Annotated in this window: 104 protein-coding genes, 1 riboswitch and 1 other annotated feature (2 of these 106 running past the window's edge); of the genes, 57 read left to right on the top strand and 47 right to left on the bottom strand. The window is 45.2% G+C overall.

Features of this window, described 5'->3' with window-relative positions; genetic code table 11:
- Nucleotides 1-602: the 5' end (the start) of an adenosylmethionine--8-amino-7-oxononanoate transaminase gene (gene bioA / locus V1U08_RS09380; protein ID WP_330470468.1), read on the bottom strand. Its footprint begins 676 nt before the window's first position; only the first 602 of its 1,278 coding nucleotides appear in the window; it begins with the start codon at nucleotides 600-602; its stop codon lies beyond the left edge, outside the window.
- 129 nt (nucleotides 603-731) lie between these two features.
- Here bioA and bioB point away from each other — a divergent pair, with 129 nt between their 5' ends.
- From bioB to bioD, 4 genes are read left to right on the top strand one after another with little or no spacing between them, the layout of a single operon-like run.
- The gene (gene bioB, locus V1U08_RS09375) at nucleotides 732-1,784 is read left to right on the top strand and encodes a biotin synthase BioB (protein ID WP_014231463.1); all 1,053 of its coding nucleotides are present in this window, start codon (nucleotides 732-734) and stop codon (nucleotides 1,782-1,784) included.
- Nucleotides 1,771-2,922 carry an 8-amino-7-oxononanoate synthase gene (gene bioF, locus V1U08_RS09370; protein ID WP_330470467.1) on the top strand — a complete coding sequence of 384 codons (1,152 nt, stop codon included), beginning with the start codon at nucleotides 1,771-1,773 and terminating at the stop codon, nucleotides 2,920-2,922. Before bioB ends, bioF begins: the two co-directional genes overlap by 14 nt.
- On the top strand, nucleotides 2,922-3,728 hold the full coding sequence (gene bioC, locus V1U08_RS09365; RefSeq protein ID WP_014231465.1) for a malonyl-ACP O-methyltransferase BioC: 807 nt from the start codon (nucleotides 2,922-2,924) through the stop codon (nucleotides 3,726-3,728). Before bioF ends, bioC begins: the two co-directional genes overlap by 1 nt.
- Nucleotides 3,725-4,408 (top strand): dethiobiotin synthase, encoded by a 684-nt coding sequence (bioD, locus tag V1U08_RS09360; protein WP_162889671.1) that lies wholly within the window; start codon nucleotides 3,725-3,727, stop codon nucleotides 4,406-4,408. Before bioC ends, bioD begins: the two co-directional genes overlap by 4 nt.
- A 69-nt stretch (nucleotides 4,409-4,477) precedes the next feature.
- Here the strand turns inward: bioD and V1U08_RS09355 are convergent, their stop codons facing one another.
- Entirely contained in the window at nucleotides 4,478-4,645 is a 168-nt protein-coding gene (locus V1U08_RS09355) for a hypothetical protein (protein ID WP_014231467.1), read from the bottom strand.
- A gap of 312 nt (nucleotides 4,646-4,957) precedes the next feature.
- Between V1U08_RS09355 and htpX the strand changes: the two genes are divergently transcribed.
- The 9 genes from htpX (at nucleotide 4,958) to V1U08_RS09310 (ending at nucleotide 12,147) form a co-directional block, all read left to right on the top strand.
- Nucleotides 4,958-5,827 carry a protease HtpX gene (htpX, locus tag V1U08_RS09350; protein ID WP_014231468.1) on the top strand — a complete coding sequence of 290 codons (870 nt, stop codon included), beginning with the start codon at nucleotides 4,958-4,960 and terminating at the stop codon, nucleotides 5,825-5,827.
- A gap of 203 nt (nucleotides 5,828-6,030) precedes the next feature.
- Nucleotides 6,031-6,450 carry a nuclear transport factor 2 family protein gene (locus V1U08_RS09345; protein ID WP_330470466.1) on the top strand — a complete coding sequence of 140 codons (420 nt, stop codon included), beginning with the start codon at nucleotides 6,031-6,033 and terminating at the stop codon, nucleotides 6,448-6,450.
- A complete protein-coding gene (locus V1U08_RS09340) occupies nucleotides 6,447-7,172 on the top strand; it encodes an SDR family oxidoreductase (protein ID WP_330470465.1) in 726 nt (241 codons plus the stop codon). The genes V1U08_RS09345 and V1U08_RS09340 overlap by 4 nt, the downstream gene beginning before the upstream one ends.
- A gap of 13 nt (nucleotides 7,173-7,185) precedes the next feature.
- Entirely contained in the window at nucleotides 7,186-8,478 is a 1,293-nt protein-coding gene (locus V1U08_RS09335; protein WP_330470464.1) for an NAD(P)/FAD-dependent oxidoreductase, read from the top strand.
- 1 nt (nucleotide 8,479) lies between these two features.
- The gene (locus V1U08_RS09330) at nucleotides 8,480-9,289 is read left to right on the top strand and encodes a DUF1365 domain-containing protein (RefSeq protein WP_330470463.1); all 810 of its coding nucleotides are present in this window, start codon (nucleotides 8,480-8,482) and stop codon (nucleotides 9,287-9,289) included.
- Nucleotides 9,283-10,539, top strand: a complete 1,257-nt coding sequence (locus V1U08_RS09325; RefSeq protein ID WP_330470462.1) for a cyclopropane-fatty-acyl-phospholipid synthase family protein — start codon at nucleotides 9,283-9,285, stop codon at nucleotides 10,537-10,539. Before V1U08_RS09330 ends, V1U08_RS09325 begins: the two co-directional genes overlap by 7 nt.
- Before the next feature lie 6 nt (nucleotides 10,540-10,545).
- Nucleotides 10,546-11,058 (top strand): DUF2878 domain-containing protein, encoded by a 513-nt coding sequence (locus V1U08_RS09320; RefSeq protein ID WP_330470461.1) that lies wholly within the window; start codon nucleotides 10,546-10,548, stop codon nucleotides 11,056-11,058.
- On the top strand, nucleotides 11,018-11,614 hold the full coding sequence (locus tag V1U08_RS09315; protein WP_118118157.1) for a chalcone isomerase family protein: 597 nt from the start codon (nucleotides 11,018-11,020) through the stop codon (nucleotides 11,612-11,614). The genes V1U08_RS09320 and V1U08_RS09315 overlap by 41 nt, the downstream gene beginning before the upstream one ends.
- A gap of 44 nt (nucleotides 11,615-11,658) precedes the next feature.
- Nucleotides 11,659-12,147, top strand: coding sequence for a DUF3833 domain-containing protein (locus tag V1U08_RS09310; protein WP_330470552.1), 489 nt, complete (start codon nucleotides 11,659-11,661; stop codon nucleotides 12,145-12,147).
- A 97-nt stretch (nucleotides 12,148-12,244) separates the two neighbouring features.
- Here V1U08_RS09310 and purB read toward each other — a convergent pair whose 3' ends face one another.
- The 3 genes from purB to mnmA all read right to left on the bottom strand — a co-directional run bounded on the left by purB (nucleotide 12,245) and on the right by mnmA (nucleotide 15,518).
- On the bottom strand, nucleotides 12,245-13,615 hold the full coding sequence (purB, locus tag V1U08_RS09305; protein ID WP_014231477.1) for an adenylosuccinate lyase: 1,371 nt from the start codon (nucleotides 13,613-13,615) through the stop codon (nucleotides 12,245-12,247).
- A gap of 150 nt (nucleotides 13,616-13,765) precedes the next feature.
- A complete protein-coding gene (gene hflD / locus V1U08_RS09300; protein WP_014231478.1) occupies nucleotides 13,766-14,383 on the bottom strand; it encodes a high frequency lysogenization protein HflD in 618 nt (205 codons plus the stop codon).
- Nucleotides 14,384-14,393: 10 nt separating this feature from the next.
- Nucleotides 14,394-15,518 carry a tRNA 2-thiouridine(34) synthase MnmA gene (gene mnmA / locus V1U08_RS09295; protein ID WP_020332942.1) on the bottom strand — a complete coding sequence of 375 codons (1,125 nt, stop codon included), beginning with the start codon at nucleotides 15,516-15,518 and terminating at the stop codon, nucleotides 14,394-14,396.
- A 191-nt stretch (nucleotides 15,519-15,709) separates the two neighbouring features.
- On the opposite strand from mnmA, the gene V1U08_RS09290 reads away from it, so the two are divergent.
- Both V1U08_RS09290 and V1U08_RS09285 read left to right on the top strand, forming a co-directional pair.
- The gene (locus tag V1U08_RS09290; RefSeq protein WP_014231480.1) at nucleotides 15,710-15,979 is read left to right on the top strand and encodes a hypothetical protein; all 270 of its coding nucleotides are present in this window, start codon (nucleotides 15,710-15,712) and stop codon (nucleotides 15,977-15,979) included.
- Between the two features lie 116 nt (nucleotides 15,980-16,095).
- A complete protein-coding gene (locus tag V1U08_RS09285; RefSeq protein WP_014231481.1) occupies nucleotides 16,096-17,400 on the top strand; it encodes an inosine/guanosine kinase in 1,305 nt (434 codons plus the stop codon).
- 121 nt (nucleotides 17,401-17,521) lie between these two features.
- Here V1U08_RS09285 and V1U08_RS09280 read toward each other — a convergent pair whose 3' ends face one another.
- Nucleotides 17,522-17,929 carry an H-NS family histone-like protein gene (locus V1U08_RS09280; RefSeq protein ID WP_014231482.1) on the bottom strand — a complete coding sequence of 136 codons (408 nt, stop codon included), beginning with the start codon at nucleotides 17,927-17,929 and terminating at the stop codon, nucleotides 17,522-17,524.
- A gap of 591 nt (nucleotides 17,930-18,520) precedes the next feature.
- Nucleotides 18,521-18,701, top strand: a riboswitch (Lysine riboswitch).
- Between the two features lie 109 nt (nucleotides 18,702-18,810).
- On the opposite strand from V1U08_RS09280, the gene tet(35) reads away from it, so the two are divergent.
- The gene (gene tet(35), locus V1U08_RS09275) at nucleotides 18,811-20,412 is read left to right on the top strand and encodes a tetracycline efflux Na+/H+ antiporter family transporter Tet(35) (RefSeq protein ID WP_330470460.1); all 1,602 of its coding nucleotides are present in this window, start codon (nucleotides 18,811-18,813) and stop codon (nucleotides 20,410-20,412) included.
- A 109-nt stretch (nucleotides 20,413-20,521) separates the two neighbouring features.
- Here tet(35) and V1U08_RS09270 read toward each other — a convergent pair whose 3' ends face one another.
- Together V1U08_RS09270 and V1U08_RS09265 are read right to left on the bottom strand one after the other, a co-directional pair.
- Entirely contained in the window at nucleotides 20,522-22,990 is a 2,469-nt protein-coding gene (locus tag V1U08_RS09270; RefSeq protein ID WP_330470459.1) for a hypothetical protein, read from the bottom strand.
- Between the two features lie 174 nt (nucleotides 22,991-23,164).
- Entirely contained in the window at nucleotides 23,165-24,118 is a 954-nt protein-coding gene (locus V1U08_RS09265; RefSeq protein ID WP_020332947.1) for a sigma-54 interaction domain-containing protein, read from the bottom strand.
- A 362-nt stretch (nucleotides 24,119-24,480) separates the two neighbouring features.
- Nucleotides 24,481-24,618: a sequence feature (His leader region), on the top strand.
- Nucleotides 24,619-24,669: 51 nt separating this feature from the next.
- Between V1U08_RS09265 and hisG the strand changes: the two genes are divergently transcribed.
- The 8 genes from hisG to hisIE all read left to right on the top strand — a co-directional run bounded on the left by hisG (nucleotide 24,670) and on the right by hisIE (nucleotide 31,851).
- On the top strand, nucleotides 24,670-25,566 hold the full coding sequence (gene hisG, locus V1U08_RS09260; protein ID WP_014231486.1) for an ATP phosphoribosyltransferase: 897 nt from the start codon (nucleotides 24,670-24,672) through the stop codon (nucleotides 25,564-25,566).
- A 5-nt stretch (nucleotides 25,567-25,571) separates the two neighbouring features.
- Nucleotides 25,572-26,864, top strand: coding sequence for a histidinol dehydrogenase (hisD, locus tag V1U08_RS09255; protein WP_330470458.1), 1,293 nt, complete (start codon nucleotides 25,572-25,574; stop codon nucleotides 26,862-26,864).
- 15 nt (nucleotides 26,865-26,879) lie between these two features.
- Nucleotides 26,880-27,920, top strand: coding sequence for a histidinol-phosphate transaminase (gene hisC / locus V1U08_RS09250; protein ID WP_330470457.1), 1,041 nt, complete (start codon nucleotides 26,880-26,882; stop codon nucleotides 27,918-27,920).
- A gap of 68 nt (nucleotides 27,921-27,988) precedes the next feature.
- Nucleotides 27,989-29,062, top strand: a complete 1,074-nt coding sequence (gene hisB, locus V1U08_RS09245) for a bifunctional histidinol-phosphatase/imidazoleglycerol-phosphate dehydratase HisB (RefSeq protein WP_014231489.1) — start codon at nucleotides 27,989-27,991, stop codon at nucleotides 29,060-29,062.
- 36 nt (nucleotides 29,063-29,098) lie between these two features.
- Nucleotides 29,099-29,713 carry an imidazole glycerol phosphate synthase subunit HisH gene (gene hisH / locus V1U08_RS09240; protein WP_020332950.1) on the top strand — a complete coding sequence of 205 codons (615 nt, stop codon included), beginning with the start codon at nucleotides 29,099-29,101 and terminating at the stop codon, nucleotides 29,711-29,713.
- A 13-nt stretch (nucleotides 29,714-29,726) separates the two neighbouring features.
- Nucleotides 29,727-30,464 (top strand): 1-(5-phosphoribosyl)-5-[(5-phosphoribosylamino)methylideneamino]imidazole-4-carboxamide isomerase, encoded by a 738-nt coding sequence (hisA, locus tag V1U08_RS09235; RefSeq protein ID WP_014231491.1) that lies wholly within the window; start codon nucleotides 29,727-29,729, stop codon nucleotides 30,462-30,464.
- Nucleotides 30,446-31,219 carry an imidazole glycerol phosphate synthase subunit HisF gene (gene hisF / locus V1U08_RS09230; RefSeq protein ID WP_014231492.1) on the top strand — a complete coding sequence of 258 codons (774 nt, stop codon included), beginning with the start codon at nucleotides 30,446-30,448 and terminating at the stop codon, nucleotides 31,217-31,219. Before hisA ends, hisF begins: the two co-directional genes overlap by 19 nt.
- On the top strand, nucleotides 31,216-31,851 hold the full coding sequence (gene hisIE / locus V1U08_RS09225; protein ID WP_014231493.1) for a bifunctional phosphoribosyl-AMP cyclohydrolase/phosphoribosyl-ATP diphosphatase HisIE: 636 nt from the start codon (nucleotides 31,216-31,218) through the stop codon (nucleotides 31,849-31,851). The genes hisF and hisIE overlap by 4 nt, the downstream gene beginning before the upstream one ends.
- A gap of 68 nt (nucleotides 31,852-31,919) precedes the next feature.
- Here hisIE and V1U08_RS09220 read toward each other — a convergent pair whose 3' ends face one another.
- The 4 genes from V1U08_RS09220 to V1U08_RS09205 form a co-directional block, all read right to left on the bottom strand.
- Entirely contained in the window at nucleotides 31,920-32,423 is a 504-nt protein-coding gene (locus V1U08_RS09220) for a YchJ family protein (protein ID WP_330470456.1), read from the bottom strand.
- 90 nt (nucleotides 32,424-32,513) lie between these two features.
- Entirely contained in the window at nucleotides 32,514-33,728 is a 1,215-nt protein-coding gene (locus tag V1U08_RS09215; protein WP_014231495.1) for an EAL and HDOD domain-containing protein, read from the bottom strand.
- Between the two features lie 108 nt (nucleotides 33,729-33,836).
- Entirely contained in the window at nucleotides 33,837-34,565 is a 729-nt protein-coding gene (gene lpxH, locus V1U08_RS09210) for a UDP-2,3-diacylglucosamine diphosphatase (protein WP_330470455.1), read from the bottom strand.
- Nucleotides 34,566-34,892: 327 nt separating this feature from the next.
- A complete protein-coding gene (locus tag V1U08_RS09205; RefSeq protein WP_020332956.1) occupies nucleotides 34,893-35,387 on the bottom strand; it encodes a peptidylprolyl isomerase in 495 nt (164 codons plus the stop codon).
- 203 nt (nucleotides 35,388-35,590) lie between these two features.
- Between V1U08_RS09205 and cysS the strand changes: the two genes are divergently transcribed.
- Both cysS and V1U08_RS09195 read left to right on the top strand, forming a co-directional pair.
- Nucleotides 35,591-36,973 (top strand): cysteine--tRNA ligase, encoded by a 1,383-nt coding sequence (gene cysS / locus V1U08_RS09200; protein ID WP_065296655.1) that lies wholly within the window; start codon nucleotides 35,591-35,593, stop codon nucleotides 36,971-36,973.
- Between the two features lie 80 nt (nucleotides 36,974-37,053).
- On the top strand, nucleotides 37,054-37,632 hold the full coding sequence (locus tag V1U08_RS09195) for a thymidine kinase (RefSeq protein ID WP_065296656.1): 579 nt from the start codon (nucleotides 37,054-37,056) through the stop codon (nucleotides 37,630-37,632).
- A gap of 71 nt (nucleotides 37,633-37,703) precedes the next feature.
- Here V1U08_RS09195 and V1U08_RS09190 read toward each other — a convergent pair whose 3' ends face one another.
- The 3 genes from V1U08_RS09190 to V1U08_RS09180 all read right to left on the bottom strand — a co-directional run bounded on the left by V1U08_RS09190 (nucleotide 37,704) and on the right by V1U08_RS09180 (nucleotide 39,715).
- Complete coding sequence (locus V1U08_RS09190; RefSeq protein WP_020332957.1) at nucleotides 37,704-38,342, bottom strand: YdcF family protein; 639 nt, start codon at nucleotides 38,340-38,342, stop codon at nucleotides 37,704-37,706.
- Entirely contained in the window at nucleotides 38,339-39,166 is an 828-nt protein-coding gene (locus V1U08_RS09185; protein ID WP_330470454.1) for an NAD-dependent epimerase/dehydratase family protein, read from the bottom strand. Before V1U08_RS09185 ends, V1U08_RS09190 begins: the two co-directional genes overlap by 4 nt.
- Nucleotides 39,167-39,478: 312 nt before the next feature.
- Nucleotides 39,479-39,715, bottom strand: a complete 237-nt coding sequence (locus tag V1U08_RS09180) for a TIGR02647 family protein (RefSeq protein WP_014231502.1) — start codon at nucleotides 39,713-39,715, stop codon at nucleotides 39,479-39,481.
- A 302-nt stretch (nucleotides 39,716-40,017) separates the two neighbouring features.
- On the opposite strand from V1U08_RS09180, the gene focA reads away from it, so the two are divergent.
- Nucleotides 40,018-40,878 carry a formate transporter FocA gene (gene focA, locus V1U08_RS09175; RefSeq protein ID WP_014231503.1) on the top strand — a complete coding sequence of 287 codons (861 nt, stop codon included), beginning with the start codon at nucleotides 40,018-40,020 and terminating at the stop codon, nucleotides 40,876-40,878.
- A gap of 101 nt (nucleotides 40,879-40,979) precedes the next feature.
- On the opposite strand, the gene V1U08_RS09170 is transcribed toward focA, so the two are convergent.
- Complete coding sequence (locus V1U08_RS09170) at nucleotides 40,980-41,117, bottom strand: hypothetical protein (protein ID WP_014231504.1); 138 nt, start codon at nucleotides 41,115-41,117, stop codon at nucleotides 40,980-40,982.
- A 245-nt stretch (nucleotides 41,118-41,362) separates the two neighbouring features.
- Nucleotides 41,363-42,166, bottom strand: coding sequence for an ABC transporter permease (locus tag V1U08_RS09165; RefSeq protein WP_014231505.1), 804 nt, complete (start codon nucleotides 42,164-42,166; stop codon nucleotides 41,363-41,365).
- Nucleotides 42,167-42,606: 440 nt separating this feature from the next.
- On the opposite strand from V1U08_RS09165, the gene torE reads away from it, so the two are divergent.
- From torE to V1U08_RS09145, 4 genes are all read left to right on the top strand, one after another.
- On the top strand, nucleotides 42,607-42,786 hold the full coding sequence (gene torE / locus V1U08_RS09160) for a trimethylamine N-oxide reductase system protein TorE (RefSeq protein WP_020332959.1): 180 nt from the start codon (nucleotides 42,607-42,609) through the stop codon (nucleotides 42,784-42,786).
- 50 nt (nucleotides 42,787-42,836) lie between these two features.
- Nucleotides 42,837-44,021: a pentaheme c-type cytochrome TorC gene (torC, locus tag V1U08_RS09155; protein ID WP_330470453.1), complete on the top strand. Its 1,185-nt coding sequence runs from the start codon at nucleotides 42,837-42,839 to the stop codon at nucleotides 44,019-44,021.
- Between the two features lie 25 nt (nucleotides 44,022-44,046).
- On the top strand, nucleotides 44,047-46,509 hold the full coding sequence (gene torA, locus V1U08_RS09150; RefSeq protein ID WP_330470452.1) for a trimethylamine-N-oxide reductase TorA: 2,463 nt from the start codon (nucleotides 44,047-44,049) through the stop codon (nucleotides 46,507-46,509).
- 230 nt (nucleotides 46,510-46,739) lie between these two features.
- Entirely contained in the window at nucleotides 46,740-48,479 is a 1,740-nt protein-coding gene (locus V1U08_RS09145; RefSeq protein ID WP_330470451.1) for a glycoside hydrolase family 36 protein, read from the top strand.
- Between the two features lie 60 nt (nucleotides 48,480-48,539).
- Here the strand turns inward: V1U08_RS09145 and V1U08_RS09140 are convergent, their stop codons facing one another.
- Nucleotides 48,540-49,754, bottom strand: a complete 1,215-nt coding sequence (locus V1U08_RS09140; protein ID WP_330470450.1) for a putative manganese transporter — start codon at nucleotides 49,752-49,754, stop codon at nucleotides 48,540-48,542.
- A 194-nt stretch (nucleotides 49,755-49,948) separates the two neighbouring features.
- On the opposite strand from V1U08_RS09140, the gene V1U08_RS09135 reads away from it, so the two are divergent.
- Both V1U08_RS09135 and V1U08_RS09130 read left to right on the top strand, forming a co-directional pair.
- Nucleotides 49,949-50,854: a manganese-dependent inorganic pyrophosphatase gene (locus V1U08_RS09135; RefSeq protein ID WP_014231511.1), complete on the top strand. Its 906-nt coding sequence runs from the start codon at nucleotides 49,949-49,951 to the stop codon at nucleotides 50,852-50,854.
- Between the two features lie 75 nt (nucleotides 50,855-50,929).
- Nucleotides 50,930-51,319: a DUF2750 domain-containing protein gene (locus V1U08_RS09130; RefSeq protein WP_014231512.1), complete on the top strand. Its 390-nt coding sequence runs from the start codon at nucleotides 50,930-50,932 to the stop codon at nucleotides 51,317-51,319.
- A 66-nt stretch (nucleotides 51,320-51,385) separates the two neighbouring features.
- Here the strand turns inward: V1U08_RS09130 and V1U08_RS09125 are convergent, their stop codons facing one another.
- The 6 genes from V1U08_RS09125 to pspF all read right to left on the bottom strand — a co-directional run bounded on the left by V1U08_RS09125 (nucleotide 51,386) and on the right by pspF (nucleotide 57,868).
- Complete coding sequence (locus V1U08_RS09125) at nucleotides 51,386-52,174, bottom strand: peptide ABC transporter ATP-binding protein (RefSeq protein WP_014231513.1); 789 nt, start codon at nucleotides 52,172-52,174, stop codon at nucleotides 51,386-51,388.
- Complete coding sequence (locus V1U08_RS09120) at nucleotides 52,171-53,166, bottom strand: peptide ABC transporter ATP-binding protein (protein ID WP_014231514.1); 996 nt, start codon at nucleotides 53,164-53,166, stop codon at nucleotides 52,171-52,173. The genes V1U08_RS09125 and V1U08_RS09120 overlap by 4 nt, the downstream gene beginning before the upstream one ends.
- Nucleotides 53,166-54,053: an ABC transporter permease subunit gene (locus V1U08_RS09115; RefSeq protein WP_014231515.1), complete on the bottom strand. Its 888-nt coding sequence runs from the start codon at nucleotides 54,051-54,053 to the stop codon at nucleotides 53,166-53,168. The genes V1U08_RS09120 and V1U08_RS09115 overlap by 1 nt, the downstream gene beginning before the upstream one ends.
- Nucleotides 54,040-55,002: an ABC transporter permease gene (locus tag V1U08_RS09110; protein ID WP_020332964.1), complete on the bottom strand. Its 963-nt coding sequence runs from the start codon at nucleotides 55,000-55,002 to the stop codon at nucleotides 54,040-54,042. Before V1U08_RS09110 ends, V1U08_RS09115 begins: the two co-directional genes overlap by 14 nt.
- Entirely contained in the window at nucleotides 55,002-56,621 is a 1,620-nt protein-coding gene (locus V1U08_RS09105) for an ABC transporter substrate-binding protein (RefSeq protein WP_014231517.1), read from the bottom strand. Before V1U08_RS09105 ends, V1U08_RS09110 begins: the two co-directional genes overlap by 1 nt.
- A 236-nt stretch (nucleotides 56,622-56,857) precedes the next feature.
- Entirely contained in the window at nucleotides 56,858-57,868 is a 1,011-nt protein-coding gene (pspF, locus tag V1U08_RS09100) for a phage shock protein operon transcriptional activator (RefSeq protein ID WP_330470449.1), read from the bottom strand.
- A 232-nt stretch (nucleotides 57,869-58,100) separates the two neighbouring features.
- Between pspF and pspA the strand changes: the two genes are divergently transcribed.
- The 7 genes from pspA (at nucleotide 58,101) to V1U08_RS09065 (ending at nucleotide 65,411) form a co-directional block, all read left to right on the top strand.
- Entirely contained in the window at nucleotides 58,101-58,772 is a 672-nt protein-coding gene (gene pspA / locus V1U08_RS09095) for a phage shock protein PspA (RefSeq protein ID WP_020332966.1), read from the top strand.
- A gap of 14 nt (nucleotides 58,773-58,786) precedes the next feature.
- Nucleotides 58,787-59,020, top strand: coding sequence for an envelope stress response membrane protein PspB (gene pspB / locus V1U08_RS09090; protein WP_014231520.1), 234 nt, complete (start codon nucleotides 58,787-58,789; stop codon nucleotides 59,018-59,020).
- Nucleotides 59,013-59,402 (top strand): envelope stress response membrane protein PspC, encoded by a 390-nt coding sequence (gene pspC / locus V1U08_RS09085; protein WP_014231521.1) that lies wholly within the window; start codon nucleotides 59,013-59,015, stop codon nucleotides 59,400-59,402. The genes pspB and pspC overlap by 8 nt, the downstream gene beginning before the upstream one ends.
- A 159-nt stretch (nucleotides 59,403-59,561) precedes the next feature.
- Entirely contained in the window at nucleotides 59,562-60,593 is a 1,032-nt protein-coding gene (locus V1U08_RS09080; RefSeq protein WP_014231522.1) for an efflux RND transporter periplasmic adaptor subunit, read from the top strand.
- 1 nt (nucleotide 60,594) lies between these two features.
- Complete coding sequence (locus tag V1U08_RS09075) at nucleotides 60,595-61,680, top strand: efflux RND transporter periplasmic adaptor subunit (protein WP_118118200.1); 1,086 nt, start codon at nucleotides 60,595-60,597, stop codon at nucleotides 61,678-61,680.
- Nucleotides 61,677-64,778, top strand: a complete 3,102-nt coding sequence (gene vmeI, locus V1U08_RS09070; RefSeq protein WP_020332969.1) for an efflux RND transporter permease subunit VmeI — start codon at nucleotides 61,677-61,679, stop codon at nucleotides 64,776-64,778. The genes V1U08_RS09075 and vmeI overlap by 4 nt, the downstream gene beginning before the upstream one ends.
- A gap of 63 nt (nucleotides 64,779-64,841) precedes the next feature.
- Nucleotides 64,842-65,411 (top strand): DNA-3-methyladenine glycosylase I, encoded by a 570-nt coding sequence (locus tag V1U08_RS09065; RefSeq protein ID WP_065302206.1) that lies wholly within the window; start codon nucleotides 64,842-64,844, stop codon nucleotides 65,409-65,411.
- A 59-nt stretch (nucleotides 65,412-65,470) separates the two neighbouring features.
- On the opposite strand, the gene V1U08_RS09060 is transcribed toward V1U08_RS09065, so the two are convergent.
- Nucleotides 65,471-66,676, bottom strand: coding sequence for a cystathionine beta-lyase (locus V1U08_RS09060; RefSeq protein WP_329352449.1), 1,206 nt, complete (start codon nucleotides 66,674-66,676; stop codon nucleotides 65,471-65,473).
- 240 nt (nucleotides 66,677-66,916) lie between these two features.
- A complete protein-coding gene (cls, locus tag V1U08_RS09055) occupies nucleotides 66,917-68,371 on the bottom strand; it encodes a cardiolipin synthase (RefSeq protein ID WP_014231527.1) in 1,455 nt (484 codons plus the stop codon).
- Between the two features lie 425 nt (nucleotides 68,372-68,796).
- Here cls and V1U08_RS09050 point away from each other — a divergent pair, with 425 nt between their 5' ends.
- The 3 genes from V1U08_RS09050 to V1U08_RS09040 all read left to right on the top strand — a co-directional run bounded on the left by V1U08_RS09050 (nucleotide 68,797) and on the right by V1U08_RS09040 (nucleotide 72,030).
- Nucleotides 68,797-70,167, top strand: coding sequence for a sodium-dependent transporter (locus tag V1U08_RS09050; protein ID WP_217906122.1), 1,371 nt, complete (start codon nucleotides 68,797-68,799; stop codon nucleotides 70,165-70,167).
- A gap of 207 nt (nucleotides 70,168-70,374) precedes the next feature.
- Nucleotides 70,375-71,067 (top strand): TIGR01621 family pseudouridine synthase, encoded by a 693-nt coding sequence (locus tag V1U08_RS09045; RefSeq protein WP_330470448.1) that lies wholly within the window; start codon nucleotides 70,375-70,377, stop codon nucleotides 71,065-71,067.
- Between the two features lie 30 nt (nucleotides 71,068-71,097).
- Entirely contained in the window at nucleotides 71,098-72,030 is a 933-nt protein-coding gene (locus tag V1U08_RS09040; RefSeq protein ID WP_014231530.1) for a class I SAM-dependent methyltransferase, read from the top strand.
- Nucleotides 72,031-72,123: 93 nt separating this feature from the next.
- Here the strand turns inward: V1U08_RS09040 and V1U08_RS09035 are convergent, their stop codons facing one another.
- The 9 genes from V1U08_RS09035 to V1U08_RS08995 form a co-directional block, all read right to left on the bottom strand.
- Nucleotides 72,124-73,179 (bottom strand): hybrid-cluster NAD(P)-dependent oxidoreductase, encoded by a 1,056-nt coding sequence (locus tag V1U08_RS09035; RefSeq protein ID WP_330470447.1) that lies wholly within the window; start codon nucleotides 73,177-73,179, stop codon nucleotides 72,124-72,126.
- An 83-nt stretch (nucleotides 73,180-73,262) separates the two neighbouring features.
- Entirely contained in the window at nucleotides 73,263-74,924 is a 1,662-nt protein-coding gene (hcp, locus tag V1U08_RS09030) for a hydroxylamine reductase (protein ID WP_330470446.1), read from the bottom strand.
- A gap of 174 nt (nucleotides 74,925-75,098) precedes the next feature.
- The gene (gene norR / locus V1U08_RS09025) at nucleotides 75,099-76,628 is read right to left on the bottom strand and encodes a nitric oxide reductase transcriptional regulator NorR (protein WP_330470445.1); all 1,530 of its coding nucleotides are present in this window, start codon (nucleotides 76,626-76,628) and stop codon (nucleotides 75,099-75,101) included.
- Between the two features lie 210 nt (nucleotides 76,629-76,838).
- Entirely contained in the window at nucleotides 76,839-77,315 is a 477-nt protein-coding gene (locus tag V1U08_RS09020) for a glycine zipper 2TM domain-containing protein (RefSeq protein WP_014231534.1), read from the bottom strand.
- 124 nt (nucleotides 77,316-77,439) lie between these two features.
- Nucleotides 77,440-78,051, bottom strand: a complete 612-nt coding sequence (locus tag V1U08_RS09015) for a CDP-alcohol phosphatidyltransferase family protein (RefSeq protein ID WP_330470444.1) — start codon at nucleotides 78,049-78,051, stop codon at nucleotides 77,440-77,442.
- Complete coding sequence (locus tag V1U08_RS09010) at nucleotides 78,044-78,691, bottom strand: ATP-binding cassette domain-containing protein (RefSeq protein WP_330470443.1); 648 nt, start codon at nucleotides 78,689-78,691, stop codon at nucleotides 78,044-78,046. The genes V1U08_RS09015 and V1U08_RS09010 overlap by 8 nt, the downstream gene beginning before the upstream one ends.
- Nucleotides 78,657-80,366 (bottom strand): ABC transporter permease, encoded by a 1,710-nt coding sequence (locus tag V1U08_RS09005; protein ID WP_330470442.1) that lies wholly within the window; start codon nucleotides 80,364-80,366, stop codon nucleotides 78,657-78,659. Before V1U08_RS09005 ends, V1U08_RS09010 begins: the two co-directional genes overlap by 35 nt.
- Before the next feature lie 9 nt (nucleotides 80,367-80,375).
- Nucleotides 80,376-81,521 carry an ABC transporter substrate-binding protein gene (locus V1U08_RS09000; RefSeq protein ID WP_330470441.1) on the bottom strand — a complete coding sequence of 382 codons (1,146 nt, stop codon included), beginning with the start codon at nucleotides 81,519-81,521 and terminating at the stop codon, nucleotides 80,376-80,378.
- A gap of 359 nt (nucleotides 81,522-81,880) precedes the next feature.
- Nucleotides 81,881-82,327 carry an META domain-containing protein gene (locus V1U08_RS08995; RefSeq protein ID WP_014231539.1) on the bottom strand — a complete coding sequence of 149 codons (447 nt, stop codon included), beginning with the start codon at nucleotides 82,325-82,327 and terminating at the stop codon, nucleotides 81,881-81,883.
- A gap of 178 nt (nucleotides 82,328-82,505) precedes the next feature.
- Here V1U08_RS08995 and V1U08_RS08990 point away from each other — a divergent pair, with 178 nt between their 5' ends.
- On the top strand, nucleotides 82,506-82,754 hold the full coding sequence (locus V1U08_RS08990) for a DUF1289 domain-containing protein (RefSeq protein WP_020332983.1): 249 nt from the start codon (nucleotides 82,506-82,508) through the stop codon (nucleotides 82,752-82,754).
- Between the two features lie 99 nt (nucleotides 82,755-82,853).
- Here V1U08_RS08990 and V1U08_RS08985 read toward each other — a convergent pair whose 3' ends face one another.
- The 7 genes from V1U08_RS08985 to V1U08_RS08955 form a co-directional block, all read right to left on the bottom strand.
- Nucleotides 82,854-83,081, bottom strand: coding sequence for a hypothetical protein (locus V1U08_RS08985; RefSeq protein WP_014231541.1), 228 nt, complete (start codon nucleotides 83,079-83,081; stop codon nucleotides 82,854-82,856).
- Between the two features lie 419 nt (nucleotides 83,082-83,500).
- Complete coding sequence (ushA, locus tag V1U08_RS08980; RefSeq protein ID WP_239949126.1) at nucleotides 83,501-85,204, bottom strand: bifunctional UDP-sugar hydrolase/5'-nucleotidase UshA; 1,704 nt, start codon at nucleotides 85,202-85,204, stop codon at nucleotides 83,501-83,503.
- A gap of 503 nt (nucleotides 85,205-85,707) precedes the next feature.
- Nucleotides 85,708-85,986 carry a 50S ribosomal protein L25 gene (gene rplY, locus V1U08_RS08975; RefSeq protein ID WP_014231543.1) on the bottom strand — a complete coding sequence of 93 codons (279 nt, stop codon included), beginning with the start codon at nucleotides 85,984-85,986 and terminating at the stop codon, nucleotides 85,708-85,710.
- A gap of 284 nt (nucleotides 85,987-86,270) precedes the next feature.
- Nucleotides 86,271-87,620, bottom strand: coding sequence for an ATP-binding protein (locus V1U08_RS08970; protein ID WP_020332986.1), 1,350 nt, complete (start codon nucleotides 87,618-87,620; stop codon nucleotides 86,271-86,273).
- Nucleotides 87,610-88,269, bottom strand: coding sequence for a response regulator transcription factor (locus tag V1U08_RS08965; protein ID WP_330470440.1), 660 nt, complete (start codon nucleotides 88,267-88,269; stop codon nucleotides 87,610-87,612). The genes V1U08_RS08970 and V1U08_RS08965 overlap by 11 nt, the downstream gene beginning before the upstream one ends.
- A gap of 11 nt (nucleotides 88,270-88,280) precedes the next feature.
- Nucleotides 88,281-88,715: a PepSY domain-containing protein gene (locus V1U08_RS08960; protein WP_014231546.1), complete on the bottom strand. Its 435-nt coding sequence runs from the start codon at nucleotides 88,713-88,715 to the stop codon at nucleotides 88,281-88,283.
- A gap of 132 nt (nucleotides 88,716-88,847) precedes the next feature.
- Nucleotides 88,848-90,599 carry a DEAD/DEAH box helicase gene (locus V1U08_RS08955; RefSeq protein WP_330470439.1) on the bottom strand — a complete coding sequence of 584 codons (1,752 nt, stop codon included), beginning with the start codon at nucleotides 90,597-90,599 and terminating at the stop codon, nucleotides 88,848-88,850.
- 121 nt (nucleotides 90,600-90,720) lie between these two features.
- Here V1U08_RS08955 and rsuA point away from each other — a divergent pair, with 121 nt between their 5' ends.
- The 3 genes from rsuA (at nucleotide 90,721) to V1U08_RS08940 (ending at nucleotide 93,722) form a co-directional block, all read left to right on the top strand.
- Nucleotides 90,721-91,422: a 16S rRNA pseudouridine(516) synthase RsuA gene (gene rsuA, locus V1U08_RS08950; protein WP_330470438.1), complete on the top strand. Its 702-nt coding sequence runs from the start codon at nucleotides 90,721-90,723 to the stop codon at nucleotides 91,420-91,422.
- Nucleotides 91,423-91,860: 438 nt separating this feature from the next.
- Nucleotides 91,861-93,063 (top strand): Bcr/CflA family multidrug efflux MFS transporter, encoded by a 1,203-nt coding sequence (locus tag V1U08_RS08945; RefSeq protein WP_020332991.1) that lies wholly within the window; start codon nucleotides 91,861-91,863, stop codon nucleotides 93,061-93,063.
- The gene (locus V1U08_RS08940; protein WP_162889672.1) at nucleotides 93,063-93,722 is read left to right on the top strand and encodes a DUF2913 family protein; all 660 of its coding nucleotides are present in this window, start codon (nucleotides 93,063-93,065) and stop codon (nucleotides 93,720-93,722) included. The genes V1U08_RS08945 and V1U08_RS08940 overlap by 1 nt, the downstream gene beginning before the upstream one ends.
- A gap of 76 nt (nucleotides 93,723-93,798) precedes the next feature.
- Here V1U08_RS08940 and V1U08_RS08935 read toward each other — a convergent pair whose 3' ends face one another.
- Genes V1U08_RS08935 through V1U08_RS08925 form a run of 3 tightly spaced genes read right to left on the bottom strand, consistent with a single transcriptional unit; the run spans nucleotide 93,799 to nucleotide 99,143 of the window.
- A complete protein-coding gene (locus tag V1U08_RS08935) occupies nucleotides 93,799-95,781 on the bottom strand; it encodes an MtrB/PioB family decaheme-associated outer membrane protein (RefSeq protein ID WP_330470437.1) in 1,983 nt (660 codons plus the stop codon).
- 10 nt (nucleotides 95,782-95,791) lie between these two features.
- Nucleotides 95,792-96,778, bottom strand: coding sequence for a DmsE family decaheme c-type cytochrome (locus V1U08_RS08930; RefSeq protein ID WP_014231553.1), 987 nt, complete (start codon nucleotides 96,776-96,778; stop codon nucleotides 95,792-95,794).
- Between the two features lie 52 nt (nucleotides 96,779-96,830).
- Entirely contained in the window at nucleotides 96,831-99,143 is a 2,313-nt protein-coding gene (locus V1U08_RS08925) for an OmcA/MtrC family decaheme c-type cytochrome (RefSeq protein WP_330470436.1), read from the bottom strand.
- A gap of 565 nt (nucleotides 99,144-99,708) precedes the next feature.
- Here V1U08_RS08925 and V1U08_RS08920 point away from each other — a divergent pair.
- Together V1U08_RS08920 and V1U08_RS08915 are read left to right on the top strand one after the other, a co-directional pair.
- Nucleotides 99,709-100,332, top strand: coding sequence for a c-type cytochrome (locus V1U08_RS08920; protein WP_014231555.1), 624 nt, complete (start codon nucleotides 99,709-99,711; stop codon nucleotides 100,330-100,332).
- 30 nt (nucleotides 100,333-100,362) lie between these two features.
- A complete protein-coding gene (locus tag V1U08_RS08915) occupies nucleotides 100,363-100,965 on the top strand; it encodes a NapC/NirT family cytochrome c (RefSeq protein ID WP_041170211.1) in 603 nt (200 codons plus the stop codon).
- Between the two features lie 38 nt (nucleotides 100,966-101,003).
- On the opposite strand, the gene V1U08_RS08910 is transcribed toward V1U08_RS08915, so the two are convergent.
- Entirely contained in the window at nucleotides 101,004-102,446 is a 1,443-nt protein-coding gene (locus V1U08_RS08910) for a DUF2867 domain-containing protein (protein WP_330470435.1), read from the bottom strand.
- A 94-nt stretch (nucleotides 102,447-102,540) separates the two neighbouring features.
- On the opposite strand from V1U08_RS08910, the gene V1U08_RS08905 reads away from it, so the two are divergent.
- The 8 genes from V1U08_RS08905 to fabV all read left to right on the top strand — a co-directional run bounded on the left by V1U08_RS08905 (nucleotide 102,541) and on the right by fabV (nucleotide 114,752).
- Entirely contained in the window at nucleotides 102,541-103,917 is a 1,377-nt protein-coding gene (locus V1U08_RS08905) for an MATE family efflux transporter (protein ID WP_239949136.1), read from the top strand.
- A gap of 193 nt (nucleotides 103,918-104,110) precedes the next feature.
- Complete coding sequence (locus V1U08_RS08900) at nucleotides 104,111-104,782, top strand: ABC transporter ATP-binding protein (RefSeq protein ID WP_014231559.1); 672 nt, start codon at nucleotides 104,111-104,113, stop codon at nucleotides 104,780-104,782.
- Nucleotides 104,763-107,216, top strand: a complete 2,454-nt coding sequence (locus V1U08_RS08895) for an ABC transporter permease (protein WP_330470434.1) — start codon at nucleotides 104,763-104,765, stop codon at nucleotides 107,214-107,216. Before V1U08_RS08900 ends, V1U08_RS08895 begins: the two co-directional genes overlap by 20 nt.
- On the top strand, nucleotides 107,216-108,337 hold the full coding sequence (locus tag V1U08_RS08890; RefSeq protein WP_330470433.1) for a lipocalin-like domain-containing protein: 1,122 nt from the start codon (nucleotides 107,216-107,218) through the stop codon (nucleotides 108,335-108,337). The genes V1U08_RS08895 and V1U08_RS08890 overlap by 1 nt, the downstream gene beginning before the upstream one ends.
- A 352-nt stretch (nucleotides 108,338-108,689) precedes the next feature.
- Nucleotides 108,690-109,841 carry a Na+/H+ antiporter NhaA gene (gene nhaA / locus V1U08_RS08885; RefSeq protein WP_330470432.1) on the top strand — a complete coding sequence of 384 codons (1,152 nt, stop codon included), beginning with the start codon at nucleotides 108,690-108,692 and terminating at the stop codon, nucleotides 109,839-109,841.
- Nucleotides 109,842-110,382: 541 nt separating this feature from the next.
- The gene (locus V1U08_RS08880) at nucleotides 110,383-111,009 is read left to right on the top strand and encodes a TetR/AcrR family transcriptional regulator (RefSeq protein ID WP_014231563.1); all 627 of its coding nucleotides are present in this window, start codon (nucleotides 110,383-110,385) and stop codon (nucleotides 111,007-111,009) included.
- A gap of 79 nt (nucleotides 111,010-111,088) precedes the next feature.
- On the top strand, nucleotides 111,089-113,371 hold the full coding sequence (locus tag V1U08_RS08875) for an acyl-CoA dehydrogenase (protein WP_330470431.1): 2,283 nt from the start codon (nucleotides 111,089-111,091) through the stop codon (nucleotides 113,369-113,371).
- 178 nt (nucleotides 113,372-113,549) lie between these two features.
- Nucleotides 113,550-114,752 (top strand): enoyl-ACP reductase FabV, encoded by a 1,203-nt coding sequence (gene fabV / locus V1U08_RS08870; RefSeq protein ID WP_014231565.1) that lies wholly within the window; start codon nucleotides 113,550-113,552, stop codon nucleotides 114,750-114,752.
- A 102-nt stretch (nucleotides 114,753-114,854) separates the two neighbouring features.
- Here fabV and V1U08_RS08865 read toward each other — a convergent pair whose 3' ends face one another.
- A protein-coding gene (locus V1U08_RS08865; RefSeq protein WP_014231566.1) for an aspartate:alanine antiporter crosses the window boundary here: on the bottom strand, nucleotides 114,855-115,343 show its final stretch. It continues 1,194 nt past the right edge of the window; 489 of the gene's 1,683 nt are visible here — the last part of the coding sequence; its start codon lies beyond the right edge, outside the window; it ends in the stop codon at nucleotides 114,855-114,857.

Genomic DNA, 115,343 nt, shown 5'->3' with positions numbered 1-115,343 from the left:
TCTTGGTGATGCTGATCGATCTTCTGTGCGAAATCAGCCAAGTCGTCGGGGTTCCATTCATCCCAATAACCGCATGTCGGAGAGTCCGCGAAGATATGTTCTGGCAGAAAGCCTTTGTATAGCGAGTGCATCGAGTTGTCGGGGTCAGTGACCGACATTGCGGCAAACGTGTCACCATGGTAGCCGTGTTTTAAGGTAAGGAATTTAGGTCTGCGTTCGCCTTTTGCATGCCAATATTGCAACGCCATTTTGAGGCTTACCTCTACAGCGACCGAGCCTGAATCGGCAAGAAAAACGTGTTCGAGATTGTCAGGTGCGAGGGAGAGCAGCTTCTTACACAAACTGATAGCGGGTTGGTGAGTAATACCACCAAACATAACATGAGAAACCTGATCAATTTGCTGATGGGCCGCTTGGTTCAGATGCGGATGATTATAGCCATGAATCGTTGACCACCAAGACGACATGCCATCAACTAATTGGGTGCCGTCTTCCAGATTAATGTAGACCCCATCAGCCGAAACAACCGGATAGCAGGTCAGAGGAGTCAGCGTTGAAGTGTAGGGATGCCAGATATGTTGGCGATCGAAGGCAAGATCCATGTGTAATTCCAATATTGTAAAGATTAAAAATTAACCAGTTGTAAACTTTTGATTTTGCGATTATGTTGACAGTTTATCGAGACTAAGTAGACTGTCAACACAACAAAAAAAGTAATCTAAGGAATACACGTGGAAGTACGTCATAACTGGACGCATGCAGAAGTACAAGAGCTAATGGAAAAACCATTTATGGATCTTCTGTTCGAAGCACAGCTTGTTCACCGTCAATACCAGCAAACCAATCATGTTCAAGTTAGCACATTGCTATCAATCAAGACGGGTGCATGCCCAGAAGACTGTAAGTACTGTCCTCAAAGCGCGAGATACACCACAGACATTGAAAAAGAGCGTCTAATGGAAGTGGAACGTGTCCTCGATGCGGCGCAAAAAGCGAAAAATGCTGGCTCTACCCGTTTCTGTATGGGCGCTGCGTGGAAAAACCCGAAAGAGCGCGACATGCCACACCTGACGGATATGATCAAAGGCGTGAAAGGTATGGGTTTAGAAACCTGTATGACGCTGGGTATGTTGACGCCAGAGCAAGCGAATCAACTTGCCGACGCGGGCTTGGATTACTACAACCACAACCTTGATACGTCACCTGAGTTTTACGGCAATATCATCACAACTCGCACTTATCAGGATCGTCTGGATACGCTATCTCATGTTCGTGATGCGGGCATGAAAATCTGTTCGGGCGGCATCATTGGTATGGGCGAAAGTGCCAACGACCGTGCTGGTTTATTAGTAGAACTTGCTAATCTGCCGACTCATCCAGAAAGTGTACCAATCAACATGCTGGTTAAAGTGAAAGGCACACCGCTTGAAAAAGTCGAAGACGTTGAACCATTTGATTTTATTCGTCTCATTGCTATCGCACGAATCATGATGCCTCAATCTGCGGTTCGCTTGTCTGCGGGACGCGAAAACATGAATGAGCAGATGCAAGCGTTGTGTTTCATGGCTGGTGCGAACTCTGTTTTCTACGGTTGTAAGCTACTTACAACGCCAAACCCTTCTGAAGACAAAGATATGATGCTGTTTGATAAGTTAGGCATAAACAGCCAGCAAGTCTCGCAAAAGCCGGATGAAATTGAAGAGAACGAATTGCTTGATCGTGTGGTAGAACGTGTTGCCGCTCGTCCGACTAAAGACGACCTTTTCTACGATGCCAGCGTTTAAATCTCGTATCGAATCAGCACTCTCTCAACGAAAAGAGCAGGGGCTGGATCGCTCAATGAACTTAGTGTTTGCCGGTAACCAGTCTGTTCTGGAACACGCGGGCAAACGCTATATCAACTTCTCGAGTAATGATTACCTTGGTTTGGCCAATGATCAATCTTTGGTTCGGGCTTGGCAGCAGGGGCTAAGTGTTTACGGCAGTGGCAGCGGAGCTTCACCTATGGTGACAGGGTTTAGCGCTGCGCACAGTAATCTAGAAGCCGCACTGACGGAGTGGTTGGGTTATGAGCGCGCAATATTGTTTGGCTCGGGTTTCAGCGCCAATCAGGCATTGCTGTTTACTCTGTTGGAAAAGTCAGATGTCTTATTGCAAGACCGGCTTAATCACGCGTCTTTAATGGAAGCCGGTGCGTTGTCTCCCGCTAAAATGAAACGCTTTAAACATAATGACCTCGAACATCTCAGATCGCTTATCAATACCGAATGTAATCATTTAGTGGTGACGGAAGGCGTTTTTAGTATGGATGGTGATTGCTCACCTCTTGCGGCGCTTGCCCAGATAACTCAAGAAAATGATGCCTGGCTGGCAGTGGATGACGCTCATGGCATTGGTGTGTTGGGCGATACTGGTGGTGGTTCGTGTGAGAAGGCCAATATCAAGCCAGATATACTCGTAGTCACATTTGGCAAGGCGTTTGGCGTTTCCGGTGCTGCCATTTTGTGTGACCGCGTGACAGGTGACTTCCTGACACAGTTCGCGCGTCATCACGTCTATTCGACAGCCATGCCTCCTGCACAAGCGTATGCGTTAACTCATGCGGTTTCCATCGTTCAGGAGCAAGGTTGGCGGAGAGAAAAGTTGGCGGAGTTAAGTGCTTACTATCAGGAATGCTTACACGGCATGAGCGGCTTTGTTGAAACGCTGACACCGATTAAACCTTTTGTTATCGGTGATGCAGAGAAAGCGTTAAGTGTCGCAGACTCATGTCGCCAACACGGTTTCTGGGTTACGGCGATCCGACCGCCGACGGTTCCAGCAGGGACGTCCCGGTTGCGTATCACCTTGACGGCGAATCACACCAAAGATCAAATCAAAACATTATCTCACGTACTTGAACAAGCACTAGGAGCGCGGTAATGAATCAAGCAGAACAGAGAGATCTGGCTCTTGAAAGTCTAGATAAGAGTGCTATCGCTACTTCATTCAGTAAAGCCGCCAATACGTATGACGCACATGCGGCGTTTCAACGCGATGTAGGGCATCGGTTATTAGAAAGGCTACCAGAAGATTTATCAGGGAAGCGCGTATTAGATCTAGGTTGTGGGACGGGTTACTTCTCTGAGTTACTCCAGCAACGTGGTGCCGAAGTGGTTTGTGTGGATATCTCTCAAGAGATGTTAAACAAGGCCCATCAACGATGCGGCGATGCGAGAGCACGCTATGTTTTAGCCGACGCAGAAAACTTGCCTTTTGATGATCATCACTTTGATTTTGTCTTTTCGAGTTTGGCTCTGCAGTGGTGTCGTGATTTAAGCTATCCGTTACGCGAAGTACGCCGAGTTCTCAAGGACGGGGGCGCTGGCTTTTTCTCTACTCTGGTTGATGGTTCTCTCTATGAGCTACGTGAATCATGGAAAAAAATTGATGCATATCAACACGTCAATAACTTTATAACGATCAATCAGGTAAAAATTGCGTTGGCGCAAGCTCACTGCAATGACCATCATCTAGACTTGACCTCCATCACAGTTTGGTACGACTCTGCGTTTTCTGTTATGCGAGACCTTAAAGGTATCGGAGCAACCCATGTTAGTGGGCGCTCTCCTGCGTTGACAAGCCGCCGCAAACTTTTACACGTAGAACGTGCGTACCAAGAATTCAAAAACGATAAAGGTCTTTTACCTGCAAGTTATCAGGTTTGTTTTGGAGTAATACATCTATGATTGATGCTTTTTTTATTGCTGGTACGGATACTGATGTAGGAAAAACGGTAGCGTCTAAAGCCATTCTGCAAGCGTTAGCGGCAAAAGGGTTAAACACCATTGGTTATAAGCCAGTGGCAGCAGGAAGCGAAAAGACAGAGCAAGGTTGGCGCAACTCAGATGCGTTGCATTTACAAAAAGCAGCGACACTAGAAGTGGCTTACGATGATATAAACCCGTACGCACTAGAGCTGCCAACTTCGCCGCATATCGCCGCGAAACATGAAGATGTTGAAATTAAATACGACGTTTTAAGTGGAAAACTGGCTCAGCATAAATCTCAGGCTGACGTGGTTTTGGTTGAAGGTGCGGGGGGATGGCGAGTCCCGGTTTCGGATACAGACAATCTTTCTACTTGGGTTAAACAAGAGCAGCTTCCAGTTGTTTTGGTTGTTGGTATTAAACTGGGTTGTTTGAGCCACGCATTTTTAACCGCAGAGGCAATTCGAGCCGATGGTTTGAACCTTGTTGGGTGGGTAGCAAATCGCGTGAACCCGGGAACGGAGCACTATGCGGACATCATCGAGATGCTGGAATCTCGCTTAGGTGCACCCAAATTAGGTGAGATCCCTTATGTTCCTAGTGCTAAGCGCAAAGAACTCGGCAAATACATTAACATCGATCCTTTGCTTCAACGCTAGAACAGAAAAACGAAAGGGCTGCATTTCGCAGCCCTTTCCATTATTCGAATTCGAAAACCTAATTCAGGTTTATTTTTCGTTACCGAGACCCATCAATGCGTGTTGCGTTTCTGCAATACGATTAGCCATATGATCATCAGTCGAAATACCAAGTTGTTGCTTTGCCTCGTCCTCTGAGATACCTAGGTGACAACGTAGTAAATCGATAGCCATTTGATAGTCGTTCGTTTCTACCATGATTTTTCCCTCAAGACATGGATTTGGAGCTACTCGGCTTCGGAAAGCCTTTAGAGTTCGCTCTGTTTTTGTTCATCTGACCTGAATTTAGCACGCTGAAACAATCGAACAATAAGACCAAAGTCTAAACCTGGTCTAAAATACTGTTTTTAGGCTATAAAAATTTACGATTTATTTCAGTTGAGAAAACAAATGTTGCAATTTATTGCTTAACCTTGTTTTTAACAGCGATAGACTATATCTATAACGCAACGGAGCACGAAACCAAATGGGATCGGCTTTTACAACAATAAGCTTCCTCGGAGAAAAGTAATGAAGCGAGTTATGTTATTCCTGGCAACTAACCTAGCCGTTGTGCTAGTTCTTAGTGTTGTTCTGAATATTGTTTACGCTACAACGGGAATGCAGCCGGGCAGTTTGTCTGGTTTGCTGGTTATGGCTGCGGTCTTTGGTTTTGGTGGTGCACTGATTTCGTTAATGATGTCAAAAGGCATGGCACTGCGTTCGGTTGGCGGTATGGTTATCGAAAGCCCACGTAACGAAACAGAGCACTGGCTACTGGAGACAGTAGGTCGTCAGGCTCAGCAAGCGGGGATCGGCATGCCAACGGTGGCAATTTATGATTCACCAGATATCAATGCCTTCGCAACAGGTGCAAAGCGTGATGACTCATTGGTTGCCGTTTCTACGGGTCTGCTACATAACATGACTCGCGATGAAGCTGAAGCCGTATTGGCGCACGAGGTAAGTCACATTGCTAATGGTGACATGGTTACGATGACACTGATGCAAGGTGTTGTGAACACGTTTGTTATCTTCTTGTCACGTTTTATCGCCAACATGGTGGCGTCTAACGATGAGGAAGAAGGTCAAGGTTCAAACATGATGGTGTACTTTGGTGTCTCTATGGTACTGGAACTGGTGTTTGGTTTCTTAGCAAGCTTCATCACCATGTGGTACAGCCGTCATCGTGAGTTCCATGCAGACGCTGGTGCCGCTAGTCTGGTCGGCAAAGAAAAAATGATTGCTGCTCTTGAGCGCTTGAAAATGAGCCAAGAGTCGAAGTTAGATGGCACTATGATGGCGTTTGGTATCAACGGTAAGCAGTCTTTGACAGAGCTACTAATGAGCCACCCACCACTAGACAAGCGTATTAACGCTCTTCGCAATCAACAGTACTAATTGAATAATTTTCTGAAAAGGCTTGGTTTTTACCAAGCCTTTTTTTCGTTTGTCTGATCGCTACCTTCCTTGTTCACGTATCACACCTAAAAGAAACAAAGTTATACAAAATATTTTTTGTACAACTTTATGTGATTAGTCTATGTTGTACGTATAATATTTTTGTACAACATGAACGGTTGAAGGTGCGTAGGAGCAACGAAATGGAATTACGGTCTATCGTCGATATTTACCAGCAGCTCAGCAAAGATAACTTACATCTGCTGGATGAAATTTATCACCCTGATGTGGTGTTTGAAGACGCAGCGCATCGATTAGAGGGGAGAACCGCTCTCTACCAATACTTTCAATCACTGTATACCAACGTTATCCGCTGTGACTTTGTCATTCATGAACACCAACAGGTGGATGATACGGGGTTTATTACGTGGACCATGGAATTACTCCATCCAAAGTTACAGGGCGGATCGCCAATTTTGGTAAATGGAGCTTCTCATCTGAAGTTTGCTGAAGGACAAGTCATTTATCATCGCGACTACTTTGATCTCGGTGAGATGCTTTATGAAAACTTACCCCTACTTGGCGCGGTGGTAAAAATCGTGAAGCAGAGGTTATCGCAATGAGCGGCTCGATTTTGATTACTGGTGCGACGTCTGGCATAGGAAAGCAGCTTGCGTTGGATTACGCCAATTCTGGCTGGCGTGTCATTGCTTGTGGGCGTAACGAATCCGTACTCAGTGAGCTAAGTGATGTTTCACCGCAGATCGAAACGCTTCGGTTTGACGTGACGAATTACGAAGAAACCATGCTTGCACTTTCATCACTCAGCTTTGTTCCAGATACCTGGTTTTTCAATGCTGGAGATTGCGAGTACATGGACAATGGCCACGTTGACGCGAGACTCATGGCGCGAGTTCTGAATGTCAACGTTATTGGAGTGGCCAATTGTGTCGAAGCCTGTCAAAGATATTTTGAAGCGGGGCATAGAGTGGTGATAGTCGGTTCTATTGCGTCTGAAGTGGCTTTACCGAGAGCAGAGGCGTACGGGGCATCGAAAGCGGCTGTGAGCTACTTTGCCCGCACACTCGCCTTAGATTTCGCCAAAAAAGGGATAAAGGTTATCACGGTCTTTCCTGGCTTTGTCGAGACGCCGCTTACCGACAAAAACACCTTTGAAATGCCGATGATCATTTCCGTCAAGCAAGCCTCTGATTCGATCAGGAAGCAGCTTTCAGCAAATAAAAGTCACATCTATTTCCCTGCGAGGTTTACCAGCATTCTTCGCTTCATTTCGTTGTTTCCATACCGCTGGCAAGCCCGCTTAATGCGTAAACTCGTGTCGTAAAAAGGAAGAAAATATGAAAATTGCAATTATAGGCACAGGGATATCCGGACTGACGTGCGGTTATTACTTGCATCAAGAACATGACATCACTTTATTTGAAGCGAATGATTACATCGGTGGGCACACAGCAACCGTTGATGTCACTGTTGATGAAAAAGAGTATGCAATTGACACTGGCTTTATCGTTTATAACGACCGCACCTATCCAAATTTTATCAAGATGATGAATGAAATTGGCGTAGAAGGTATACCAACTCAAATGAGCTTCAGCGTCCGTAACAACGGAAACGGGTTAGAGTACAATGGTCACACGATTTCTACACTGTTCGCACAAAAGCGTAATTGGTTAAATCCAAAGTTTTATCGCTTTATCTACGAGATACTTCGTTTCAACAAGTTAGCGAAAGCCTTCGCCAAGAACGAAAACACCAATTTGCAAACGCTTGGCGAATTTCTCGATGAACATAAATTTAGTGAGTTCTTCACTGACAATTACATTCTTCCTATGGGCGCGGCAATTTGGTCTTCTACACTGGCGGATATGCGTGCATTTCCGTTGATGTTTTTCTTACGTTTTTTCTTGAATCATGGATTGCTAGATGTGACGAATCGTCCACAGTGGTATGTGATCAAAGGTGGCTCTCGCGCTTACATTCCGCCATTGACTAAGGGGTTTGCACAAAATATCCGTCTCAACAGTCCGGTTGAAAGCGTTACGCGAAGTAAAGATCGTGTGCTTTTGCACGTAAACGGGACTACGGAGTGGTTCGACGAAGTGATATTCGCTTGCCACAGTGATCAGGCAATGAGAATGCTCAGTGAGCTGTCTGACGAGGAGAGAAGTATTCTTGGTGATATGGCGTATCAATCCAACGAGGTGGTTCTGCACACTGATACAAGCTTGCTGCCGAAACGCAAAGCAGCCTGGGCTTCCTGGAACTATCTTTTAGAGGGGAGTGACAGCGAGAAACAACGATTACCGTCACTCACGTACGATATGAACATACTTCAGCATTTAGATTCTCCTCATACTTTTTGCGTAACGTTGAATAGCACCGAGCAGATCGATGAAAACAAAATTCTTCGTAAGTTCTCTTATGATCATCCCGTTTTTACGACCGAATCTATAGCGGCTCAACAGAGAAGGCGTGAGATTCAGGGCGTTGCACATACCTGGTTCTGTGGGGCTTATTGGCATAACGGGTTTCATGAAGATGGTGTGCGTAGTGCTTTGGATGTAGTCAAAGCGATGAAAGAGAAAACGAAAGCACAAGATGTTACTACGCTGCAAAGAGGCGCAGCATAATATGGCTAGCGGTATGAACAGCCGATTGTTTATTGGCAATGTAAGACATCGTCGCTTCACTCCCGTGTCGCACGAATTGAACTATTCGTTATTCATGCCAGCCATTGATGTTGACGAGATTGATGAGCTTGAAAAGAAAGTGTGGGGATTTGGAACACGCTGGTGGCATTGGGCGCGGTTTAAGCGCAGTGACTATGTCGGTGAGGGCAGCCTTAAAAAGGCAGTACAAGACAAATTAGAAAGCCTGACAGGCGTGAAATGTGATGGTCGAGTTATTGCGGTTTGCCACTTGCGCTATTTAGGGCTCTATTTTAGTCCGGTTAATTTCTACTATGTTTATAGCAAGCAGGGTGAATGGAAATATTTGCTGGCTGAAGTGAGCAATACACCGTGGAATGAGCGTCATTATTATGTCGTTTCTGCTGATCAGGATGATGAACAATTTGGTTGGAAGCAGGAAAAAGCGTTCCATGTTTCCCCGTTTAACCCAATTGACCAGCAGTACCACTGGAAGATTAAACCACTGACTGACAAGCTCAATATTCATTTAGAGTGCCATAAAGATGGTAAGCATTTTGATGCAACCATGGCAATGAAAGCGACAGTATTATCTAGTAAAAGCTTGATGAAGTGTTTGGTCATCACACCGATACAAACAGTCAAAGTGGTGTTTGGAATTTACTGGCACGCATTGAAGTTATGGAGAAAAGGTGCGCCTTTTTTTTCTCACCCTAAATACTCCAACGAAAATAACACGCAGCCAGAAAAGAAAAAAAAGGAAAGCAATAACAAGGAGAATTCTGCATGTTGAATAGTAGTGCAATCACATTGCCGTGCGAACTGAGTACCACTCAAAAAGCGGCTCGCAGAGTGATCGTTCAATGTTTGAAAAAAATGGAATATGGTTGTTTAACCTTAATCGAGAGCTTTAATTCCGGCGCAGCAGAAAAAAGCGAACGTTTTACAGCACCTGTTGGTATGTATAGCGAGGAGCCTGTGTCAGCGACCATCGAGGTGAAACATCCCGGTTTGTACTCACGAATTTTACGAGGTGGCAGTATCGCTGCAGGTGAGGCTTACATGGATGGCTGGTGGGATAGCCCAGACCTGACGGCATTGATGAAGCTAATGGCGATAAACATGCGCGCATTAGATCAAATAGAGGAGCAGGGTAGTTGGATAACTAAACTGTTTTACAAAGTCAGCCACTGGGCTAACCGCAATTCTCAAGAGAATTCTCGTAAAAATATTCATGCGCACTATGATCTCGGCAATGCGCTGTATGAGTCATTTCTAGACAGTAATATGCTCTATTCATCTGCGCTTTATCGCCAAGATAGTGAGTCACTAGAGCAAGCGCAAATTAATAAAATGGATCGTCTTTGCCAACAGATCGATCTAAAAGCATCCGATCACGTTATTGAGATTGGTACCGGTTGGGGCGCGATGGCGATTTATATGGCTGAGCAGTATGGCTGTCGGGTGACCACCACCACCATTTCAGAAGAACAGCACGCCTACGCCAAGCAACAGATTGAAGAGAAAGGCTTGTCGGATAAAATCACCTTGCTTAAAGAAGATTATCGCAACCTTGATGGCACTTATGACAAGTTAGTTTCGATAGAGATGATTGAAGCGGTGGGGAAAGCGTTTTTGCCGTCTTATATTAAGAAGTGTGAGTCACTGCTGAAACCCGGTGGTTTAATGGCTATTCAGGCGATCACTATTGCCGATCAGCGTTATGACTATTACAGCAATAACGTCGATTTTATTCAAAAGTACATATTTCCAGGTGGATTTTTACCTTCAGTGACTTCTCTGACTCAAGCGGCGACAAAGTACAGTGATCTTGTTGTTCGAGACCTGTTCGATATCGGCCTCGATTATGCGAAAACACTCAATGAATGGCATCGCCGGTTTAATCAAGCTGAGAAAGAAGTTCGCGCGCTAGGTTATGATGACCGATTTATCCGTATGTGGCGTTATTACATGAGTTATTGCGAGGGTGGTTTTTTAGCACGAACCATTAGCACAGTGCACATGACTTTTCAGCGACCTTAATTCGTCATGAGAGTATTGATTGCATCAACCTGGTTTCAACTTTGCTGGTTTGCTGCGGTACTAGGTACCTATCAGTGGCAATGGTTTACCCTTGGTTTTACTTTGGCCACCATTGCCTACTGTGCGGTACGCGATGCGACGTCATTGAAACCCATCGCTGTCATCGTTATTTTCGGGCTCGCCCTGGATAGTCTTAACCAACAGTTTTCGCTTCTGAGCTTCCTAACGATATGGCTGCCAATATGGTTGCTGTGCTTATGGGTAATGTTTGCCTGGTATGCCTACCAGATAAAATCCGTTTTGTATCGTTTTCCTAAAACTTACGTATCAATAATAGGCGGCATTGGGGGAGCAGCGAGTTATTTCGCTGGCTACAAACTCCAGGCTGTTGATTTTGGTTACGATGTTACCTTCACGCTGATGGTTTTATTCGTGGAATGGTGCGTTGTAACCCAGTTGATACTCAGGGTGTATGGAAATGAAAAGCTTACAGGGAAAGTTAACCAAGAATCTAATTAGCGTGTTACTCCTTTCTGGGCTGATTCTGCCGGTTCCGCTGTATGCACAGAGCGCGGGTGCCGATACTGCCCATGTGAATACAGCGCAATGGCGTCAATGGAAAACGGTCGGTGAAGCAAAGCTGACTTGGTTCATCTTTGATATTTACGAGTCACGGTTAAGAGCTCCGGATGGACGCTATCAGGTGAGTGCGGATGTATCTCCTCATCCAATTGCGCTCGAAATTTATTATAAGCGCGACGTCACCAAGCAACAGTTGTTAGAAGTAACCGATGAGCAATGGCAAAAGCTGGGAATAGAACAATCCCTTCGTCAGCAATGGCTAACCATTCTTAATATGATGTATCCAACCATTAAAAAAGGCGACGAGCTTGCCTATGTCACAGATGGTCAAACCGGGCATCTTCTTCATCGTCGTGCTGGAGATGCTTATCCTCAAACGGTTGGCTATGTCAAAGATGAAGCATTAAACGATGCTTTTCTCTCCATTTGGTTGTCACCAAAAACCGAGTTTCCGAAACTTCGTAAACAATTGATAGGGCAGGTTTCGCAGTGAAGATCTTTAAATTGTTCATCGTTTTGGTGGTGAGCGCCGTTGCCATGCTTGTTAGCTCCTGCTCGGCAGAGTTAGACAATTACCAGACGACGAAACCCAGCTTTGACTTGTTTGGATATTTCGATGGCAATGTAAAAGCGTGGGGAATGGTGCAAGACTACTCTGATAAACAAACCAGACGATTCGAAGTAGAAATTGTTGGTACGGTACAAGGTAATCAATTAACACTGGTAGAAGACTTCTTGTTTGATGATGGCGAAGTGGACCAGCGAATTTGGGTGATCACCAGATTAGAGAATAACCGTTATGAGGGCAAAGCAGACGACATTATTGGCGTGGCAACCGGTCAGGAGCAAGGTAACGCATTACAGTGGCAGTATGACTTTGAGTTGAAAATGGATGACGACACCATCACTGTCGCTTTTGATGACTGGCTTTATCGTCAAGATGACAGACACGTGTTTAACCTGACTAAAATTAAGAAGTTTGGTCTCGAAGTAGGGACCATAACCTTATTTTTTCAAAAGCAATAACGTTACGTATCTTTGCCATTATCAAAACCCGTATAAAACAAAAAAGGTTGACGCTTTCACGTCAACCTTTTCAATGTCTGGCTAATTAAATTAGCGCTTACAGCTTATCAGTTAGCTCGATTGCCTGACCGATGTAGTTTGCTGGCGTCATTTCTTTAAGACGAGCTTTCTCGTGCTCAGGAAGCTCAAGACCATCGATAAATACACGCATTGCTTCACCGTCTACACGCTTACCACGAGTTAGCTCTTTTAGCTTCTCGTATGGCTTCTCGATGCCGTAACGACGCATTACAGTTTGCACTGGCTCTGCTAGAACTTCCCAGTTCTTATCAAGTTCAGCAAGAAGCGCTTCACGGTTAACTTCTAGCTTGCTGATGCCTTTTAGCGTTGAAGTGTATGCGATTACTGCGTAGCCAACACCCACACCCAGGTTACGTAGAACTGTTGAGTCAGTCAGGTCACGTTGCCAGCGAGAGATTGGCAGTTTTTGCGCTAGGTGGCCGAATACTGCGTTCGCAAGACCTAGGTTACCTTCAGAGTTTTCAAAGTCGATTGGGTTAACTTTGTGTGGCATCGTAGAAGAGCCGATCTCACCAGCGATAGTTTTTTGCTTGAAGTGGCCTAGTGCGATGTAACCCCAAACGTCACGGTCAAAGTCGATTAGGATCGTGTTGAAACGTGCAACCGCGTCGAACAATTCAGCGATGTAATCGTGTGGTTCGATTTGAGTTGTGTATGGGTTCCAAGTTACACCTAGAGATTCAGTGATGAACTCTTCGCTGAATTTGTGCCAGTCTAGTTCTGGGTAAGCTGAAAGGTGAGCGTTGTAGTTACCTACTGCGCCGTTGATTTTCGCTAGGATCTCAACGTTTTCGATCTGCTTGTATTGACGCTCCATGCGGTACGCCACGTTAGCCATCTCTTTACCCATTGTTGATGGAGAAGCTGGCTGACCGTGTGTACGAGACAGAAGTGGAATGTCACGGTACTCAACAGCAAGTGCTTTGATTGCGTCGATTAGGTTGCGGATTTCTGGAAGAATTACCGTCTCACGTGCTTCTTTAAGCATTAGAGCGTGTGACGTGTTATTGATGTCTTCAGAAGTACATGCAAAGTGGAAAAACTCATTAACTGCGTGCAGTTCAGGAACATCGGCCACTTTTTCTTTTAGGAAGTACTCAACCGCTTTTACGTCGTGGTTAGTTGTGCGCTCGATCTCTTTGATTCGGCGCGCATCTTCTTCAGAGAAGTTTGCAGCAAGGTCGTCTAGGAATTGGTTCGCTTCTGCGCTGAATGCTGGCACTTCTGCGATTTCAGCAGTAGCAGCTAGCTTTTGTAACCAGCGGACTTCAACGATAGTACGGTATTTAAGTAGACCGTATTCACTGAAAATTTCGCGTAACGCAATCGTCTTACTTCCGTAACGGCCGTCTACTGGTGAAACAGCAGTCAATGCTGACAGTTCCATGATGTTCTCCTGAATTGGGTTTCTAAATTTCGTGAGCGTTATACCAATAACTGTGGCAATTGTCACGAACATTGCGCAAACGTTTGCGCGAGAGTGGTTTTAAGCTAAAAAAACGAGCTCGCGATAAACGCGAGCTTGTTATTGTTATTCTTACATACGGGCCAACAGGATCTGTGCCTGTTCGACCATTTTCTTGCGACCAAAAATCAAGTGGCGACGTTTACCACCAACCTGACGCCAAAGTACCGCACTGCGAATACCAGATAATAGTAGTGCACGAACTTTATGCTGAATCGAGGTCTGTTGCAGGACAGCAGGCGTACCCGTTACTTGAATACGCGGACCGATAGGGCTAACTACATCCAGATAAATGCTTGCCAGGTTGCTGATCATTTGGTCGTCCATCAACTCGAAGTGATCGGTTTGACGCTGTGCCATCTGGATTCGATCACCGAGCTGAGACATGGCGTCGTTGCGCGCCGTCAATTTGCGTTCCAATGCCATCAGGCTAATGATGTAGCGAGTGAGTTCGCTTCCAGACGGCGTACTATCGATTCCTTTAACCAAACACTCCAGACCGAGCTTAAGGTCGGCTTCGCGACCGAACACGCCAATCGTGTTGGCTGGACTGGTGTTCAAAATGGCGTTAATGGATGTTTCAAAGGCATCTTGATCACAATGTCCGTTTTTCGCAACTTGTTGAACCAAAGCAACAGCTTGGCAAATGCCAGCAAACGCGATAGTACGGTCATAAAGTGTATTCGCCACGTAACAACTCCTAAGCTTGAGAATATTTAATGCGTTGTTCGATGATACCGCCACCCAGACAAACGTCATCTTTATAGAACACAGCGGATTGACCTGGAGTCACTGCAATTTGTGGCTCATCAAAGATCACTTTAATGTTCTCATCATCGATAGGGATGATTGTACAAGGAATATCTTGCTGACGGTAACGAGTTTTTACCGTGCACTTCATAACATCGCGAATTGGCTCACGATCTACCCAATGCAGTTGTGACGCAAGTAGACCTTCTGATTTTAGCATCGGATGGTCTTTACCCTGAACTGCAATCAGTACGTTACGCTCAAGATCTTTCTCTCCAACAAACCATGGATCTTCATTACCACCGCCGCCTTTACGGCCGCCAATATGCAGACCTTTGCGTTGACCTAGCGTGTGGTACATCAAACCTTGGTGCTGGCCAATGACTTCACCTTCTGGCGTTTCGATGTTGCCTGGTTGAGCTGGCAGGTAACGGCCTAAGAAGTCAGTAAACTTGCGCTCTCCGATAAAGCAGATACCAGTCGAGTCTTTCTTCTTCGCTGTAATTAGACCTTGTTCTTCCGCGATACGGCGTACTTCAGGTTTTTCCAGATCACCAACCGGGAACAGGCTGCGAGCGACTTGTTCGTGGCTCAATGTGTATAGGAAGTAGCTTTGGTCTTTGTTGCTATCCAAGCCACGTAACATTTGTGGCTTCTCGCCATTTTCTGGGAAAGAACGGCGTACGTAGTGGCCCATTGCAATGTAATCTGCATCCAGTACTTCGTCAGCAAATTCAAGGAACGCTTTGAACTTAATTTCTTTGTTACAAAGAATGTCTGGGTTAGGCGTACGGCCTGCTTTGTACTCAGCAAGGAAATACTCAAATACGTTATCCCAGTATTCGGCAGCAAAGTTAATGGTGTGTAGGTGGATGCCAAGCTTGTCACATACTGCCTGAGCATCGGCTAAATCTTCTGCTGCTGTGCAATATTCTTCGTTGTCATCTTCTTCCCAGTTCTTCATGAACAGGCCTTCTACTTGGTAGCCTTGTTGCTTAAGAAGATACGCAGAAACAGATGAATCAACGCCGCCGGACATACCGACGATGACTTTCTTTTGGCTGTTATCAGACATTACTAAACACCACTTAAATAAACGGGAGGCAGATTCTACCAGAATCCACAAACCGGTGACAGATCCGAGAGCGAAATCACACTTCGATTTTGATGTAAATTTAACCGAAACAGAGCACTGTGTGAGAATTCGATAAGTATAGAAGGGATATATATGGCATAGTTGCCGAAAATCCAAGAGGTAATATCAAGATGACTGAAGAAAACCAATTTATGCAAGAAGCTGAGTTAATTGAGATTGTTGAAAATCAATTAGAAGACGGCAATCCGATGAAGGCCAAAGAAACACTTATGCGTCTAGTGATGACGGGGACGCCTCGCGAAGATGCAGTGGCTATGATGGCATGTGCGATGTCGATTGAAGTGTTTGATGTGATGAAAAACGAAGGTGAGTTTAGTCTGAAACGTTATAGCGAGCACCTGGATCAACTGCCAGATTTAAGCTTTATGGAAGGCGAATAAGTCATCGCGGAGAAAAAAGAGACGGGCAAACGTTTGCTATAATGGCTGTTATTGCCGCAATATTATTCGCGGTATAGAATCCGTTTTCTTTTTCATCCCTTACTCAGACTAACAATATGAAATTTCCTGGACAACGCAAATCCAAGCATTATTTTCCTGTTCATGCTCGTGACCCTTTAGTCAGTCAAGCACAAGAAAGCAAGAAGATGACGCGTACTCACATCATCGGTATTGATCAAACACTGGTCGATATTGAAGCAAAAGTTACGACAGATGTGATTGAAAAATATGGTTTGAGTAAAGGCCACTCATTAGTTATTAATGATGAAACAGCAGAAGCGCTTTATCAGCAATTAAAAGAAGAGAACCTAATCACTAACGAATACGCTGGTGGTACGATTGGCAATACGTTGCACAATTACTCTGTTCTTGCTGATGATCGTTCCACTTTGCTTGGGGTAATGAGTCAGGACATTAGAATTGGTAGCTACGGCTACCGTTATTTGTGTAATACTTCAAGCCGTATGGACCTTAACTACCTTCAAGGTGTTAATGGCTCAATAGGGCGTTGTTTTGCTCTAATTACAGAAGACGGTGAACGTACTTTTGCCATCAGCGAAGGTCAGATGAACCAACTTCATCCCGATAGCATCCCAGAGAAAATCTTCAAGAATGCTTCTGCGCTTTTATTGACGTCTTACCTAGTGCGTTGCAAAGAGGGCGACCCAATGCCGGAAGCAACCATGAAGGCGATCGAGTACGCGAAAAAGTATGATGTGCCAGTTGTACTGACATTGGGTACAAAATTTGTTATTCAGGACGATCCTCAATATTGGCAAGCGTTTATTCGTGACCATGTTTCTGTTGTCGCAATGAATGAAGATGAAGCCGAAGCACTGACTGGTGAATCTGATCCTTTAGCGGCATCAGACAAGACGTTGGATTGGGCAGATCTAGTACTTTGTACTGCTGGACCTGTTGGCTTATTCATGGCGGGTTATACAGAAGATAGCGCGAAGCGTGAAACCACTTTGCCATTGTTGCCAGGATCAATTGCAGAGTTTAACCGTTACGAATTTAGCCGACCTGCACAAAAAGACGCGTGTGAAACACCGATCAAAGTGTATTCTCATATTTCACCATATATGGGTGGCCCGGAGAAAATTAAGAATACCAATGGCGCAGGTGATGCGGCTTTGTCTGCGGTTTTACATGACATGGCTGCGAATAAATACCACAAAGAAAATGTGCCTAATTCAAGTAAGCACAGCAATGAGTATTTAACTTACTCTTCTTTTTCACAAGTTTGTAAATACGCAAACCGTGCAAGTTATGAAGTTCTTGTTCAGCATTCTCCACGTCTATCACGTGGCTTACCTGAGCGAGAAGATAGTTTAGAAGAAGCGTATTGGGAACGTTAATTTAGCTAAAGTTAACAGCTCATTTACAAATGTAAAAATGGCGCATAATGATATGCGCCATTTTTATTTGTCTAATAGATACAAAAAAGGCTCCCTGAGGAGCCTTTTATATATCCAGCAATTAGATTAGGAAATCATCTAGTGATTTACCTGCATCAAGCTGCTCTTGGATTGCAGAAGGTGTACGACCTTGGCCTGTCCAAGTTTTTTCTTGACCGTTAGTATCCGTGTACTTGTATTTTGCAGGGCGAGGTGCGCGCTTAGATTTCGCTTTAGTCTTAGTTTCGCCTGATAGCGCATTAATAAGAGCTTCAACGTCAATACCGTCTTGAGCAATTTTTTCTGCGATTTCAGCAAGCTTAGCTTCTTGCTCAGCTTGTGCTGCGAGTTCCGCTTCTTCCGCTTCTTTACGCTCTGCTACAACAGTAGAAAGTTTATCTAGAGCTTCTTCCAATTGTTCAAGAGTCAGCTCACGAGAAAACGCACGAAGGCTACGGATATTTAGAAGTGTTTTAGTCAGCTCAGACATAACGATTCCTATTAATAGGTTAATGTGTTTGGCACCTTTTATCGTTACGATGAAATAATGCCATGCTACAAATAAATAGTAAGTCCTTATATTTAACTTTATCTTTTACTTATGTGCAAATACTAAATCATGATTTCGTTTAATTTTGGCCACTTTTTTAGAGAAAGTAATATTATTATTGAGAATTAAAACTTATAAGATGGAAATTCAAGTTAGTCCGCATAATTTTAATCACAGAAATTGTGTAATTACTTTTATTAATCGCCTAGATGTTTTTACTTGTCGGTAAAGATAAAGTCTCTTTGTATTCGCATTACATTTACCTTATTTATCAATATTACATAAGGCATGGTAATTTTGTGTAGTAATAAGGTTTCATAGAAAGCCTAATTGAAGTGATGTCAGTTGCACAATAATGATTTGGATAACGTTAGAGTGAGTTAACACTTCCAGTTGGCTTAACTGAGTTTTATCTGTTTAATTTAGTTTGATGTGTTGCAATGGCTCCTATCATAAGTACAATAGCGCTACCTGATGCAATATTGCAGATAAATTGTTGCTAATTTGTATAATTAGCGGTCAATTGTTTGCTGTTGCCGTAGAGGCGCAGTCTCGAAGAGTAGCTATTATTGGGGTGATGCCAATGAATAATAGTGGAAGGCGAAGATTGCCGAAGCAAGTAATCCATCAACATTATTTGCTGGGGTTGTATCCGAAAGGAACAACACTGCCATAGTATATTTACATTAAACTATGGAGCGCTACTGTAGGGTTGGGTGGAGTGTTCGCTTCCCTGTCGCTAAGTTCAACATGAGTACGTTTTAAGTAAAACGTAACTTGTCTGCAGTAGATCTCTAGCCAAACTTTGGTTTTTGAAGATCATGAATTTAATAGATTTTTCTAGTTCTCCTGTTTCATTATTGCCACCGCTAGTCGCTTTGACACTGGCTATTTTGACTCGACGTGTATTAATTTCTCTTGGTGTAGGTATCGTACTCGGTGCGGTACTGCTAAATAGTTGGTCGGTTGGTGATACCGCTGGCTATGTTGGTACTCAAGTCTCTTCTGTCTTTGTTGAAGATGGTGGCCTTAACACCTGGAATATGAGCATTGTTGGCTTCCTTATCCTGTTGGGGATGACAACGGCATTATTAACACTCTCTGGTGGTACTCGAGCATTCGCTGAGTGGGCACAATCTCGTGTTAAAAGTAAGCGTGGCTCCAAACTTCTTGCTGCCTTCTTAGGCGTATTCATTTTTGTCGACGATTACTTTAATAGCCTGGCAGTAGGTGCGATTTCTCGTCCGGTTACTGACCGCTTCTATGTTTCTCGTGCTAAGTTGGCTTACATTTTGGACTCAACTGCGGCTCCAATGTGTGTAATTATGCCTGCATCGAGCTGGGGCGCTTACATCATCACTATTATTGGCGGCATCTTAGTATCTCATGGCATCACAGAATACTCAGCTTTGGGTGCATACATTCGTCTGATTCCTATGAACTTCTACGCGGTATTCGCTTTATTGATGGTGTTTGCTGTTGCGTGGTTTGGTCTGGACATCGGTAAGATGCGCGAGCATGAGATCTCTGCGTCTCAAGGGCGTGGCTTTGACAAGGATACAGAGAACGACGCGCCTGAAGCTCATGAAATCAACGAAGAGCTTGATATTCGCGAGAGCGATAAAGGTCAGGTATCTGACTTGATACTGCCTATCGTAACACTGATTGTCGCGACTATTGCTGCGATGATGTACACCGGTGGTCAGGCTTTGGCTGCGGATGGTAAAGAGTTTGTTCTACTGGGCGCATTCGAGAATACCGATGTGGGTATGTCTCTGATTTACGGTAGCTTGCTTGGTCTGGCGGTTGGTCTATTTACTGTGCTTAAGCAGGGTATTCCAATGGGTGAAATCATCCGTACGCTTTGGATTGGTGCGAAATCAATGTTTGGCGCTATTTTGATCCTAGTCTTTGCGTGGACGATCGGCTCTGTTATCGGTGACATGAAAACGGGTTCTTACCTGTCAACGTTGGCTCAAGGTAATATTGACCCACACTGGCTGCCTGTGATTCTGTTCTTGTTGTCTGGTTTGATGGCATTCTCGACAGGTACATCTTGGGGTACGTTCGGTATCATGCTGCCTATCGCAGGTGACATGGCGGGTGCGACGGATATCGCACTTATGCTGCCTATGTTAAGCGCAGTACTTGCTGGTGCTGTATTTGGTGACCATTGTTCGCCGATCTCGGATACTACAATTCTGTCGTCAACAGGTGCACGTTGTAATCATATTGACCACGTGTCTACACAGTTACCTTACGCGCTATCTGTGGCGTTAGTGTCTTGTGTTGGCTTCATTACTCTGGGAATGACAGCATCTATCGCAATTTCATTCTCAGCAGCAGCCGTTACTTTTGTGATTGTGTGTAGCGTTCTTTCTTGGTTATCTAAAGCGAAGATGGCGTCTTATCAGAACGTATAACAAGTTTTGATTTATTAATTGCAAAAGAGGAAGCTCCGCTAGTAATAGCGGAGCTTTTTTTGAAACGCGATTTAGGTGAGGGGGGCAATCGCGTTTTTGGGGTTAACTATTAAGATTCATAAGGTGCAGGACACTCCTCAGGTGATGACACAGGAATTTCAACTGCATCATTGTTGTTCATACCATCTAGTAGGGTTTTAATATGATCGATTGCGTAAATATCAGAACCCTGCCATGCAGCAATTGCACTGTCGATGATGTCTTGTACAGATACCCATTCACCGCCGAACCAAAGTTTGGTTGCTGGGCTTAAGCCTGAATCAACAGGGCGATGACGAGTGTTAAAGATAAACGCCAATAATTGCTGCGCTAACTGTTCTTTGTGCTCGTTAAGATCGGCATTACCATTGTTATCGGTTAGGAAGTGTGACACTTCTGATTGCCAGGTGCCTGCTCCCCATATTACTGAACCGTCAGAGAAGGCTGCAGCGACAGCTGTGCCGTCCATGTATTCACCGTCGAATGGTTCATCACCGGCGCCAAAGTAGACGGTAGGACTGTCGTATGGGTCTAGTCCATTGACATAGTCTAGGTCTGCTTCTGTCAGCTCAGCCAAACCATTTTTGTTGTGCCAGTAGCCTTTGGTATCAAAATCGACAGTGATTTTACAAACGTTGTTAAAGTAAACCTTGTTACCTTCTTCGCCATCACTACGATTTCGAACCACACCTTCAACCACAGGCGCACCATTCAATTCGCTTAATACTGACTCGACATCAAAAGTGATGTTATAAGCACTGGTATTCATCCAGGTTGGGGTAAGATTATCGACATCCTCACTAACTTCATATGGAGGTAGAGTGCCTTCGTCAGTTGGTACTACGTTGGGAACAAGAACGTTAAATTTCACACATCCGTAGCCCTCTGGGTATTCACCAATTTCGTTGGGCTCACCATCTTCAGTTAGTTTTGTTACATAGCGGTTTTTGACTTCCGCTAGTTCTTCACCTTCTTTCAAGTACCCAGTGTCAATTAGAAGCTGTGCTAATAGGTCGAACTCTGGATTGCCAGGACCAAAGTTTCCATCCTCTGGGAGAACAGGAACACTTTCTGGGATGTATAGTGTAACTGGCCAGTTAGGGATGAGTTGTTCGCCTTCATCGTGGGAGCCGCTACCATCTGCATCGAATGATTTACAAACTTCTAGTCTTGCGACACCAATAGAACCAAAGCGAATGGTTAGTACAGGATCATCATCATAGGTAGGTTCAGCGTACATACCTGGTACAAATCCAGTATCGCCATCAGGATCCCCTTGGTTACCAGCCTCTTCATCAGTATCTTCGCCCGAAGAGCGTTTCACGATGTCATCTGCAACCGCTAGAAGCGATAGACTTTCTGTATCTTCTGGACAAGCTATTGCGTTTTTAAAGCTGACTCGAAGAGCACCATCATCGAAGGTTGGAGCAAAGTCTTTCAGCTCGGAGAAGGTGGTGAAGTGGCTGAATGGTGTGTCCGATGGAGTATTATTCATCGGAGCAATCCCTTCATATTTGTGTGCCCACCACATAAATTGGTCTATAGTCCATGGATGATTTTCAACACCAAACACACTGAATCTAACTGGATCTTCAGGTAAGTCATTAGATAGTTTGGTATTTCGCATACCTAGCATATTTGGATCTATATCACGAAGACCAAACTCCCAATTCGGAATAATTTCATCAACGAGTGGGTCGTATTGACAGTTAAGGTTTTTATCGTGGAAAGAACGAAGTGCAATATCAAAGTTAGGCGGAGGTGTTGCTGTAAGAGCTTTAAAGTTATCCGTTTTCGAGTTACGTGGAATAAAACCAAAGAAACCATTACAGTTTTCACCGGTTTCAATGCCTTCATTCCAGTCTGGAGAACTTTCACACGCTGCTTCTACGCTCTCCGCAGTGGATACCCATGCTTTATAAACACCGCCTGAATTAGGCGTATTTGCAAACGGGAAGAGTTGAATCGTTTCACCATCTGGCATTGCAGATGGGTCTATTTCCAAATACTCACTACCAAGCTGATGTCTACATTCTACGACTATGGATTGCGTTTCCATTTTACCGCGAACTTTCACTTCTTGAGTCATAGTGTACGAGTCGTTAATAAAGGTCACACCATCTTCACCATCAAAGTAGAAAAGTCGGCATGATAGTGGTTCAGCGTAAAATGCCTCGGCATTTTTTGCATTTTTACCTTTGATTTTTACATCTTCGTAGCAGGTACCGCCGTTTGTATCAGCGCTTTCTAGCGTACTTGATAATAAACACTTACCGGATGGATCGGTGACCTGGAAGTAATAAAGCCCTTCAGGTAATGCTGCAGCCGTTCTTGGGGCTTGTGGCCCAGGGCCGCCATCTAAAAAGACTTCTTCTTTAGATTGGTAACGGACATTTTCATTGACGATGTCGCCCAGAGGCGTAGTTGTGAAAATAGCGCCATCTAATCTAGCAAAAGCTGACATTGAAAACATGAGAGCCAGTGAAGATACCGCAAGAGTCGCTGTCCTTATTCTGGAAAATTGCCTGTTGGTGTTCATTTTCTGCTCCTGTGTCATCTTGTTTAATGACTAAGGAGTAGAGAGCAAAGAGTATGCCTGTTTTAACTTGTTGATTTATAAGAGACTGAATTTCAGCTTTTGGCGTGAAAATTTTAAGTGAATGATAATAGATGAGTTTACTGTTACACAGTGTTACGTTACAGCTGTACAGTGTTAAACGCTCAAATTGTATTTCTTGATAAGGCGGTAGAGTGTTGTTCTGGATATGCCAAGATCTCTTGCCGCAGCACTCATGTTGTGTTTGTTTTCTTCGATAGCTTGCAGCAAATAATCAAGATCGATTTGGTCGACAGATGGGAGGAGTTGTCGTTCGTTGCAATCGAGCCCTAAATCTTCAACCAACAATGTGTTGTCGTCACACATGATTATCGCTCTTTGGATGACATTACGCAGTTCGCGCACGTTACCCGGCCAGCGGTGCTTGAGTAGCATCTCTTCGACGTCAGCAGACATTTTGTTTACTTGGCCATTCGATAAACTGTTTAGGAAATGCTCTGAAAGCATAAGAATGTCCCTGCCTCTTTTTCTCAAAGGAGGGATCGTCAAAGGCAATATATTGAGTCGGTAGAATAGATCCTCTCGGAACTCTCCCTGGACCACTTCACTTTTCAAATCAACATGGCTGGCAGCAATCACACGACAATCGACATCGATAAACTTATCAGCGCCGACTTTATGTATCTGCTTACTTTCTAAAAAATGTAACAAGTGGATTTGAAGATCGGGAGGCATGTCTCCAATCTCATCTAAGAATAAAGTGCCTTTATGAGCCTTTTGAATAAAACCGATGCGATCAGCAATAGCACCTGTAAACGCGCCTTTTTCATGACCAAAAAGTTCAGAGGCAATAAGGCCGCTCGGAATCGCCCCACAGTTTACCTCAATAAAAGGCGACTCTCGTCTTCTCGACAACTGATGAATCAGGCGGGCGCACAAGCCCTTGCCCACGCCAGTCTCTCCCTGAATGAGCACTTCTGCATCGCATCGAGCGTATTTTTTAATTGCATTACGAAGTTCTTGGATACATGCGCTGTTACCGATTAATGGATATAAATCGGCATCGCTGAAATCCACAACTTTGTTAGCACTATTGTTATGCAGTTTCATCATTAATCACTATTTTTGCCCCAATAAAATAATAGTTTTTAATTAGTTGCTGTAAGGCGAGTTATTGTCTTTTTATTGAGAAAGTTGTTAATTACAGTGATGAAAAATGCTAACTCGCTGTTTATAGCAAAATTTATAAATTCGACGTTATTTACTAGGATACCGGTTGAATAGAGACTTTTTTCATTGGTTTTTAGTACAGGTCAGATAAATAAAAATCAAACAAAAACAATGTATTAGTAAAAAATGTTAGAAAAGGTAAAATTTAGTGTTGAAAAAAACAGAATCCTTGGTTAGTGTGTTTACCAACAGAGCAACGAAACAGAGCAGTAAATAAGTATGCGCAATTTTGTAATGAACATTCATCACCATCATCACCCAGTCTAGTCTTTCGGGAGATGTGCGCATACCCGGGAGACAGGATACTCCCGGAGGTTAAAATCAAAGAAATTCAGATTTAAAACCCTCGGGAGAAAACATTCTTCCGAGGGTTTTTTCGTTTTTGGTTTAAAAAATATTTATTTTTCAATATCTTGTACAGGGACATAGCAATGCAATCACAACGCTTAAGAATCGCAATTCAGAAAAAAGGTCGTCTTAGCAAAGAGAGCCAAGCTCTACTTAAACAGTGCGGCGTGAAGTTTAACCTCATGGGTGAGCGTCTTGTGGTTCACTCAGAAAATATGCCTATTGATTTGTTGCTGGTACGTGATGACGATATTCCAGGTCTGGTTATGGATGGCGTTGTTGACCTTGGTTTCATCGGTGAAAACGAACTGGAAGAAGTGCGTTTAGACCGTAAAGTACAAGGAGAGCCATGTGAATTTGTTCAACTTCGTCGCCTTGATTTTGGTGGTTGTCGTCTGTCTATTGCTATCGATAAAGACGAAGAATATAACGGTCCTCAAGATTTAGCGGGTAAACGCATTGCTACGACCTATCCGCACCTGCTAAAGGCTTACATGGATAAAGCCGGTGTACCGTTCTCAACTTGTATGTTGACAGGTTCTGTAGAAGTTGCACCACGCGCTGGTCTGGCGGATGCGATTGCCGACTTAGTTTCAACCGGTGCAACACTAGAAGCCAACGGTCTTAAAGAAGCTGAGGTCATCTTTAAATCAAAAGCAACGCTTATTCAACGCTTAGGTGAGTTTGACGCGGATAAGACGGCGCTGATCAATAAGCTACTTACTCGTATGCAAGGCGTTCAGCAAGCAAAAGAGTCAAAATACATCATGCTGCACGCGCCAGCAGAAAAGCTGGAGCAAATTAAAGCGCTACTACCGGGTGCGGAAGACCCAACTGTATTACCATTATCAGCAGACAAGCAGAAAATGGCGGTTCACTTGGTGAGCTCTGAGAATCTGTTCTGGGAAACAATGGAACAGCTAAAAGAGCTAGGTGCGAGCTCAATTCTCGTGCTACCAATTGAAAAAATGATGGAGTAAGGGTCATGAGAACAGTTGTTTGGCAATCACTGAGTGAGAATCAACAAGATTCGATTTTAGAGCGTCCAGCCATCGCAGAAGGCGCAAACATTACTGCTGCGGTTGCAGAGGTTATTGCGAAAGTACGTAGCGAAGGTGATGCTGCACTTGTAGAACTTACGGAAAAGTTTGACCGCGTAAAGCCAGAATCAATTCGTGTTTCTGCTAAAGAAATTGACGCAGCTGCAAATCGTCTTTCTGAGAAGATGAAAAGCGCGTTGAATCAAGCTTATAACAATATTGCTAAGTTCCACAAAGCGCAAAAGCCTCAGCCAATTAAAGTTGAGACTCAACCGGGCGTAATGTGTGAGCAAGTGACTCGTCCAATCCAAAAAGTCGGTTTGTACATCCCGGGTGGCAGCGCGCCATTGCCATCAACCGTTTTGATGCTTGGTGTACCAGCAAAAATTGCAGGTTGTCGCAAAGTGGTGCTTTGTTCTCCTCCGCCAATTGCTGATGAAATCCTGTACGTTGCAAAACTTTGCGGTATCGATGAAGTATACAATGTGGGTGGTGGTCAAGCGGTTGCAGCGATGGCTTACGGAACGGAAACGGTTTCTAAAGTTGATAAGATTTTCGGTCCGGGCAATGCGTATGTTACAGAGGCAAAACGCCAGGTAAGTAACGATTTCCGTGGTGCAGCGATTGATATGCCTGCTGGTCCGTCTGAAGTGTTGGTGCTTGCTGATGATACGGCTGATGCTGACTTTATTGCTGCTGACCTACTTAGCCAGGCAGAGCACGGTCCTGATTCTCAAGTTGTACTGGTTACTCCTTCAGCAATCATTGCGGATCAAGTAACGGATGCCGTACAACGTCAACTGAAACAGCTTTCGCGTGCTGATATCGCACAAAAGGCACTTGCATCAAGTTTGATCATTATCGCTGAATCCCTGACTCAGGCGGTTTCTATCTCGAACTACTACGGCCCAGAGCACTTAATTGTTCAAACCAAAAACCCGCGTGAGTTGCTGCCTCTGCTTGATAACGCAGGCTCAATTTTCTTAGGTGACTGGTCGCCTGAATCTGCGGGTGACTACGCGTCAGGTACGAACCACGTGCTTCCAACGTATGGTTACACTCGCACATATTCTAGCCTGGGCTTAGCGGATTTCTCGAAGCGTATGACCGTTCAAGAACTCTCTGCTGAAGGCCTGAAAAACCTGGCTCCTACGGTTGTCACTATGGCGGAAGCGGAAGGTCTGGATGCACACAAACGTGCAGTAACTATTCGTGTAGAAAAACTGGCAGCGAAGTAAGAAGGAAACATTGAGATGGAAAAGCTAGCGCGTAAACAAGTCCAGGAATTAACTCCTTACTTATCGGCTCGCCGTATTGGTGGAACGGGTGATGTGTGGCTGAATGCAAACGAATCCCCATTTGATAATGAATACAAAACCGATTTTGCTCGTCTTAATCGCTACAGCGAGTGTCAGCCAAAAGAACTGATTGCGGCATACGCGGCTTACGCTGGCGTAAAACCAGAGCAGACACTGACGTCTCGTGGTGCTGATGAAGGTATTGAGCTACTTGTTCGTGCTTTTTGTGAACCTGGCGAAGATGCCATTCTTTACTGTCCGCCAACTTACGGTATGTACTCAATCAGTGCAGAAACCATTGGTGTCGAGCGTAAGACCGTGCCACTTAATTCAGATTGGCAACTGGATCTGGCGGGTATTGAAGCGAATCTCGATAACGTGAAGCTGGTGTTTGTTTGCTCTCCAAATAACCCTACCGGCAATTTAGTTAAGCGTGAGGATATTGTTGCGCTGCTTGAAATGACGAAAGATCGTGCGATCGTTGTTATGGATGAAGCGTACATCGATTTTTGTCCTGAAGCCTCAACGGTAGATTTGCTGGAGCAATACCCGAACTTAGCGATCCTGCGTACGTTATCGAAAGCATTTGCACTTGCTGGTCTGCGCTGTGGATTTACGCTTGCAAACGAAGAGCTGATTAATGTACTTCTTAAAGTTATCGCACCTTATCCGGTACCCGTTCCGGTTGCAGACATCGCGAAGCAAGCATTATCGGAAGCCGGTTTGGCTCGCGCTAAGTTTCAGGTTCTGGACCTCAACGCCAACCGAGCTTACCTGCAAGTTGGTTTGTCTATGATTCCTGGGCTCGAAGTGTTCGAAGGCTGGGGGAACTATTTGCTGGTGAAATTCCCAGATGGTGACGCTCTGTTTAAAGCTGCATGGGATACAGGCATTATTTTACGTAACTCGCCGATTGAAAACTGTGTGCGCATCAGTATCGGCAATCGCGAAGAGTGTGAAAAGACACTTGGATTTATTCGAAACTACTATTCGTAAAGCCGTAAAGTTACTTTGCTCTCACACTTGAGTGAGAGCCAACCAAGATTAGCAATAAGGATGTTCTAGTGAGCAAACAACAAAAAATCCTTTTTATTGACCGTGATGGCACACTGATTGTTGAGCCACCGATTGATTTCCAAGTAGACCGCCTCGACAAGTTGAAGTTAGAGCCATACGTAATTCCAAGCTTGCTTGCTTTACAAGACGCAGGTTACCGTTTAGTCATGGTGACTAACCAAGATGGTTTGGGTACAGATAGCTACCCACAAGACGACTTTGATGCGCCACACAACATGATGATGGAGATTTTTGAATCTCAAGGCGTGAAGTTTGATGACGTTCTTATCTGTCCACACTTTGACGAAGATAACTGTTCTTGCCGCAAGCCTAAGCTAGGTATGGTGAAAGAATACCTTCAGGGTGGCAAAGTGGACTTCCAGAATTCGGTTGTGATTGGCGACCGAGCGACAGACCTTCAGCTTGCTGAGAATATGGCCATCCGTGGTATTCAATACAACCCAGAGACCATGGGTTGGAAGCAAATCCTGAAAGATCTGACGGTAAAAGCACGTGTTGCTGAAGTTATTCGTACCACCAAAGAAACGGACATCAGAGTTGCCGTGAATCTTGATGAGCAAGGCGGTAACGATATTTCAACGGGGTTGGGGTTCTTTGATCACATGCTTGATCAAATCGCAACTCACGGTGGTTTCCAGATGGTATGCAAAGTAGAGGGCGATCTTCACATCGATGATCACCACACTATTGAAGATACCGCGCTTGCACTTGGACAAGCACTAAAAGAAGCACTAGGCGATAAACGTGGTATTGGCCGCTTTGGTTTTAGCTTACCGATGGATGAGTGTTTGGCTCAATGTGCATTAGATTTATCAGGCCGTCCATTCCTTAAATTCGACGCGGAATTTGGCCGTGAGCAAGTGGGCGACTTATCGACAGAAATGGTTGTGCACTTCTTCCGCTCATTGACTGATACATTAGCATGTACGCTGCACCTGTCTTCTGCTGGTGACAATGATCACCACATCATTGAAAGTTTGTTTAAAGCCTTCGGCCGAACGTTGCGTCAGGCGATCAAAGTAGAAGGTAACGAGCTGCCAAGTAGTAAAGGCGTTCTTTAAGGTCACACCTTAAAGTATTAATAGGAGATGAGTACAGTGACAGAACAGAAAGTTGTGATTATTGATACTGGCTGTGCCAACGTTTCTTCGGTGAGATTTGCCATTGAGCGCCTTGGCTACACAGTAACTGTTTCAAAAGATCCTCAAGTTGTCTTGGCGGCGGATAAGCTTTTCTTACCTGGCGTAGGTACAGCAAGTGAAGCGATGAAAAACCTGGAGGAGCGCGATCTAATCGAGCTGGTGAAAAAGGTCGAAAAGCCGCTTCTTGGCATTTGTCTGGGCATGCAACTATTGGGTAAGGTTTCTCAAGAGAAAGGCCAAAAAGCCGATGAGCTGGTTGAATGTCTGGGTCTTTGTGATGGCGAAGTGAAATTGCTTCAAACGGGCGATTTACCACTGCCACACATGGGATGGAATACGGTTACTGCGAAACCGGGTAACCCATTGTTTAAAGGCATCGAAGAGGGTGAGTACTTCTACTTTGTACACAGCTTTGCGATGCCAGTCGGAGATTACACCATTGCTGAGTGTAATTACGGCAATCCGTTCACCGCAGCAGTACAGAGCGGCAACTACTACGGAGTGCAATTCCACCCTGAGCGTTCTTCAAAAGCGGGCGCGAAGCTTATTCAAAACTTCTTAGAATTATAAAAAGGAATTTAGTGTGATTATTCCAGCTCTTGATTTAATTGAAGGACAGGTGGTTCGCCTTTACCAAGGTGATTACGGACAAGTAACTGAATACAAAGTGGATCCAGCAGAGCAGTTCAACCTGTATCATCAAGCGGGTGCAAATTGGCTGCATTTGGTTGACTTAACAGGTGCAAAAGACACCTCTGCGCGACAGCTCGATCTGATTGCAAAACTATTAGCAAGCACGCCAGCCAACATTCAGATTGGTGGTGGCGTTCGCGTTGAACAGGACGTTGTGGATCTGTTAGAAGCAGGCGCTCAGCGTGTTGTAGTAGGCTCTACCGCCGTTAAACAGCCAGAGTTAGTAAAAGGCTGGATGGAAAAATACGGAGCAGAAAGAATCGTTCTGGCGCTGGATATCAACATCGATCAGGATGGTACACGTAAAGTTGCTATCTCTGGTTGGCAGGAAGACTCCGGCGTAACCATTGAAGCATTGATTGATGACTACCTTACAGTTGGTCTGAAGCACGTGCTATGTACGGACATTTCCCGTGACGGCACACTTGAAGGCTCTAATGTTGAGTTATACGTGGATCTTTGTAAGCAATACCCACAAGTTCAGTTTCAATCGTCAGGTGGTATTGGCTCACTGGCCGACATTGAAGCCCTGAAAGGTAGCGGAGTGGCAGGTGTCATTGTTGGCCGCGCGTTACTTGATGGCAAATTCACCGCAGAGGAGGCATTCACATGTTGGCAAAGCGAATAATCCCATGTCTTGATGTACGTGATGGTCAGGTGGTGAAAGGGGTACAGTTTCGTAACCACGAAATCATCGGTGACATTGTTCCTCTTGCGCAGCGCTACGCGGAAGAAGGCGCTGACGAGTTGGTGTTTTACGATATTACCGCGTCTAGCGATGGTCGTGTGGTCGATAAGAGCTGGGTGAAGCGCGTAGCTGAAGTCATCGATATTCCTTTCTGTGTAGCAGGCGGCATTAAATCAGCAGAAGATGCAGCGCGTATTCTGGAGTTTGGTGCTGATAAAGTTTCGATCAACTCTCCGGCTCTCGCGAATCCACAACTGATTACAGATCTGGCTGATAAGTTTGGTGTTCAATGTATTGTGGTTGGTATCGACTCATACTATGACAAGGACACGGGCAAATATCAGGTTTACCAGTTCACTGGTGATGAAGAGCGTACAAAAGCGACAAAATGGGAAACGCGTGACTGGGTACAAGAAGTGCAAAAGCGCGGCGCTGGTGAAATCGTTCTGAATATGATGAACCAAGATGGCGTCCGCAACGGTTACGACATTGAACAGCTCAATATGGTTCGTGAAGTGTGTAAGGTGCCTCTGATTGCTTCAGGTGGTGCGGGTGCAATGGAGCACTTTGCAGAAGCTTACCAAAAAGCGAATGTTGACGGCGCATTAGCAGCGTCAGTATTCCATAAACAAGTCATCAATATTGGCGAGTTGAAACAGTATTTAAAACAGCAAGGTATAGAGGTACGAGTATGAGTTTTGCAGCCGCCGAAGTAAGTTCGCTACAAGAGCGAATCAACTGGGAGAAGGTGGATGGTCTGGTACCTGCTATCGTCCAAGACTTCCAGTCCAGCCAAGTGCTGATGATGGGTTACATGAATCAGGACGCGCTAGTAAAAACGGGCGAAACTGGTCAGGTGACATTTTTCTCTCGCACCAAAGAGCGTTTGTGGACGAAAGGCGAAACCTCGGGCAATGTTCTTCAGTTGGTGAACATTTCACTGGATTGTGACAATGACACCTTATTGGTCAAAGTGAATCCGATTGGTCCAACTTGCCACACTGGCACTACAACGTGCTGGGATGGAGACCCGCAAGAAGAGTCGCAAATGGTGTGGCTTCATCAACTTGAGCAGCTACTGGCTGCCCGCAAGGACGCCGACCCAGAGTCCTCTTATACCGCCAGTCTTTATGCCCGTGGCACCAAGCGTATTTCGCAGAAAGTGGGCGAAGAGGGCGTTGAAGTCGCGCTTGCGGCAACGTCGGGTGACAAGGCGGAACTAGTGTGCGAATCGGCGGATTTGATTTATCACTTGATGGTCCTGCTGCAAGACCAAGGTCTGTCTATGAACGACGTAGTGAATAAGCTTAAAGAGCGCCACAAGTAACTTTGCTTATCATTCACACGAAAAAGGCTTCCAACAGGAAGCCTTTTGTCTATCAGCAAGTATTTGGATTAACCACAACACTTCTTAAATTTCTTACCGCTGCCACAAATACATGGGTCATTACGGCCAACTTTCAGGCTACTTACTGGCTGGTTCAGACGAGGATCTGGTTCTTCTTCATCTTGTGGGAAGGTTCCGTCAATGTAGTACCAAAGGCCACTCTCTTTGACAAAGCGTGAACGCTCACTCAGGCAGTAGCGTTTACCTTCTTCATTGAAGTAGGCGTTGAATTCAACAACCCCTTCATTTTCATTGCTGCCTGCTTCAGCTCTTATTACTTCAAGTTGGCACCAGTCACTATCGATAGATTGTGCAATGCCTGCGCGCTGATCTTCAGCATGACAACTCGGGTGATAAGTCGCGACAACATAATCCACTAACCCTAAAACATGAGCACTGTAGCGTGAGCGCATTAACTGCTCTGGTGTTTCTACATTTTTGTGATTGCTATGAGCAATTTCACAACACTGTTGATATGGGAGATTAGAGCCGCATGGGCAGGTAGAAGACATAAAAAGAAATCTCTATTTGATTAAATAGGCTCACGTCGGTGAGATAGGTAGGATTATACACCCGAACGACGTTATCAGAAGATGAAATGCTTAAGAACTTTGGGAAAGGAGTTCCTGAGCCCAGACGGTAGACTGGTTAAATGCTTCGACAAGTTGCTCTTCTGTGAGCTTTAGAGCCGTGCAATATTTCTCAACTCGCTCCCAGTTTGCTTGTTCATAAGCGATAGTCATCGACAGTAAGTAACCCAATACACCTTTGTGGCTTGTGAGCGCTAATTTGATATCGTCGTCCACAGGAATATCGTTAATCACATCGCTCAGGGGTTGGTCGAGCAGTGAGTCTAGCAGCGAAAACATTCCCGTTAGAAAGGCTTGTCCCGGATCATATTTGGTTCTCATCAAGCTCAGCAATAACTCACACATTCGAGCGCGTTGGATTGCAAGCGTATAGAGAGAGTCTGGCTTGTCATCTTGAACTGAAGCGATGGCAACGAGTGAGATGAACCGTCGCAGGCGATCTTCACCCAAGTAAATCAGAGCTTGTCTGAAGGACTTAATTTTGGTCGCGAGTGTGTATCCGGAATTGACGTAAGTCAGTAGCTTGTATGAAAGCGTAATGTCGATTGAAAACAGACGTTCCACTTCATCAAAGTTGATGGGCTTATCCGCAATCTCTTTACACAACTGGATAACTGCCAAAAATGACGGTTTCAGCTGCTTTTTCTTGATCATTTCAGGTTTACTGAAGAAGTAGCCCTGAAAGTAGTTGAATCCTGCTTCTAAGGTCTGTTCAAACTCTTCATAGGTCTCCACTTTCTCGGCAAGAAATTCGATGTTGTAGTGACGAAGGGTTTGAATAAAAATTGCTGCTTTTTCTATCGGCACCAGGCGAATATCAAACTTGATGATCGAGACGTAGGGAAGAAATTGCTTCCAAGCCTTGGTTGGTACGAAATCATCCAGTGCGATTTTGTACCCGCATTCATGCAAATATTTAATCGCTTTAAGCAGTTCTTCTGTCGGCTCACAATCTTCTAAGACCTCAATAACTAATGAGTCTTTAGGAAATAAAGTGGGAACCAAATTGATCAGACTCTGCTGGGGGAAGTTAACAAACCCCAGCTTGTTACCTAATGTATTGTAATGCGTCGATAGAAAATGATCAGACAGCAATCGACTAGTAGCCAGCTCGGGTTCTACTTCAGGGAAGGTATTTTTGGGGCCGTCGCGAAAGAGAAGTTCATAACCAATGGTTCGCTTTTCTCTATCTAGAATTGGTTGGCGAGCTACGTAAGAATACTTCAATTAGGTACTTCATTCTGCTTAACTGAGTCATAGGATGATAACAATTTTTGATAAAATATCTATGCTTTAAGTCCGAATATTGTAAGCTCTTAACAGGTTTTGCGTAATTTATGAGTTGAAAGGCCTTGTTTCCAGAAGAAAGCCGTCAGAATTTACTTGTAAAACTGAGCCTTGCGTATACCAGTCACCTAAAACTATGCGTGTTTTCTTAACCCCGTTGACGTCGAAATGGTGTGTATCTGGACGATGTGTGTGACCATGAATCATCAGGTCGACGCAATATTGAGACATCACGTTTTCTACTTCGCTTTGGTTAACATCCATGATGTCCAAAGATTTGTTGCTTTTATCATCTCGAATATCAGATTGAACTTTGGCGACGATTTTTTTCTTTATAAACCAAGGGATATGGTTGAAGACCCATTGCAACCATGGTTGGTGAACGGTTTTGCGAAATTTCTGATAGTCAACATCGTCTGTACATAGCGTATCGCCATGTAAGATCACCGCTTTTTTGCCATAAAGATCAATAGTACAAACATCATCAAGAAGCGTAATCCCCGTTTGTTTGCAAAAACGTTTTCCTAACAGGAAATCACGGTTGCCTTGAATAAAGAAGACACGAACACCGCTGTCGGTAAGCGTTTTAAATTCGGTCCGAATTTGGTTTGCGAAAGGCGTTTTGTCGTCGTCACCGACCCAAAACTCGAAAAGATCGCCTAATACGTATAAAGCGTCGGCTTTTGGGGCTTCTGTGCGCATAAACGTCACAAAACACTCTGTAATGTCAGGGCGTGACGGCGTAAGGTGCAGGTCTGATATAAATAATGTTGTCATAGAAATAAGGGGAGGCGATGCCTCCCCATTCAATTAAGTCTAGGGTCTGTTGACCTTTCGAGCTGATTTTTGCAGCAATTTGTGGGTTCTTTATACAAGGCAGTGGCTTTGAAATGTAGTTACTCTACCTGATAAGCCGCTAACACAGTAGAAAGGAGCCACAAATGCTGCCCGAAGGGTTCGGCTAAAAGCGTTTTACTCTTTGTTGAGAGGTGTTTTACTTAGAATGACTAAGCTACAAACCTCTCGCCGCGATTAAAACGCTTTTATCTCGAACAAAATTTAACTGCGACAGGTCAACAGACCCTATATAATAATTCGTAAGAATTACTCTTCGATTGTTGTACCAGTGATTACCACGTCTTCTAGTGGTACGTCTTGGTGCATGCCGTAAGAACCAGTGCTAACGCCTTTGATTTGGTTAACTACGTCCATACCTTCTACAACTTCACCGAATACACAGTAACCCCAACCGTCTAGGCTTTCGCTACGGAAGTCTAGGAATGTGTTGTTGTTTACGTTGATGAAGAACTGAGAGCTTGCTGAGTGCGGCTCCATAGTACGTGCCATAGCAAGAGTACCTACTTTGTTGCTAAGGCCGTTGTTTGCTTCATTTTTGATCGGTGCACGTGTTGCTTTTTCACGTAGACCTGATTCCATGCCGCCACCTTGAACCATGAAACCATCAATAACACGGTGGAATAGAGTGTTGTCGTAAAAACCGTCGCGGCAGTACTGTAGGAAGTTTGCGCTTGTTTCTGGCGCTTTCTCTTCGTTTAGTTGAATCTTGATGTCACCAAAATTAGTGTGAAGGGTGATCATGCTACTGTCCTTTACTGTGTTGTATTGAGCCCGAGATTCTAGCCTAAGTTACAACGCTTTAAAAACTCAGGAAGAAGAAATTAATCGTTTTGTGCTTGAAGTTTAGCCGATTATCGTTTTATCGGTTAATTCCTATTACCTAATAAGGTCGGAGTTGTTATACTCGGCCTTCTTGTAATCATTCACAATCATAGATAGAGATCATGTTAAAGATATATAACACACTCACAAGACAGAAAGAGGAATTCAAACCAATTACAGCCGGAAAAGTTGGCATGTATGTCTGTGGAGTTACCATCTACGATCTCTGTCACATCGGCCACGGTCGTACTTTTGTGTCTTTTGACGTTGTTTCTCGCTACCTGCGTTACTTGGGTTACGATCTTACATTTGTTCGCAATATCACTGATATCGACGATAAGATCATTAAGCGTGCAGCAGAAAACGGTGAATCTTGTGATTCATTGACTGAGCGCCTGATTGGCGAAATGCATGCTGATTTCGATGCGCTAAATATGAAGCGCCCGGACGTTGAGCCTCGCGCTACGCAGTTCATCACAGAAATCATCGAGTTGGTTGAAAAGCTGATTGAACGTGGCTTTGCGTATGTTGCGGATAACGGCGACGTCATGTTTGAAGTAGGCAAGTTTGACGAATACGGTAAACTGTCTAAACAAGACTTGGATCAGCTTCAGGCTGGTGCTCGTGTTGATATCGAAACAGCAAAACGCAGCCCACTAGATTTCGTACTTTGGAAAATGTCTAAGCCAGGCGAACCAACTTGGGAATCTCCATGGGGCCCTGGCCGTCCAGGTTGGCACATTGAATGTTCTGCAATGAACTCGTCAATTCTTGGTAACCACTTCGATATCCACGGCGGCGGTTCTGACCTTCAGTTCCCTCACCATGAGAATGAGATCGCTCAGTCTTGCTGTGCACACGATACTAAGTACGTGAACACTTGGATGCACAGTGGCATGGTGATGGTCGATCGCGAGAAAATGTCTAAGTCTCTGGGCAATTTCTTCACCATCCGTGACGTTCTAGGTCACTACGATGCGGAAACAGTACGCTACTTCCTGATGTCTGGTCACTACCGTAGCCAGTTAAACTACAGCGAAGATAACCTAAACCAAGCGCGTGCTTCACTTGAGCGTTTATACACGTCGCTACGTGGTCTTGATTTAAAAGCAGCACCAGCTGGTGGTGAAGAGTACGTTTCTCGCTTTACTAACGCGATGAATGATGATTTCAACACGCCTGAAGCTTACTCTGTACTGTTTGATATGGCGCGTGAAGTGAACCGTCTGAAGACAGAAAGCATTGAGAAAGCGAGCGAACTTGGCGCATTAATGCGGGAGCTTGCTGATGTTATCGGTATTCTTTATCAAGATCCTGAAGCCTTCCTGAAAGGTGACGCAGGTAATGATGATGAAGTGGCAGAAATTGAAGCGTTGATCAAACTGCGTAACGACTCTCGTGCGTCTAAAGATTGGGCAAACGCAGATATGGCTCGCGATAAGCTAACCGAAATGGGCATCGTGCTGGAAGATGGTCCAGAAGGCACAACTTGGCGTCGTAAGTAATTGAATTTTCTTTTTTAAAGGGCTGATAATTCAGCCCTTTTATTTTCTACTTCTATAATTTTAACTTCAGGTAATGCTCTGTGGCTCAGATGTATTTCTACTACTCTGCGATGAATGCGGGTAAATCAACGACTCTTCTTCAATCTTCTTTTAACTACCAAGAACGTGGCATGACGCCAGTGATATTTACGGCAGCACTTGATGACCGCTACGGTGTGGGCAAAGTAAGCTCACGAATTGGTCTACAGTCAGACGCTCATCTTTTTGGCCAGGATACCAATTTATATCAGGAAATTGCTGCTCTAAACGAGGTTGAAAAGCGACATTGTATTCTTGTTGATGAGTGCCAGTTCTTAACCAAAGAGCAGGTATATCAACTGACAGAAGTGGTAGATAAGTTACATATCCCAGTACTTTGTTACGGCCTTAGAACCGATTTTCTTGGTGAACTTTTTGAAGGCAGCAAGTACCTGTTATCGTGGGCGGACAAGTTGGTAGAACTTAAGACGATTTGTCACTGTGGCCGCAAAGCGAATATGGTGATTCGTACCGATGAGCATGGTGTAGCCATTAAAGAGGGCGACCAAGTCGCGATTGGCGGTAATGAACGCTATGTTTCGGTTTGTCGTCAGCATTACAAAGAAGCGTTAGGGAAATAGTCCTGATTTGCTAAACGCATACCAAAAAGCCACCAAAATCGGTGGCTTTTTTGCGATTTGGCGTTATTCAATTATGCGAAGTTAAAACCGAAACGTTGCAGTAATGCCTGATAAGACGACTCGACATTTTCCGGAATGACTTGCTCAGTCTGAAAACCTTTTTCAGGGTAGGTTTTGACGCGAGAATAGTCTTCCATCAGTGCTTCTAACACCATCATCAACGGCATGTCTTCATTAATGTACTCGAAGAACGGATGTGCAGTGGAGCTCACTTGAAGTTGAGAATAGGGTGATTGCCATTGTTTCTCGAATGTAGCGATGGCTCGACGCTCCATAAATGGTTTTTGCACCAAAATCACTGAGTCACACAAAATACCGCTGTTTTCGAGTAGCTGATGAGTAAAGCGTACGTTTTCACCACTATTTGTTGATTGGGTTTCTAACAATATTGCATCGCCAGGGACACCTGCCGCTTGCGCTATTTCTGCGAAAGTTTCAGCTTCACTTTTGTCAAACAAACCATCTGTAAATCGCCCTTTACCGCCAGAGAACACAATGAGTGGTGCAAGTTTCTGCTGATAAAGCTTTGCAGCATGTTCTGCGACACGAAGGTCATTACTGCACATGACTAATAAGCAATCCGCTGGTTTTAGCTGATGCTTAAGTTGCATGTAATCCCAGAGTGTTTCGATATGTTGATAAAGCTTCATAGTGCATCCAGCGTTGAGTTAAATTGAAATTGATAACCGAGCGAAACGAGCTTATCTGCGACAATGCGCTTGTCGGCATCTTCTGTCACTGGAGGCAGAGAAAGCTCCGCGCCACTCTTAGTGATTGCAGCCTGATAGAACTCGGCTTTGCTGACGGTATTGGGTGTTGTCACGTTAACAATTTCATTATCAATGTGTTCCAGTGCAAATTTTGTAGCGGCAACCGCATCTTTTTGATGAAGCATGTTTGCAGGGGCTTTGCGGCTAACTTGTTTGAGTCGCGCAGCAAAGCGAGCTGGGTTTCTGTCCGGGCCAATCAACCCGCTACATCTTAAAATGGCATAGTGAATACCAGAGTCGATGACAGACTGCTCCGCCTGCAACATGATCTGCGCGTTTTCAGAAAAATGAGGATGGTTTTGTGCCAGTTTCAGCGAGGCGGAATCTTCATTCATGTCAGACGGCAAATTAGGGTAGACCGTCGTGGAACTGATCATCACTAACTTTTCAATTTCTTGCTGCTTTGCGGTTTCAACTAAGGTTGCCCATTGCTGAGCATACTCTTGACCACCACCTTTTCTAAATCCTGGGGGAAACGCACCGACGATGTGCTTGATTTGATACCGCTGGATAAGCTCTGGCAATTTTATTTCTGCGTGTGGTTGAGTGAGATCGAGGATCTCAGCGTTCATGAGTGTCGATGGTAATTCATCCAACCTTTCCTGGCTGCGGCGAGTCACTACAACAGTCTGTCCTTCGTCTACTAACGCTTGGGCGAGTGGTGTGCCTAGCCAGCCTGCACCTACAATCAATGTGTTTGCCATATGTCTCTTCCCGACTAAATTAAAATTGTTAAACAGAGTTATGCGCGTTGTATTGTTCACTGAAGCAAGGGAGGGGATACCTTATCAGGTGTCTAATCTGGTATCGATGTACGTTATTGATTGCAATAGTCAAACTTCAGTGTATTAGAAATAAGTGTAAACCTATTGGGAAAATATGTGAATGCCATCAATGATGATGGCACTTTATAGGAGGAAAGGTGATTGATATTTGTACGGTCAAACTAGCGCTGTTACGGTTTCAGACCGCTTTTGACGGCTTGAACGCTAATCATGCAGCCATTTACGCTTAGATTAGCTTGCTGCTAGTACTCGTAAGATTTTTTCTGCGTGTTCTGCGACCTCGATACCTTCGTCAGTTAAATAGCCACCATCAGGCTGTGTGCAGAGTTTTTTCTCATACAGACGAGCAATGGCAGTTTGCGTTTCTTCGGACGCATCTTTGTGAACTTTAATGCCCGTTGCCGCGCTGCTTAAATCGAACTGAAGAAGTAGATTCAATTCGGCCATGTGTTCCGCTGAATATTTCATAAATAATTCCTTTGCGCTTTTTTATCCAAGCTAGTCTCAAAAACCAACTAGAGCAACACAAAACCGCGAGAAGTGTTAACTGTATTGCTATCAGGCTGATATAACGTGGGATTTTTGTTCGAAAGAAAATATTCTTGTCACATATCAATGACAGTAAAAATTTGTCATTTTAGTGTCCCAGATTTGGTGATAAACATCCCGCAAACAATATTTTTAGTTAACACTACAAATACCCCTTGAAAAAGTGTGAAAATCGCGCGATTATCGCCGCCTCCTTAATTGTTTCTAAATGTTACGCCACCATGAATTTCAATCAGTTTGACTCATTATTACCGCCGCAAGCTGCTGAACGCGCTGCCGAAGTTGGTGTAGGTAAAGCGACTAAAGCACCTGTTAAATCCTTTTTACTTGCCATCTCCGCAGGGCTTCATATTGGTATTGCATTCATTTTCTATACTACCGTAACAACGGGTGCAGGCGACTTACCTTGGGGCATGACGCGTTTAATTGGTGGTCTTGCGTTTAGTCTTGGATTGATCCTTGTGGTGGTCACAGGCGGTGAGCTTTTCACCAGCTCGGTGTTGACACTGGTAGCGCGCGCCAGTGGAAAAATTTCCTGGAAGGCGTTAGTTAAAAACTGGTTTGTAGTTTACTTTGGTAACATGGCTGGTGCCGCTATGCTGGTGGCTTGTATGCTGGTCAGCAAGCAGTATATGTTTGATGGCGGGCAGGTCGGCTTAAATGCCATGGCTATTTCCCAGCATAAATTACATCACGGTTTCTTCGCGGCAGTCGCCCTAGGCATTATGTGTAACGTTTTAGTGTGTATTGCTGTCTGGATGACATTCAGTGGACGCACCTTAACCGATAAGATTGCGGTAATGATCCTACCCGTTGCCATGTTTGTGTCAGCAGGTTTTGAGCACTGTATTGCGAACATGTTCCAGGTTCCAATGGCGATTGGGATTAAATACTTTGCTCCAGAAGCGTTCTGGCAAATGACTGGCGCAGATATTGCGAATTACGCGGATTTGAACATGACAGGCTTCATTCTCAACAACCTGATCCCTGTTACGTTAGGGAATATTATCGGTGGCGGTGTGTTTGTCGGTATGTGGTATTGGATGATTTACCTGCGTGATGAAGACAAGCACCTGAGATAATCAGTGATCTTTTCCATTTCAGATTAGTAAAAAGGCGAGCTCAAATGGCTCGCCTTTCTCTTGTCTGTTGTCTTGTGTCTGCTCTCTTTAAACCTATGCAGCTATACCAACTCTTCGTTAATCCCAAACTCGATCGGCACCCAGTGTGACGTCATTTCATTTGGTACCTGAACCAGCCACTCCAGCGGCGTGTCAGACAACAATTCATCATACTTTTCAGAGACCATTAATACATCCATGATAGTTGCTCCTTTATGCTACTTCCTGCACTCTAAAACTAGAGTATTTCAGCTAAGTGATCAATTTATGACCGTTACGTTTCGGAAAAACCTTTTTCCAGACAACCTGTTATGTTTCTGATTGCGTATGTTTTTTCATTGCTTATCCACATTTTCTGTGGATAACCTGTCTTAAAGATCGTGTGTATCTATCTGACTGTAGAAAATATTATAAAATTAAACGGTTATATGCGAGTAAGTCGAGCTTATTTTGTAGAACTTTTTTGCTCAATTTTTACTCTAATTCGGCCTTCTTTGGTTTGCACGCTGCTCAATGTCATTTCTAGGGTGATAACCACAGATATATTTAACATGACGAAAATCGCTAACATGATCACCAATTGATACTTTATCGCGACCAGAGGGCTTGCTCCTCCTAAGATCTGCCCTGTCATCATCCCTGGAAGCGTGACAAGGCCAGTTGCAGTCATTGACGCTAAGATTGGGGCCATGGATTTTCTTAGCGCCTCTTGAACAAAGGGAAATGAAGCGTATTTAGGAGATGCACCAAGTGAAATAGCGGCTTCGTACTCTGTCTTACGTTCTTCAAAGGCGGTAAAGAGGTTTTGTAGCGCGATGATGTTGCTGCTTAAGCTATTACCCAACAACATACCTGCCAGAGGAATCATGTATTGGGCACTGTAAAGAGGAGTCGGTTGAACTAAACCTACCGTCATGGCAATCAGAAGCGGGCATAGACCGCAAACAAGCCCTGTGATCAAAGGCAGCATCAATGGTTTTTTAGGTAAGTGAGCTTTACCCGCAATCGTACTTGCACCAACCACAATCATGACAGCTATCCATAGCACGTTGATCAGTAAACTATTTAGGTGGAAGAGGTACTCTAAGTAAACGCCTATCAGGATCAGCTGCACTGTCATACGAAGAACACTGATCGTAGTGTCTTTCGCAATTCCCAATTTGTAGCGATAGTTAATTGCCAGTGGGATGAGTAAAATCAAGCTGAATAACGCCAGTTTTATCCAGCTAATATCTACTACGCTGTCCATCAATTCTCCTAAGTTCTCGTCTTTACCCTTTCTATATTAACTCATATTTTTCGAATGACTTTAAATGCGAGTTAAAGCCTCCTTTATAAATCATTTCTTATCAATTTGTTTACATTATTTGGTTTTTCTTCGCTATGAAAATGCATTTTTCCCGTAATGTTAAACGTGAAAATGTTATTTGTGTTTTTATATTGTTACCAATTTAACGTTTATTTAAAAGACTTATTTTTTCATATCTGTTCATGTTTTTTAATAAATAATATCAATCCCACACATCTCCGTTCGAACTCAAAAAAGTGTTGAATAACAAGGGTTGAAGGGCGTTATTTGATTGAACCCTACTATTAATATGGACTAACATTTTCGGTTATAAATTGTAAAAAACTTAAGCTCTATTTCCTGAGCTTTTCAATAACACTAAATACAAAGTAGGCAAATGTATGAGAGATGTTAATAATATTGAGTGCAGTGAAAAACGCTCCCTTGAATGGAAGTCGTTTTTCTTTATCGCGGTTGTTCTCTTTCCAATTTTAAGTGTGGGTTTCGTTGGCGGTTACGGATTCATCGTATGGATGTTGCAGGTGTTCTTCTTTGGACCTCCTGGTGCGCACGGTATGTAAGCCGTTGAGCTCATAACCACACTTTTGAAAAGATTTTAAGAGAGCAAATAATGAAATCATTAATCATTAAACTGTGGCGTACGATGACACGCCCTGCCGTGCATATCAGCCTTGGTGTGCTAACTATGGGTGGCTTTATCGCAGGCGTTATTTTCTGGGGTGGCTTCAACACAGCGTTAGAAGCGACCAACACGGAAGAGTTCTGTATCAGCTGTCACACCATGCGCGACAACGTTTATGTTGAACTGCAAGACACGGTTCACTGGAAAAACCACTCGGGTGTACGTGCGACTTGTCCTGATTGTCACGTTCCACATAAATGGACAGATAAAATCGCTCGTAAGATGCAGGCTTCTAAAGAAGTGTTTGCACAAGTATTTGGTAACTACGATGAAGAAGGGGTGTTTGAAGAGCGCCGTATCGAGTTAGCCAAACATGAATGGGATCGTTTTTCTGCGAACAAATCTCTTGAATGTAAAAACTGCCACAACTACGACTCGATGGACTTCGACCAGATGTCTCCGACCGCGCGTATTCAAATGAAACAAGCCGCAGAGAAAGATCAAAGCTGTGTCGACTGCCACAAAGGCATTGCGCACAACTTACCTGCTGGTATGGATAGCATCGGCGGTATTGTCGGCGATCTGGAACAAATGACATCAAACACGGATTACGCAGTAGGTCAGCAGCTAGTCAGCATTCGTCATCTTCCACTTTACTTTGATGAACAAGGCACTAAAGAAGCGGGTCTTCTGAACCCGGCATCGACCGTAAAAGTGATCGAAGAAAAAGGCGACTTTGTTGAAATCGAAATCGATGGCTGGCGTAAAGCGAAAGGCTTTGGTCGCGTAATCCAAGAAGATTTCGGTAAGAACATTGCGACTGCATCTCTGCTAAAAGAAGCGTCTACCGACAGCAACATGGTGACGACAGGTGAAAAACGTGTTGACGAACTCACTGGTCTCCCATGGGAAAAAGTGACAGCAAAAGCTTGGCTGAAGAAAGAGTCGGCGTTGAACGATATCAATCCAGTATGGGAAAAATCTCGTGAAGCGTACAAAACCAACTGTTCTGTATGTCACACGCAACCTGCTGAAGCGCACTTCGACGCGAACACCTGGCCAGGTATGTTCGACGGTATGTTAGCGTTCGTGAACCTGGATACGGACAGCGAAGCGCTTATCTTGAAATATCTACAGAAGCACTCTTCAGATTATGCTGAAGGCCACCACTAATAAGCGTCGGATTGGAGAATTTTAAATGGCTATTACACGAAGAAGTTTTCTTAAAGGCGTAGCAACGACAAGTGCCGCGTCAGTTATCGGTCCAAGCTTATTAGCGTCAGCTTCAGCAAAAGCCGCGGAATCGACAGGTACCTGGAAAGTGCAGGGCTCGCACTGGGGCGCTTTCCGCGCTCATATCTACGCGGGTAAGGTTCAGGAGATCAAACCACTAGAGCTTGATAAGAACCCGACAGAGATGCTGAACGGCATCAAAGGCATCATTTACAGCCCTTCGCGTGTTCGTTACCCAATGGTTCGTCTGGATTGGCTCAAAAAGCACAAGTACAGCGCAGATACTCGCGGGAACAACCGTTTTATCCGTGTAACGTGGGATGAAGCGCTGGATCTGTTCTACCGTGAGTTAGAACGTGTACAGAAAGAATACGGTCCTTGGGCGTTACACGCTGGCCAAACTGGCTGGAACCAAACGGGTGCGTTCAATAACTGTACGGCACACATGCAACGTGCAGTGGGCATGCATGGTAACTTCATTACGAAAGTTGGCGACTACTCGACAGGTGCGGGTCAAACCATCATGCCTTACGTACTCGGTTCAACAGAAGTTTATGCACAAGGTACCTCTTGGTCTGAAATCCTAGAGAACTCAGACAACATTGTTCTGTGGGCGAACGATCCAGTGAAAAACCTTCAGGTAGGTTGGAACTGTGAAACGCACGAATCTTTCAAGTATCTAGAACAGCTAAAAGAGAAAGTCGCGAAAGGTGAGATCAACGTTCTGTCTGTTGACCCGGTGAAGAACAAAACTCAGCGCTACCTAGAGAACGATCACCTGTACATCAACCCGATGACCGACGTAGCGTTCATGCTGGCTGTTGCACACGTGCTGTACAACGAAGAGCTCTACGATAAGAAGTTCATTGAGACTTACTGTCTGGGCTTTGAAGAGTTCATTCAATACGTTCAGGGTCAAACCAAAGATAAGACGGAAAAGACTCCTGAGTGGGCGGCATCAATTTGTGGCGTGAAGGCGGACAAGATTCGCGAATTCGCCCGCATGTTGGTGAATGGTCGTACGCAAATCTTGATGGGCTGGTGTATTCAGCGTCAGGAACACGGCGAGCAACCTTATTGGGCGGCTGCGGTTGTTGCGGCAATGGTAGGTCAGATTGGTCTACCGGGCGGCGGTATCTCTTATGGTCACCACTACTCAAGTATCGGTGTTCCATCAACGGGTTTCGCAGGCCCTGGCGGTTTCCCGCGTAACCTTGACCAGGGTATGAAGCCGAAGTGGGATAACAACGATTTCAACGGCTACAGTCGTACTATCCCGGTAGCGCGTTGGATTGATGCTATTCTCGAGCCAGGTAAAGAGATCAATTACAACGGCGGCAAAGTTAAACTGCCAGATTTCAAAATGATGGTTATCTCGGGTTGTAACCCATGGCACCATCACCAAGATCGCAACCGCATGAAGAAAGCGTTCAAGAAGCTACAAACGGTTGTGACCATTGAATTTGCGTGGACGGCAACTTGTCGTTTCTCTGATATCGTATTGCCAGCTTGTACTCAGTGGGAGCGTAACGATATCGACGTTTATGGCTCATACTCAAGCCGTGGTTTGGTAGCGATGCACCGTTTGGTTGATCCACTGTTCCAATCTAAACCTGACTTCCAGATCATGAGTGAACTGACACAACGCTTTGGCCGCCGTGAAGAGTACACTCGTGGTATGAGTGAGATGGAATGGATCGAAAGCCTGTACAACGATTGTAAGAAAGCCAATGAAGGTAAATTCGAAATGCCAGAGTTCAACGAATTCTGGGAGAAGAGTGTACTGGACTTTGGTGAAGGCAAACCTTGGGTTCGTCACGCGGATTTCCGTAAAGATCCAGAGTTGAATCCACTGGGTACGCCATCTGGTTTCATCGAGATTACCTCTCGTAAGATCGGCCGTTACGGTTACGAACATTGCCAAGAGCACCCAATGTGGTTCGAAAAATCAGAACGTTCACACGGTGGTCCGGGTTCAGACAAATACCCATTCTGGTTGCAGTCTTGTCACCCAGACAAGCGCTTGCACTCACAAATGTGTGAATCTGAAGAGTTCCGCGCCACTTACGCGGTGCAAGGTCGTGAGCCTGTTTACATCAACCCGGTTGATGCAAAAGCGAAAGGCATTAAAGATGGTGACCTGGTGCGTGTATTTAACGATCGTGGTCAGCTTTTGGCGGGTGCGGTTCTGACCGATAGTTACCCACGTGGCGTTGTTCGTATCGAAGAAGGTGCCTGGTATGGTCCTCTCAATGAGAAAGAAGGCGCTATCTGTACGTACGGTGACCCTAACACGCTAACGCAAGACATCGGTTCGTCTGAGCTTGCACAGGCTACTTCTGCGAACACTTGTATCGTCGACTTTGAGAAGTTTACAGGTAAAGTGCCGCCGGTCACATCATTCGGTGGTCCAATCGAAGTTGCTTAATACAAGCACAAGTACAAAATCCAATACCAGCCTTCGGGCTGGTATTTTTTTAGCAGAATTTTGGGGAGCGTTATCTCAATAATTATGTTTCACTAAGAGCTAAGGTGTATTCGTGAGGCAACTAACGATTTACGCTTCTAAACCGTAGGATAATGGTGACCGTACCTAAACGGTTCATATTGAACCAAGTCTCTTGGGTATAAAGATAATAATAACTAAGTAGATCTAATATGACTCAAACCTTTCAGTTCGCTAATCGCATAGAAATTACCGTCGTTGATAACGACCTGCGCGCCGATGTCATCGGCAATCAAGTACACTTTTCTTTTGCTGGTATCCACCAGAAGACCTTTACTGATCGCGAAGTGCTTTTTGAAGTCCCATTTTTATATGAACATGGCGCTCGCGTGATCGGAGACGGTTTTCAGATGCTGGCACAAACCTCGGGGACTATAAGCCAGCCCATCGATGTTGGTCGTTGTCCTGATAACAATCCGAGTTATCGGATCTATTCTCAAGATGAACCCAAGCGTTACTACAACTACTTAGTGGTTGAAGACTCTGATGGGTATACGTTGTTTGGCTTTACCAGTTGCCGTCGCTTCGCTGGCTATTTTGATGTGCGATTGCATGAAGGTCAGTGGATTCTGGCTGCGGCTATTGATGGCGAGCATACACAAGTGACCGACTGGGAAAGTAATGCTTTGGAGTCTGTTACCGTGCTGAGCGGAACATCATTGTCAGCACTTTACCAACAATACAGCAAGATGATTACAGACAATCATCCGGTACGTAACGGTGTCACACAACGTGCTCCTGTAGGTTGGTGCTCGTGGTACGCCTATTACGCTGACGTGACAGAAACGAACATTTTGCAAAATGTAGAGTGTATGAGCGATAAGCTGGCGGATCTTGAGTGGGTGTTACTTGACGATGGCTATCAGGCGTTCATGGGGGACTGGCTCACGCCTTCCGATAAGTTTTCTGGTGGTGTAAAAGAGTTAATTCAGAACATTCGTTCTAAGGGGAAAAAGCCAGCGATTTGGATGGCGCCATTTATTGCTCAACCAGAGTCGGAAGTGTTCAAACAACACCCTGACTGGTTTGTGCGCCATCATGATGGCAGTTTAATGAAAGCAGAGGATGTCACCTACGGAGGTTGGCGATGCACACCGTGGTATATTCTCGATACTTCTCATCCAGAAGTCCAAGATCACCTTACCCATGTGGTGTCTGTTATGCGTGAAGAGTGGGGCGTCGAACTGTTTAAGCTGGATGCAAACTATTGGGGTACCCTCAAAGGAAAACGCAGCCAGTCTGGAGTGACAGGCGTTGAAGCGTACCGAATGGGAATGGAAGCGATAGCGAAAGGGGCGGGTGACGCTTGGCTGCTGGGTTGTAATGCGCCAATGTGGCCTTCACTGGGGCTGGTGGATGCGATGCGTGTTTCCGATGACGTTGAACGTCATAGTCATCGCTTCGAACAGATCGCAAAAGAAACATTTTACCGCAGTTGGCAGCACCGGAAGCTTTGGCAGATTGACCCAGACTGTGCAACGTTTACCTCGTTACCAAATCAAGCGGCTTCGCGTGAGGACTACGAATTTCATCGTACTGTACTTTTGGCTTGTGGCGGCTTGTTACTTTCTGGCGATCCACTTCCAGAGATTACCCCATTTGCGAGCAAAACGTTGTCGAAACTTATGTTGCGCCAGCGTCGCAGCCAAGAGTCTGCCATCTTTTCGTCATTGAATTTAAATCACGCATTTTTGAAGCTAACAACGAAAAATGATCTGCATTGTTTGTTTAACTACTCAAATCAAGACGCAACGGAGTTTACGCTGACTTCGGACAAGCCTGTCGACTGGTATGATTTCTGGACGGGAGAAAAGCTGAATCAAGACCCTTGTCAGATGTTTTTAGTCAGCCTGGATAAGGGCTTGAATGCAAAAGCCATCGTAACAGTATAGTGTGATGAATTAAGCGCAGAAAAGAGCCTCAAATGAGGCTCTTTTTCCATTTTTAAGCGGTTAAAGCTCAAATAAAAAGTAGTAACCGTAACCAACAATAAATGCAGGAATCGATGAGTAAATAGTCGCAACAAGTGCTGCTTTTGGGGCCATTGCAATAGCCGGGAAAAGGGCATCACCATCGTTTGAGATTGCATTGGCTATTTGCGCTGAAAATGGTGCAGCACCGGAAAGATACAAACTTGTCACTAAAATCTGAGGCCCACACCCTGGAAGCGTGCCAATTGCCAGACCGGCCAATGGCATCCAGATCCCCCAATCCGAGAGAGAACTGGCTATATCCAGCCCCGAAAAGTACGTCGTAAACTCAAAAGCGAGGAAGGCAATGATCACCCACGCGCTAACGAAGTTAGTATCTTGCGCCGCTTTTTGAATCGGATGGGAGTCGGTGATTTTCGCATCTTCGGATACCGTCGATTGGTAACAGCCCAGCTCTTTGGTCATTGCCCAAAGTGACATCGTCATTACCGAGAAAGTCGCCCCAATCCATTCAATGGTATTTGATGGCAAGTTAAGCAACTTGTTGATATCCAGTTGGAAAGACATCATCAGTGCGATAACACTGGTCGGCAATAGCAGCCATTTCCAGAATGTGCCTTGTAAATTGATCGCCTTTTGTTCTTGTTCGTTATAGTGCTTGCTCTGGCTTTGCGTATCAAAAGATTCATTTGGATCTATTTTATGGACAGGGCGTAAAAAATCTTCTTGATGAAAAGCATTTACAACCAGCCCGGAAATCGTGCCGACGACGATGCCCGTAACAACTACGCCCAACCCAACCATGGGTTTAGCCGCGAGTAGTAAAAAAGCCGCGTCACCCATTGTTGATGTCAGTACAGCGACGATGGCGCCAAAACCAACTCGCCCACTGATAAACTGAGTTGTCACAACAATTGCGCCGCCACATCCGGGCAAGGCACCAAGCAGCGCAGCGAAAAATACCTGATGAGTTTGAGAGTGACGATAGAGCTCGGTAAATCGATTCGGTTTCGATAATAAGTGGGAAAGGTAATGATAAATCACTAGAGTCGCACAGACATAACACGATACTGCCCAAAAGGAGTCGGACAGTGTTGTAACCGCGACTTCACGAGTGTGTTCATTGATCAACAATGCGAGCATAAAGACAGGAATAAGCAGGCGTTTATACGCTAGGCGGAACTGAGTTGGCCGAAGCAAGTGCTGGGCTGAATGCAAAAATCTCGTCGCGTTCATTCTGGGCTCAAATGCAAATGGGAATAATTATCATTATATTGTAATGGTATTTATTCGCAATAGAGTTATGCACTTTTCTTCGTGTCAAAGTCCGTCAAATCAGGTAAAGTACGGGCCTTTGTGAGCAAACAGCTTCCAAGGCACAAGATGCCATTATCAGGAAGCGTATCAAATTGACTTGAATAGGAAGAGACATGATTCTAGTTGTAGGTCATAAGAACCCAGACAGTGATAGTATTTGTAGTGCACTCGTTGCAACTGAACTTCTTACGGCGCGTGGTGTTGAAGCAATGCCAATTCGTCAGGGCGAAATCAACCGTGAAACTCAGCACATCCTTGAAGTAGCGGGCGCAGAAGTTCCAGAACTTCGCACTTCAGTAGCGGGTGAAACTGTTTGGCTAGTAGACTACTCAGATCTAGCGCAAGCACCAGACGACATCGCTGAAGCTGAAATTGCGGGTATCGTTGACCACCACCGTCTAGGTGACGTGATGACAGTAAACCCAATGGAAGCATGGATCTGGCCTGTTGGTTGTACTAACACGGTACTATTCAACATGTTCAAGATTGAAGGTCACGAGATCAAGCCTCAAATCGCTAAGCTAATGATGTCAGCAATCCTATCTGACACAGTGGGCTTCGCTTCTCCAACTTGTACTCAAAAAGACAAAGATGCCGTTGCTGAGCTAGCTGCAATCGCAGACGTACAAGACGTTGACGCATTCACGAAAGATCTTCTAATCGCGAAAACAAACATCGAAGGTCTGTCAGCAGCTGAGCTAGTTGAAAAAGACCTGAAAGGTTACCCATTCAACGGTCGTGACGTAGTAGTAGGTCAGGTTGAACTTGCAACACTAGAGCAAGTTGACGGTATGATCGAAGCACTAGAAGCAGACCTAGAATCTCGTTGTGAGAAAGATAACCTAGCTTTCGCTGCTGTGATGCTAACAGACATCACTACTGCTCAAACTCGTCTTCTATACAAAGGTGAGTGGGCAGAGAAGCTAGTTAAGCATGAAGACAACGGCATGCTAATGATGGAAAATACTCTAAGCCGTAAGAAGCAAGGTTGGCCTTGGCTTCAAACTGAATTAGCGTAATTTTCACATTACCAGCTTATAATTGAAATGCCCGCCGATAGGTGGGCATTTTTCTATGGGAAACAGGAGACCAACATGTCCGAGGCATTGACCCAAGAGCAAATGGATACGATCAATCGTTATAATGAAGAACAACGGTTGAAGTACTGCGTAAAAGAGATCGTCGCGAATCGTAAGGTATGGATTCTAAAAGATGAACACGGTTGCGTGATGCTGAATACAGAAGATGACGATTGTGTCCCTGTATGGCCGAACGAAGAGTTTGCTCAGCAATGGGCGACAGGTGAATGGGAAAATTGCGAACCAGAAGCCATCTCACTTAATAAATGGCACAGTCGCTGGACTGTGGGACTGGAAGATGACGAGCTTTCAGTTGTGGTATTCCCAAATCAGAACGAAGAGGGTGTTGTTCTGTTTCCGGATGAGTTTGATTTCGAACTTCGTAAACTCGCTGGTCGACGATAGTTAAATCCAAAGATTATTTACCAGCCCAAGAATTAATAAAGCCTGCACATAATGCAGGCTTTTTCATTACATTGAATGGTTGGGCGCTTTGTAGAAGTGACTTTCAACCAATCGTTGAGTAATTGGGTGCTCAGGGTGGGTAAGAACCTGTTGAGTATCACCACACTCGACCACTTCGCCTTCATGCATGACCATGACTTTATCCGTAATGTGTTTGACGATACCAATGTGCTGCGACACATAAACGAAAGACAAGCCCATCTCTTCTTGTAGTTCTAAGAATAAATTCAGAATCTGCGAGCGCATAGCCATATCGAGACCGTTTAACGCTTCATCCGCCACAATAATCGAAGGTTGAAGTATCAAAGCGCGAGCCAGACAGACACGTTGTTTTTGTCCGGCGGCCAGCATCTGCGGATAAAAGTAGGCATGTTCAGGTAGTAAGCCAACTCGGCGAAGTGTGTCTTTTACACGTTTCATGCGCGCATCCGGCGGCATGTTGGTATTTCGTTTTAACGGACCTTCTAATATGCGACCAATTTGAATTCGTGGGTTTAGCGAGGTATTCGGATCCTGAAAAATCATACGAATCAGCTTGCAGCGCGTCGCATAATCTTTATGTTCCAAACGTTCTCCATTTACGCGAATCTCGCCAGAGCTTGGCGCAACAACACCTGCCAGCATACGAGCCAGAGTCGACTTGCCTGAACCGTTCTGCCCAATAAAGCCGATAGTTTGCCCTGGTTCAAGGGTGAAACTGACCGGTTTTACCGCGACATTCGTCTGACGTTTAAAAAACCGTGAGCGCGTGACAAATTGCTTCGATAAATTATCGACTTCAAGTAGCGCACTCATGACTTTTTCTCCGTGTTCAGTGGAAAGTGACAGTTAAACTTATGATTTTTAATTCGTCGGGTATGCGGAATTTCAACACACTGTTTTTGCGCATAAGGACAACGAGGACCTAATCGACAACCGATTGGCAAATGCTGCAAAGGTGGAATCGAGCCAGGCAGAGACTGGAGTTTCTGCTTGTGTGGAACCCAATCGTTAAAGTCTGGCATCGCCTTTAGCAGAGCATCTGTATAAGGGTGCTTGGGTGCTGCAATTATCTTACGTGTGTCAGCAGACTCAACAGACTGACCACAATACATCACGGTAATGCGGTTCGCCCACTGTGTGATGGTGGTTAGGTCATGGCCAATAAGCAAAATCGTTGTGTTGTTGAGCTGATTCATCCGGCTCAACAGACGCAAGATCTGCGACTGAGTGATTGGGTCAAGGTCATTGGTCGGTTCGTCTGCGATCAGCAATTTAGGCTTAGTGGCAATCGCCATGGCAATCATGATTTTTTGACACTCACCGTCCGTGAGCTCGTAAGGGTAGCTGCCCATTATCCGCTTGTGATCTTTGATACCAACTTTATGGAGTAGGGCAATGGCTTGTTTTTTACGCCACTTAAATCGCTCCCACCATTTACCATCAAAAGATCGAGAAGGGATCGATTCAATCAGTTGGCGGCCGACTTCCTCTGAAGGATCCAGACAGGTCGAAGGCTCCTGAAAAATCATCGCAATATCCCGTGCAATAACCTTCCGTCGCTCTTTAGGAGTAAGTTGCAGGAGATCGATATTTCCCAAGCGCATTCGGTCTGCGGTGATTCGCCAGGTATCTTTGCTAACGCCAACAATGGCTTTAGCAACCAAACTTTTTCCTGAGCCGGATTCACCTACTAAGCCGCGAATTTCACCTTCGTTTAACGTTAGGCTCATTCTGTCTACAGCTCGTACCATTCCCTGAGGTGTTTCAATTTCAATGGTCAAATGACGAATGTCTAATAACGGCATTATTCGATCCCCGCATTAAGCGATCGGCGTACCCCTTCACCTACTAAGTTTAGGGTAATGACAGTAAACATGATAGTGAGGCCTGGTAGGGTTACCGTCCACGGTGCGATGTAAATCAGTTCGACTGAATCGCCCAAAATAGCGCCCCATTCAGTACTTGGTGCTTGTGCTCCCAAACCCAGAAAGCCCAACGCGGTGATATCTAAAATCGCAGTAGAAAGCGCGAGCGTGAACTCTGCCGCGATAACAGTAAGCACGTTTGGCAGTATCGAGCTCCAAAGTAGATAGAAATCATTTGCACCATCCAGACGTGCCGCCATGATGTAGTCTTTTTCTACCTCGGTGTGAACCGCGATGTAAACCGAGCGAATAAAACGCGGAATGAGCGCCAAACAAATCGCCAGCAAGATATTGAACTCGCCGAACCCCAGAAATGCCACAAAAATGATCGCCAATAGTAGCGAGGGAATGGACATTACTGTGTCGAGCAGGTGGTTCAAGGTACTAGACAGCAGACCTTTAGTCATGCCGGCCAATACACCAATCAGGCAACCAATGATGGCTGCTGTGACTGTTATACCCACTGCTGCGCCAAAGGTGAGCTGAGACCCGATGATAAGACGTGACAGAATATCGCGTCCCAAGTCGTCCGTTCCCAAGAAGTAATCGACAGAACCTGATGGTGACCAAGAAGGCGGCACAAGTAGCTCGCCAGATTGAGCCTGAGGGTCAAAAGGTGCGATTAACGGCGCAAATAGGGTGATTAATACAATGAAAGTGAGACACCATAAGCCAAACATTGCCAAACCGTTAGCGCGGTAACTGCGCCAGAATCGTTCGAACTGAGTTGGAATGTGTTCTTCCTGATAAACGTTATTTGTTAGCATACCATTCCTTCCTCACCAGAGGGTTAATCATGGCACCAATCAAATCCGAAAGGATATTGGCGGTCAGAACCAGGGTTGCAAGCACCATAACGCCTGCCTGAATAGAGGCATAGTCTTGGTTTGCCAGCGCATCTAATAGCCAGCGGCCAATACCTGGCCAGTTGAAAACAGACTCGGTAATGATCGCAAGGGTGATCATGCTTGATAGTTGAACGCCAACTTTTGGGACGATTGGCGGAATCGCGTTGCGCAGTACGTGCTGTGTGATGATCTCTCTGTTGGAAAGACCTTTAATTCGAGCGGCACGAATGTAATTTTGACTCATTACTTCGGCAACCGACGAACGCATTAAACCAATAACTTGGGTCGTTGGCGCGAGTGCCAGTACCAAACAAGGCAGCACCATATGTTCAATAACACTTTGCAAGGCATGGGCACGATACTCGCCCTTTGCCATAAAGGCATCGACGATAGCAAAGCCAGTAATATGATCGATTTCATACAGCAGGTCATAGCGGCCAGCCACCGGGAAAAATTGATACTCGAGTGAAAACACCATGATAAGTAGCAAGGCCACCCAAAAAATTGGCGCGGAATACCCGGACATGGCTAAAAACGAGATACTGGTATCTAACACTTTTCCCTGTTTCATCCCCGCCAGAGTTCCTAATGGAATCCCAATAAACAGCGAAACCAGAAAAGCAAAAAAGCACAGCTCTAACGTTGCCGGGAACACGATGGCTAACTCATCGAAAATGGCATTGCCACTCTTGCTGTAGCCAAAATCAAGCTGTGACAGGTTAACAAGATAACTCTGCCAACCCGACCAAAAATCAACTTGTGCCCAATGCGATAGAGGATCGAGACGCAGTAGAGAGAAGCCCACTAAAGTGAGGATCATCAATGTGATGAAAAACAGGTTAAAGCGTCGTATGGTATACAAAAACATCAGTGAACTCTCTCAACTCTATCAAATGGTTGTGCATTGAAAGGGCTTGATTTGAAGCCTGTCAGCGATTTGTCGTGAACACGGAATTGCACACCATGCGCTAGTGGAATAACAGGGAATTGCTCATTCAATATGTTTTGCGCCTGACGGTAGAGGTTCAAACGGTATCGTGGTTCCTGCGTCTCTATCGCTAAATCCAGTAGGAAATCGAAATCATCGTTACACCACATCGAAACGTTCAGGCCAACTCGGTCAGATTCACATGACAATAACGGTCGGAAGAAGTTATCTGGGTCACCCGTATCACCTATCCACCCCGTAAGCAGCAAATCAAGATTGTCCAGATTATCCAAATCGACACGTTCAAACCTATCATCTGTCAACAAGGTTAAATCCACACCAATATCGGCAAAGTTAGCTTGTATCAACTCTGCCGTTTTACGAGGACTTGGGTTGAACGCGCGCGGCTCCAGAGGAACCCACATGGTGAGCGCTAAGCCTTCTTGATAGCCAGCCTCACGAAGAAGCGCGAGAGCGTAGTTTCTGTCGTAGCGTATTTTGACACTGTCTTTTTGATAAGCCCATGAGTTTGGCGGGAGCAAGGTGTAGGCCTGAGTCCCTGTTCCGTAATAAACGGAATCCAATATGTTTTGTCGGTTAATCGCAAGGTTAAGCGCTTGACGAACTCGAGGATCAGTCAGCGCAGGGTTGCCAGTATTAATGGCGATGAAAGAGACGTTGTTCGCTGGTGTCGCTTTCAATTCCAGATTTTCATTTTCCTGAATGACTGGTATCTGGCTTGAAATTGGCGAAGACAACACATCGCATTCATTTCTTAGTAATTTTGCCAGTGTGCCGGTTCCACGATGCGAAATATCAAAAACCACCTGTTCCATTTTCGCTGGAGAGTTCCAGTATTGAGCATGACGTTCTAAGCGAATTAAGTCATTCACCTGAAACTCTTTTAGCTGGAATGGGCCTGTACCAATGGGAAATTGATCAATCTGCTCTTTATGATCTTTAGCCGCGAGTTGTTGTCCGTACTCAGCCGATAGCAATACTGCGTGGCTGGTGGCAATGTTGGCCAGAAAAGAGAAGTTTGGCTTTGAAAGCTTAAACATGACGGTGTCATTGTCGATAGCAATGACATCTTGCAGCAAGTTCTTGAAATCCAGACCGGCAAACCATGGATACAAACCACCGCCCACTTGATGGAAAGGGTGGTTGTCATCAATGATTCGTTTGAAGCTAAACACGACGTCTTGCGAATTCAGTGCTCGGCTGGGTGTAAACCAAGATGTCGACTGAAATTGAACACCGTGCTTGAGCTTAAACGTGTATTCAGTCCCATCTGCATTTACTGACCAGCTTTGTGCAATATTGGCAACCGGCTTATGGGATGTCGGATCGAGCGTAAGCAACGTATCATACAACTGAGGGCTCAATGCTTCAGCAGTAATACCACTATCAACCAATTGTGGGTTAAATGTTGTTGGCTTACCTTGCCCACAAAACACAAATCCTGTTTGGCGAATATCATTGTGGTCGATCTCATCGCCACAGGCGGTGAGTAAGCTAATCCCGATAAGGCTCAGCGATAATCTTATAAAAGCATTCATAATATGAAATGTTCATTGGATCTTGCTTGTTTCATCGAAGTTATTCATCTGGCGTTACAAGCGAAAATGATCCTGCTAATTTAACACCTTTGTGAACTCGCTCCAAATACAAAATCTTTTGCTCGCAGTGTGTTAGATAAAAAGACCTAGTCTAATTATCACTGTAGACCTAAATTGTTACGCATGTTTAGGTCTCGTTTCTGTTTGTGATAGCAAATATTGAGTTCAACCTGGTATCAACTTTGCCCGACTAACCCATATTTGCGAACCATTCCACGTAATTGATGGTAACTTAGCCCGAGCAATTCTGCAGCCTGACGCTGATTGAACTTAGCTTCTTCCAGCGCACGGTTGAGCAAGCGAATATCTTGCTCTTCTTGCCACTGTTTGTAATCGAGCGGGAAATGAACTTGAGTGCTTTGGTCGGTCACATCTTGTTCTGCTTCCGCTTGCTCATTCGAGTGACCCAAAGCGTTGTCCCAGACGGTTGCGAAAGGATTGAATATCAACTGATCAATTGGATCGGCGTTTAAGCCATGTTGATAGATCGCGCGCTCAATAACGTTTTTCAGTTCCCGAACGTTCCCTGGCCAAGGATAGTCAAGTAACGAGCGTTCTGCTTCTGCGGTGAAACCGACGAAATATTCAAGCTGAAGTTCGCGGCACATCTTAATGGCGTAGTATTCCGCCAAAGAAAGAATGTCTTCTTTTCTCTCACGTAGAGGAGGAAGCATGATGACATCAAAAGCAAGCCGGTCGAGCAGATCGGCACGGAAATCACCTTGTTCAGCAAGTTTGGGTAAGTCGGCATTGGTCGCACAGACTAATCGCACGTCGGCATTCAAAGCAGTGTGCCCGCCAACGCGTTCATATTCACCATATTCGATTACGCGCAGCAACTTTTCTTGCACTAACAGTGGCGCAGTCGCTAGTTCATCAAGGAAAAGGGTACCGCCTTCCGCTCGCTCAAAGCGACCTTTATGTTTGCCTTTTGACCCAGTGAACGAGCCAGATTCATGGCCAAACAATTCAGAGTCAATCAAACCTTCGCTCAATGTGGCACAATTTAATGACAGAAGTGGCTTATCCCAACGTCTTGATAAATAATGCAAACGCTGTGCAATAAGCTCTTTACCGGTACCGCGCTCACCAATAATGAGTACCGGGCGTTCAATCGGCGCAAGTTGTGATACTTTATCTAATACAGCGAGAAAAGCGGGCGATTCACCAATCAGGTTTTGCTTCATAGATTCCTTCTTACTTAGCTGCCTAGGTGTGAATTCAATAGGGAATTGGTGAAATTCACCAACAGTTGGTGAAAAACATCATAGCATAATGGTGCATAACAACAACAAAATGAATAACCTATTGATTTTACGGTGTAATTTAAGTTGGCACGTAACTTGTTATGTATTTAGGTAGACACAAGGTAAATCACCACCTTGTCGGGTTTTAATAGGAAAAAAGAGGAGTTCCGTCATGGGTATTTTTTCTCGTTTTGCAGATATCGTTAACTCAAACATCAGTGCATTGTTGGACAAGGCGGAAGATCCTGAAAAAATGATCCGTCTCATCATTCAAGAAATGGAAGATACACTTGTCGAAGTGCGTACCAACTCAGCGAAAGCAATCGCAGATAAAAAAGAGTTGGCTCGTAAAGTTGAGGCTATCGAAGATCAGATCAACGAATGGGGCAAAAAAGCCAGCCTTGCGTTGGTAAAAGAGCGTGAAGATTTAGCGCGTGCTGCTCTTATAGAGAAGCAAAAGCTTGAACAGTTAATCAAAGGTCTTCATACAGAACAAACTTTGGTTGAAGAGACCATTGATAAGTTAACCGGTGAAATTGGTAAGCTGGAAAACAAAATTGCGGAAACACGAGCGAAACAGCAAGCTCTGGCAATCCGTAATCAAACGGCAACTAATCGTCGTGATGTGCAAAAACATCTTCACACTAGCCGTACCAATGAAGCGATGGCTAAGTTTGAACAATACTCACGTAAAGTCGATGAGTTGGAAGCGGAAGCTGACCTATATTCAAGCACTGGCCAGTCAAAATCGTTAGAGCAGGAGTTTGCAGAGCTTCAGGCGCAAGATGAAATTGAAAAAGAGTTGGCAAAACTGAAAGAACAGATGTCATCACAAGATAAATAAAAGAGGAGCCATTTATGACGACATTTTTTATAACAGGACCAGTCATTGTCTTTTTGATCTTTGTCGCTCCACTTTGGCTCTTCTTACACTATCGCAGTAAACGTAAAACGGATAGTGCACTGTCGAGCCAGGATCTGGAGCGCCTTCAGGTACTATCCGAAAAAGCAGAATCGATGCAGGCTCGGGTAGATACACTTGAACGCATTCTAGACGCAGAGTCACCAACGTGGAGACGCAAGTATGAATAGTCGAGAGCTTTATCGTGACCCAGCAAATGGCAAGCTTGCCGGTGTGTGTGCCGGATTTGCTAACTACTTTGGTGTGGAAGTCTGGTTGATTCGTATCTTGGTTATTTCTGCAGGTTTGCTAGGTGGTACGTTTTTGGTGCTTCTCGCTTATGTCGCTTTAGCGTTTATGTTGGAAAAGCAGCCAATGACTTATTCAGAAAATATCAAGGCCCAGCAGGATCATACTCTAAAGAGTAAACCATGGCAGAAGGGTCAAAGTCCGGAGCAGTTCTTGAGTGTGCTTGAGCGTGATTTTAACCGCATTGATGGCAAAATTCGCAATATGGAAGCGTATGTCACTTCCGATACATTCAGAGTCAACAGAGAGTTCAACAAACTCTGAGGATTATGCAACTAGGATTTTATTTTAAAGAGCAGGCCCCAAGCCTGCTTTTTGCTCACAAATTCCTCATTTAAATCAATATTATCTCCGCCTCACATGGCAGCTTGAGCATTGTTCATCTAACTTAAATGTAGTCTCTATATTCGTTGGATGAATATGATGAAAAAGCTGCTCATTCCAATAGCCGTTACGGCTGCTTTGTCGGGATGTGGTAAAGAACTACCACCCGTTCCCGAACCTGAATCTCGACCCGCTAAACTTTTTACGGTCTCTGTTGGTAACTCACAGTTTGATCGTCATTTCCCTGCTACGACTGACTCTGGCGATAAAGCCGTATTAGCCTTTCGTGTTCCCGGGCTACTTCAGTCGATTGACGTTCACGAAGGTCAACTCGTCAGCAAAGGTGATGTGTTGGCAACACTGAACCCCGACGAATACACGCTTCTGGAACAACAAGCGAGAGCAAATTTTGCGCTCGCGGACGTGCAATACCAACGGTATAAAAAGCTTCGTGTCGATCAGGTTGTGTCAGAACAGGACTTTGATGAAGCGAAAGCCAATCACAATTCTGCCAAAGCTCAGTGGGATCAGGCGAAAGCGAATCTGAGTTACACCAAACTCGTTGCTCCTTATGATGGCACGATCTCATACCTTCCTGCGGAAAACCATGAATACGTTGCCGCCAAAGAAGGCGTGATGAATATCCAAACCAATCAATTGATGAAGGTGATATTCCAGCTTCCTAGCCACTTGCTCAATCGTTACGCTCCTGGGGTTAACGTCACAGCAAAAATGGAGTTTGATGCCTTTCCAGAACGGTCATTCGATTTAACTTTTCAGGAGATCGATACCGAAGCCGACCCTAAAACGGGCAGTTACAAAGTCACTATGGTAATGGAGCGTCCTGAAGGCGTTGGGATCTTACCAGGGATGTCCGGTAACGTGCTTGTTACTTCACTGAACTCCGGCGTTACAACCATTCCCAATTCAGCACTGTTTGAAGAGTCAGGACAAAGCTACGTCTGGCGTGTAGATGAGCAAGGTATTGTGACCAAAGCCGCGATCACAATGAATGACAAAAATCAGGTTCTACAAGGCCTGGATGATGGTGATGTGATCGTAATTTCTGGCGTCAATGTGATAGAGCCGGGTATCAAAGTCAGAGCCTGGGTTAAGGAAAGAGGGTTGTAATATGAAAAGAATTATAGCCTTAGCCGTTTTATGCTTGCCGTTTTTCATCTCTGGTTGCGGTGATAAAGGGCCTGAAAAAGAGGTGGAAATTCCCCGAGTAAGAGTCGTTTCTTTAGAGGGGAGTAAGGTTGACGATAATTTGTACTTTCCTGCGGTGGCCAATGCGGCTGATCGTTCGCATCTCAGTTTTAGAGTTGCAGGCGAAATTAGCAGTATCAGGGTCAAAGAGGGCGATAAGGTTAAAAAAGATGACGTTATTGCCACGTTAGACCCGACTGATTATCAATTGGATGTGGACAACGCTTCTGCCCGTTTTTCTGTAGTGGATAGTCAATACCGCCGCTCTCGTCCTCTTGTCGATAAAGGCTTACTGGCTAAATCGCAGTTTGATGAAATTGCTGCTCAGCGCCAAATCGCTCTGGCAGAGCTGAAACTAGCTCAACTACGTTTGTCATTTACGACTTTAAAAGCACCAGTGGATGGCATCATCTCCAGGGTTAATGTTGATCAGTTCGAAAATATTCAAGTTGGCCAGTATATCGTGAATATACACAGCTTGGATCGTTTCGAAGTACTTATTCAATTTCCGGATCGTTTGTACGTCAAAGAGCCTCCTACCGATGAAAGACTCACCTCCATTCAGGGGGTTGTGCGTGTTCCAAGCGGTAATGAATACATAGGAACCGTAAAAGAGTTTACCACTGAGCCCGATCCCGCCACCGGCACGTTCACGGTTACCCTCTCACTACCGATGCCAAAAGACGAATACATCCTCGATGGGATGGCGGTTGAAGTCACGTCAAAAGATGAAAAGGTCGGGTTGAATTTGAATGTCGGGATTAATGTACCAATCGAAGCGATTTTCAACGCGGATGGCGACGATCTGAGTCGCGAAAACAAGTTCGTTTGGGTACTTAACGACGATAATACCGTTTCTCGCCAACAGATACGCACGGGTAAAGCTTCAAAGACATCGATACAAGTGCTTGATGGGCTTGAATTACACGACAAGGTTGTCGTCGCTGGGGTGTCAAGACTCAGAGAAGGTATGCAAGTAGAAGTGGTTGAGCAGGAGGCTGGTTTATGAATGAGAAAAATAAAGTGCCTCAAACGGACGAAGACGTAACGGGTATCGCGGCTTACTTTATTAAAAACCGTGTTATCAGTTGGATGGTGTCACTGATTTTCTTGATCGGTGGTGTCGCCGCATTTTTTGGGTTAGGGCGTCTGGAAGATCCTGCTTTCACCATCAAAGACGCTATGGTCGTCACCTCGTATCCGGGAGCGACACCTCAACAAGTGGAAGAAGAGGTCACTTACCCACTTGAAAAAGCCATTCAGCAATTGACGTACGTCGATGAGGTGAATTCTATTTCGAGTCGTGGGCTGTCTCAAATTACCGTAACGATGAAAAACAATTACGGCCCGGATGACTTACCTCAAATTTGGGATGAATTAAGACGAAAAGTTAATGACTTGAAAGGCACGTTACCGCCTGGTGTGAATGATCCTCAGGTGATTGATGACTTTGGCGATGTCTACGGCATTTTGCTCGCAGTGACGGGGGATGGTTATAGCTACAAAGAACTGCTGGATTACGTTGATTACCTGAGACGGGAACTCGAACTTGTAGACGGTGTGAGTAAAGTATCTGTGTCTGGCACACAACAAGAACAGGTTTTTATTGAAATCTCGATGAAGAAATTGAGCAGTTTGGGTTTGTCTCCCGATACCGTATTCGGACTTCTCTCAACTCAAAACGTAATCTCCGATGCTGGTGCGATCAGAATTGGTGATGAATATATTCGAATCCAACCAACCGGGCAGTTTCAGAATGTCGATGAGCTGGGTGATTTATTGCTGACCGAAGTGGGTGCTCAGGGACTGATTTTCCTTAAAGATGTCGCTGACATTAAACGCGGCTACATTGAGGTTCCAACCAATATCGTCAACTTCAATGGCAGCTTGGCGCTGAATGTCGGTGTTTCGTTTGCACAAGGGGTCAATGTTGTTGAAGTCGGAAAAGTGTTCGATCGCCGACTTGCTGAATTGAAGTATCAACAACCCGTCGGAATCGAGATCTCAGAAATTTATAGTCAACCGAAGGAAGTGGATAAATCGGTAAGTGGCTTTGTTGTGAGTCTCGCACAAGCGATTGGGATAGTGATCGTCGTATTGCTGTTCTTTATGGGGCTTCGTTCTGGCTTGCTTATCGGTTTGATCTTACTGCTAACCGTCCTTGGCACGTTCATCTTCATGAAGTATCTGGCCATCGATTTACAACGTATTTCTTTAGGGGCGTTGGTCATCGCTTTGGGGATGCTGGTGGATAATGCCATCGTCGTTGTGGAAGGGATATTAATAGGTACCCAAAAGGGAAGAACGCGCTTACAAGCAGCGACCGATATCGTTACCCAGACTAAGTGGCCTTTGCTTGGCGCGACTATCATTGCGGTCACTGCTTTTGCACCTATTGGACTTTCTCAGGACTCCACAGGTGAGTACTGCGGTACCTTGTTTACTGTGCTTCTCATCTCTTTAATGCTCAGCTGGTTTACCGCGATTTCATTGACGCCATTTTTTGCCGACATTTTCTTCAAAGGCCAGAAAATAAATCAAACGGAAGGAGAAGATAGCGACCCGTATAATGGTATTGTTTTTGTTACCTACAAGACGTTTCTCGAGTTTTGCATGCGTCGTGCATGGTTCACTGTCGTGGTGTTAATTGTTGGGCTCGCGGCCAGTGTGTACGGATTTATGTTTGTAAAACAGTCCTTCTTCCCATCTTCAACAACACCGATTTTTCAGTTGGATGTGTGGTTACCTGAGGGGACGGATATTAGAGCAACCAATGATAAGCTGAACGAACTTGAACATTGGTTAGCGCAACAAGAACATGTTGAGCATATTACGACGACGGCAGGGAAAGGCTTGCAGCGCTTCATGTTGACGTATGCACCAGAGAAAAGTTATGCCGCGTATGGTGAAATCACCACACGAATGGAGAATTATGAAGCGCTTGAACCATTGATGGCGCGTTTCCGAGAGCATCTAAAAGCCAATTACCCTGAAATTAACTATAAACTTAAACAAATTGAGTTAGGCCCAGGTGGTGGTGCGAAAATTGAAGCGCGACTTATCGGTTCTGACCCAACAGTGCTTCGCACGCTCGCCGCTCAGGTAATGGATATTATGTACGCTGACCCTGCCGCGACGAATATTCGACATGATTGGCGAGAACGCACTCAAGTTTTGGAGCCTCAGTTTAACGAGAGCCAAGCTCGCCGTTACGGTATCACCAAATCAGATGTCGATGATTATCTCTCCATGTCGTTTTCGGGTATGAAGATTGGTCTTTATCGTGATGGTACGACGTTGATGCCAATCGTGGCTCGATTGCCTGAAGATGAACGAATCGATATTCGTAACATTGAAGGAATGAAAATTTGGAGTCCGGCAAAAACTGAATTTATCCCGCTGCAACAAGTGACAATGGGATACGATATGCGTTGGGAAGATCCAATCGTTGTGCGTAAAAATCGTAAACGTATGCTCACTGTGATGGCTGACCCTGATATATTGGGTGAAGAAACGGCTTCAACATTGCAAAAGCGTCTACAACCTCAAATCGAAGCGATTGAGATGCCGCCGGGATACTCTATCGAGTGGGGCGGTGAATACGAGTCATCAGGTGATGCTCAGGCGTCGTTGTTTACGACAATGCCAATGGGTTACTTGTTCATGTTCCTTATTACCGTATTCCTGTTCAACTCGGTTAAAGAACCTTTGATTGTGTGGCTGACTGTTCCACTGGCTCTGATTGGTGTTACGACAGGGCTTTTGGCCCTGAATACGCCATTTGGTTTTATGGCTTTACTGGGCTTTCTGAGTTTGTCGGGGATGGTACTGAAAAACGGCATCGTTCTGCTTGATCAAATTGAGATTGAAATGAAGTCAGGTAAAGATGCCTATGATGCGGTGGTCGACGCCGCAGTGAGTCGTGTCCGTCCTGTATGTATGGCGGCAATCACCACGATTTTAGGCATGATTCCGCTTTTACCCGATATTTTCTTCAAGCCAATGGCTGTGACGATCATGTTCGGTTTGGGTTTTGCGACGGTATTAACTTTGATTGTTGTCCCAGTCCTGTATCGTCTATTCCACAGAGTAGCCGTACCGAAATAGAATGAGTATAAATTGATAACGCCTCTGGCTAGCGAGTCAGGGGCGTTTTTATAAGGACGTATAATGACAGAAAATAACAGTTGCGCTTGGGCGATGAACCACCCGCTGGAACGTGAGTATCATGATGCTGAGTGGGGAATACCCGTTTATGACGATAAAGTACTGTTTGAATTTATTACCCTTGAAGGTGCACAAGCGGGACTAAGCTGGATAACCATACTAAAGAAAAGAGAAGGCTACAGAGAAGCATTTGAACACTACGATTTAGATGCTTTGGAGCAGCATGGTGAAGAGCGAGCTGAATATATCGTAGAAAATTATGATGTCGTCAAACATCGCGGCAAGATCAATTCAGTGTTCAGTAACGCAAAAGCCGCTAAGGCGTTGATTGATGAGTATGGAAGTTTGTCAGAGGCTTTGTGGCAGTTTGTCGACCATAATCCTGTGATCAATCAATGGCAGGATATGAGCGAAGTGCCCGCGTCTACCGAGCAATCAAAAGCGATGAGTAAATTCCTTAAGAAAAAAGGTTTTAAATTTGTCGGAGAAACCATCTGTTATGCGTTTATGCAAGCGGTCGGAATGGTCGATGACCATATCGTCGGATGTCCCTGTAAAACGGTGCAGGACTGACTAAATCAAACTATAAGAAAATGCCCTCGAGTTGAGGGCATTTTTTTGGATATCGATTCCTAAAGTGAAACTTCTTCCTCGAGAATGAGGGCATTGTATCTTGCCAAACCTGCTTCCAGATCGGCGATCAAGTCTTCGACGTCTTCCAAACCAATGTGAAGACGGATTAACGTCCCTTCAAAATGCGGGTGCGAGACTGTGCGTAAGCTGTTAAAGCTCTTTGGCTCATTAGCTAGAATCAAGCTCTCGTAACCACCCCAGGAGTAGCCCATACTGAAGTGCTTCATACCGTCAAGCAAGGCTGTTGTTGCTTTAGGGCATGATGTTTTGAGTACGAATGAGAACAGACCATTACCGCCGGTAAAATCGCGTTTGAAAAATTCATGGCCTGGAGACGTTTCCAGTGCAGGATGCAGTACTCGCTCCACTTCAGGGCGAGTTTCTAACCATTTAGCCACTTTCAAGCTGCTCTCTGCATGCTGACGAAGACGAACATCTAGAGTGCGCAGACCGCGGAGGCCTAGGTACACATCGTCAGGAGAAACACACTGTCCCATTAAGTAGCTTTGTTCTCTCAATTGTGGCCAGTATTTCTCTGAAGCGACTGCCGTGCCCAGCATAACGTCTGAGTGACCAACGATGTACTTGGTCGCAGCCTGCACTGAAATATCAACCCCATGGTCAAACGGAGAGAAGTTAACACCAGCGCCCCAAGTGTTATCGAGTACCACAACGATGTCGTGCTCATGGGCGATACGAGCAAGAGTCGGAACATCTTGTACTTCCATGGTAATTGAACCCGGAGACTCCAGGAAAAGTACTTTGGTATTCGGTTGAATTAAATCACGAATGTTCTCGCCGATCATTGGGTCGTAGTAGGTTGTCTCAATCCCCATTTTTTTCATGATGACGTTACAAAAATCACGAGTCGGTTCGTAACACGTGTCAACCATAAGAATGTGGTCACCAGTCTCAACTAGAGACAGGATTGTGTTTGAAATAGCCGCTGTTCCACAAGGGTAGAGAGCACATCCCGCACCGCCTTCAATTTCAACCATCGCGTCCTGAAACGCGAAATGTGTGTTGGTACCGCGACGCCCGTAAAACAGCGTTTTGTTCGCGCGGTTAATTGCTGCCTGGTTTTTCTCTGCAACACTGTTAAATACGATGGTTGATGCACGTTGAACTGGTGGGTTAACAACACCGTTTGTCCACTTTTTATCGCGGCCTGCGGTAATCAGCTTGGTCTTTTTACCCTCTGACATATAAATTCCCTGTTTAAATAAAACGATTTTGATTATTTAAAACATGGACTACGGGTTGTTTGCAAGGGAAAACTCTACTATCGAGCCATAACCACTTGGAACACCTAATAGCCTAAGGGAATACTCAGTGAGTGTGATGAGGGTTATCTCACTTATTTGGGGTTTACAGGAGTCCGATAAAACAATCCCGCGCCAAACCGTTTGGTGCGGGATTGAAGTCGCTCTTAAATCCAGAGTGCTTTAAAGCAGAGGATTAAACAGATAGAACACACGTTCTAAGAAGCGAGAGAACAGGCTCCGTTTATCCCACACCTTTTTTTCCACCGGATAGGACTGTTTGATGTAACTGTCTTGCAGAGATGACATCTCTTTGGTGAAGTCTTCATCATCGACTGCCAGCGTCACCTCAAAGTTCAGCCACAAGCTACGCATGTCCATGTTTACGGTGCCGACCAAACAAAATTGGTCGTCAATAACGACAGATTTTGTATGCAGCAACCCGCCATAAAACTCATAAATTTTCACACCCGCGGCAAGAAGCTCACTATAGAAGGCGCGAGAAGCCCACTGAACCATTACCGAGTCATTCTTATGAGGGATGATAAGTTCTACCTCAATGCCTCGTTGCGCGGTCATCTTCAGTGTCTCAAGCAAATCGGTGTTAGGCACGAAATACGGAGTAGTGATTCTCACCGAACGATTGGCTTGGTTAATGGCTAACGTTAACACCTGATAAATAAGATACTCCGGCATGCCCGGACCTGACGGTACCACTTGTATCGGATGCTGGTACTGATAACTATCGATTTTGCATTCCGGTCGCTTAGGAAGTTGACGCTCGCCGGTTTCGACCTCCCAGTCCCAGCAGTGAATGGCACTCAGCACATTAACCGTTGGGCCAGTAATCCGCACCATAATGTCAATCCAATGACCGACACCACTGCTTTGCTTAAAGTAAGCCGGATCGACGAGGTTCATTGAGCCGGTGTAAGCGATCTCGTCATCAATAACAATGATCTTTCGGTGTTGGCGAAGATCTAAACGGCGTAAGAAAATACGCCACATTTTCACTTCCAAGGCTTGTATAACTTCAATGCCCGCATCTTTCATCATCCGGTACCACGGGCTTCTGAAAAAGCGTGGGCTGCCAGCAGAATCCAGTAACAGTTTTACATTGACTCCACGTTTGGATGCTCGGATAAGCGCTGAGGCGACGGAATCGGCTAGACCTCCGGGGTGCCAAATGTAGAACACCATCCGAATACTGGTTTGCGCATTTTCGATATCTTCGATAATCGAGTGCAAAATTTCGTCTGGCTTCTGTTGCAATGAGAGCGTGTTACCACTGAGAGCGGGTAGCCCGAGACGGTTATTACACAGTTCATCAATGCGATAGATATGACGCCCCATCGTTTCAGGCATGTGCGCGTGACAATCATTAAGTTGGCTGAACCATTCTGCAAAGGGGGCGAACATCTCTTTCGCGCGCTCAGCTCGCTTTCTGCCTAAATTAAGTTCACCAAACAGGAAATAACACGCGACACCAAGAACCGGAAGAATATAAATGATCATCAGCCACGCTAACGAAACACTTACGGCACGGCGTTTTAAAACTACCCGAATGGTGACACCAGCGACCAATAACCAATACAGTCCAATGCCAGCAAGAGTAAGAAAATGATAAAACTTATCCATATACGCTCAAATTTATACGCCCATTTACGATATTAGGCATAAAAGTGTGTTGGGGAAACTGCTTTCTTATTAAGAGTTAGAGTGATTTTATATGAGGGATTAAGTTCATAACAGGGGAATCTGTTATTCATGTTTGAAAACCAAGGTTAATCTTTAATCAGTGAATAAAAAAGCAGCATATAACATGCGTGATGCAGCAATTGTGCGATAAATATACTTGTTGAGGCTTTTAATTTTAATGGGGAACTGGTTTACTGACCGCATAGAGCGTCTAACATTATTTTCATAAGTGTATAACTTAATATAAACACACATTTTTGACGCCTATCTCAATGCAAACACAACACATTTAATTTTGGAGAAAAAGCGTGGCTACAACTAATACAGCACCACGTGATACGTGGGGGTCTAAATTAGGCTTCGTTATGGCTGCAGCGGGTTCCGCTGTCGGCTTAGGTAATATATGGAAATTTCCTTACACGGCGGGAGAGGGTGGCGGTGGCGCATTTGTTGCCATTTACCTAATCTTCGTCATCTTTATTGGCTTTAGCGTAATGCTGACCGAATTTGCCGTTGGTCGAAAAACAGGTCGAGCTGCTGTTGGTGCATTTAAATCAACCGATCGCCGCTGGACGTTTACAGGCGTAATGGGCGTACTGAGTGGCCTGCTGATCATGGGTTTCTACCCTGTTGTTGGCGGCTGGGCTCTGGCTTACATCTTTAAGGTGGGATCGGGCTTGCTGAGTACTCCTGACGCTATCGGTGATAGCTTTGGTGCTTTCATCTCTGACCCTATCCAGCCTCTGATTTGGATGGCGCTTTACCTGTTCATGAATATCTTCATTGTTATGAAAGGTATTTCTGGCGGTATCGAGAAAGCAGGTAAAGTTCTGATGCCACTGCTATTCCTTATTTTGATCGTCGTATCAATAAAAGGTCTGATGCTACCAGGTGCAATGGCAGGCGTTGAGTTCTTGTTCATGCCAGACTTCTCTGAAGTCAACAGCAGTGTGGTACTTGCTGCGCTCGGGCAGGCGTTCTTCTCACTAAGTTTGGGTATGGGTTGTATGATTACTTACGGCTCTTACCTGAAGAAGAAAGAAAACGTGGTTCAAACCACTGGCATGATTACAGCAATGGATACAGGCGTCGCAATTCTTGCGGGTATTGCAATGTTCCCGGCGATGTTTGCTTTTGGTATTGAGCCAGCAGCAGGCCCAGGTCTGGTGTTTGTTGTCGTTCCACAACTGTTCGCTGAAATGGGCGGTCTAATCGGCTTCCTGTTTGCGATTATGTTCTTTGTTGGTCTGACTGCGGCTGCATTAACGTCTTCGGTTTCACTGCTTGAAGTTGTGGTTTCTTACCTAATCGATGAAAAAGGTATGAAGCGTTCAAAAGCGGTGCTTTCAGCAAGCTCGGTAATGGCAATATTGTGTGTATTCGCTTCTTTGTCACTGGGCGGAATGGGTCCAACACTGTTTGGTACAGGTGCATTCGATATCTTCGACCTACTGACTGACAAAATCTTTATGGCTGTTGGTGGTATGTTGCTGTGTATCTTTGCTGGCTGGAGACTCAAGCGTGATGAACTTGAGAAAGAAATCACGAATGATGGTGAAGTATCTTTCCCACTATTTGGGCTATGGTACAACCTAGTGAAGTACGTTATTCCAGTCGCGATTGCAATTGTTGCTTTCATGGGCATCAAATCAGGATTTGACAGTGGTAAAGGTGAAATCATGGTACTCGGTATCGTGACTATCGGCCTGGCAGCTATCTTCTCGAAGAAGCTGTAAACCGTCACATCTTTAAAAAGGGAGCCAGGTCGGCTCCCTTTTTTATTCCAGTTACTGATTCTTGCTTACTTGATAATTTGTAGGCAGCTTACACACGTTAACTTTTAGAGCGTAAGCTAGGGGGAGGGAAGCGGAATGGGCAGTTTAAGCTCGCCTAATCAATCAGAATCGGTATACTTCTGGCTCCAAACGTGGAGCTAGGTTTTTATGTTCGATATTCTACATACCCATCCAGATTTTCTGATCATCAACAAGCATCCCAACGTCTCTGTTCATAAAGACGATGGTGACACTATGCTGCTGCAAGAAGTGGCGAAGCAGAGTGGGGATGAGCAGCTATATCTCATCCATCGGTTGGATAAAATGACGTCGGGTATTCTGCTCCTCGGACGCAACGCCAAAGCCGCCAGCGTCTTGTCTCAAGCCTTTGCTGATAGACAAGTGGAAAAATTCTATCTGGCGATTAGCTCGAAAAAGCCGAAAAAGAAACAAGGTTTGGTGATTGGCGATATGGAACGTTCACGCCGTTCATCATGGAAACTGGTAAACAGCAAACATAATCCTGCGATAACACAGTTTTTCTCCCTTGCTGCGGAGCCGGGAGAGCGCCTATTTTTGTGTAAGCCACACACTGGTAAAACGCACCAAATCCGCGTGGCATTAAAATCGGTTGGCTCAGGCATTGTCGGCGATCCAATTTATAATGCGGGTAACGAAGCTGATCGCGGTTATCTGCATGCCTTCTCACTTTGCTTTCAATATCAAGATGAGCAATATCGCTTTGTCTGCGATCCGAGAGATTATGAAGTCCTTGGCAGCAAATGGCACAGTGGAATGGTCTCTCAAGGCTTGGATAGCTGGCTTTCCCCATGGGAACTGAACTGGCCTACGATCAAATAACCGTCACAAAGAAATTAATAAGAGAATTCGATGCAAGCATCACAACTTTCGCTGTTTTTTCAGCATCTGGAAACCGAGCTCGCGCAAGCTCCGAATGAAATTCGTCGACTGTTTCACGGCCGTGGCCGTCGTTTTGAAGGTCTAGAGCAAATCACTTGCGACTGGTTACAAGGTCAGTTGATCATTAACTTATTCAAAGAAGTAGACGACGCGTTTCTCGCTGAACTGAAAAGTGGCCTCAATGCGTTAGCTGAATCAGATCTGTGGGCGAGCAAACAAGGCCGTACAATGGTACTTCAGCACCGTTATGCCGATGGCGCACCTTCAGAAGTGCTTGTTGGTGAGTTAGATGCTCGCCCCGTCGTTGAAGAAAGCGGTTTGAAATACCAGTTGGATATTGGCCGCAACCAAAACTTTGGTCTGTTTTTGGACATGCGTTACGGTCGCGATTGGGTACGCGAAAATGCCAAGCATAAAAACGTGCTTAACTTGTTTGCTTATACCTGTGGCTTTTCTGTCGCTGCCATTGCGGGTGGCGCAGATAAAGTCGTAAACGTAGACATGGCGAAAGCGTCGCTGTCTAAAGGGCGCGAGAACCATAAGCTCAATGGTCACAACACAAACCAAGTCAGCTTTATGGGGCATGACATCTTTAAGTCGTGGGGTAAAATCAAGAAGTCTGGTCAATACGATATGATCATCATTGACCCGCCTTCATTCCAGAAAGGCAGCTTTGCACTGACCAAAGACTACAAAAAGATTCTGCGCCGATTGCCTGATTTGTTGGCAGAAGGCGGTCAAGTGATGGCGTGTGTGAACTCACCATCAGTGACCAGTGATTTCTTGATTGAAAGTATGCAAGAAGAAGCGCCACAACTGACGTTCCGCGAGCGTCTGGATAACCCGCCAGAGTTTACGGACGTGGACAGTGAAGCGGCATTGAAAGTGTTGCTGTTCAGCTAAAAAACTCTCTGTCGCAATAGAAGAAAAATTAAACAAAAAGCGCCGCGAAACATCTAAAAAGACGTACCGCGGCGCTTTTTTGTATTTGGAAAATTAACCAATCTGCACTTCAAGATCTGCTTCAATGGTTGATGAGCATGCGAGCACATAGCCTTGTTCAATTTCTTCTTGCGTCAATGTTTCTAGGCTGGTGGAAGAGACACTGCCTTTACGAACTTTGCACTTGCAAGACCCACATATGCCACTTCGACATGCGACGATGAGGGGTAAGCCCGCGCCTTCAAGCACATCGGCCAATACCTGACCTTTTTGTGCATTAATGGTTTGAGCAAAGTCAGGCACGGAGACACTGGCGGTTTCATCTGATACCGCTGAAGGTTCCGTAGCTGCTGGCGTAAAGCTCTCTTGATAGAAGTTTGCCATGTCAAAACCGAATTCACTCAAGTATCCGTGAACATCTTGCATGAACTGGCTTGGGCCACAGAGGTAAACCGTGCGTTGCTTAAAATCAGGGACTAGCGTTTGCAGCCAGTCTGCGTTCAAGCGACCTTGCGGATGCAACGCTCCTTCGCTGTTCTTTAGCAACAGCTTCAAATGGAAATTGGGATACACGGCACCGAACGTTTCTAACTGATCGTAGTAAATCGTTTCTTCTGGACTGCGTGCGATATGAAGAAATGCGATGTCCACATCGTTGTCGTTTTCATCTTGATTACTCAGCCAGTGTTTTGCCATCGAAAATACTGGCGTGACGCCGCAACCTGCACTGATAAGCAAGGCTTTTGTTTCGCCATCACGTAAAACGGGTGGGTGGTCAATGCAGTTAAATTCGCCCGCTGGTGGTAATGCTTGAACGGTATCACCGAGCAGCAGCGAGTCAACGATGTAGTTCGATACTTTACCGCCAGCTACACGTTTGATGGTGAGTTGAAGGTGATCGTCTTCATTAACAGAGCTGATTGAATAGGCACGAAACTCCAATTTTCCATCAATTTCGACACCCAGGTTAATAAACTGACCGGGTTTAAATTGAAACAGAAGTGATTCGGTTAATTCGGCCAACTTGATGCTGACGGTATCGTGTGTTTCGAAATATTTGTCGATACAACGGAGCGTGACGGGTTGGTTGCCTTGCCATTCAAAAAACATATCAATCTCTTTGGTTGGAGCGAGTTCAAAATCTTAGATTATAAAAGCGCCCCCAGATTAGGAGGCGCATAGAGAGCGGTCTCTTAGGCTGCCAGAATAGCTTTTAGGTCATCCTGAACATTGCCAATGCTGCGCATATCGAACTTCTCTTGGATGATTGCGATTAGGTTTGGTGTTAGGAAAGCCGGTGCAGTAGGACCGGTGTAAATGCCTTTCACGCCCAGAGCGAACAACGTTAGCAAGATAACGATCGCTTTTTGCTCGAACCAGGAAAGCACAAGAGTGAGTGGCAGTTCATTAATGTCACAGTCAAACTCTTTCGCCAGTGCCAGAGCAAGCTGGATTGCTGAGTACGCATCGTTGCATTGGCCTACATCTAACAGTCGAGGGATGCCGTTGATATCGCCGAACGTATTTTTGTTAAAGCGGAATTTACCACACGCCAACGTCAGGATTAGCGTATCTTCAGGCGCTTCTGCCGTGAAGTCGGTGTAGTAGCTGCGCTCTGCTTTATCGCCGTCACAACCGCCTACTAGGAAGAAGTGCTTGATGTTGCCTTGTTTCACTTGGTCTATAACCGCAGGCGCGGCGTTCATCAGTGCATTGCGACCGAAACCAACCGTGATGTGGTGTTCGATTTCATCGTGTTGGAAACCGTCTTGCGCGAGTGCACATTCAATCACTTGGCTGAAGTCATCGCCTTCGATGTGAGCCACACCAGGCCAGCCAACAATACTACGTGTGAATAAGCGGTCTGCGTATTGACCAACATTCGGGTTCAACAGGCAGTTTGATGTCATCACGATTGCGCCAGGGAAGTTCGCAAATTCTTTCTGTTGGTTTTGCCAGGCGCTACCGTAGTTACCCACCAGGTGAGGGTATTTCTTCAGCTCAGGATAGCCGTGCGCAGGTAGCATTTCACCATTGGTGTAAACGTTGATGCCTTTGCCTTCTGTTTGTTGCAGAATCTTTTCCAGGTCATGCAAATCGTGGCCAGATACCAGAATACATTTGCCTTTTACCGGCTTGACGTTGACCGTTGTTGGCTCTGGATGACCAAAGGTCGTCGTTTCACCTTGGTCTAGCATTTCCATTACTTTGTAGTTCATCAAACCAATGCGCATTGAGCAATCGAGCAGTGCACCAAGATCTTCCGGGTCGGTACCTAACCACGCCATGATTTCATGATATTCGGCGTAGATGTCGTTGTTGGTTTGTTCAAGTACGCGTGCGTGTTCCATATACGCAGCCGCACCTTTAAGACCGTACAGGCAAAGTAGACGCAAACCAATCACGTCTTCATGCACTTGGTCTTTACCACGGTTAACCGCGACTTGAGGCGCAAATTCCAGGATAGCTTCAGCGCTGTTTGGTAGCTCGAAGTTGGCAACGGCAGGAATGTCAGTAAGGTTGGTGTTTGACAAAGTCGCAGCAGACATTACTTGCTCTTTGAGCAGTGCTTTGTAATTCGCGGCTTGAGATGTTAGCTCAAGGATACGTTCAGGATCGAAGTTTACGTTAGTCAGTGTAGAGAAGAATGCTCTTGGTGCCCATTGATTGATTTCATCGTTAATGATGTTGAATTCAAGTGCTTTTGATGCCCAAAAAGAAACCCCTTGTAGTGTGTAAACCAACACGTCTTGCAGGTCAGATACTTCAGATGTTTTACCGCACATACCTTGTGCAAAAGAACAACCTTTAACAGCAGGGGTTTGAATTGTCTGTTCACATTGAATACAGAACATATTGGATTCTCCAGTGTTTGTTTTAATAGTCGTGATGATGACCACTAGAGAGCAGAATGTGTGCCAATTAATATATTATTGATTAATAAAGGTTTTTTGTGTTATTGAGGAGCGGGGTGATGTAATTAAGACAACGTGTTTGATGTCTTAATTACATCGCATTGTTATGTGTGACTATTTATTGATCCCAAACTTTTTACCCATTCGATATAAGTTACCGCGATCCATTTGTAAAAACTCCGCTGCTTTTGCCCAAACTCCACCGGTTTGGTTTAAAGCATGTTCAATCAAATCACGCTGATAGCCTTCGACTAACTCTCGCATGGGCTGACTTTCTTTCGGCAGGTAGTGTGATGTGTTTTTTACATCATCAAGTGCAAGCGAGGTGTCAAAATGGCTCAGCATGATTGTGCTAGCAGTTTGTTGAATTGCGTGCAAAGCCGCTCGAGTTAACGTGTGTTCGAGCTCGCGAACGTTCCCGTACCAAGGTAAAGATTCCAGTTGAGTCAATACTTTAGGGTGAACGTGTAAATTAGGCGCGTTGAATTGCTGGCGTACTTTTTCAAGAAGATATCCCGCTAAAACAGGAATGTCACCGTCACGAGCACGCAGTGGCGGCACTTGAATTGGGAATACATTTAAACGGTGGAAAAGGTCTGCGCGAAATGTACCAGCTTCGACCTCTTTTTCCAGTTGTCGATTGGTTGCAGCGATAATGCGAACGTTAACCATCAAATGCTGGTCGCTACCTACACGCTGAAGTTCGCCTTGCTGAATAACGCGCAGCAGTTTTGCCTGCAAAATCAAAGGCAGTTCGCCCACTTCATCAAGGAAAATCGTTCCGCCATCGGCCAGTTCAAATTTACCGGCGCGGTGGCTATTGGCACCAGTAAATGCGCCTTTGACATGACCAAACAGTTCGCTTTCAGCCAGCCCTTCAGGCAGGGCAGCGCAGTTCACGTAGATCATTGGCTTATCGCTGCGGTGAGATTGTGCATGCACCGAATGCGCGACCAGCTCTTTACCCGTACCCGTTTCACCTGTAATCAGAACTGCATAATCAGATTGAGCTACCGTGGCGATGTTGTTACGTAGTTGAGTGATTTGCGGACTCAATCCAATCATCTCTCCTTTTTGTGAACGAGCTTGCTGGATAAGCGTTTGAGTAACATTTTTCTGCTTTTGGTTTTGAGTTTTGAGTGCTTTTAATTGAGCGATGTTACGTAGCGTTGCTGCGGTTAAAGCCGCAAAGGTTTCGATAGCTACAGGATCGATATCATCAAACGCGCCTACTGCCAGAGCATCCATCGTCAGGGCGCCAACGAGTTGACCTTCTACATACAAGCTAAATCCCATGCAATCGTGAACATCAATACATTGGTCTTCGGTTAACAGTGTGCCATCAAATGGATCGGGTAGTGGACAATGGGCATCGAACCGAACAGGATCTCTGCTCTGAATGATGGCTTCGAGTCGTGGGTGAGCTTTGGGAAAGTAACGACGACCTAATACCGAGCTTGATAGCCCTCTCGCTGCAACCGGTGTAAGGAAGCCATCTTCATCAAAAATAAACAGGCAGGTAGCATCGCATGGAAATACTTGTGCCACACCATCAATAAGACTTTGGTACTGCTGCTCATGGGAGCGATTAGAGCTGAGGTTTAATGCGATATTGAGGAGTACGTGGTCAACAGTAGGAGTCATATCAAGCCCAAAAGTTATCTGGAAAGGGCTGATGCTAGCAATTTGATGTCATTTTCACATCGAAAATATCAGAAGTTTGATGTTCCATTGACGACGATCAAGTTTGATCTCAAAAGAAACGCGCAAGCATAACGTTATTAAGTATGCTTGCGCGGATTCTGAATTCGAGTCGAAAGTTAGGAGGAATGACTCCTATTTCATGAGCCCGGATTAGCGAGGTACGACCCTTGCTTCGCTACCATACATGTTGATTTGTACCGCCTGACCCGGCTGGAATATCATGTTTGGGTTCGCTTCTTGAACGATAGAGATGATTTTTCCATCTTCCATGCGAATGGTTAGGTTGACGCCGTTTCGTTTCGCGGTCGCTTCGGCGGTTTTACTACCTGCATAGCCACCTAATAAACCACCACCAATGGCTGCGATATCAGAGCCTGAGCCGCCACCAACTTTAGAGCCTAATATACCACCAATTGCGGCACCGGCGATTGTCCCGATGGCATTGGATTGCGTGGAGGCATCAATGGTCACTGGTTCAACTTTTTCCACCGTTCCGTAGTAAACTTGCTGAACTTTTCGAGTGTCTGCCGAGCCATATGCATCACCGTAAGGGTTAGGAGAGGTACAGCCTCCTAATGCGATTACGGAAAATGTAAGCAACATGCCTAGCTTGACGTATTTTTTCATATAACCTCCAAATGGCTTTGATACTCAAAGAGTATATACCCTATTTTAGTACGTGCTGAGAGTTTCTATAAAACAGCGACTTAACCATAATTGACCCCGAGGGAATTTGCATTCTCAAACGGTGTTAATTGTCTTTGAGCGTATGAAAACCGGAATAGATACGTGTGAAGGTAGTAAACCAGCAGGCCGCACCAAATAGATAAGCAATCAGGGCGAAGTGGTGCGGGAAGATACAAAATGCGATGAAGGCTCCTATGGTTTCAGTGCCTTCAGTCAAGCCACTCATATAGTAGAGCGATTTGTGTTTATAAACCGGATTATCGATACCCTGTTTACTGGCCATTATCGCAAATGCCAAGAAGCTACTACCCGTTCCGACAAACGAGAAAATTAAGAAAGCACCTGCAATGGCATTTTGTTCCGGATTCGCGAGCACAAACCCGAAAGGGATCAGGGAATAAAACAGAAAGTCTAAGCTGATATCGAGAAAGCCGCCAGCGTCGGTAATCCCCTGAATTCTCGCCAAGGCACCATCCAGTCCATCACAAAATCGATTAAGCAGGATAAACAGCAGCGCTGCTAAATAATGTTCTGTGATCAGGGAAGGTACGGCTAAACAACCAATAGCAAAACCCAATAGGGTGGTTTGATTAGCCGTGATGCCGAACTTGTCGACGAATTGCGCACTTTGAGTCAATGGCCATCTGATGATTTTGATACTGAAACGATCAAGCATTCTTTGTCTCCCATGGCCAAGTTATACAGCGACTACCTTCGGGAATGTCATCTTCATCGTGGGTGACCATTATCGTTGGGATATTGGCTTGTTGAAGTTGCTCAACCACCCAGTTGCGAAATTGCACTCTCAGGTCTTTATCGAGCTTACTAAAAGGCTCATCCAAAAGTGCGGCTTTAGGTTGTGCGAGCAACATGCGTGTCAGTGCAATACGTGCTCGTTGACCACCTGAAACTTGGTCGGGGAAGGAGTTTGCAATTTTGATTAAGGAAATATTCTTCAAGGCTTGCATCGCGCTTTCTTTTCTTGTGTTTCCTTTGATGGCATTTGGTAGTGCGAAGGCCAGGTTCTCCCATATCGTCAGGTGAGGGAACAGCATATCATCCTGAAACAGGATGCCGACTTTGCGCTTGTGCGCAGGAAGTCGGTCAAGCGTTGCATCGTTGAGTGTCACGGAACCCGAATAATGGAACTCGCTCGAGAGATGTCCGGCAATGGCATCTAACAGAGTAGATTTACCACAGCCGCTTGGTCCCATTAGGGTAACAATTTCGCCTTTCTCTACAGTGATGTTAAATCCAGAGAAAAGTGTATCGCCATTGTTTTTATGGATGGCGAGGTTTTTGAGACAAAGACTCATGGTTAAGTAAACCTTTCATTGAAAGTCGGCGGTATTTGCCGTTTAAACGGCTTAGCAAAATTGCAAAAGAGAAGAACATTAATGGCAAAAGAGCCTGACAAATCGCGTAGATCGCCGTAACGCGTCGGTCGAAACCGCTGGAAAGCGCTACCGCTTCGGTTGTGATTGTGCTTATTCGACCCGCACCAAGCACCAGCGTTGGCAGGTATTGCGCTAAGCTAACGCTGATACCTACAGCCCAGGCAAAAACAATGGCAGGCAGCAGGATTGGAAGTTTTATTTTAAGCCAGGTTTGTAGCGGTGTTTTGCCCAGGCTAAGGGCGACACGAGTTAAGCCGTTGTTGAAGCTGCGCCAAGGGCCGTCCAGCGATAAGTAGACAAACGGGAAGGCGAAGAAAACATGTGCCCAGCAAACCCAGAATAAGTAGGCATTGCTGTTGAAATACAAAGTCGCGACCTGTATGCCAAAAAGTACCGACAATTGCGGGATAAGCATAGGGACGGCAATGACGTAATCCGGAACCTGCCAGCGATAGCGAAGCTTATATTCATGAGCAATTAACGCCAGGATTAGAGCAATGGACGCGCTGATCACGGCGATTGTGATACTTTGCTCTATCGTGCCTAAAATACTCTCCCACTCATATTGCCAAAAGCGTAGGGTGTAACGACTGGGTAAGAGATCCGGAAATCGCCAACGTTGAGCAAAACTCCACAGCACCATCAAAGGTACGATAACAAAAGTAAGCAATGTGATCAGAGAAAACAGCACTTTTCCGGGCAGTTTGAGTCCTGCTCGCCCAGAGTATTGCCAACGTCTAAAGCCCTTTGTGACGAACCATTCGACAAAACGAGTTAAGCCAATCAACCCTGTGGCAATAACAAATAAAATCACTGCACCCGAGGCAGCTCTTGGCCAAAGTGCCAAATCGGGGTCATTAAACCACTGCCAAACCAACACAGCGAAAGTTGGTGGATTGGTTGGGCCAATGATGAGTGCGATATCGACAACCGATAAACTATAAGCAATCACGGCCAGCATTGGGAACCTGAGTTTTGCTAACCACTGCGGGAAAATGCACTTCCACCAAGTCTGGGCTGTACTGTAGCCCATTGAATGACTGACTTTTTCAATTTTATCTAAATTGAGTTGCTGCAAAATTGGAATGCTCATCAGCAGTAGAAAAGGCGTTTCTTTGATTGCCAGCATGATGATTAAACCAAGCGCGTGCGGGTCTTTAATCAGCAACGCTAAGTCATCAACGGTTTGTGCGTTTGGGTCGAAACCAAAGAACTGAGTCGCCACACGAACGCCCAAGCCTGTTGGAGCAAACAAAAAGGCAAATCCGATGGCAAAAGCGACATGCGGCATCGCAAGCAGTGGCGAGAGGAAAACCTCTATTTTTCGCCAGAACCTACTGTTCCAAGCTGATTGCAAAATAGCAAAAGTGAGTATGCACGCTAAATAACTGCTGAAAATAGCAGAGTAGAGCGTGAGTCCGATAGAGGTCCAGACCCCTTGCCAATCAAATACAGCAGCAAAGCCATTTAATGAGAACTGGGTCAGACCGATAGGTGGGACATAGCCGAGCGCAGAAACCACCACCCCTAGCAGGCCGGGGATGGTGGGCAAAATACAAACTGCGATAATAACGAGATACAGCGCTCTTAACATTTGTTCGTACTAATTCCCGTAACGTTTTAACCACGCTTGCTCTAGCGCGTTTTGCCAGCTTGGGTGTGGTTCATTAATCGATTTAAATTGCTGCGTATTCTTTGCCGTACCTGTCAAATACTCACTGCTTAGTACGGAAGGATCACCCCAAATATTAATATCGCCTTTACGAGACTGCGCCTCAGGGCTTAGTAAGAAGTTTATCGCAACTTGCGCACCGGCATTGGCGTTTGCATTCCACGGAATGGCCAGAAAGTGAATATTGGAAAGCGCGCCAGCATCCATCGCATAAGCTTTAGTCGTTTCAGCAAGGGTACCGCTCGACTGGGCAGAAAAAACGGCATTTGGGTTGAATGTAATGGCTAAATCAATCTGACCATCGTCGAGTAACTGCAACGTTTCTGCTGTGCCTGCTGGGAATTGTTTACCACCACGCCAGGCCACTTTGTGGAACTTATCTAAGTATTGCCATAGCGGCTGCGTAACTTGCTCAAATGTCTCCGCGTTGACTGGTTTCTGCAATGCGGGATCGTTGTCGGTCAGCTCGATCAATAGCGCTTTGATGAAACTGGTACCGTGGAATTCGGGTGGGCGAGGGTACGTCAGACGGTTGGGAAACGCATTGGCATAACTGAGCATTTCTGCAAAAGAGTGAGGAGGGTTATTCAAATTCTCCGTATCATGAATGAAGACTAACTGACCCACGCCCCACGGCGCTTCAAGTCCATCGGTCGGCTCAGAAAAATCCACATCAACAGGGAGCGTTTTGTCTACGTATTGCCAGTTTGGCAAAGCATCAACAAACGGACCATACAGTAGTTGGTTGTCCTTCATCGACTTGAAATTTTCACCGTTGATCCAAACCATATCGACACTGCCCCCGGTATTCTTGCCAGCGGCTTTTTCTGCGATCAATCGAGTGGTAGTTTCAGAGATGTCGGTGACTTTGACATGGTTGAGCGTCACATTGTAGCGAGACTTGAGCTCCTTACCCGCCCACTGGATATAGCGGTTGATCTCTTGCGAGCCTCCCCAAGCGTGAAAGTAGACGGTTTGACCGTCAGCTTGTTTTTCTATGGACTGCCAGTCTTCGGCAAACGTGTTGGTAGCAAAAGCCGTAGCTAAAATCCCGATGGTGCTTAGTAGCTTATTCATACATTATCCGATTTATGTCAAATTGTTTTACTTCGATGAGTGCAATAAGGCTTATAAAATTCAATCCCTTACATGGATAGTAAGCTATCTATTATTATTATCAACGTGAATGCCCGTAGGGTTAACGCATTGACTAATAGAATTACGATCAATGTGAGGTCAATTAGAGAAATATAGCGTGAGTACGTGAATGCTATTTCAAGAAAAGAGAGACCGTGCGATGTAATAAATTCTTTCAGATGAATGTATTAATGTCGAACATCGATTGGTTTTCATGAAGGGGACAAGAGGACGTTGAGCGGCTGAAAGCAAAAAAGCAGCCGTGATAGGCTGCTTTCTAACTTACGCGTTGTATTGGATTAGTTCATCCAGTCACGAAGTGTAAATGTCAATTCATGCTCAGAGTTTTTAAGAACTAAGCCATCTTTAGTTAGCGTGATGTCACTCCAGTCAGATAATGTCGATGACATCGCTTGTTCTACGTTCATGATGTCACCAATACACATTTTCATGGTCATGCCCATCTTTTCAATGCGTAGTTGATTATCTTTTAGTTCAGCCTGACCAAAGAAATTATTACAGCCAGCATTACCGTTAGCTGTGAGGTTTTCACCAATTTCCAGGCGAGGTGCTTTTTGACGTTCGCTAAGTTCGATGTTTTTACCATCGATTTGAACCAGCTCCCAATTGTGGTGCTGTAAGTCTTGAGCCGTTATTTTTTTCACATTATCACCGTTGCTTGCACATGCTGTCATCAGAACAGGAAGGGAGATTGCAGCAACTAACGTTTTTAGACTAAGCTTCATTTAATAGACTCCGTTATAAAAAACGAAAAGAAGTGTAATTAATAAAACACTGTTTTTTGTCAGCATACGGTAATAGTTTCGTATAAGCGTGACATAACGCAGTTTACCGCCAGATAACAGCAATGTATTGTTGTATTTGAGTCGTTTTTGACATTCACAATTAAAGAACGGTTTTAGCATGGAGCAATTGGAGTTTTTTAGCGTCCCGAGCCCTTGTGTTGGCATTTGTAGCGCTGATGAAAAAGGCTACTGCAAAGGGTGTATGCGTAAGCGAGAAGAACGATTTAACTGGCAGAAGTACACACCTGCTCAGCAGCTTCATGTGATCAAGTTATGCCGTCAGCGGTACAGAAGAAAACTGTTAGCAGGGAAGGGGAAGGCTGAACAGCCAAAAGAAGATGTTTCACCGCAACAAGATTTATTTTAAAAAGATGGGCTTTAATGTGTTTATTCCCGGCCCGCATTAACGTCTTGTGAGCCGGGAAGCTCCTATCCACATTATGCTCTGTAAAACAGGCATCTGGCGCTACTTCATTTTCATGGACCAAGTATCGCTAACCCAACCTCCTGCTTGTTCGTCGAAGTGATTTCCAGCAAATCGATGATTAAGTTCAACATCTAATTTGCTCGTTGGATTTTCATCCATCAATCTATGGATGTATTTCGCCATAGGATCCGTACAGGCTTCTCGTTCTCTACGGGTAACCACTTCCTTTATCATTTGAAGTCGGTAGCTATTGCTGGCTCGTTTCATTTTTGACCTCCAGAACTCGATGGCAGCATTTGACACATATTGACGTCTAGAATCGCTGCTCATTGGTGCGCGCGTTGAGGCGAGTCACCGTAGTTTGGAGTCCAAAGACAAATTGTTTGAGAGCAGTGTTTGCAACGCCATTTCCATCTTTCTAACACTCGCTCTCACTTCCGTTTAAAATGTTCGGAAAAGCTAATTAACGAGCCTATATTTTCGAAAGACCTTATCAAACATAGAAGCCCAGCACAGGGGCGTCAACAACTCAAATGAACATTTTTTGAACAGTTTGTGAAGGTGGAGAATTTTCAGCAATTTATGGAAATAAAAAAACCGGAACCCAAACGTTCCGGCTTTTTTAAAATAAACTTCGGCTTGCAAAAGCGTTTAGCTTCTGTATAAAAAATTATGAAATTCAGTAATTAGCTACTGGTTGCTGGACAACCTGTCACAGCCTGGCTGTTGCTGAAGTACTGAATATTACCTAAGTTCTTCTCGTAGTCTGCTGCTGATATTTGAGGGTTATTTACGAAGAACTCTCTTAGTACAGAAGCATCGGTCATTTGAGTCGATTCAACATCAATTACAGGGTAGTCATCACCGCCAGCGGCACTGAAGCTAATGACTGAGAAGGTGTAAGTTGCGGCTAAATCAAAACCTTTGCCATTAATATCCGTGATTGATACAGAGCCAGCATCACAATCGACATCCAGAGTGATGTTGTCCAGTTGCGCATAAGCACCAGATCCTGCAGATTTTGTTGCCACAACGTCCAGGTAATCTTTTACTTCCTGGCCTGTCATGGTCGCTTTAGTTACGAAGTTTCCAAATGGCTGCACAGTAAGGACGTCACGGTAGGTAATATCGCCCGTCTGAATCGAGTCGCGTACGCCGCCAGAGTTCATCACGCCAAAGTCAGCATTAACTAGGTTGTATGTTCGGTATGCTTTGCCCAGAAGATGCCCCAGGTTAGTTTGCTGTGAACGTACAACGCTGCGATCACCTTCCAGTTTTCCATCGGTGTTAGAAACAACGACATCAAGCAGCTCTTGTCCTTGTTCCTGATAGGTACGAAGCGTATCTTGAACCGTTGCGTCTGGCTGAATGTACTCACCAATCACTTGATCGTTGTCATCGAGCAGGTTTACCGGAATAAGAGCGTAGTTGGCCAGATGCAGTTTGCCGTCAAAGTATTCAAAGTCCGCGCGACCCACATATTTACCCCACTCATGCGCTTGCATGATGTAAGTGCCATTCTGCTGGTCTGGTGTACACTCATCGCCCGGATTGAAATCCGCATATTCGTTGGTGCCTGGCTCCATACAAACAGGGTTTTGTGAGTGGCCACCGATGATGGCATCCAATTGACCCTCTTCAAGAGAGCGGGCTAGCAGTACATCACCCGGTGCTTCACTGCCATGGTTACCATCGTGATAGTGACCCATGTGAGTGGTTGCGAATACAAGGTCGACATTTTCGTTGTCTTTTATTTCTTGAAGAACTTTCTTAATTTCGTCTTGAGGATCTGCGAAGTAGATGTCCGCTACGTTGTCCGGGTTAACCAGCTTTGCCGTATCTTTTGTCGTAAGACCAACAACCGCGACGTTTAGGCCGTTAATCGTGAACACTTTGTACGGTGCAAAGTAACGTTCATCGGTGACATTACCGTCAGTGTCTTTCTTGTAGATATTCGCTGCTAGCATAGGGAAGTCTGCCAGTTCAGCTTGCATATCTAAGATGTCTAGTGAGTTATCAAATTCGTGGTTGCCGACCGCCATTGCATCGTAGCCGATTAGGTTCATGCCGATAAAGTCTGGTTTTGCATTTTGCATGTCTGACTCTGGTACGCCAGTGTTGATGTCACCACCAGAGAGAAGAATGGATTCACCGCCGTTCGCTTCCACTTCTGCACGAATAGATTGGATTAAAGTGTGACGTGCAGCCATGCCGTATTCGCCGTCATCATTGTGCCAAAAGCGACCATGGTTATCGTTAGTATGAAGAACAGTGAATTTCGTACATGAATCAGCCGTTTCACAAGTAATAGAGATGCTGTCACTGTCTGAACCACATCCTGCTAAAACCGCGCCTACTGAAAGTACCAATAGAGATTTGGAAAATTGCATAAGTAGAACCTTTGTTTGTGATTTTGTTATTGTTACGGCGTGCAATATACGGAAATAATATGAAAGTTTAGTGATCAAGCTCTTATTTATACTTGTATCAAATCAGTGAGTTAATCAGCCTGCAAGCATTGTCTACAAATAAACAGAAACGGTTTTTAGCGCTAAATTTGTATTTTATTTAGGCAGTTTTTGTGAGGTAGTTAATAGAAGTGCACTTTATTTGTGTGGAATCAGGTGCATATTTTGAGATGTTGAACAGGTAAGAGTGAAATTTTGTATTTCTCTGTAACTTTCTCAATCAAGAAACAGACAGTTAGTGAGATTTATGCGGGGCAAGGTAGCGGTTGATTATTCAGAGGCTGAGTAAGGGCCTAAAATAGTAAAACCCCGGAGGTGGTAAGTCTCCGGGGCTTTGAAATTTTTTAAGATAGTTCGGTTGGTAAGTCCGGTTATCTTTTATGCAAAAGGTTTGGATTTAATCCGAGTAATTCCTTGGTAGGGAATTAGATACGGATGAAGTCCATGTGTTCAACTTTTGGCTTGAACGCGTGACGTTGAACGTCTTGTGGCTTAACGCTAACTTCTTTGCCATCGATAACTAGAACGATGCCTTCGTAGAACTCAGGCTTGTCCATTTGGTTTACGATGTCATCGTGGTTAAGAACGATAGCTACTGCTGCTTCTTCACCGCCGTATACAACTGCAGGGAATTTGCCAGCGTGACGTAGGCGGCGGCTCGCACCTTTACCTAGTTCAGTACGTACTACTGCTTCGAATTTCATAGTATTTACTCTCAAATTAGTAAAAATAAAGTTTTCACAATCAACAATGCGACCTTGTTGTTTGTGGTAAGGCTTGAAACAGGAACTGTTCAAGCGAGCGCGGATACTATCATTCCACTCGAGCTTCAGCAACCCAAATTGCATCTAAATCAACAAAAACAAGCTAATAAAGTGTGTCTGATAGAGGCATTTTAATTCGGTCGGACAAAAATCATGCCACTTGCGTTTATTTTCACCAAATTGCCCAGTTTACTTAACGCGAGAGTAGAGTGTTAATAAAGCGCTCATGCTCGGCTTCTCTGCAATATCAGTGTGGCTTTCAATCCACCCATTTTGCTTGCTTCTAGATCTAACTGTCCGCGGTAACTATGCGCCATTTCACTGACAATATTTAACCCCAACCCAGAGCCCGGCGTTTCTTCATCCAGCCTAAACCCTCGTTGAGTCACACGTTCTAACTGTTCTTGAGGAATTCCCGGGCCGTCGTCTTCTATGATAAGGCGGATATTTTCCTTATCTTGAGTGGAATGGACTCGGATCATTTGGTTTGCCCACTTGTAGCTGTTCTCAAGTAGGTTACCTAACATCTCGTCAAGATCACTTTTCTCTACTGCCACGTTTAATTCAGAGTCGAGTTCATTGACCAAAGTGATGTCACGTTGGGCATACACTTTATCAAAGGCCATAGAAATGGCATCGACTCGCTGCGCTGGATTGGCTTTGACGGAGAGGATATTCATTGAACCCGCCATTCTCGCTCGACCTAAGTGGTAATCAATGTGCGATTGAATTTGATTCAGAGGTTCATCTAATCGGGACTGGACGGTTGTATCCAAGGTGCGGACTTCATTTTTCAGGACAGATAATGGTGTCTTTAACGCATGGGATAAATTCCCGGCATGATTTCGTGCCCGTTCTAAAAGCTCCTGATAGTGAAAGAGTAGCGCGTTAAGGTCAGAGATTAAGGGTGAAATCTCTTTAGGGTAGGTCTCTTCCAGGCTGGTTTTATTTCCTGATTTAAGCTCGGCGAGCTCTTTCTGTAATTTAGTCAGAGGGCTTAAAGACCATGCTATCTGCACCAGAATAACAGTAAGCACGCCAGCAAACAGCAAGCCTAAAATTAACCATAATTGGCCAATTAACGTCTGAAGTGTATTTTTGATTGGAGCTTCATCGATGCCGACAACAACATGAATCGGGCCATTGTAATCGGGTAAATACAGTACCTTTTCCAAGGTAATTAGTTTCTCATCGCGAGCGCCATAAGCGTCTTTGTCGAGCTCTTTATATTCGATTCTTTTGTCCCATAAAGAGCGAGAACGTTCGAGGTGAGTTTTGGTCGAAGCGCTCCAATACAACCCGCTATAAGGTCTGTTAAACCGCGGGTCAGAAAGTTGTGCCGCTAGCGACAAGTGGCCCGTTTTGTCGATTTCTAACTGCGCGGCGATCTCGTCCATGAAGACGCTCAATTGTGATCGGGTATCATCCACCATGTAGTTATACACTTGAGTCGGAATGGTGACGCCAGCAGCCAGGATCATCGCGGTTAACCAAACGACAGCAGCCAATACCAGTCGGCTTTTGATACTCAGACGCTTTAATGGATACAGTGGCAATCTGTATTTATTTGGCATTGAGTTGGTACCCTAAGCCACGGACAGTCTTGATGATTTTCGGTGCGATTTTTTTACGGATACGACCTATAAAGACTTCAATGGTATTTGAGTCTCGGTCAAAATCTTGTTTGTAAATATGCTCGACGAGTTCTGTTCGTGAAATCACTTTCTCGGGATTATGTACAAAGTACGCAACCACTTTGTACTCGAGCGCAGTTAAGCTAATCGGCTCACCTTTCCACATCACTTTAGAGGTGCGGGTGTCCAAACTCAGATCGCCAATTTGCATGACAGGAGAAGCATTGCCAGAGGCTCTGCGAAGTTGGGCACGGATACGGGCAATCAATTCCACCATCTCAAAAGGCTTGGTGAGGTAATCATCGGCACCGGCATTCAGTCCTTCAACACGCTCTGTCAACGCGTCGCGGGCACTAAGAATAACGACAGGCGTGTTAATGTTTTCATCTCGGATGCCTTTCAATACTGATAAGCCATCCAGCTTAGGCAAGCCGAGATCTAAAACAATCGCATCCCACTCTTCTGTTGTCGCACGATATAGCGCGTCAATCCCATCTTGAGAGAGTTCGGGTACCCAGCCAGTGTTTTCCAACGTCTCGATGATTTGCTCACCAATGCGAGGCTCATCCTCGACAACAAGTATTTTCATAGTGGCTTCTTTTATTCATTTATTTGTTGTTGTGGTTTCAGCGCTTTATTGAAGTTACGACCTTTCACTTCAAGCATTTCTAATGTTGCTGCATCGTACTCAACTTTTAGGACGTTGCTGTCAAAGAGAATTTTTAATTCGTAAACCCACGCATGATTGTCTTCTTCGAGTTCTACTTTAATAATACGACCAAACAAGTCCTTTTCGACCGTTGCGTAGAGTTCGGAGAATGGTCGAATATCACCGTTTTGCACCGCGCGATAGACCTCATCCTGGTCTTCATCAAATTCAATCTCGGTGCCAGGTTTTATGACATCCTGCACAATCGCATGGCCGTCTTGTGATGCCAACAGATCCTTTTGTTGTGCGAACGTAGGTGCCGAAATTACCATCGGTAGCAAACTTAAAAACAACGCAACACGCTGAGAATTCGTTGATTTGTTCATAATAAAACCTTTTCATAAGAATTGGCAGGATTATAGGCAGCGGTATATGAATAGAAGGTGAACCTGTCAGCAAGAAAGTTGAGAGGTTCACTGGTTACCTGCATTGAAATGAATCGTCTGAATTGGTAGAAGCTACTTCAGTTCATCATCAAAAATTTTGTCACGCAGTTTCCAAAAACGCCCTGACTTTCTGGCAATCACAAACTGCGGTAAGCGAAATCGGTGCTGATTTGCCACGACTCGAGTCGGGGACGCTTCTTCAAACGGGCGATGCTTGTCTGCGAGGTGAGGACGAACAAATTGATCTTTGAAGTTCTGTTTTTGCTTTTTGGTAGTGAGAGACCAAAACTCATGAACTAACGCGTTCCCTTCACCTTGGTATGGTTCTCCCGAGTAGGTAACTTTTAACTGAGACTTACCGTCATTGGATTTGAAGACAGACAAGTCCATCTCAGTGCACTCGAATATCAACGCGTCTTTCAGGTTAAGCGCTTCTTTCAACTTTTTGTCTGGATCGACTAATGTGGCGTCACATTCGTGGCAGATGCGCGCAGCAATGTCGTTGTCAGCACCACATTCCCCACAATATTTCGCTCTGAATCGGTAACCGCAATGCTCGCGTTCACCCGTGTCTTCATCTTCGAAGTAACCCTGGCAACGGCGGCCGAAGTGTTCGAGCAAAAAGCCATTGCTATCCAATTTGCCCCAGAAGTTGTTATTAAAACCACAAGCAGGGCAGGGAATGGTAATGATTTCGCTGGTGGAATCGGGTTTGGGATCGCCAACTTCTGGCTGATACAAATCGTAACTGTTGCCTGCGTAATCAAGCACCAAACATTCTGACTTACCTTCTGACAGACGTAGCCCGCGGCCAACGATTTGCTGGTACAAACTGACTGATTCTGTCGGACGCAAAATGGCAATCAGATCAACGTGCGGTGCATCAAATCCAGTGGTTAATACCGACACGTTAACCAGATACTTGATTTCGCGGTTTTTAAACGCTTGGATGATGGCGTCACGCTCCGGAGTTGGTGTATCTCCGATGACAATTGCGGTTTGGCCTTCAGGTAATAAACCATGAATTTCCTGCGCGTGACGAACCGTGGCTGCAAAAATCATGACCCCATGCCGGTCTTTTGTGTATTGAATGATTTGTTCGACGATTTGCGGCGTAGCGCGTTTGGCTTTGTCGATCACCATATCCATTTCCGCTTCTTTGTAACGCCCAGTATTGGCGGGTTTTAACTGCGAAAAGTCATAAGACAAAACGGGCGCGTCCATCATTCGCGCTGGCGTCAGGAAGTTTTCATCGAGCAAGTAGCGAATTGGTAATTCAAAGATGCAGTCGCGGAAGAAACGAGGTTCTTCTGTGCGGACCTGCCCGCGAGTATGGTACTGATAAATCCAACCCATGCCCAATCGATATGGGGTGGCGGTAAGACCAAGAACTTTAATCCCTGGGTTTAACTCACGCAAATGAGTAATCACCTTCTGGTAGCTACTGTTTTTATCGTCTGGCACACGATGACATTCGTCGATAACCAGTAGCGAGAATTGGTTTTTGAAGGAATCTAAGTTTCTTACCACCGACTGAACAGAAGCGAACACAACTTGCTGATCGGTTTCTTTGCGTCCAAGGCCAGCAGAAAAAACCGAGCCTTTGAGACCGTACCCTTCGTATTTGGCATGGTTTTGCTCAACCAGCTCTTTAACATGCGCCATAACTAACACTCGTCCTTTAGCCAGACGAGCCAATTCGGCAATCACCAGGCTTTTGCCCGCACCAGTTGGCAGCACAATCACGGCAGGTGTCGAGTGTTTACGAAAGTAATGAATGACCGCTTTTACAGAGTCAGCTTGATAGGGACGAAGTGTATACATGAAAAAATGTGAAATTGCTCAACTATTCCAACCAGGGACGTTATAATACCTGACTTTTATACCCAAGTGATCTTAGAACCACGATTCGGAGAGCATTTGGGTATAATTCAATGAGGTATTCATGCGTTTAGATAAATATTTGTGTGACGCTCTGGGTGCGACGCGCAAGCAGGCGACAAAGATCATCAAAAGTGGCGAAGTGACCGTTGATGGTGACATTCAAAAAAGTGGATCATTCAAGGTGCCGGAAGGTGCGGAAGTCATGTGGGAAGAGCGCGTAGTTGCTGCGCCGGGGCCACGTTACATTATGTTGTACAAACCTGCTGATTTCGTTTGTTCACATGAAGATGGCTTTAATCAAACCGCATTCATGTTGTTAGATGAGCCAAAAATCGAGAATCTACATTTTGCTGGTCGTCTGGACGTTGACACTACCGGTCTGGTGCTCATTACCGACGACGGTAAGTGGTCGCACCGCATTACTTCTCCAAAACACAAGTGTGAAAAAACCTACCGTGTTTGGCTAGTTGATGCTATTCAGCCTGATTATGCTGAGAAACTTGCTGAAGGCATCATGCTTCGTAATGAGCAGGAAGCGACGTTACCAGCGCGTTTAGAGATCGTGAATGAAGCTGAAAATGAGTTGTTGCTAACCATCGTTGAGGGCAAATATCACCAAGTGAAACGCATGTTTGCTGCGCTCGGTAACAAAGTTGAGTATCTACATCGCGAACGCATTGGTTCTATCGAGCTTGACGAAGCACTCGAACCGGGTGATTACCGTTATTTGACTCAAGAAGAAATTGATTCGATCTGGAATTAATCATAGCTCTAGGAAATTATTTAGTTCCTATTGGGAACTGGTTTTTTGGTAGGAAATCGCTCAAAATGGCGGCTCCTACCAAATAGATTTAGTGCCAGACAGTTTTAGTCAGTGTCAAACCTCAAGTTATTAACTGAGGCTCGTTTATCTAAGACACTTACTTTTCTCGTAAAACATCCGATGTGGTGAAAAATGGTGGAGTGAGCTTCATTGCCCATCTTCTTTACTCTCATCGTCAGCGTATGAATTTGAATCGTTATCATGCGCTTTATTGTTTGAGTCGTTTGCAGCACCTTGGTATCCATTCGTCCTTTTGAACCTTGTAAAACGAGATTTTGGATTCGCTGTTATTCCTATAATCAACGTGACGAGAAGCTTCATTGATCACTGTATCCAGGCCAGGGTGCGAGTGGTTGGGACTCAACTAGAGGTAAAAGAATGACAGAAAAAGTTCAAAGTGCTCCGCAATCCCAACTCTCCTTTTTACTATTCATCGTTCTTGGGGCGATTGGTGCACTTACTCCGCTTGCCATTGATATGTATTTGCCTGCGATGCCTGCGATCGCGAAAGATCTCGGTGTCGCTCCTGGAGCGGTGCAAATTACATTAACGGCATATACCGCAGGCTTTGCGATCGGACAGTTAATCCACGGCCCGCTTTCAGATAGTTTTGGACGCAGACCGGTTCTGATTTTAGGTGTGTTTTTCTTTGGATTAGCGGCAGTTGTGAGTGCGACTACAAATGGCATTGACGCTCTTACTTATGTTCGTACCGCGCAAGGCTTTGCGGGTGCGGCAGCGGCGGTCATTATCCAGGCGGTCGTTCGCGACATGTTTGAACGTGAAGACTTCGCCCGCACTATGTCCTTTGTCACCCTGGTCATCACAATCGCGCCGTTAGTTGCGCCGATGATTGGCGGGCACTTTGCGATCTGGTTTGGATGGCGATCAATCTTTTGGGTACTGGCGATATTTGCCGTTGTGGTTATTTCTCTCGTATTTTGGAAGATTCCGGAAACATTAAAACCAGAAAATCGTCAACCTTTGCGCTTTCGTACGACACTAAGAAACTACGCTCGTTTGTGTTCTAGCTCCGAAGCGTTGGGCCTGATGTTAGCTGGCGCATTTTCATTCTCTGGAATGTTTGCTTTCCTTACCGCGGGCTCATTTGTCTATATTGATATATACGGTGTTCGACCTGACTACTTTGGTTACTTGTTTGGTCTGAATATTGTGGCGATGATCATTATGACCAGCATTAACGGCCGCTTGGTGAAAAAAGTGGGGTCGCATGCCATGCTTCGTTTTGGCCTGTCGGTTCAGCTTTTAGCCGGTATTGGTTTGTTAGTGGCCTGGCTGTTGGATTTAGGTTTGTGGGGCACAGTACCTTTTGTTGTGCTCTTTATTGGTACGTTATCGACGATTGGCAGTAACGCTATGGCACTACTTTTAAGTGGTTACCCATCAATGGCTGGTACCGCATCGTCACTGGCGGGCACATTAAGGTTCGGCATGGGGTCGTTGATTGGTGCGTTTGTGGCGGCACTTCCGGGTGACGTTGCATGGCCAATGCTCATTGTTATGTTTGCTTGTGCAGTGCTGTCTGCACTGTTTTATTGGACTTTAGGAAGAAAGGCGTAATGTCGGATTACACCAAAGAAATTCAGAATCTAGTTAACTCTGCGTTGGCAGATTTGGACGCGGAACATCGCTCAGGTAAGCTGGCGAATGCGCCTGTGGCTAACAACCATTACTTGGTGCGTTGGGTAACAAAAGCACTGAAATCGCAAAATTTTGGCCGAGTAGTGGGTGATGATTTGACCCGTTGGCAAAAAGCGGGGCGTTCAAAGGGTAACGATTCAGGCTTGTTGTTTATCTTTAAACGTATCTCAGCCTATTACGCCCAGTTCTTCCCTGAAGGCGAAGAAGCCAAAGTGATTAAAGACTCTGATATTGAAGCCTTTTTGGATGTCATGGAGCAAGCGGGCTGGGAAGTGTCTACCTCTGAGCAATTAGTAGGATGCGGCAAGGTTCAGATATTTACCGAAGGTCAAAACTCATTAGCACTTTGTGCAGACCAATGTGAAAGCTGTTTTGATGGTGAGTTACTGGTTAAACCGATGAGCTGGTTTGTGCGCGGTAATCATGCTGAGTTTGTCGAAAAAGCATCGCAGGCGGGCTTTATGGTCCACAAGGTAACGGATTATAAATCGATGGTGAAATACCACGGCGAGTACCTAATATTTCCTGCGAATGAAGGCAATCAATTAGCAGAGATTCCCCTCAGCTTTCAGGCATAATTTGCCCCAATAAACAAAAAAAGCATCAGATTCGTAGTGTCTCTGATGCTTTTTTAGTTTTAACAACGCACATTGGCTAGAAGCGATACTTCCAATAAACGCCGCCATAGATGCCGTTGTAGTCTTGCAGAACGTCACCCATGTTACTTACTTCATTATTGAAGAGATAATCATCTTCAGAGTAATCTTCGTAGCGAACATTGAATTGAACGCTTTGATTGTCTGAGATTTCATAATCTGCAACACCTTCAAGACGCGATGATTTGTATTCATTGTCCGGATACTGATACCCGCTGGCCGTTGTTGACGATTTACTGTCTGCCTGACTATAGCTGTAGTCCAGAGAGAGGGTTAACTTGTCTTCAAGAAGTCCGTCTTTACTGACCCCAAAGCCAACGGTGGTGACATCGTCTTTCAGTTTTGTTTTGTATCTATCCCATCCAACGACATCCGAATTTGCTTGTTGCTGTTCTGAGCGAATGATTTGTTGGTTATAGAACACATGTCCATTCAAGCCCTCAGCGAGGTTGAAATTGACGCTTAAATCATAACCGTAGTCTTCACCCTCACTCAGGCCAATGTCAGGTTTGTCATAATCATCATTGCCGTACCAGGCTTCTGCGAGGAGTTGTACGTGTTCAGAGATGTCGTAGCTACCGTCTCCGCGTAATTCTATGCGGTTTTTATCGGCCAAGTAGTATTGTCGTAAGTTTGGCGAGTCGCTACTTGAATTTCGCCAAGAAGACCCATCTCGGAAAGAGTAGGATAATTTACCGCCTAATTGCCATGGCGCTTCTGGACGATAACGAGCTCCGAAATACAAACTTTGCTCATCAATACTTTTACGATCAGCGTACTCTCGTTTGTCGTGCGTGTAGTCATAGCCCGCGTTCAATCTGATATCGCTGTTGAGGCGATGAGTGACCGAGGCTTCCAACTTTGTTTTGGTGCGGTCATAGCTTTCGCGCGTTGCACCAACCACATCGTTTCTATCCGACTTGTCGTCTTTGTCGGAGTAATCAGCAGACACTTTCAGAGCGGTATCACGCGATAGTTTGTTGTGATAATCCCCACTGACTTGCCAAGTACTGGTTTCACCGTGAAATGTATTTGAGTTAGAAGGGGACAACGCAAATGGCAGTAAACCTCCTTCAGATGTAGCTTGTGACCACAAAATTCGGCCGTTAAAGGTTTGTTGGTTCACGCGATAATTACCGGACACAGCCAATTGATGAAAATCGTTGTCAGGCTCGTTAGAAAGTTGGTTCGCATACGGGTCTGAAGTATCGCCATAGTAAAGCGCTGACATGTCATTGCGGAAGAAGGAACCACGGTAAGCAACGTCAACCAACCAGAGATCTTCTACATAACTCAGACCAACTTGGGTATTGAGTGTCTCATGGTCGACGGCCTTAGGAATGAATCCGGGGCCACTGCCATAACCCGGTATGGTCGATGAATAGAGGGACGTTGTGCCTTCTTTACGCTCATGTTTCATCGATGCATAGGGTTGCCAAGGTGATTTAGGCGTGTACTTGAGCTCAAATTTGAAGGTATCACGGGTAACTTCGTGATCATATTTGCTTAAACCTCCACTCGTGAGTACGTTGTCACTCCCTTGATAGGCACTTAATGATGAGCGATTCCAGTAGTAGGGCGTTTCGCTGTAACTTGTTACCAAACGAAAACCGTCATACTCACCAATTTCCCATTGAATCAAGAAGCGTTGTAGCCCTAAGTCGTCAACCAGTAAGCGATTGTAGAAGCCATCATCTTCATAGCGTTCAAGATCCGCATTCAGGCTTGCATTTAGGTGCTTGTTGTCTGAACTAGTGCCATGAAGAGGTGGGTTCCAGTTATAGAATCGTGTTGAACCGTCGTTATCGAGATAACCGACGCCCACACTGACATCACCACTCCACAAACCATCGCTACTACAGTCAGTACAATTCCAGCGGCTGGTATCAGCCTCTTGGCTATTCTGCAGCGAATAATCTTCTGCGTGTACTTGTAGAGATAAAGCAAGGGAAATAGCAATACAGATTTTTGATAGTTTCATGCCACCCTCCTTAATATCTTAGCGTCTGACCGCGTGGGTGATTAGAGCCATGCACTTGAGTATGGCAGTTCATACAGCTACCACCACGAACCTTCAAGTCGTTTTCAGGCATCGCAACGTTAGCATGAGGAACGCGGTGACACTCCTGACATAGCATTGGTAGACGTTTGTTTAACATGGCTTTATTAACTGAACCGTGAGGAGAGTGACAGGTTGTACAATCTTCCGTGACGGGTTCATGTTCCCATAAGTTTGGACCGCGTTTTTCCGCGTGACACTCATAGCAGGTGTCATTAATTGATGACCAATTGAGGCTCGCTTCGTTGATTGTCTGGTGTGGGTTGTGACAATTCGAACAGGTCATCACGCCATCCAGTACCGGGTGACTGCTGCGCTTATGAATGTCAGATTTGGCCTTAATATGGCAATCTGTACATTTATCCGCTTGCAACTCAGCAACCATCATAGGATCGTCCTTTTGATGCAACTGGTGACAGCTCGAGCACGAGAGGCCTTCAAAAGCGTGCTCACTGCTGTGCCAAGTAGAACGCTTAGCATCTTGGTGGCACGACAAACACACGCTATTTTGTTTCTCTACAGGAACAGGGGAGTTAGGACCAAAGGTGATCATTGGCTCCCTTACTTGGCCTTTACGAGGATTACGTTCATGGTTATTTGCCGGGCCATGGCATGCCTCACACTGCTTATCGTTCATTGGCCCGTGAATATTGGCAGCTTTACCATGTACATTATCGAAAATACCCGTAGCAGGCTTATCAGACGTGTCATCATGGCATCGTAGACAGCCATCAGGACCACGACGAGAGTATTTCCCTTCTGAAAACTTCGTATCCAGTATGGTCTGTATCTCTTCTCTCGATAAGGTCGCTGCTTCAGGTTCTGCCTCGGGCTCGGTAACGTCTTCAGAGTTTACTGAAGAAATTACCCCAAACCCGAGTATTAACACCACTAACCACCGCTGAATGATTGCTCTCATAACAATTCCTTTTTCATCCTTAATCGTTAATTACTTATGATCAATGACGTTTTCAACGGTAGTCATATACCTTGTGAACCTTATCTACGCCCTGAGACTGCCCGATAGCGTGACATGTCGAACATTGCTCAGAACCCATCGCTTCTGCGGCTGTGTCAGCACCAAAGACTGCGCCGTTATTTATCATATGGCTCAGTATTGCATCACCAGCTACAGTTTCTGGATCTGCGTCCGCGAGCGCTGATTCAAGGTGACATGCACCACAGGCCACTAGAGCCGGGCTGAAGTATTTTGTTTCTCCTGCTGTATTCATCGCCAATGATGGGCGCGTATTTTCCTGACTTGGCAGGTTAAATTGAGACGATGTATGGCAAGATTCACAGTTGTTGATTGCTCCTGGGAATACCGCCTCACCATTACGATGAGACCCAAACGCATGATACGAGTGCACGTGGTATTTCAGATCTGCCGGTATGCCTGTGTAAAAAGATGGACGTTCTGAGTTATGGCAATTTTTACATTGCTGGAAATCAGTCGCCGCATGGGAGTCTGCGTGGATTGTCAGCTCTTTATGACAACCGTTACAGCTCTCAATATCCGCGCCCATTGGAAGACTATGAGGAATTTCCACACCACCGATGCCGAAGGCTGAAGAGGTGTTATTTGCTGCAATCATGAACGGGCTCTTGATTAGATCAATACCGGTAAAGTTGACACACTCACTCAGCACGCCTTCTCTTCTGTCAGCACATAGAGGTACATCTGCAATGTTGACAGTCAGTTTCGAAGTGCTGGTTGGTTTGACATCAGAAGCACTGAGGTCTTTGTGACAGGTGAACATACCATCGCCTTCTGCAACACAGCCATTGCCAACCGCACCGTCTCCATACATGTTCAGATCAACGGTTGGGAGCGGCGATGGTGACGAGAAAGTTAACGGACTTAAATATGACAATAGAGGTCCTTCACCGTTATCCCAGTTAAGAAGAAGGTAGAAGTGATCGTCATTATTGATATAAGGCCTAATGTCAGCCATCGAGCTTATACCCACACCGTCTTTCATGATGCGTACTTGAACTTCGAAGCTATCATCAATGAAACGCGCTTGTTCAATCGAGACGTCTAACGTGTCTCTGGCGGTTGATAGGTTAGCTAAACGCATCATGTGAACTGTTTTAGCGCTTCTGCTTGCGTCTTCGCCAATGATTGGGTCGCCATTTTCGTCACGCTCATAAGGGCGATGACATCCGGTACAAGTATTTTGAGGGGAACCGTCTCGAATCCATGCAGTACCAACTTGATTTGCATGAGCTCCGCGATCACGGAACAAGTGACAGGTTTCACAGGCAACTTGGGTTGGGTGTTCAAACCAGTTGTTTGCATCCGATGCTTTTGCTGTGTCACTCGAGTGGCAAGTCGTACAGTTGCGCGCATCTTGTGGGAATGGGCTGCCCTCAACGACAAGACCGTCTATGTCAGTGACTAACTGTTCACTGTCATCAACAGGCTGCTTGTACGTAGTCAGGTCATTTCTGTCACTGCCAAGTTTAAATACGTTGCCGTGATATTGGTGCACAACGGCCGCAAGAGGTCTACGAGCGGGTGCTGCACCTGGGTTACTGTCGTTGTGACAAGACGTACAAACCGCGATGTTATTGTCTATTGAGCGATAACCCGGACCATGGTGAAGGGGCTCATTCATATGACAATTCGCACAGGTTCCGTCTTCAATGACATTCCTCGTTACAGTACTGTCTGAACTGGTACCTGGTACCCACTCATAAACATGAGTAAAACCGACCTCTTGGTCGCCGTAAGCGAACACGATGCGGTGTAACTTATCTTCATCCCAGCTGATATACCCGTCACTATTAGCGGAATCGGCAGGATACGGATCGGCGACTTTCAAAATGTCTGTAATTGCAAAGGTGTAACGATAGCCGTCGTCTGTTTTCTCTAAATCACCATCCCAAACACTCTCCATTGATGCTCTGTTATTTGAGGCATCACTGGAGTGATGGAAACTTTTCCAGAAGGTATTGCCGTTACGCCCATTAAAGTCGTAAGCGGGGTCACTGGTATCTTCAACGTCACTGCGTGCCGGCATTGCTTTCAACACCGCGATTCTAAAGTCTTTATCGGTGTCGAACGTGTAGTCACGCCCCGCGCCGTCCAGAACGTTAAAGTCAACCACCAACTTTGTTTCAGTACCACTGTCGGAGGGCATAAGCATCGGCGTTTCGATTTCGACGCTGAATGAACTGACATCTGGCGGAGGGGTATTTTGATCATTTTTACCGCCTGGACCACATGCGGCCATTAACATGGCAAGGGTTGTGATGAAAAGTAGTTTTATATTGTTCATTTTCCCTCTCGCTTTCACCTAATAGATTTAAATAAAAGTGGGACTAATTTAGATACAACTTATTGAATTTTGGGCTCTGAGTATAAATAGCCCATATAAAGTAGTTTGCTTTATTCTTGTTAGTTATCTTTTGGAGAGAGTGAACAACGACGGGTCAAAATTTACATTCCACTCTACCACCGACTGTTTTGAGTATAGACATAAAACCGTGCTTCATAGCTCGCTAAAGATATTTTTTGAGTGTTGTGATGTTGCTCAAAGTGTTGAATGTTATGGGTTTTGTTGTTTTATTATGCATTACAATGACTTATAAAAAATAAGGTTATAATTTGCCTTTCTAATGTCAGCAAATTATAAGAGCGTGGTCTAATATGTATTGTGTATGTAAATGAGATGTTGTTTTGGACAGGTTGATATTGGAATTGCTTATAAGAAAGCGTTGGTTTAGCAGTGATCTGACTTGAGAGTCGTCATGTTTATTCCATTTTCTTTCTAGTAAATTTTAGATACAGCCGCCTAGTTCTCACTGTCTTTCAATAATATTTAAGTTTAGGAATCGCAGCCTATGTGTTCTTCTTTGACAAAAATAACTCAAGCGTTGACGTTGATTACAGCCAACTTTCTTCTGGTTTCGTCAGTGCAAGCATCCGCTCCAGAATTAATCGAGCGTTTGGAATGTGAGGCATGCCATGGACCGGGTGGGGTATCGACAAATACCAATATTCCTTCTATTGCGGGCTTACCGGAATTTAATTTTATTGATCAAATGCTGCAGTATGGCGAAGGGCGACCTGCTGATACCGTTAAGCATGTTTATGGTGATACGAGCAAAAGTGGTGACATGGCGACTATTGTGAAATCGCTTTCCGAAGAAGAAGTGGAAGAGTTAGCTGCACACTATTCACAGCTTGCGTTTGTTCGTGCGAAACAGGACTTCGATCAGTCACTGGCTGATAAAGGGAAAATGATTCACGAGAAAAATTGCGACAGCTGTCATGTGGATGGAGGCAGCGATCCGATGGATGAAACCTCGATTCTGGCAGGCCAGCAAAAAGGCTACTTGCTAACCACGCTCAAGCAGTTTCATAGCGGTGCACGTTCTGTAGATAAGAAAATGGATAGCGCTGTTAAAGGGTTAAGTGAAGACGATTTGGTTGCACTGTCTGAATATTACGCGAGTTTCCAATAAATCAATCACTGGCAAGGTGGAGCAAACTATATGGGATGGTGGAGTCGACCTAATAAAAAATGGATGCTCGGCATCCCGCTTGGTGGTGTAGTCGCGTTTATCTTAGGCGTGGGCGCACTAGGCGCTTACCATGGCGTTATGAATTATTCCAACACCAACGACTTCTGTTTCGGATGCCACATTGGGATGGATACGATCGTGGAGGAATATCAAGCGTCAATACATTACAACAACTCAAAAGGTGTGATTGCCGCGACATGCAGTGACTGTCATGTTCCGAGAGAGTTTATTCCCAAAATGATCGTTAAAATCACCGCGACAGCGGATATCTTCCATAAATTGAAAGGCGATATTACGCTGGAAAACTTTGAGTCAGAACACCGGCCAAGGCTTGCGGCAATCGTAACGGAGGAGTTTGTCGCCAATAAGTCCAAGCAATGTAAATACTGTCACCAGGTTGATCGCATGGACTTCGAAGCGCAAGGTCGTACGACGGCTCGTCGACACCAAATGATGGAATCACGAGATCAATCGTGTATCGATTGTCATGCTGGTATAGCGCACAAGTTACCAGAGGATGAGCCAGAAGAAGTCGAAGAAGAAATGGTTGAAACCACCGCTATGGTTAATTGATTCTTCTTAAAGTTCTGATAAGTATAAAGTATGGCTGCCTAGTGGTCTGAGTTTTCTTCCGCTTGGTTAGCCATCGCTTTCACCATGCCATTAAATATGAACAGGTGGGCTGGCATCATGGCAAACCAGTAAAGCAGCCCCAGAAAACCTTGCGGATGCCACCATGCCGTTATGTCCAGCTCTCGCACATCTCCTTCATCTTTTATACTGATTTCCAAGCGCCCAAGCCCGGGACCTTTCATGCCAAAAAACAGAGATAAGAATTGGTTTTCTTCACACCGGATGACTTTCCAAGAGTCAATGAAGTCGCCCACTTTGAGTTCGGGGCCGGGAGGGGAGACTCGAACGGGTTTCCCGCCACCAAAAAAGATATCCAGCCATTCACGGGTTCGCCAAAGAATATTTGCAAAGTAGTATCCTTTCTCTCGGCTACCAATTTTCTGCGCAACTTTCCACAACGCCTCAGCAGATGCTTTGGTTTTTATGCTGGCTCCTGCTTGCTTAGGAAAGTAGCCATATCCTGGTTGCCAGCGTTTTAGTGCCGCTGGCTCAAATCCCCAAACATTGCTACGTACAAACGTTCCCTCGTGTGCAATTGCCTCTGTTACCGATTGTTCATAACTGATCATTTCTTGTGGAAACCGAGTCTCAATCGCGACCGAATCCGCGATGTAATCGTGTTCTAATCCGGCGAGTAGTGCCTTGCCAATACTTGATGGAACGGAAGTAATGAGCCCGAGCCAGTGGGACGCCATTTTAGGGGTAAGCAGTGGGGTAGACCACAACCGGTATGGCTTATTCGTCACTTGGCATATAACGCGAAATTGCTTTCGGTAGCTTAATGTATCTGGCCCTCCCACTTCGTAGATCTTACTTTCCTCCGGTGGTGGTTCTGCTGCAAGGGAGAGTAAGTAATGATTCAGATTAGGCAGAGCTATCGGGTTGGCTTTAGAGTCCACCCATTTTGGTGTGACTAAAACAGGCAGGTTGTAAACGAAGTCACGCATTATTTCAAAAGCCGCAGAACCCGGGCCGATAATCACACCAGCGCGCAATTCTGTGACCGGAACTCCGGACTGGCGAATGATTTTTCCGGTTGCTTTTCGCGCGGCTAAATGGCGCGAATTTCCCGTTTGGGGCTGAATTGCACTGAGATAAATAACGTGTTTAACGCGACTTTTTTCTAAGGCGAACTTAAAATTCAGTGCAAGGTTGAGCTCGTATTCGACAAAGTCATCTCCCTGAGCCATTCCGTGCACCAAAAAAAAGACCAAATCAAAGTCATTCACAATAGATAATGTTGCCTCAGCGTCGGCTAAATCCAGGTATTTCAGCGTCAGGTTTGGATGAGGGCGCGATCTTGATTCTAAATAATCGATATGTCGCGCCGCTGCTGTGACGCTGTAACCTTTATCTAGTAAAAGAGGGAGAAGTTGAGAGCCTATGTATCCAGACGCGCCAAGTACCAACACCTTTTTCATTCTTTGTCCTTTTTTTGTTGGTGGAATTATCACCACTAGGTATAATCATGAGACACTTTTCCATTTCTTTCAATAAGTTGTCGTTGGAGTGCTCGTGTCTTTTTTTTCTCAGCTTTTAATTCACGCCGATAAGGCATTTTTACGTCGTTTGTTCGCGATAGCGCTTCCAATCACTCTTCAAAGCATTATGTTTTCCAGCCGCAGCCTGGTCGATGTATTAATGCTCGGCCAGCTTGGTGAGGCTGAAATTGCCGCCGTTGGGGTGGCCGCCCGAGCTACGTTTGTCACGACAATTATGTTGGTGGGTGTCACGACTGGTGGAGCTTTGTTAACCGCTCAATATTGGGGGGCTGGGGACAAAGCGGGCGTAAGGGAGAGTACATCTCTTACCTGGGTGATATCAATGGTGTTTGCTGCAATGGCCGTTTTCCTGTTTGTGGTCTTTCCTGATCCAATCATGAGCTTAACCACTGACTCACAGCAGGTTATTGATCTGGGGGCAAACTATTTGGTGGCGTCTTCAGCCAGTATGTTTGCTGTTGCCTGTGTTGCCAGTATGGCCGTTGGTTTGCGAGCGATGCATCAACCGGGCTTAAGCACATTCTTTAGTGGTATTGGTATCGTCTCGAACGTGTTCCTGAACTGGGTGTTGATTTTCGGTCACTTGGGTTTTCCTGCACTTGGTATTACCGGGGCTGCAATCGCGACTGTTATCAGCGGTGCCATCGAAGTGGGCTGTCTATTCGGGTATTTATGGGCTAAGAAACATATTCTTGCGTTTGGATGGAATGACATCCGAGCGGGATTAGTATTTGAAAAAATTACGCGCTTTCTTAGTTTGTCATTGCCAACGACGTTTAACTTTCTGGCATGGGCTGGTGGACTATTTGTTTATCATGCGATTATGGGACAAGCGGGCGTCCAGGGCTTGGCGGCTCTCTCAGTCATGACCCCCGTTGAATCCATAGCGTTGGCAATGATGATCGGTTTGTCGAACGCTGCTGCCGTTTTGGTTGGCAATCAGTTAGGCGCGAAGAATTTTGAACCCGTTTACTACCAAGCCTGGGCAACACTGATTTTGAATCTGATCATTGCCGTGGTGGTTGCCATATTACTGTTGGTTTCAAACCAGTGGATATTGAATGCGTTCAGCGCTTTGACGCCAGAAACGCGTCAGTTATCAGAGCAATTTATGCTGATTCTGGCCATTGGTGTGATACTGCGTTCCATTCCTATGATGGTCATTGTCGGTGTTCTTCGCGCGGGCGGCGATGTTAAATTCTGCCTGTATCAGGACTTAATAGCACAGTGGGTTATTGGTATCCCTCTTGCTGCCTTCGCTGCTATTTACCTTGGTTGGGAACCGCAATGGGTGTATTTACTCTTTTTGACCGAGGAAGTGGTTAAGTGGGCGATTTCCTTACCACGAGTGAGAAGTAAAAAGTGGATGAAAAACCTAATTGGTAGCTAACCATACAAATGGAGAAAATCGATTATTAGTGATAGGAATTTGCTTTTAATTTCAACAAAAATAGTTTGAGAAGGTGAATCGAGTTGCATTTGCGGTTTGATAATGTGATCTAGTATTCAAAATACTTCCTACTGGTCCGATTTTAGTGTAGATTCTTATCCCAATTTTAAATACCTGTTGAGCGGCTATATTAATGTTAAGACTGTCAGACCTATGTAAAGGCTATGTAGATGGGGGAGAGTTTCACCCAGTTTTACAAGGGGCAGAATTAACATTACAACGCGGTGAGCAAGTCGCTCTGATGGGTGAGAGTGGTTCAGGCAAAAGTACCTTACTTAATTTGATTGCTGGTCTGGATACGGTGGATTCCGGAGAAATTCAGTTTGTCGGTTTTTCGATGCATGATGCTCCGGAGCATTTGAGAACACTCTATCGCAGAAATAACATCGGCAATATTTTCCAGCAATTTAACCTCCTTCCGACGCTAAACATTGCGGATAACATTCGTTTTTGTCGCCAGTTAAAAGGCTTGCCGGAAGATCAAGGTTTGTGGCGCCAGATTCTCTCCGCTCTTGATTTGATGCCACTTCTTGGCCGTTATCCTGAAGAAGTCTCTGGTGGTCAGCAACAACGCGCTGCGATTGCACGAGCTCTTTACATGGAACCGCAAATTCTCTTGGCCGATGAGCCAACCGGAAGCTTGGATGAACGAAATGCCGAAGCGGTGATGCGTTTATTAACCACGCTTGCGCGCCAACTGAATTGTACATTGTTGTTGGTGACTCACAGTGAGAAGGTCGCTGACCATATGGAAGGTAAAATCCGACTGCAAGGGGGGCAACTGCATGTTATGGCCCGTAGTTAAGGCACTACTCGGTCATTACCGTCGTTACCCACTGCAAATTATTCTCGTCTGGTTAGGTTTAACTTTAGGCGTATCTCTTCTGGTTGGTGTTACTTCGATTAACCAGCATGCAAAACAGAGCTATACAACGGGTGAGAGACTTTTCTCTAATCCGTTGCCTTACCGAATTAGTACCAAGCACTCCGCTAATAAAGTTCCTCAGGGTTTTTATATCCAGCTGCGCCGCGCAGGCTTCAATCAATGTGCCCCGTTTGATGTGATCCATTTAGACGCTAAGTCAGACATGAATCTGATGTTGGTCGGTATTGATCCTGTCGCGATGATTCCTCTTCAGCAAGGAAAGTCATTAGGGGAAATGCCGATTCTGTCCATAATGAAGCCTCCTTATCCAATTCTGATCAGTCAGGACTTGGCTTCTTACATGGAATGGCAAGATGGTGACTTTATTGAGATGAACGATGGCAGCCGTCTGGGCCCGCTTCAAGTCGACCAGAATAGTCTGCTTTCCGGTACTAGGCTGATTACTGATATTTCTTTACTACGCATGTTGAAACGCAGCTCGGGCTTGTCTTCGATTTTGTGTGGTGAAATGTCAGAAGAAAAGCTGTCGGCACTGAAAAAAATGCTACCCAATGGCATGACGCTGACTCATAACACGCGCAACGAATTGGAGTCTTTGACTAAAGCGTTTCATATGAACTTAACGGCAATGGGAATGCTGTCGTTTTTAGTCGGACTGTTTATCTTTTATCAAGCCATGTCTCTGTCTCTGATTCAGCGACAACGCTTAGTAGGGATATTACGCCAAGCGGGTGTAAGCGGAACTCAACTTGCGCAAGCTTTATTACTTGAACTGTCTATTCTTGTGACGGTTGCTTGGGCATGTGGCAACTTTTTGGGGGTAATACTCGCAAATGAGCTTATCCCAACGGTGTCGACAAGTTTAAGTGATTTGTATGACGCTAACGTCGGTTTGTCTATCGGTTGGTCATGGAAGTCAAGCATATACAGCTTAGTCATGTCAGCGATGGGTGCGCTAATTTCCTGTTTATGGCCGTTAATACGTCTACTTAAATCACAACCAATTCGCTTATCGTCTCGTCTTTCTTTGATGCGTTTTGCTGGTCGAGAGTTCTCTTGGCAAGCGTTGGCTGCATGTGCTTTTTGTGTTGCTGCGGTCGCCGTGTATCAAGCACCAAAAACACAGGAGATTGGATTCACTATTGTCGCGCTGATGATGTTAAGTGTTGCCCTCGTTATGCCATTTATCATGTGGCATCTATTTCAGAGTTTTTCTTACTCACTGCGTTGGGTGCGAGTCCGGTGGTTCTTCGCAGATGCTGCGGCTAGTATGAGTTACCGCGGAGTCGCAAGCATGGCATTCATGCTTGCACTTGCTGCAAACATTGGCGTTGAAACCATGGTCGGTAGTTTTAGAGATACCACCGACAAATGGCTTAACCAACGTTTGGCTGCGGACATTTATATTTACCCGAATAACAATAATGCGGCACGCATGAGTGGCTGGTTACAGCAGCAACCTGAAGTGAAGTCTGTGTGGTGGCGTTGGGAAAAAGATCTACCTACGGATAAGGGCGTTCTGCAGGTTGTGAGCACAGGTGCTTCTGAAGGGGAACTCGAATCTCTAACGGTTAAGCTGGGTGTGCCTAGCTACTGGTATCAGTTACATCATGGCAAAAGTATCATGGTTAGTGAGTCGATGGCGTTAAAGCTCGACATTCGACCTGGTGATGTGATTGATCTACACGCTCCGCTTGGTGACGGGTGGCAAGTTGCGGGTGTCTATTATGATTACGGTAACCCCTATAACCAAGTAATGATGTCTCACCGAAGTTGGCTCTATGCTTTTGCAGGTACGGGGAACGTGGGGCTTGGCGTCGTTCTTGAAGACAACGTCAATGGTGAAGGACTGAAAAACCGATTAGAAAATGTGTTCCGCTTATCTCAGGATCGCATTTTTGATGATAGTAATATTTATAACCAAGCAATGCGTGTTTTTGATCATACGTTTGCTATCGCGGGTACGCTGGGCAACATTACGCTTATCATCGCTGTTTTCGGCTTGTTCTTTGCGACCCTGGCAGGTGAACTCTCTCGGCAGAGACACTTCTCACTCCTCAGGTGTATGGGCGTGTCCGGTAAAGAGCTTGTTTTACTCGGTGGCTTACAGCTCTTCGCGTTCGGAGCGATATCGGCGCTCATCGCCGTGCCTCTGGGCTTAGCGCTGGCTCATGTAATTGTGGACATTATTATCAGACAATCTTTTGGCTGGTCACTGGAGTTACAGACGATCCCTTGGGAATACGCCAAGACGATCGCTTGGGCAATGCTGGCTATCATGGCGGCAGGTGCCTTGCCTGTTATTAGAATGATCAAAAGTACACCAATGAAGTCATTGAGGGATGCGTTGTAGTGGTAAAAAAGAACTCCAAAAAGCGCTTCTTAGCAGCAGTATTGTCTATTGTGGCAGTGGTTGTACTGCTAGGCTCTCTATACTTGCCGTTTTGGTCGGAAGACACGGTTACTCAGGAGAGTGATATTAACTCGATACTGACCAGAGAGAATAACACTATCTTTGAGCCAGTTTTGCCTGATGAATATGTTTCGCTGCCAGCCGATTTTAAGTTTCATCCCAAATACCAGCACGAATGGTGGAATTACTTCGCTAAGTTGCAAGATAAGAACGGCGGGGTTTATAACGTTCAGTGGAGTTACTTTAGAGTAGCGACAGATGAACGTGAAACCAGAGGCTGGCAAAATCCTCAGCTATATATCTCACACATCGTCATTAGCCATGGTTCTCAGGTGTGGAAAGAGCAACGTGTTGCGCGAGGTGGCATAGGCCAGGCTGGGATGCAGAATCATCCATTTAGCTTATGGATTGACAATTGGAACTGGCGCTCTCTTGGCACAACGCCTTTCCCTGGCAAACTTATTGTTGCGACGGATGATTTCAGCGTTGACCTTAACACACAGACGAACGGCCCATTTGTCGTCAATGGCGATAGAGGCTTTCAGGTCAAGCATGCTTTGCAGTCGGTTGCCTCGTTTAGCTTTAGTGCCCCTTTTCTTAATGTGAAAGGCAGTTTGAATATTGATGGTCAACGGATCCCAGTATCTGGCACGGCCTGGACTCAAAAAGAGTGGGGCAGTGGTTTGATAGGAGAAGGGCAACAAGGTTGGGACTGGTTCACATTCAACTTAGATGATGGCAGAGCGCTGACGGTCAGCAGGTATCGTCATCACGGTCAAATGCCTCATATATTCGGCACCTTATCAACACGTTCAGGTAAAGTGATCAATCTGTCAGAGAAAGATATCACGATTCAACCGATACAAGTGACCAGCTTGTCTAACGGAAAACGGTTGCCATTACAATGGGTTATCAATGTGCCAGAATACGACATTGACCTGACGACACGTGTCGTTAACACCAATATGTGGCTCCCTTTTGTTATCCCATATTGGGAAGGTCCTACGTTAGCATCGGGCTCTAACGAGGCTTGGGGATTTATGCAATTAACTGGCTACTAGTTGTTTGCTAACTACCATTCGGTTTTTATTTAAATAGCCACCCTTGAGGTGGCTTTTTTGTTCCTGTAGCTTGATAGAGATAGGATAATTCTCAGTGTTTATCATAAGTATTTTAATCATGTTATGCTGAATTATGAGTAATACTGATTAATAAATAGCAAAGAAGCGATATGCAATTGGTCGTAACGTCTACAAAGTTATTGTTGGAAAATACGATATGTTGCAAATCAAACATCGGAAATAACGAAGTTTATACTCTGAACAAGCGATTATTCTAAAGTTTCTTACAGCTATAAACTCAGATCATTCTTTGTCGATCGTTTATGAAGATAATAAATATAAGGGTTAATGTATGAACGATGCTATTCGTGACTTTTTCAAAATGGAATCCGCAGGAGGCATTCTTCTCGTGATTGCAGCGGCGATCGCGATGACCATTGCAAACACACCTCTGGGCGAAACTTATCAATCTTTTCTGCATACTTATGTTTTAGGTATGTCCGTATCTCACTGGATCAATGACGGCCTAATGGCGGTGTTTTTCCTATTAATTGGTCTTGAGGTTAAACGAGAGTTACTTGAAGGTGCACTGAAATCAAAAGAAACAGCGATCTTCCCTGCGATTGCAGCGGTTGGTGGTATGTTGGCACCCGCTCTTATTTATGTCGCATTTAATGCGAGTGACGCTGAAGCGGTTTCTGGCTGGGCAATCCCAGCGGCAACAGATATCGCATTTGCATTGGGTATCATGGCGCTTCTGGGTAAACGTGTCCCGGTAAGCCTGAAAGTATTCCTGCTGGCTCTGGCTATCATTGATGACTTAGGTGTTGTGGTTATCATCGCGCTGTTCTACACGGGCGATCTATCGACAATGGCTTTGCTAGTTGGTTTTGCCATGACTGGTTTACTGTTCTTGTTGAACGCTAAGAAGGTGACCAAACTAACACCATATATGATTGTGGGTGCCATCCTTTGGTTTGCTGTTCTTAAATCGGGTGTTCACGCGACGCTTGCTGGTGTGGTGATCGGTTTTGCTATCCCACTTCAAGGTAAGCCGGGCGAGCATTCACCGCTGAAACACATGGAGCATGCTCTTCACCCATACGTGGCGTTTGGTATTCTTCCGCTGTTTGCGTTTGCAAACGCTGGTATTTCGTTAGAAGGCGTATCTTTATCTGGCTTAACTTCAATGTTGCCATTAGGTATCGCGCTTGGTTTGTTGGTTGGTAAGCCTCTGGGTATTTTCACCTTCAGCTGGGCGGCAGTGAAGCTAGGTGTGGCGAAGCTGCCAGAAGGTATCGGCTTCAAACATATTTTCGCGGTGTCTGTGCTTTGTGGTATTGGTTTTACGATGTCTATCTTTATCTCGTCACTTGCATTCGGCAATGTGAGTCCGGAGTTCGATACTTACGCACGACTAGGTATTTTGATGGGGTCAACAACTGCAGCGATAATCGGTTACGTGTTGCTTCACCTGTCTTTACCAAAAAAGGCACAAGTGTAAAAACTTAAACCAATGAAAAGCCTCCCAAAAGGGAGGCTTTTTTATGCCTGTCATCTTTTAGGTAGAGCTAAGAAAAATGTTCCAGACGAAAAAAAGCCCAGTCGAAAATTTGACTGGGCGGATACAAACATAGGAGTTAATAAGAAAAAAGCAGCAACGTAACAATCAGATGGAAAAGTTTGACGGCCAGTGAAACTTAAAATGCCCTAGTTGTTACATATATTCAGACCGAGCTTTCCCAAAACAGTTCCATTTTTTTGGAAAATATTTTCCTAAAACATGCCGTTTTTTGATGTGTCAATTTAAGTCATTGTATCTGCGGGTAATATCACCATAAGTTTATCGCCAGTAATCCAAGGAGCTGCTTGAGTTCAACCATGCGGATTTTAACCGCACTAAAATTACGATGTTTAAAATTTATCTTGGTTAAACGTTGAACATTTTTATTGAAAGAATAAGTTTTGAAAATGTGATGTTAATCGTTTGTTAATCTCTCTGTTCGCGGTATATTTTAAACAGTTGTTTAATACGAGTGATTAAAATGGCCCCAAGAACTTCAACAAAAGAAAAAATACTCAATGTCGCAGAAGGGTTGTTTGCAGAGTATGGGTTCAATGATACATCACTGAGAACCATTACTGGCAGAGCGAATGTAAACCTTGCATCAGTCAACTACCATTTTGGCGATAAAAAGACGCTGGTTAGGGCGGTTTTAGACCGATACCTAGAAGCACTGATGCCGAGTATCAAGACCTCTCTAGTCGAACTGAACACGCGCGATAATTACACGATGGAAGAAGTGTTTGAATCGCTGAGATTGCCTCTAGCTACACTTAATGAAGTAAGACCAAATGGTACAGCGTTGTTTATGCTATTGCTGGGCCGCGGTTATACGGATGTGCAGGGACATTTACGTTGGTTCATCACCACTCGTTACGACGAAGTATTGAAGTTATTTACTACCTCTATCATGAAAGCGAACCCAGAGCTAACGGAAGAGCTACTATTCTGGCGATTACATTTCACGCTCGGAACGTGCGTTTTCACGATGGCATCTAGTCAAGCGCTACTAGAGCTTTCAGAAAGTAAATTCGATCAAGAAGTCGATATTAAGTCTGTAGTCGATTTGTTAATTCCTTACTTGTCAGCAGGAATGTCAGCGAAGTAAATGACTCGAACAAGTAAGCTGTTAGTTAAACCAATAATAAATTATGCCGTAAGGTGACGTGAACAAAAGGATCTGAACAATGAGCTCTCTACGAAGAAAATGGATTAGTGACCCAGCATTTAAAATGTTTAAAAAAGTACTACCTCCGTTGTCCAGCACTGAAAAAGAAGCAATGGAAGCAGGTAGTGTTTGGTGGGATGCAGAGCTATTTTCCGGCAAACCAAACTTTAAAACGCTGCACCAATACCCAACTCCGAAGTTAACAGCAGAAGAGCAGTCCTTTATGGACAATGAGCTCGTAACGCTACTCGATATGCTTGACGATCAAAAGATCGTAAAAGAAGACCGAGACTTATCTCCAGAAGTGTGGGAATTCTTACGTAAAGAGCGTTTTTTCTCTCTGATTATCTCTAAAGAATATGGCGGTCGCGAGTTTTCTTCACATGCTAACTCTACGATTGTTTCGAGCATTGCGACTCGAAGCATCAGTGCGGCTGTATCGGTAATGGTTCCAAACTCATTGGGTCCAGGTGAGCTTCTTTCTCACTATGGTACACAAGAGCAAAAAGATTACTGGTTGCCTCGTCTTGCTGACGGTACTGATATTCCATGTTTCGCGCTAACAGGCCCAGAAGCCGGTTCTGATGCGGGCGGTATCCCAGATCAAGGCGTTGTTTGTTACGGTAAGCATAACGGTGAAGAAGTGCTGGGTATTCGCCTGAGCTGGAACAAGCGCTACATTACACTAGCGCCTGTAGCGACGGTTTTAGGTCTCGCATTTAAACTTCAGGATCCTGACGGCCTACTTGGTGACAAGAAAGATGTGGGTATCACATGTGCACTGATTCCTGCCGACCACGAAGGTGTTGAAATCGGTGAGCGTCACGATCCACTTGGTTCTGCATTCATGAATGGTCCAACCCGTGGTGAAGATGTCTTTATTCCAATGGATTGGTTAATTGGTGGCGCGGATTACGCAGGTAAAGGCTGGCGTATGCTGGTTGAATGTTTGTCGGCTGGTCGCGGTATTTCACTCCCAGCGCTTGGTGCCGCTATCGGACACCTAACAACCAGAACAACGGGTGCTTATGCATACGTTCGTAAACAGTTTGGTATGTCTATCGGTAAATTTGAGGGTGTCGCAGAAGCAATGGGTCGCATTGGTGGTTTAACTTACCTTCTAGAAGCGACGCGCACACTGACAACTACTTCGCTAGACATGAAAGAAAAGCCGGGTATCGTCACTGCTATTGCTAAATATCATATGACTGAGATAGCACGTACGCTTCTTAATGACTCGTTCGATATTCACGCTGGCCGCGCAATCCAAGATGGCCCGATGAACTACCTGGCGAAGCATTACGTGGGTATTCCAGTTGCGATTACCGTAGAAGGTGCAAACATTCTGACACGTAACTTGATGATCTTTGGCCAAGGTGCGACTCGTTGTCATCCATACGTATTAAAAGAGATGGAAGCAGCAGCAAACCCAGATGCAGAGCAAGGTGCGAAAGAGTTTGATGATCTGCTGTTCAAACACATTAAGCATGCGACAGGCAACACATTTGGCGCATTGGGTGCCGCACTAACAGGTTCTCGCTTTATCAAAGCGGAAATGAGCGGTCCAACTAAGAAGTACTACAAAGACATCACGCGTCTAAGCCGAGATCTTGCTGTAAGTGCAGACTTCGCTATGTTGACTCTGGGTGGCGATCTGAAGCGTAAAGAGATGATCTCTGCACGTTTAGGTGATGGCTTAAGCTTCTTGTACATGGCATCAGCAGCACTTAAGAAATACGAAGATGAAGGCCGTCAGCAAGGCGATCTAGACTTCGTTCACTACGCAGTTCAGCACTGTTTGTACAATGCGGCTAAGTCACTAAACGAAGCTTATACTAACTTCCCTGTGAAATACGTTGGTGGAGTACTTAAGGGTCTGCTATTCCCATTGGGCAACCACTTCAACAAGCCTAGTGATGAGCTGAGCATGCGCATTGCAGAGGCTATGATGACGCCTGGGGTACAGCGTGATCGCTTGACGCATCTATGCTATGTAGGTAAAGCAGAAGATGATAATATCGGTTTGATGGAGAAAGCTTTCCTTGCGATGTACGATATCAAACCTTTAGAGCGTAAGCTTATCAAGGGCGTTAAAGATGGTAAGGTTGCTCGTAAAGGTCTGCTGAATGATCGTTTACAACAAGCTCTCGACGCTGACGTTTTAACTCAGGAAGAAGTTGATAAGATTAAAGCGGCAGACAAACTACGTTACAAAGCGATTCAAGTTGACCATTTCAGCCATGACTTTTCGGAACTTCGTACCGATGCGCCAAAAAAGTCACATCTGAACTCAGCCGCTTAACAAGCGAATAAAGATATCGAAAAAAGCACCTCTCGGAGGTGCTTTTTTGTTTCGCTCGTTTAAAAATTAGCAGTCTAGTGCTCCAACCACTTGCATTTTCGAAGCATTTTTACAGAAATTAGATGCGAACTCGAAGCGAAACTTTTATCCTTACAAGGTTTTTTAAAGGAAGTTGAATATGATCATCAAACCTAGAATTCGTGGATTTATCTGTACTACTACGCACCCTGTTGGTTGTGAAGCTAATGTAAAAGAACAAATTGCTTACACTAAAGCGCAAGGCCCAATTAAAAACGCTCCAAAACGCGTTCTTGTTGTGGGTGCATCAAGTGGCTACGGTCTATCTTCTCGTATCGCAGCGGCATTTGGTGGCGGTGCATCAACTATCGGTGTGTTCTTTGAAAAAGAAGGCACAGAGAAGAAGCCAGGCACTGCAGGTTTCTACAACGCTGCCGCTTTCGAAAAATTGGCGCGTGAAGAAGGCCTATACGCGAAAAGCCTGAACGGCGATGCTTTCTCAAACGAAGCAAAAGAGAAAACAATCGAGCTGATCAAGCAAGACCTTGGTCAGATTGATATGGTGGTTTACTCACTGGCGTCTCCAGTACGTAAATTGCCAGAAACAGGTGAACTGATTCGTTCATCTCTAAAGCCTATCGGTGAAACTTACACTTCGACAGCGGTTGATACCAACAAAGACGTTATCATCGAAGCGAGCGTTGAGCCTGCAACAGAAGAAGAGATCAAAGACACAGTAACCGTAATGGGCGGTGAAGACTGGGAACTTTGGATCAACGCACTTTCTGAAGCTGGTGTACTTGCAGAAGGTTGTAAGACAGTCGCATACAGTTACATCGGTACTGAGCTAACTTGGCCAATCTACTGGGATGGCGCACTAGGTAAAGCGAAAATGGACCTGGATCGCGCAGCAACAGCACTTAACGAGAAGCTAGCACAAACTGGTGGCAGCGCGAACGTTGCGGTTCTTAAATCTGTTGTAACTCAGGCAAGTTCTGCAATTCCTGTAATGCCGTTGTACATTGCAATGGTGTTCAAGAAGATGCGTGAAGAAGGCGTACACGAAGGCTGTATGGAACAAATCTACCGTATGTTCAGCCAGCGTCTATACAAAGAAGATGGCTCTGCGGCAGAAGTGGACGACATGAACCGTCTTCGTCTGGACGACTGGGAACTTCGTGAAGACATCCAGCAACACTGTCGTGACCTATGGCCACAAATTACGACTGAGAACCTAAAAGAGCTGACTGACTACGTTGAGTACAAAGAAGAGTTCTTGAAGCTATTCGGTTTTGGTGTTGACGGTGTGGATTACGAAGCAGACGTGAACCCAGCAGTAGAAGCAGATTTCATTCAAATCTAAAGGCTATTGTTTAGGTCGAACCTATTCCTGATATAGCAAATGGTTTTGATATAGTAAAAAGGCGCTCATTGAGCGCCTTTTTTATGTTTGAACGTTGATAAATCAACTCAATATGATGAGGATTGTACCCGCGAGCGTCATTAAAATGTTCGCTATTGCGTAAGTACCAGCGTAGCCCAATGCAGGAATAGTCGACTTCGCGTAGTCGTTTACCACGTCCATGGCTGGCGCACACGTACGGGCACCGATAATGGCACCAAAAAGCAATGCTCGGTTCATTTTAAGCACATAAGCCCCGACGAGATAAGCTAGTGCCACAGGAACCACACTAACAATAAAGGCGATACCAATGACTTTCGGGCCGACTTGTGTCAGGTGCTCAAACATTTTCCCACCAGCGCTGAGTCCAATGCCGACCATAAAGAACATCAAACCAAGGTCCTTAACCATGTTCAGTGCCCCTTGTGGGACGTAGCCAAAAGTCGGGTGGTTGGCACGTAAGAAGCCCAGGGTAATTCCGGAAAGTAACAAGCCTACTGCGTTACCTAAACTGAACGACACCTGGCCAAATGTCATCGTGATCAGACCAAA

The sequence above is a fragment of the Vibrio sp. YYF0003 genome (genome assembly GCF_036350715.1).
Taxonomy (GTDB): domain Bacteria; phylum Pseudomonadota; class Gammaproteobacteria; order Enterobacterales; family Vibrionaceae; genus Vibrio; species Vibrio natriegens.
The sequence above is the reverse complement of the archived record's forward strand: the minus strand, read 5'-3'. Positions and strand labels throughout refer to the sequence as shown.

Bases quoted from the DNA above. Each gene is read 5' to 3' on its own strand.
- V1U08_RS08900 (WP_014231559.1), top strand. From the start codon at position 104,111: ATGTTAAGACTGTCAGACCTATGTAAAGGCTATGTAGATGGGGGAGAG.
- V1U08_RS09135 (WP_014231511.1), top strand. From the start codon at position 49,949: ATGATTCTAGTTGTAGGTCATAAGAACCCAGACAGTGATAGTATTTGT.
- V1U08_RS09035 (WP_330470447.1), bottom strand. From the start codon at position 73,179: ATGTTTTTTGAATGGCAAGGCAACCAACCCGTCACGCTCCGTTGTATC.
- V1U08_RS08940 (WP_162889672.1), top strand. From the start codon at position 93,063: ATGTCGGATTACACCAAAGAAATTCAGAATCTAGTTAACTCTGCGTTG.
- V1U08_RS09005 (WP_330470442.1), bottom strand. From the start codon at position 80,366: ATGTTAAGAGCGCTGTATCTCGTTATTATCGCAGTTTGTATTTTGCCC.
- hisG (WP_014231486.1), top strand. From the start codon at position 24,670: ATGCAATCACAACGCTTAAGAATCGCAATTCAGAAAAAAGGTCGTCTT.
- V1U08_RS08875 (WP_330470431.1), top strand. From the start codon at position 111,089: ATGAGCTCTCTACGAAGAAAATGGATTAGTGACCCAGCATTTAAAATG.
- V1U08_RS08965 (WP_330470440.1), bottom strand. From the start codon at position 88,269: ATGAAAATACTTGTTGTCGAGGATGAGCCTCGCATTGGTGAGCAAATC.
- V1U08_RS09270 (WP_330470459.1), bottom strand. From the start codon at position 22,990: ATGAACACCAACAGGCAATTTTCCAGAATAAGGACAGCGACTCTTGCG.
- pspB (WP_014231520.1), top strand. From the start codon at position 58,787: ATGACGACATTTTTTATAACAGGACCAGTCATTGTCTTTTTGATCTTT.
- V1U08_RS09015 (WP_330470444.1), bottom strand. From the start codon at position 78,051: ATGCTTGATCGTTTCAGTATCAAAATCATCAGATGGCCATTGACTCAA.
- htpX (WP_014231468.1), top strand. From the start codon at position 4,958: ATGAAGCGAGTTATGTTATTCCTGGCAACTAACCTAGCCGTTGTGCTA.
- V1U08_RS09050 (WP_217906122.1), top strand. From the start codon at position 68,797: ATGGCTGCAGCGGGTTCCGCTGTCGGCTTAGGTAATATATGGAAATTT.
- rsuA (WP_330470438.1), top strand. From the start codon at position 90,721: ATGCGTTTAGATAAATATTTGTGTGACGCTCTGGGTGCGACGCGCAAG.
- V1U08_RS09325 (WP_330470462.1), top strand. From the start codon at position 9,283: ATGTTGAATAGTAGTGCAATCACATTGCCGTGCGAACTGAGTACCACT.
- V1U08_RS09355 (WP_014231467.1), bottom strand. From the start codon at position 4,645: ATGGTAGAAACGAACGACTATCAAATGGCTATCGATTTACTACGTTGT.
- V1U08_RS09185 (WP_330470454.1), bottom strand. From the start codon at position 39,166: ATGGCAAACACATTGATTGTAGGTGCAGGCTGGCTAGGCACACCACTC.
- purB (WP_014231477.1), bottom strand. From the start codon at position 13,615: ATGGAACTGTCAGCATTGACTGCTGTTTCACCAGTAGACGGCCGTTAC.
- V1U08_RS08945 (WP_020332991.1), top strand. From the start codon at position 91,861: ATGACAGAAAAAGTTCAAAGTGCTCCGCAATCCCAACTCTCCTTTTTA.
- V1U08_RS09060 (WP_329352449.1), bottom strand. From the start codon at position 66,676: ATGTCAGAGGGTAAAAAGACCAAGCTGATTACCGCAGGCCGCGATAAA.
- norR (WP_330470445.1), bottom strand. From the start codon at position 76,628: ATGACTCCTACTGTTGACCACGTACTCCTCAATATCGCATTAAACCTC.
- hcp (WP_330470446.1), bottom strand. From the start codon at position 74,924: ATGTTCTGTATTCAATGTGAACAGACAATTCAAACCCCTGCTGTTAAA.
- V1U08_RS09290 (WP_014231480.1), top strand. From the start codon at position 15,710: ATGACTGAAGAAAACCAATTTATGCAAGAAGCTGAGTTAATTGAGATT.
- hisC (WP_330470457.1), top strand. From the start codon at position 26,880: ATGGAAAAGCTAGCGCGTAAACAAGTCCAGGAATTAACTCCTTACTTA.
- pspC (WP_014231521.1), top strand. From the start codon at position 59,013: ATGAATAGTCGAGAGCTTTATCGTGACCCAGCAAATGGCAAGCTTGCC.
- V1U08_RS09020 (WP_014231534.1), bottom strand. From the start codon at position 77,315: ATGAAAAAATACGTCAAGCTAGGCATGTTGCTTACATTTTCCGTAATC.
- V1U08_RS09345 (WP_330470466.1), top strand. From the start codon at position 6,031: ATGGAATTACGGTCTATCGTCGATATTTACCAGCAGCTCAGCAAAGAT.
- V1U08_RS08985 (WP_014231541.1), bottom strand. From the start codon at position 83,081: ATGAAACGAGCCAGCAATAGCTACCGACTTCAAATGATAAAGGAAGTG.
- V1U08_RS08910 (WP_330470435.1), bottom strand. From the start codon at position 102,446: ATGAAAAAGGTGTTGGTACTTGGCGCGTCTGGATACATAGGCTCTCAA.
- V1U08_RS09120 (WP_014231514.1), bottom strand. From the start codon at position 53,166: ATGCCGTTATTAGACATTCGTCATTTGACCATTGAAATTGAAACACCT.
- V1U08_RS09125 (WP_014231513.1), bottom strand. From the start codon at position 52,174: ATGAGTGCGCTACTTGAAGTCGATAATTTATCGAAGCAATTTGTCACG.
- V1U08_RS09220 (WP_330470456.1), bottom strand. From the start codon at position 32,423: ATGTCTTCTACCTGCCCATGCGGCTCTAATCTCCCATATCAACAGTGT.
- V1U08_RS09045 (WP_330470448.1), top strand. From the start codon at position 70,375: ATGTTCGATATTCTACATACCCATCCAGATTTTCTGATCATCAACAAG.
- V1U08_RS08880 (WP_014231563.1), top strand. From the start codon at position 110,383: ATGGCCCCAAGAACTTCAACAAAAGAAAAAATACTCAATGTCGCAGAA.
- V1U08_RS08960 (WP_014231546.1), bottom strand. From the start codon at position 88,715: ATGAACAAATCAACGAATTCTCAGCGTGTTGCGTTGTTTTTAAGTTTG.
- V1U08_RS08930 (WP_014231553.1), bottom strand. From the start codon at position 96,778: ATGAGAGCAATCATTCAGCGGTGGTTAGTGGTGTTAATACTCGGGTTT.
- bioD (WP_162889671.1), top strand. From the start codon at position 3,725: ATGATTGATGCTTTTTTTATTGCTGGTACGGATACTGATGTAGGAAAA.
- hisIE (WP_014231493.1), top strand. From the start codon at position 31,216: ATGAGTTTTGCAGCCGCCGAAGTAAGTTCGCTACAAGAGCGAATCAAC.
- V1U08_RS08915 (WP_041170211.1), top strand. From the start codon at position 100,363: ATGGGATGGTGGAGTCGACCTAATAAAAAATGGATGCTCGGCATCCCG.
- V1U08_RS09280 (WP_014231482.1), bottom strand. From the start codon at position 17,929: ATGTCTGAGCTGACTAAAACACTTCTAAATATCCGTAGCCTTCGTGCG.
- V1U08_RS09145 (WP_330470451.1), top strand. From the start codon at position 46,740: ATGACTCAAACCTTTCAGTTCGCTAATCGCATAGAAATTACCGTCGTT.
- V1U08_RS09010 (WP_330470443.1), bottom strand. From the start codon at position 78,691: ATGAGTCTTTGTCTCAAAAACCTCGCCATCCATAAAAACAATGGCGAT.
- V1U08_RS08955 (WP_330470439.1), bottom strand. From the start codon at position 90,599: ATGTATACACTTCGTCCCTATCAAGCTGACTCTGTAAAAGCGGTCATT.
- cysS (WP_065296655.1), top strand. From the start codon at position 35,591: ATGTTAAAGATATATAACACACTCACAAGACAGAAAGAGGAATTCAAA.
- V1U08_RS09310 (WP_330470552.1), top strand. From the start codon at position 11,659: ATGCTTGTTAGCTCCTGCTCGGCAGAGTTAGACAATTACCAGACGACG.
- focA (WP_014231503.1), top strand. From the start codon at position 40,018: ATGAATTTCAATCAGTTTGACTCATTATTACCGCCGCAAGCTGCTGAA.
- rplY (WP_014231543.1), bottom strand. From the start codon at position 85,986: ATGAAATTCGAAGCAGTAGTACGTACTGAACTAGGTAAAGGTGCGAGC.
- V1U08_RS09110 (WP_020332964.1), bottom strand. From the start codon at position 55,002: ATGTTTTTGTATACCATACGACGCTTTAACCTGTTTTTCATCACATTG.
- pspF (WP_330470449.1), bottom strand. From the start codon at position 57,868: ATGAAGCAAAACCTGATTGGTGAATCGCCCGCTTTTCTCGCTGTATTA.
- V1U08_RS09265 (WP_020332947.1), bottom strand. From the start codon at position 24,118: ATGAAACTGCATAACAATAGTGCTAACAAAGTTGTGGATTTCAGCGAT.
- ushA (WP_239949126.1), bottom strand. From the start codon at position 85,204: ATGCAATTTTCCAAATCTCTATTGGTACTTTCAGTAGGCGCGGTTTTA.
- V1U08_RS09190 (WP_020332957.1), bottom strand. From the start codon at position 38,342: ATGAAGCTTTATCAACATATCGAAACACTCTGGGATTACATGCAACTT.
- hisF (WP_014231492.1), top strand. From the start codon at position 30,446: ATGTTGGCAAAGCGAATAATCCCATGTCTTGATGTACGTGATGGTCAG.
- V1U08_RS08895 (WP_330470434.1), top strand. From the start codon at position 104,763: ATGTTATGGCCCGTAGTTAAGGCACTACTCGGTCATTACCGTCGTTAC.
- V1U08_RS09130 (WP_014231512.1), top strand. From the start codon at position 50,930: ATGTCCGAGGCATTGACCCAAGAGCAAATGGATACGATCAATCGTTAT.
- V1U08_RS08995 (WP_014231539.1), bottom strand. From the start codon at position 82,327: ATGAAGCTTAGTCTAAAAACGTTAGTTGCTGCAATCTCCCTTCCTGTT.
- V1U08_RS09165 (WP_014231505.1), bottom strand. From the start codon at position 42,166: ATGGACAGCGTAGTAGATATTAGCTGGATAAAACTGGCGTTATTCAGC.
- V1U08_RS09340 (WP_330470465.1), top strand. From the start codon at position 6,447: ATGAGCGGCTCGATTTTGATTACTGGTGCGACGTCTGGCATAGGAAAG.
- torC (WP_330470453.1), top strand. From the start codon at position 42,837: ATGAAATCATTAATCATTAAACTGTGGCGTACGATGACACGCCCTGCC.
- V1U08_RS09080 (WP_014231522.1), top strand. From the start codon at position 59,562: ATGAAAAAGCTGCTCATTCCAATAGCCGTTACGGCTGCTTTGTCGGGA.
- V1U08_RS09105 (WP_014231517.1), bottom strand. From the start codon at position 56,621: ATGAATGCTTTTATAAGATTATCGCTGAGCCTTATCGGGATTAGCTTA.
- torA (WP_330470452.1), top strand. From the start codon at position 44,047: ATGGCTATTACACGAAGAAGTTTTCTTAAAGGCGTAGCAACGACAAGT.
- V1U08_RS08990 (WP_020332983.1), top strand. From the start codon at position 82,506: ATGGAGCAATTGGAGTTTTTTAGCGTCCCGAGCCCTTGTGTTGGCATT.
- cls (WP_014231527.1), bottom strand. From the start codon at position 68,371: ATGGATAAGTTTTATCATTTTCTTACTCTTGCTGGCATTGGACTGTAT.
- V1U08_RS09335 (WP_330470464.1), top strand. From the start codon at position 7,186: ATGAAAATTGCAATTATAGGCACAGGGATATCCGGACTGACGTGCGGT.
- hisD (WP_330470458.1), top strand. From the start codon at position 25,572: ATGAGAACAGTTGTTTGGCAATCACTGAGTGAGAATCAACAAGATTCG.
- V1U08_RS09000 (WP_330470441.1), bottom strand. From the start codon at position 81,521: ATGAATAAGCTACTAAGCACCATCGGGATTTTAGCTACGGCTTTTGCT.
- V1U08_RS09170 (WP_014231504.1), bottom strand. From the start codon at position 41,117: ATGGATGTATTAATGGTCTCTGAAAAGTATGATGAATTGTTGTCTGAC.
- pspA (WP_020332966.1), top strand. From the start codon at position 58,101: ATGGGTATTTTTTCTCGTTTTGCAGATATCGTTAACTCAAACATCAGT.
- vmeI (WP_020332969.1), top strand. From the start codon at position 61,677: ATGAATGAGAAAAATAAAGTGCCTCAAACGGACGAAGACGTAACGGGT.
- V1U08_RS09285 (WP_014231481.1), top strand. From the start codon at position 16,096: ATGAAATTTCCTGGACAACGCAAATCCAAGCATTATTTTCCTGTTCAT.
- V1U08_RS09330 (WP_330470463.1), top strand. From the start codon at position 8,480: ATGGCTAGCGGTATGAACAGCCGATTGTTTATTGGCAATGTAAGACAT.
- mnmA (WP_020332942.1), bottom strand. From the start codon at position 15,518: ATGTCTGATAACAGCCAAAAGAAAGTCATCGTCGGTATGTCCGGCGGC.
- V1U08_RS09065 (WP_065302206.1), top strand. From the start codon at position 64,842: ATGACAGAAAATAACAGTTGCGCTTGGGCGATGAACCACCCGCTGGAA.
- V1U08_RS09115 (WP_014231515.1), bottom strand. From the start codon at position 54,053: ATGCTAACAAATAACGTTTATCAGGAAGAACACATTCCAACTCAGTTC.
- bioC (WP_014231465.1), top strand. From the start codon at position 2,922: ATGAATCAAGCAGAACAGAGAGATCTGGCTCTTGAAAGTCTAGATAAG.
- V1U08_RS09040 (WP_014231530.1), top strand. From the start codon at position 71,098: ATGCAAGCATCACAACTTTCGCTGTTTTTTCAGCATCTGGAAACCGAG.
- bioF (WP_330470467.1), top strand. From the start codon at position 1,771: ATGCCAGCGTTTAAATCTCGTATCGAATCAGCACTCTCTCAACGAAAA.
- V1U08_RS09075 (WP_118118200.1), top strand. From the start codon at position 60,595: ATGAAAAGAATTATAGCCTTAGCCGTTTTATGCTTGCCGTTTTTCATC.
- V1U08_RS08935 (WP_330470437.1), bottom strand. From the start codon at position 95,781: ATGAAACTATCAAAAATCTGTATTGCTATTTCCCTTGCTTTATCTCTA.
- fabV (WP_014231565.1), top strand. From the start codon at position 113,550: ATGATCATCAAACCTAGAATTCGTGGATTTATCTGTACTACTACGCAC.
- V1U08_RS08970 (WP_020332986.1), bottom strand. From the start codon at position 87,620: ATGCCAAATAAATACAGATTGCCACTGTATCCATTAAAGCGTCTGAGT.
- V1U08_RS09315 (WP_118118157.1), top strand. From the start codon at position 11,018: ATGAAAAGCTTACAGGGAAAGTTAACCAAGAATCTAATTAGCGTGTTA.
- torE (WP_020332959.1), top strand. From the start codon at position 42,607: ATGAGAGATGTTAATAATATTGAGTGCAGTGAAAAACGCTCCCTTGAA.
- lpxH (WP_330470455.1), bottom strand. From the start codon at position 34,565: ATGACAACATTATTTATATCAGACCTGCACCTTACGCCGTCACGCCCT.
- V1U08_RS08925 (WP_330470436.1), bottom strand. From the start codon at position 99,143: ATGAACAATATAAAACTACTTTTCATCACAACCCTTGCCATGTTAATG.
- V1U08_RS08920 (WP_014231555.1), top strand. From the start codon at position 99,709: ATGTGTTCTTCTTTGACAAAAATAACTCAAGCGTTGACGTTGATTACA.
- V1U08_RS09140 (WP_330470450.1), bottom strand. From the start codon at position 49,754: ATGAACGCGACGAGATTTTTGCATTCAGCCCAGCACTTGCTTCGGCCA.
- nhaA (WP_330470432.1), top strand. From the start codon at position 108,690: ATGAACGATGCTATTCGTGACTTTTTCAAAATGGAATCCGCAGGAGGC.
- V1U08_RS09205 (WP_020332956.1), bottom strand. From the start codon at position 35,387: ATGATCACCCTTCACACTAATTTTGGTGACATCAAGATTCAACTAAAC.
- V1U08_RS09180 (WP_014231502.1), bottom strand. From the start codon at position 39,715: ATGAAATATTCAGCGGAACACATGGCCGAATTGAATCTACTTCTTCAG.
- V1U08_RS09320 (WP_330470461.1), top strand. From the start codon at position 10,546: ATGAGAGTATTGATTGCATCAACCTGGTTTCAACTTTGCTGGTTTGCT.